Raw genomic sequence first — 83,620 nt, 5'->3', positions numbered from 1 at the left:
GGTCAGACTTCCGTCCATTGCCGAAGATTCCCTACTGCTGCCTCCCGTAGGAGTCTGGGCCGTGTCTCAGTCCCAGTGTGGCCGATCACCCTCTCAGGTCGGCTATGTATCGTCGCCTTGGTGAGCCGTTACCCCACCAACTAGCTAATACAACGCAGGTCCATCTGGTAGTGATGCATTTGCACCTTTCAAGCAGATATCATGCAATATCTACTGTTATGCGGTATTAGCTATCGTTTCCAATAGTTATCCCCCGCTACCAGGCAGGTTACCTACGCGTTACTCACCCGTTCGCAACTCATCCGGAGAAGCAAGCTCCTCCTTCAGCGTTCTACTTGCATGTATTAGGCACGCCGCCAGCGTTCGTCCTGAGCCAGGATCAAACTCTCATTAAAAGTTTGAGTTCTCACTCATTTCTGTCACTGACAGATTTATTGTTTTTTCATTGTTCAGTACTACAACCTTAGTTGTAGTGCCCTGCACATTGGTTCGTCTTGTTCAGTTTTCAAAGGTCTTTGTCACTCGCTTCTCTCAAGTGACAACTATATTAGTATATCACAGCCGCCTTCGCTTGTCAACACTTTTTTGAAACTTTTTTTAATTTTTTTCATCTAGTGTTTCATCTGCTTCATACTATAGTCCGTACGGGATTCGAACCCGTGTTACCGCCGTGAAAAGGCGGTGTCTTAACCCCTTGACCAACGGACCGGAGTTGTTATTTTCAACTCTTACTATTATACCGACTTTTCTTACTTTGTCAACACCTTTTTTTAACTTTTTTTCATTTCTCCTGAATTACTTCCTTCAGTTCTCTTAGAAGGGCTTTGCGGCCTTTAAATCGTTCGTCTGCCCAGAGGCGTTCGTAGGTTTCTTGTTTATCTTGTTGTAATTTTCTTCTATATGTATCCAACAATTCGTGAAGGGCGTAGTAATCATCCAGCCACAATCCTCCTTCTGGTAGGCGATGGCTAATTTCCCCTACTTCTTCATAGGCCATTCGGTCTAGGCGACGTTTTTGACTCTCTTGTTTTCTGACGCTATCAAGGATTCGATTGCGAAATTTTGTTTTGAAGTAGACGTAGAGTTTCTTTTCTTCTTCCACTAGTTCTGGATGAGCCTCGAGGAGTTCATAGAGACAGATCAGTCCTTCTTGATCCCAATCCTCTTTTTCCCACAGGTGGAGATAATAATCTTTTCGGCATCTATGAACAATACCTTTTACTTTCTCATAATACTTTTCAAGCATTTGCTTTCCCCCTTTCTCTGCTTTTAGTTTAGCAGAGAAAGGGGGAAAGAGGGGCTTTGGTTTCTGTCTTGTGTTTTTTTGAGTCTGTAATGTTATGGAAGTTGTGAATGCTGACAAGTGAGAGTGAAAAAAGACAAAGATTTGAATCCTTGTCTTTTAGCTTATAAACGTATTAGTGAAACAGATCTACAATGGTATCCCAAACTGTCTGGGCTTTTTCTTTAATCTTAGCATCTGAAATAGCTTTGCCTGCTTCATCGACCAGATTTTGTGCTCGTCCACGAATATCTGCTAATATATCATCTGACTGCGTACTAGTATCACTTGTAGTTTGTTTCCGTGTGTTTTCTGGTTCAATACCATTCAACTTATAGGCGTTTTCAACTGTAAAGGTACTACCTGGTGTATAAGGAAGAATTGTTTCCGCCATACTTCTAAAAATGTGAGCAGCACCATTCGAAGTCGAACCTGCCAGATAATGATTTTCGTCCGTAGTCGGGAAACCAAGCCAATGACTTATCACCACATCAGGCGTATATCCGATAACCCACTGGTCACTTGTATATACTGGGTTAAAAGCTGCTTCAGTTGTACCAGTTTTCCCAGCCATAACATAGTCATCTGGTGAGGAGCTTATTCCTGTACCGTTTGTAAAAGTACCTAACATCATACTGGTCATTTTATCGGCTACTGACTTATCTATTATACGTTTTTGAGAATTTTTGTGGGTTGCAATGACTTGGCCACTCGCATTTTCAATACGAGTAATAAAATGCGCTTCAGGTATCAAACCTTCATTTGCAAACGCTGCATAAGCCTGCGCCATTTGTAGCGGACTTGTCTCCACCCCACCACCTAGAGCTACACCTAGCACACGATCAACATTCGTTAAATCAAGTCCGAATCTTTCACCTGATTCAAAAGCCTTATCGATACCAAGTTGCTTGACTGTCGCTACAGCAGGAAGATTTAGAGACTCGGCTAAGGCTTGATACATTGGAACTTCTGGTGATGTCTTGATTCCTGCGTAGTTGTCTACTTTATAATCACCATATTGCATGGTATGATTATCCAGCTCCTTATTAAGAGACCAACCCGCTTCGACTGCTGGTGTATAGACTACTAAAGGTTTAATCGTTGAACCTGGACTTCTTTTGGTCTGGGTTGCATAGTTAAAATTTCTGAAACCTGTCTTATCATCCCCTGCCACTCGACCAACAACTCCTCGAACTCCACCCGTTTTTGGCTCCAAAGCGACACTACCAGACTCTGCATGTGTCCCATCTTCAGCTGTCGGAAAGAGCGAAGTGTTTTGATAGATAACCTGCATATTTGCTTGGTAATTTTGATCTAGCTCCGTATAAATTCGATAACCGTTATTAACGATTTCTTCCTCTGTTAGATTATACTTTTCAATAGCTTCATTAACAACTGCATCAAAATAAGAAGGATAACGGTAGTCTGATATTTTCCCTTCATAACTGTCTTTCAATTGAGAAGCCATATCAACACTTGCTGCTTCTGCTTCCTTATTTTTATCAAGGTAACCTGCAGCCACCATATTTTGCAAGACAGTATCTCTTCGATTAGTTGAATGCTCAATAGAATTCAGAGGATTGTACAATTCTGGGCCTTTAAGCATACCTGCTAAAGTGGCGGCTTCATCAAGAGTTAATTCCGATGCCGAAACTCCAAAGTACTTTTTACTAGCATCCTCAACACCCCAAACTCCATTACCAAAGTAGGCATTGTTCAAATACATGGTTAGAATTTCTTTTTTACTGTATTTTTTGGTTAATTCTAAAGCAAGAAAGAATTCTTTGGCCTTTCTTTGCACAGTTTGGTCTTGTGAAAGATAAGCATTTTTCGCCAACTGTTGAGTAATTGTAGAACCACCACCCGAGCGACCAGCTGTTAGGATAGCTAGGAAAAAGCGACTATAGTTAATTCCGCTATTTTTATAGAAGCTTCTATCTTCTGTCGCAATAACAGCATTCTGCAACTCTTCACTAATTTCCGAAAGTTCAACATAGGTCCCTTTTTGGCCTGACAAGGCACCAGCCTCATTCTCTTCTCTGTCAAAAATCACCGTTCGTGTTTTCAAAGCATTCTGCAAGTCTGTAACATTTGTCGATTTAGCCAAGGCAAATAGATAGACCCCAACAAACAAGCTTGCACTTAGTCCGAGAATTAGAAAGATTTTGGTCAGATGATAGCGACGCCAAAATTTTCGAATAGGTCCGACTTGCCCAACTTTCTTTCGCCCACCTCTTGACCGTCTTAAATTAGTCGAAGTATTTTCTTCATTATTAGCTTCGTCGATTTCTATTTCTTCCATTTCAGCTTCATCTTTCTTAAATAAAGAAAGAAATTTTTCAAATAATGTATCTAATTTCATGCGTTTATTTTATCATCTTCCCCATAGGAAGACAAGAATTTAGCTAGTTTCTCTATCCAAATAATCTATTTTTTGTTACAATATCTGTATGAAATTTACCTTTGTTATCCCTGACTCTCTTCCTGAAATGACTGTCAAAGTCTTCTTGGAAGATCAACTACTCATTCCAAGAAAAATACGGCATTTCTTGAGAATTAAAAAGCACATTCTCATCAATCAAGAAGAAGTCCATTGGCATCAAACTGTCAAAGCCGGAGATGAATGTCAACTGATTTTCGATGAGGAGGATTATCCTAAAAAAGAAATTGTTTGGGGGAATCCTAATCTTGTCCAAGAAGTTTATCAGGACCAACATTTAATCATCGTCAACAAACCTGAAGGAATGAAAACTCACGGCAATCAACCAGATGAGATTGCTCTTCTCAATCATGTCAGCGCTTATGTAGGTCAAACTTGCTATGTCGTTCATAGACTAGACAAAGAAACAAGTGGACTCGTACTATTTGCTAAAAATCCATTTATACTGCCCATCCTCAATCGATTATTGGAAAAAAAAGAGATTTCGCGAGAATACTGGGCTCTGGTTGAGGGAAAAATAGGAACTAAAGAGCTTGTCTTTCGAGACAAAATCGGTCGCAATCGTCACGATCGTAGAAAACGGGTGGTGGATTTCAAAAATGGTCAATATGCTGAAACTAATGTAACTCGATTGAAACAATTTCAAAACAAAACTAGTCTCGTTCGTTGTAGATTAAAAACAGGGCGAACTCATCAGATTCGAGTTCATCTATCTCACCACGGACATCCAATCCTTGGAGACCCGCTCTACAATCCACATTCAAAAACTAAAAGACTAATGCTTCATGCATTTAAACTTTCCTTTGTCCATCCTCTGACCTTAAACAAATTAAGCTTTACTGCGCTATCAGATACATTTGAAAGAGAATTAAACCAAAATGGATGACTCTATCATCCATTTTTTCTTATGGATACAATAAAAGCAAGACCAGTTGGTCTTGCTTTTATCAACTCAAGAATTATTTAGCGATTTTTGCGAAGTATTCAAGAGTACGAACAAGTTGTGCAGTGTATGACATTTCGTTGTCGTACCATGATACAACTTTAACCAATTGTTTACCGTCAACGTCAAGAACTTTAGTTTGAGTTGCGTCAAACAATGAACCGTAAGACATACCTACGATATCTGAAGATACGATTGGATCTTCTGTGTAACCGTATGATTCGTTTGAAGCTGCTTTCATAGCTGCGTTCACTTCATCAACAGTAACGTTCTTTTCAAGAACTGCTACCAATTCAGTAACTGATCCAGTTGGAGTTGGAACGCGTTGTGCAGATCCGTCAAGTTTACCGTTCAATTCCGGGATTACAAGACCGATAGCTTTTGCAGCACCAGTTGAGTTAGGAACGATGTTTGCAGCACCAGCGCGAGCACGGCGAAGGTCACCACCACGGTGTGGTCCGTCAAGGATCATTTGGTCACCAGTGTAAGCGTGGATAGTAGTCATCAATCCTTCTACAACACCAAAGTTGTCTTGAAGAGCTTTAGCCATTGGAGCCAAACAGTTTGTAGTACATGAAGCACCTGAGATAACTGTTTCAGTACCATCAAGAACGTCATGGTTAGTGTTGAATACAACTGTTTTAACGTCGTTTCCACCAGGAGCAGTGATAACAACTTTCTTAGCACCACCAGCGTGCAAGTGTTTTTCAGCAGCTGCTTTCTTAGCAAAGAAACCAGTAGCTTCAAGAACGATTTCTACACCGTCGTTAGCCCAGTCGATTTGTTCTGGATCACGTTCAGCAGAAACTTTGATGAATTTACCGTTAACTTCAAATCCACCTTCTTTAACTTCAACAGTACCGTCGAAACGACCTTGAGTTGTGTCGTATTTCAACAAGTGTGCAAGCATAACTGGATCTGTAAGGTCGTTGATACGAGTAACTTCAACACCTTCTACGTTTTGGATACGACGGAAAGCAAGACGACCGATACGTCCGAAACCGTTAATACCAACTTTAACTACCATTAGTGATTTCCTCCTTATGAAAATCATGAAATTTTTATTGTGAAAAGAGTAACTTGAATCACTACAAATCACCTTTCAACAAACCTATTATATAACTATTTAAGTTTAATTGCAAGTACGGGCGTTGTTTTTTGTCTCCACCTTACTTATTTTTCTTTCTTCTTTCAAAGCCCATACTGCTGTTTTTCCTTGTCTAAATAGTCATTTCCTACTTTTATTTTCAGATAAAAATCTAATATAGAAAGCTAAAATTTATTTTCGATACTCCAATTTCACAAAAAAGAGACAGGAAATTCCTGCCTCTAGGCTGATAACAATTATTTACGGCGTCCTGGTCTTTCTTTGTAACCATAGTAAGAATCTTCGATGATTTCTTGCATGTGGTCAACCATTGGAAGACGTGGGTTAGCTGGTGAACATTGGTCTTCATAAGCAAGGAAGGCCAATTCACGAGAATGTTCTTTCCATTCTTTTTCATCGATTCCTTGCGCTTTGAAGTTCATTTGGATACCTACGCGCTCACCAAGTTCGTAGACAGCTTTTGCGTAAGATTCCACACCTTCTTCTGGAGTAGAAGCTGGAAGTCCAAGCATGCGTGCGATATCTTGGTATTTTTCATCTGCACGGTAGTAGTTGTACTTAGGCCATGTTGCTGTCTTAGCTGGACGTGTACCATTGTAGCGGATAACGTATGGAAGCAAGATTGCATTTGTACGACCGTGGATTGTGTGGAATTGCGCACCGATCTTATGGGCCATTGAGTGAGAAATACCCAGGAAGGCATTGGCAAAGGCCATACCAGCGATTGTTGAAGCGTTGTGCATTTTCTCACGTGAGTGGAAGTCTGCATTCTTAACTGAGCTTTCAAGGTTTTCGAATACAAGTTTGATAGCTTGAAGTGCCAAACCGTCAGTGTAGTCGCTAGCCATTTGTGATACGTAAGCTTCAGTCGCGTGGGTCAATACGTCCATACCAGTATCAGCAGCTACAAATCCAGGAACTGTCAATACCAAAGCAGGGTCTACGATTGCCACAGTTGGTGTCAATGAGTAGTCAGCAATTGGGTATTTACGGTTGTTTGCTTTATCAGAGATAACGGCAAATGGAGTTACTTCAGATCCTGTACCAGATGTAGTTGGGATAGCGATGAATTTAGTCTTCTTACCAAGCAATGGGAATTTGAAGGCACGTTTACGGATATCCATGAATTTTTGAACAAGGTCACGGAAGTCCACTTCTGGTTGTTCGTAGAAGAGCCACATTACTTTAGCAGCATCCATTGGCGATCCACCACCAAGAGCGATGATTGTATCTGGTTTGAAGGCACGCATGATCTCAGTACCACGTTCAACTGTAGTAATATCTGGATCTGGTTCTACATCTGCAAAGATTTGGTAAACAACCTTATTGCGACGAAGGTCAAGTTGTTCGATGATACGATCAAGGAAACCAAGCTCTACCATGGCATGGTCAGTAACGATCATGACACGTTCAACGTCACGACATTTTTGAAGGTATTGAATTGAATCACGTTCAAAGTATGTTTTTGAAGGAAGTTTCATCCATTGCATGTTATTTCTCCGTCTTCCGACTTTTTTGATGTTCAAGAGGTTGATGGCGCTAACGTTATCCCCAACTGAGTTACGTCCGTAAGAACCACATCCGAGTGTCAATGATGGCAAGAAGGCATTATAAACGTCCCCGATACCACCGAAAGTAGAAGGTGAGTTACAGATAACACGAATAGCTTTAACAGCTTTACCAAATTCTTTAGTCAATTCTTCATCAGCTGTATGGATGGCTGCTGAGTGCCCAAGACCGTTAAATTCAACCATTTGACGAGCTTTAGCAATACCATCTTCACGGCTTTCAGATTTCAAAACTGCGATAACTGGTGACAATTTTTCACGAGTCAATGGCTCGTTTTCACCAACTTCTTTACATTCTGCAGCAAGAATGTTTGTTCCTTCTGGAACCGTAAATCCTGCTTGTTCTGCAATCCAAGTTGCTGGTTTACCAACGATGTCAGCGTTCAATTTTGCACCAGCACAGTTTTTGCTGTTTGCTTTCACGCCGAAGCAGAACTCTTCAAGAAGTGCTTTTTCTTTTTTGTTTACAAAGTAAGTGTGGTAAGATTTGAACTCTGCTACAAATTCATCGTAAATTTCTTTATCAATGATAACCGCTTGTTCAGATGCACAGACCATACCATTGTCAAATGATTTAGACATTACGATATCGTGAGCAGCTTGGCGGATGTTAGCTGATTTTTCAACATAAGCTGGAACGTTTCCGGCACCTACCCCAAGAGCTGGTTTACCACATGAGTATGCCGCTTTAACCATGGCATTACCACCTGTTGCAAGGATTGTTGCAATACCTTCGTGGTTCATCAATGCACTAGTTGCTTCCATAGATGGTTCAGTAATCCACTGTACACAGTTTTCAGGAGCACCTGCTTTAATCGCTGCATCACGAACGATTTGAGCTGCGTGAGCTGATGATTTTTGAGCTGATGGGTGGAATGCAAAGACAATAGGATTACGAGTCTTCAATGAAATCAACGCTTTAAAGATTGCTGTTGAAGTCGGGTTAGTTGTTGGAGTGATACCACAAACAACACCAACTGGTTCAGCGATAAGAGTCAATCCTGTTACATCATCTTCTTCGATAACACCAACTGTTTTAGTGTGGCGCATGTTGTTTACTACGTGCTCACAAGCAAATAAGTTTTTAGTTGCTTTATCTTCAAATACTCCACGTCCTGTTTCTTCAAAGGCATGTAAAGCCAATTCTCCGTGAGCATCAAGTGCTGCAACTGAAGCTTTTGCTACGATATAATCGACTTGATCTTGGTCAAGTTTACGCATTTCTTCAAGGGCAACTAAAGCTTTTTGCACCAAACCATCGACATGCTTTTCAGCAGCGAGTTTCTTTTCTTCTGGTGTTACAGTTTTTTTATCAGCCATATTTTCCTCCATAGCTTTCAAGGATTGTAAGTCCTTTGTTAATTTTTTCACAAGTTTATTATAACTCTTTTTCAAACGTTTGTAAACAGTTTCATAGACATTTCACAAACTTTTTTTATTTGTTTGTGAAAACAATTTCAAATATACCCGTACATGCGCTTTTTCACTTAAAGTTTGTGAATTATTCCATAAAAGTTTTATTTTTCACAAACTTAATTGTAAAACAGTCTTGTAAGCCGTTTTTATTTCCATGTAAGCGTTTTCTCGTATCCTGGAAGAATACCTCCTTCTAGGAGGAGGTTATTGTGCTTGTTGAAATAAACCTTGTTTGAAGTCCCCTTCATAGACTACTTCTTGTTCGGTAGTCAGTTTTCCTTTTCCTTCAGCTTGGCCATTTATAAAGTCTCCCTCATATACCCAACCTGCTTTAGCTTGGTAGGTACCTTTACCATTGAAGGCGCCATTGCTAAATTCTCCAGTATAGGTATCACCGTTTGAGAAGGTAACAGTGCCCTGACCATTCATCTTACCACGAACTAGGCTCCCGTCATAAATAATAGCATCGTTATCAAGCTTGAGAACGCCCTGTTTTGGAAGATTGGTTAGAAATACGAGACCTGCACAGACAACAATGACGATCACTGTCGCAATTTCTAAACGGGGACGTGTTAAATAGACACTATATTTTTCATAGAGTTTTTTTAAATTTTCCATGTTCACTCTCATTTTCTAAGCGACTTAACCAAGCCTGACAACCTGTTAAAACTCGGTCATAAGTTTCTTCAAAATCACCTGTATACCAGGGATCTGGAACGCTTTCAGATGCAAAAGTCTGTATCTTGTATTGTTGATCCTGTGGACACATCTGACGCAAATCAGCGAGATTAGACTCATCCATCCCAATGATATAGTCAAAATACTCAAAATCTTTTTTAGAAATTTGTTGGGAAGTTTTTGAAGTATCATAAGGAACGCCATGACTTCGAAAGATGCCTTGCGTCCCTTTGTGGATTGGATTACCGTGTTCCCAGGAAGAAGTCGCACGACTTTGAATCTCATATTTATCGGTCAGGGATTTCATTACAAATTCCGCCATAGGACTGCGACAAATATTACCAAGACAGACAAAAGCAATTTTTTTCATTACTCTTCCTCTCACTTATAGAAAAACGGGAATGCATTCCACCCCGTTTTATTCTTCAATAGCACTGCCTTCTTCGATAACTGCACCTTCAGGTGTGACAGCTTCTTTGACTGGCAAAACAGTTCGAATTGCTGCGAGTTCGAAGGTTAGGTATACGCCATCAACATCAAGAACAATTGTTCTATTTTCTGTGTCTACTTCATCAACTGTACCGTAGAGACCACCAATAGTGATTACTTCGTAGCCTTTTTGAAGCTTATTGAGGCTTTCCATACGTTTTTCTGCTTGTTTCTTTTGAGAACGTTGCATGAAGAACATCAAGCCCAACATCAAGACAAGCATAATCAAAAATGTTAAATTCCCACCCATTATTTTTACTCCTTTGTAATTCAGATAAAACTACTATATCAAATTTCACTTGTTTTTACAAGATTGCACCTTGATTTTAGGTCAATAAAAAACCAGAGCAAATGCCCTGATTTTTCTTATTTCAAGTTGTTTACAATTTCAACTAAGTTTTCAACTGTAAATCCATACTCTGCTAAAACTTTTGGTGCTGGTGCAGATGCTCCAAAGGTATCAATACCAAGAACTTCTCCATCAAGACCAACGTATTTGTACCAGTTTTGAGTTGCTCCCATTTCGACTGCTACACGGCGACGAACTGCATTTGGTAAGATTTCTTCTTTGTAGGCTGCATCTTGTGCATCAAATACATCTGTAGATGGCATGCTGACTACGCGAACTTTTCCACCTTGGCTTGCCAATTCTTTAGCGGCTGCTACTGCTAAGTTCACTTCTGAACCTGTTGCAATCAAGATAGTGTCAAAGTCTGCTGCATTTTCATATACAACATAAGCTCCTTTTGCAACCTTGTCAAAGTCTGTTCCTTCTTCAACAGTCAAGTTTTGACGAGTCAAGACAAGAACAGTCGGAGTTTTCTCGCTTTTGACAGCTTGGTACCAAGCTGCTTGAGTTTCACGCGCATCTGCTGGACGGAAAACATTGAGGTTTGGAATCGCACGAAGACCTGCCAAGTGCTCAATTGGTTCATGAGTTGGGCCATCTTCTCCGACTGCGATTGAATCGTGGGTGAAGACATAAGTTACAGGAAGACCTTGTAGAGCTGACAATCGAACCGCTGCCTTAAGATAGTCTGAGAATACGAAGAATGTTCCACCATAAACACGAAGTCCACCGTGAAGAGCCATTCCGTTCAAGACAGTACCCATTGCAAATTCACGAACACCAAATTGGATGTTACGATTTAAGCGATTTGCATCATCTTGAAGTCCATCAGTTTTGATGTAAGTCATATTTGAATGAGCAAGGTCAGCTGATCCACCGAGGAAGGTTGGCAATTTAGCAGCTACAACATTCAAAGCATCCTGGCTTGAGTTACGAGTTGCTTGAGAGAAGCCATTTTCTAAAGCTGGGAAGTCTTCTGGAGTCAATTCAACTGGATCGCGCCCTTCGATGATTGCTTCCACTTCTGTAGCAAGTTCTGGGTGAGCTTCTTTGTAATCTGCGACTAGTTTTGTCCATGCTTCGTATGCTGATGCACCACGGTCTGCAACATTTTCTTTGAAATCAGCATAAACTTCTGCCGGGATTTCAAATGGTTCGTAATCCCAACCAAGGGCTTGGCGAGTTGCTGCAGTTTCGTCTGCACCAAGAGGAGCACCGTGTACGGCATTAGTCCCTTGTTTGTTTGGAGAACCATATCCAATAACAGTTTTCACTTCGATCAAAGATGGTTTGCCTGAAGCCTTAGCTTCTTCAATAGCAGCATGAATAGCTTCTAAGTCTGTTCCATCTTCTACCAAGGCTGTATGCCAACCGTAGGCATTGTAACGATCGCGAACACTTTCTGTGAATGAATCTTTTGTCTCACCATCCAAGTTGATATCATTTGAATCATAAAGAACAACCAACTTGTCTAGTTTTTGCAAGCCTGCATAAGAAGCAGCTTCGCTTGAGACACCTTCCATCAAGTCACCATCTCCACAGATAACGTAAGTGTAGTGGTCAAAGATGTTATAACCTTCACGGTTGTACTTAGCTGCAAGGAAACGTTCTGCTTGTGCAAAACCTGTCGCAGTCGCAATCCCTTGTCCTAGAGGACCTGTTGTTGCATCAACCCCTGCTGTATGACCAAATTCTGGGTGACCTGGAGTTTTAGAGCCCCATTGACGGAAGTTCTTCACTTCATCCATGCTCACATCTTCAAATCCAGAGAGGTGGAGAAGGGCATAAAGAAGCATTGAACCATGACCAGCTGAAAGAATAAAACGGTCGCGGTTAATCCAGTTTGGTTGAGCTGGATTGATACGAAGTTCTTTAGTGAATAGGCTGTAGGCCATCGGTGCAGCTCCCATAACCACCCCTGGGTGACCTGAGTTCGCTTTATTGATAGCGTCAATACCTAGAAAACGAATCGCATTAACAGATAGATTTGACATAGAATTTCCTTTCTCTTTGAGGTGATAGGTCTATCACATATTCTATTTGTACTATTATATGAAAATTATCCGTATCGTGCAACATACGGATAACCTCCAGAAAAAATTTTTATATTAAAGCAAGGCTTTGAATTGGATATTTGAGTCTTGTTCGAAGCAGTCATCAAAACCACGTGGGTGATGGTATTCTATTAAGTGTTGGTCTTGAGGATAAGTGTATTTACCACCAACTTCCCAGATAAATGGATGGAAATCGTATTGCAAGCGATCTTTTCTCATTTTCCAAAGTTCTAGGATTTCATTGGTAGAAGCCATGAAGTTAGACCAGATATCATAGTGAACTGGGATAATGACTTTTGCACGAAGATTTTCTGCCATGCGAAGAAGGTCGATAGAAGTCATTTTATCTTGGATACCTACTGGGTTTTCACCATAGTTATTCAAAGCAACATCAATTTTGAAGTCTTTACCATGTTTTGCAAAGTAGTTAGAGAAGTGAGAATCAGCGCCATGATAGATGGTTCCACCTGGTGTTTCAAAGACATAGTTAACCGCTTTTTGAGCCATTTCTTCATCTGTAACAGCTAAGCCAGCAAGTTCACCGCCTGTCTCATCAGCACCGTTCACTGGTAGCGTTACCAAGCAAGTACGGTCAAATGATTCTACTGCATGAATCTTCATGTCTTTTAGTTCAATAGTATCACCTGGTTTGACAACGATGATGCGTTCTTTTGGAACACCCCATCCTTCCCAGATTCGTCCACAATGGTAAGGACCGATAAACTTAACATGTTCTAACTTAGGATTGTTGAGAATTGCTGCAGCTGTGTATGGGTCGATATGGTCACTATGGAAGTGTGAAACCAAGTAGTAGTCGAGTTCATTGATAGCAAATGGATCGATAACCATTGGCTGAACACGTAAGTTTGGTTGCAATTTACGAACACCTGCCATATTTGCCATTTGGTGTCCACGAACCATATCTTTCACTTTTTTAGTTGATTTTCCACGGTTTGACCAAAGGTCCATGACAACGTTAGCACCACCTGGTGTTTTAATCCAAGTACCACAGTTGCCTAGCCACCACATGGCAAAGTTGCCTTCAGGAACGACTTCTTCTTCGATTTCTTCGTTCAACCAGGTTCCCCACTCTGGGAAAGTAGCTAAAATCCATGATTCTCTTGTAATTTCTTTTACGTTTGGCATTTGAAATCCTCCATATTTTGTTCAAGTATTCATTTCATACTTAGTATAACACCGACCGAAATATTAAAAAAGACCAAGAAAAACACAGGTTTGTGTTCATCATTGGACTGTGATATTTATGATTCATCTAAAAAAGCTTGGATGACTAATTCTTGGTTGATTAAGAGTTGAATTTCTTCCTTTAATTTTGCTGCAACGTGTTTATCAGATATATAGGTAGTAATAATAGTTGAGAGATTATCCTTAAAAGTGCGACCATCTTTTCGAAGAACCTTATTTTTCATAAAGTCTGTTATGCGTAAAATATCTTCTGCCTCAAGTATAGGGTTTACCTTTAGCACTGGGAAGCGACTCTCAAGCTCATCGTTTGTTGTAATAAGTAAATCAACCTGAGTAATATCCTCCACGCTTTTGAACTGCTCAGTGGTAAAGACTGCCCCAATCTGTTCGTTTGGAAGATAGAAGCGACATTGTTTGAGTAAGAGTTTAGAAACGCCCACTCCTTCATCACACACAATATAAATTTTCTTGGTATTGTTTTGAATCGATGGAGTATACTTTAAAAATCCTCCAACATGAATGGTCAGATAGGCAATCTCATCATCTGTCAATCGAATCTGCCAGGCTTCTTCTAGCACTTCTGCACATTTTTTTGTAATTACGAAAAGCTCACTATACTTGGAACGAATCTGCCGAGTTAAAGGATTTTTTGAGAAAATACCATAGTTCTTTCTGAATAATAGCGCCTTACAATGAATCACAAGATTCCTCAATAAGTCTTCTTTCTGTTCAATCTCCATTCTGGTTTGGGATTCAAAATACCAAATAAACTCTTCTAAAGCCATTCTCAAATGCTGAAAATCTTTACTTTCTGCATGGATGTCTCGATCTTTTCGATAGGATAACAAAAGAATGGCTAACAGAGATCTATCTAATTCTGAAAATGAGATTCCAAATGTTTCAAACAAGCGCTCTCCTAGTTTTTGGGATACCTGATATTCAATTCTCTTTCGAATCAATGAAAACTCTTGCTCAATTTCTTGGTGTTTGTCCTGATTACGAGTAACGGTATCACATCCAAGTAGAAGATAGGGGAGGACCTGTAACATAAAAGTGACTTCGTGATGGTTTATTTTTTTCCCCAAATTCTGCTCAACCAACGGAACCTGTTTTTTGAGAAATTGATTGACCTCATCGGAAAGAAGCATCTCACCGTCTAATCGTTCCTTGATTTTTTCCTCTAAAATAGCAACAAAGGCTGGATTTTCCTCCATAAAGATATGATAGAGAAGGGATTGAAGATACTGGATTTTATTAAGAGGATGTGCATTTAGATAGTAACCGCGAGATTTACTAACTTGAAGCGTTACTTGATACTGCTCTAGTGTCAGCTGGTAACGAATGGTATTTAAATCATTTAGGACCGTATTTCGAGAGACTTCTGTTAATTCCATGAGTTTTTCAAGAGTGATTCTCTCTTTGGAAATACCAATCAGAAGGAGCATCAGCTGCATCCGCTCGTTGGCACTCATGATATAATCATAAGAATCAACTTCGTCTAATAATTGACGACAAGCTTCTCTTTGTTCATCGGTCAAGTAAATACCAATCCGAGGCAGACTGATGATATGCAAATTCTCATCATCCAAAGCATCATTGATTTTATCAATGTGATAGTAGATTTTTCTTCGAGATTGAGCTAAATCTTTCGAAATCGTCATAATCGTTTTGGACGTTTCTTGATCCATCAAATATTGAAGCAAGTCACAGCTCGCCTTATCTAAAACCATAATTCATACTCCTCTATTTGTCAATCGCTTCCAAAACAACTTTATAATGGTATCACATTCGTACAGACTTTGCAATTATATGCTGTAAACTCCTAACAGTGGATACTGACAACTACAAAAGCGAGGCTTGGATCGAAAGGTCCTAGCCTCTTTTCAATTCAATTTCTTATTTCTTTTGACCGTAATAAGCATTTAGACCATGTTTACGTTGGTAGTGTTTTTCTAGGATGTACTGAGGAGCAGGTTCAACTCTTGGATTGATTTGCTCTGTAAAGCGATTCATCTTAGATACTTCCTCTAATACAACAGAGTGATAGACAGCATTCTCTGGGTTTTTGCCCCAGGTGAATGGACCGTGATTACGTACGACAATCCCTGGTACTTCAACAGGGTTGAGACCACGACGTTCAAACTCTTCTACGATAACTAGGCCAGTGTCTTTTTCATAGGCTACTTCTACTTCATCCTTGGTCAAACTACGAGCGCAAGGGATTGAACCGTAGAAATAATCCGCATGGGTTGTTCCATAGAAAGGAATATCACGACCTGCCTGAGCCCAACCAACAGCTTCTGTCGAATGGGTATGGACCACACTAGCAATCTCTGGCCAAGCCTTATATAACTGCACATGAGTTGGGAGGTCCGAAGATGGTCTTAGATCTCCTTCTAGAACCTTGCCATCCAGGTCAGTTACCACCATGTTTTCAGGTGTCAATTCGTCATAATCTACACCTGATGGTTTGATAACAATGACACCGAGTTCGCGATTGACTTCCGATACATTGCCCCAGGTAAATTTAACAAGTCCATGTTTTGGCAATGATTGATTGGCATCACAGACTCGTTTACGCATATCATTGATTACTTGATTCATCTTACATCAAACCTGCTTTCTTAATTAGTGGGTAGAGAAAAGCTTGGGCCTCTTGAATGGCTGCGCGTGTTTCTGCTACAGTTTCACAATTTTCAGACCACATTTCGATTAGGAAAGGACCATTATAATTGGTTTGCTTTAAAATATCGAAAGCTTCTTCCCATTTGACACAACCTTGCCCAAAAGGTACATCTCGGAACTGGCCCTTTGAACTTTCTGTCACTGCATAAGTATCCTTGAGATGGAGAGCTGCGATGGCATGATGGCCAAGATAAAATTCACTGTAGACATCATTATGCCATGCAGACACATTCCCAATATCTGGATAGACAAAGAGGTAGGGAGAGTCAATTTCTTTCTCTATAGCCAAGTATTTTTCGATGCTATTGACGAAAGGATCATCCATAATTTCGATGGCAAGTACCACCTGAGCTTCTTCTGCCCAGTCACAAGCTTTTCTCAAATTTTTAATAAAACGTTGGCGTGTCTGGGGTGACTTTTCCTCATAGTAAACGTCGTAACCAGCTAATTGAATCGTACGAACTCCCAAATCTTGAGCTAATTCGATACATTTTTTCATGAGTTCCAGAGATTTTTCCTCTAGAACTGGATCATTCGATCCCAATGGGTAACGACGATGGCCTGAAAAACAGATAGAGGGAATACGAACACCAGTTTCATAGATCGCTTTGACAACTTCCAAGCGCTCTTCCTTGCTCCAGTCAAGTCTTGCTAAACGCTCGTCTCGTTCGTCAATAGACATCTCGACAAAATCAAAACCTAACTCCTTGGCGAAATTCAAACGTTCCAGCCAAGTAAATTGTGTCGGGGTTGCCTTTTCATAAATTCCAATTGGACGTGCCATGGTTTACCCCCAAATTCGTTTGATTTCATCCTTGAAGGCACGCGCTGCTCCTGCTGGATCGGCAGCCTCTGTAATTCCACGACCTGCGATAAAGGTAAAGACATCAACGCCTTCAAAGAGTTTGAGAGTATCTACATCTAGACCACCTGTTACAGAAACACGGAAGCCCATGTCAATGAGTTTTTTAACCTTATTAAGGTCTTTTTCACCCCAAGTTTCACCAGCAAGAAGGGCATCACGAGATTGGTGATAGATAGCTTGTGAGATACCTGCATCTAGCCAAAGCTGAGCTTGTTCAAAAGTCCAATCACCATAAAGCTCGATTTGGATTTCTCCTCGGTCTCCACGTTCAGCCTTGATAGCCTTTAGAGCTGCTTCCATAGTAGGGATGGTTGCACAACAGATGCAAGTCATCCAATCTGCTCCACGAACGGCATTATTTTTGGCAACTGTTCCACCAGCATCGGCACATTTTGTGTCTGCCACAATAATCTTATCTGGGAAAAGGCTACGTAAAACTTCAACCAATTCACTTCCAACTTGAAGCAAGCAAACAGTTCCAGCTTCGATAATATCTACTTCGTGACCAACAGAAACAGCTGCTTTAATCGCTCCTTGCAAGTCTGAATGGTCTAATGCAACTTGTAAATTAGGTATTCTTTTTGTCATCTCTTTGTTCCTCTTTCTAACTTTCCAAATCCAATCCTTCAAGATAAGGGCTATCCTTAGATTCTTCGATCATCGCCAAGACATCTTCTTTAGTCTGACAAGCCTGTAAACGTGCGATAGAATCTTCTAATTCAAATAAGGCAATGATTTGTGGAATAGCTACACTTGTGTGAATTTTTGAGCTTGTTGCTGCTAATGCAAGCAAAACAGAGACCTCTTTCCCATCTGAAAATACAACAGGATTTTGTAAGGTGATCAATGAAAAGGCATCTCTTTGCACCCCAGCTTCTGGTCTAGCATGGGGCATAGCCATACCTGGCATTAAAATATAATAAGGCCCATACTCTTCAGTTGATTCGATAATAGCATCGTAATACTCTGGCAAAATTGCCCCACTTTCAATCAAGGGATCTACTGCTACTTTGACTGCTTCTTTCCAATCGTTAGCTTCTAAACCTAGTCGGATCGAGTCATTGTCAATTAAAGCTTGTTTTAAATTCATATCTGCCTCCTTTATTTAAAGAGGGAGAAGGACAGAAACGATAACTCTCAGTTTCTGTCCAGCCCCCTCCAACCTTTTACTGTAGTGCTTGACTGAGTTTTTCAGTGATTTCTTTATCATCCATCAAGTTGTCAAGCCCAATTAACTTCCCATTAGTCCGACCTTCCAATTCTTGGATTAAATGAAGAGAAGCGATTACGATGTCATAGCCTGCTGCTAAACCTTTTGCTTCACCGACACTGCATGAATTGACTGTAAAGTCTGTTTGATTAAGCTTACGGAGGGCATTTTCAACCTTCATCTTGATAACCATAGATGAACCCATTCCATTTCCGCACGCTGCTAATACTTTAACCATTTTATTTCTCCTTTTCTAGACACTAAGCTTCTTCTTGAACTTCACCCTTGTAATATTTCTCTTTATCTTTTGCTTTTGCAAATTGAAGTTGAGGAATAACGAGCAAGAAGAGACATACAAGTACATAACCAACAATACCGAGATATTTGAAGATATAACCAAATCCAAGCCATGGGAATTCAAAGTCGATATTTCCATGGTAACCACCGTAAGATGCTAAGTCGAGAAGGGCTACACAGAGAGCTCCTAGAGCAACTTGGAGGACACCTGAAATGAAGGATAGGATAACGGCTGCTTTCCATCCGCCACGCTTATCAGCATAGACCGCGATGGCTGCATTATCAAAGAACACTGGTACAAATCCTGTAATAATAAGGATAGGGTTTTTAAAGACGATAAGCAAGACAATTGTGATCAATTGACCAATCAAACCAAAGGCAAATCCTGACAAGACCGCGTTTGGAGAACCAAATCCATAAGAAGCTGCAACGTCGACCGCTGGGAATGAACCTGGCAACAATTTGTTTGAAATACCTTGGAAGGCATTTGTCAACTCAGATACGAACATGCGGACACCTTGCATCAAAACGAACAAGTAAACAGAGAAGGTGAAGGCTGTTTGGATAATGTACATAAAGAAATCTTGTTTAGCAGGATTGAATAGAGTTCCTGAAGTGATGACTTCTTTATTAGACATAATTTCTGGACCCAAGATTAAAAGAATAGCTCCGAAAAATACGAGCATCAAGGTAGCAGAGGCAACAACTGTATCGTGGAAGATAGAGAGGAATTTAGGCAATTTAAGATTGTCTAGACTTTCTTCTTTCTTACCAAAGCGTCCTGCAACTTTATCTACAAACCAGATTGCAAATTGTTGTTGGTGACCAATCGCAAATCCGCCACCACCAGTCAAGCGTTGAGTTGCCTCAACAGTCATATTTGAACTAACTGCCCAGTAAAGGCCACAGATGATACCGATAGCTGCTGTACCGTAAGCATTGCGCAATTGTGGAACTAAGAATAGAACCATAAGAGATACAGTCGCAGCTTGTTGTACCATGATGTGACCAGTAATAAAGAGGGTTCTTACTTTCGTAATCTTGCGTAGAGCTACAAGCAAGATATTTACTCCAAAACCGATCAATAGAGCTGTAGTTGCAGTTCCGACAAAATCTGGAAATTCAGCTGCAATTTTGTTGTTTGCTGCAGCAAGTCCAAAGTAAGGGTCAATAACCGCTGCACCGATTTGGAATTTGTAGTTAAGGGCTGCCAAGATTGGACGGAAGGTTGTAACCAAACCACCAGCACCCACGTTGAGCAACATATAGCCTACTGTTGCTTTAACGAAACCTGAGAAAACGTCATGAGCAGGTTTTTTCAAAAGTGCATATCCTATTAGCACCAATAAACCTACGAAAAATGCGGGATTCTGCAAAATATTGCTAGAAAACCAATTTAGAACACTTGAAATGACTTCCATAATTGTTCTCCTTTTGAATTGTTTTTGTAAGTTTATTATATAATGTGAAAGCGGAAACAAAAAGACCAAGAATTACACAGCGGACTGTTCACTCTTGGACTGTATAATTTATGATATTTTACGGATTATCTTATTTCCTTGTAGCTAGATAATAGGGAAGAATTTTATCATAAGACTTCAATAGGCCTTCTACGATTTCTTCTTCCGATGAATTTGCAGTTACTGGAATATCTGCCTTTACTAAAACTTTGCGGACTTCCTGATGGAATCGTTTTTCTCTTAAAATTTGGCGATTTTCCTCAGTAGCCTCCATCTTTTGACTTTCTCCATCTGAGTAGACTAGATAGTAAATTCCTTCTACCACTGGAACTTCTAAGACCTTGGTTTGTTTGTCTAATGTTCGCTCATCCTTCTTACGTTCAATAAAACTCACTTCTAGTGAAACTCCAAAATCAGAAGGGCTTCCATACAAACGAAGGGCCAACATAGGTTCTGACACTTCCCCCTCACGCTGTAGATAGGCCCAGAAATGCGGTCGCAAACGTTGGGCTTGATTCATCCACTGACTCGTCCCTTGAAGGTTCCATTCTGGATGTCCTTCTTGAAAAGCCTTGGCTAAGTGTGTAAAGACCTTTCTAGCCTCCTGCCCCTTACTCCTCAAATAAAGCATTTTTTCAACTTCTTGACCTGCCTTCTCTGGTTTTTGATACTGTAAGCCAGAGAAAGCTAGATATTCTCTCATTGTATTCAACATAAGATCAACCTCCCTTAGATAGCAAAAAATCAGGGTGCCCCTGATTTTGCTTTGATTATTCTGTATCAACCACAACGTAACGATTTGGCTCATCACCTTCTGAATAACTAGTGATACCCTCCATACGTGAAATAATACGATGGATGATTTTACGTTCGCTGCTAGACATTGGATCAGTCACCTGACTACGCCCCTCTTCTAGGACACGTGTAGCTAACTTCTGTGCATAGCTCTGCAAGACTTCTGCACGGTGCTCTACATAATCATTAACATTGATGGTAATATAGAAGGTTCTTGAATAGCGGTTATAAAGATAATTTTGTGCTAAGAGCTGAAGAGATTTCAAAACCTTACCATGGTAACCGATAATACGGCCCGGTTCATTGGTATCAATTTGCATATTGATAGAACGGCGATTTGAGGTACTTGAAATTGCTCCCTCAACATCCATATCATCAATAATACCTTGAACATAGCTGGTCACTTCTTCAACCACCTGGTCAATATCATAGGTCGGTTCAATCTTCAAACCTAGATTTTCTAAATCATCATTCTGCTCGACTTCTTCCTGCTCTTTAGATTCTTCTGGCAGTAAATCTTTTAGAATGGCAATATGACCAGTCTCCTCTAAAATTGTACTAGCCTCTTTCTCATTTTTTAGAATTTCGGCCTTAACCTCTTCAGAGATTCCTTGTCCTTCTTCCTCGATTTTCTTGATTGCTTCAACAACATGACCTAAGTCTACTGTTGCCTCACTAACAGTCTTAACGGGTTCGTTCTTAGCATTAACTTCCTTTGGAACTCCTTTGACTGCTTGCTGATTTGCCTTCACAACAGTTGTCTCACTAATTGCTTCGATATCAACTTGCGCTGGTTTCTTCCCAAAAAGGCCAAAGAAACCTTTTTTCTCCCTTGAGACAACCTTGATATGCGCCTTCATTCTAGGAATCCCCAATTCCTTCAATCCCGTTTGGATCGCTTCCTCAACAGTTGAACCTGTAAATAATACCATTACAAGATTCCTCCTTACTTTTTCTTTTTCTGTGCTTTCTTGAGAGCTTTTCTCTTCTTGATTTCTAAATCCTTCTTAGCCTGTACTCCCGCCTCACGCTCTGCAATAATCTTAAATGGATTGTTAAGCAGATAGGTTTGGAGCACCTGATAAGCATTGGATACTGCCCAGTATAAGGCAACCCCACTTGGTGAATACATGGCAAAGAAGAAAATCATGACTGGCATTGCATACATCATTCCTGTCATGGCACCATTTTTCTCAACCATGGCCTTATTGGATAACCAAGTGCTAAGGAAAGTAAAGATAGCTGCCAAAATTGGCAAAACAAAAGTCGTATCTACACCACCAAGGTTAATCCATAAGAAATGACCCGTTTTTAGAAATTCTACCCTACTCAAAGCTTGGAACAAGGCCAACAAGACTGGCATTTGGATTAAGATTGGCCAAAGAGAAGCTGACTGCTTCACACCATGTTGCTTGAACAACTGACGCATTTCTTGATCCAGCTTGGTACGGCTCTCCATATCCCGTCCCGGATAACGTTCTCGCAACTCCTTAACAAGTGGTTGTACTTCTTGCATCTTTCTAGATGCCACCATTTGTATTTGAAAAACTGGTAGAAGAATCGTTCTAATCAGAAGGGTAAATAATATAATCCCCAGACCAATACTTGTATCAAATGATAAAAAGCGAATGGTTTCAGCAAAAAAATAAACAAATTTACTCCAAAAATCTGTTGATTCCGCTGTAATCTCACTCGGCGTACCACTAGCTGTGCAGGCGCTCATCACAAACAAAGCAAGCACCATTAAGCTAGTCAACTGTAATTTCTTTTTCACTCCCAATTCCTTCCTGGTAAATCTTTGATAACTTTAATACGTGAAGCAGATTTTTTTCCATTTCCGCGTAGTCCAAGATTTCAACACCTTTTCGAGCAATCACAACAAAATCTACATTTTCAACCAGCTGATTTTTATGTTCAATCAGAATATGTCGAATTCTTCTTTTGATCTGATTTCTCATGACAGCGTTTCCCAATTTTTTGCTGACAGACAGACCAACTCGAAAATGCTGTTCATTATTTTCTAATCGATAAATAACAAATTTACGATTAGCAAAACTCTCCCCTTTTTTAAATATTGCACTAAAATCTTTCTCTTTTTTTACACGAAAGCGTTTTTTCAAAATTCAACTCCATCTATTAAAACTACTACTATTATACCATAATTTTTCAAAAAGCCAATCATAGCAAGGTTTTAGCCCATTTTTACCTAATAAAAAGACATATTTTCACTCTGAAATCATCATCTTTTTTCAAAAATTTCTCAAATTTGGGCATACAAGTCTGCTCATTTCTGATCAGAAAAAACAAAAGTCACCCTTTGGAGTGACTTTTGTAGGAGATTATTATGAAAAAGTTAGGATTTCTATTAAATAAAGTTAGGAGGTCTTTATTTAATGATTATAGTATACCTGTCTATCCTTAAACCCAACTTAAACAGATTCCATTTCTTTTTAATTTTTAAAACTATGGATTGGAGCTGGAATTTGCCCTCCACGAGCAATGAAGTCAACAGACGAGGCACCGTTAACTTTCATGACTGGAGCCGTTCCTAGAAGGCCACCAAATTCAATCATATCGCCTTCTTTTCCTTTTGGAATAATACGTACAGCAGTTGTTTTCATATTGATGACCCCGATAGCAGCTTCATCCGCAATCATTGCCGCAATCGTTTCCGCAGGTGTATCCTCAGGAATGGCAATCATATCCAAACCAACTGAACAGATAGCTGTCATAGCTTCTAATTTTTCCAAATTAAGGGAGCCGTTTTGCACTGCAGCAATCATCCCCTCGTCCTCAGAAACTGGGATAAAAGCACCTGACAAACCACCAACTTGGTTGCAAGCCATAACTCCACCTTTTTTAACTTGGTCGTTCAAGAGAGCCAAAGCAGCAGTCGTTCCATGAGTCCCAACTGTCTCTAACCCCATTTCTTCAAGAACACGAGCTACAGAATCACCCACTGCTGGAGTTGGAGCTAAACTCAAATCGACAATCCCAAAATCAACTCCGAGGCGCTCACTAGCCATTTGACCAACCAATTGACCAATGCGGGTAATCTTGAAGGCTGTCTTTTTAACAGTTTCAGCAACAACATCAAAGCTCTGACCTCGAACCTTTTCCAAGGCACGTTTGACAACACCCGGTCCTGAAACACCTACATTGATGATGACATCTGCTTCACCAACTCCATGGAAGGCACCTGCCATAAAAGGATTGTCCTCTACCGCGTTGGCAAATACAACTAATTTAGCAGCACCCATATCAGACAGAGAAGCTGTCTCCTTGATAATACGCCCCATATCTGCTACTGCAGTCATATTGATACCCGATTTGGTAGAACCGATATTTACCGATGAACAAACCTTATCTGTTTCTGCCAAAGCACGAGGAATCGAATTGATGAGAATCTCATCACCTTTTTGGTAACCCTTTTGTACCAAGGCAGAAAAACCACCAATAAAATCAACACCAATTTCCTTAGCAGCTCTGTCCAAAGCCTTGGCTAATGGAACATAGTCCCTTGCATCTGTAGCAGCACCGATCAAGGAAATTGGAGTTACGGACACACGTTTATTTACAATGGGAATTCCTAACTCAGCCGCAATTTCATCTCCAACAGCCACTAAATTAGCCGCCTTGGTTGTAATCTTTTGATAAATTTTCTCCGCAGCACGATTGATATCTGGATCGATACAGTCCAAAAGGGAAATCCCCATGGTAATGGTTCTAATGTCAAAGTTTTGCTCCTCAATCATAGCGATTGTTTCGGTAACTTGTCTAATATCCATAAATACCTCCTAGATATTGTACATAGCATCAAAAATAGCCGCACTTTGAATATTGATTTTGACATTCAAAGTCTGACCAAAAACCTCAAATTCGTTTCTAAGATGAGTAAAATCTTGTTTTTCATCACTAGATACCACAGCCATCATTGTAAAGAATTCGTCCAAGACTGTTTGTGAGATATCATCAATATTTAAGCCTAATTCAGCAATTTTTGTCGCAACACCTGCAACAATTCCAGATTTATCTTTACCAACAACAGTAATAATAGCTTTCATGATTAAACTCCGTTTCTAACACAGAACAATATCCATTTCGGCCAAAAACAAAATAAAAAAGGGGGGATAGAGTAACTAAATCACTTAATAGTGAACAATTATCCAAGTTGAAACCCTAAAAAATCTCTTAGTTGATCTTGTACCAGACTAGTATTTTTTTACTAGGTCGCTAGTTTAGAAATTGAAAGTGATAGTATATTGGCTCATAACCTCTTTATAGAATATTTTTGAAAAAATGAACATTGTTGATTTTCGTTTTCAATAGTATAGCATATTTCTTAATAAAATACTCAAAAACGCCTGCTTACGAAATTGTTCTTTAGTAAAAAACAATTTCGTAAACAAGCGTCTACCTTATCATCTTATGATGAGTGTTCCCGCTAGGACATAAGTCCTAGCGGTAGACCAGAGCTAGACTAAGAGCACAAGACCCCATCATCATAACACTCAACAAAATTGATGATTTTATACTAATTCGATGATCGCCATTGGCGCTGCATCACCACGACGTGGTTCAGTTTTAAGGATACGAGTGTATCCACCGTTACGCTCAGCATAACGAGGTGCGATTTCTGAGAACAATTTTTGAAGTGCTGTAGTAGAAGTGTACTTATCAGTTGCTTCATCATAGTTTTCAGATGCGATTTCATTACGTACGAAAGCAGCTGCTTGACGACGTGCATGCAAATCACCACGTTTACCTAGAGTAATCATTTTTTCAACAGTTTTACGGATTTCTTTAGCACGAGCTTCAGTTGTCACGATTGATTCGTTGATCAAAAGGTCAGTTGTCAAATCGCGAAGCATTGCTTTACGTTGTGAGCTAGTGCGTCCTAGTTTACGGTAAGCCATTTATTCCTCCTTTATTTATCTTTTAATCCAAGACCCAAATCAATGAGTTTGACTTTCACTTCTTCCAAACTCTTGCGTCCAAGATTTCTTACTTTCATCATCTCTGCTTCAGATTTTTCTGTCAAATCATGCACAGTGTTGATACCGGCACGTTTCAAACAGTTGTATGAACGCACAGACAAGTCAAGTTCCTCAATCGTACGTTCCAAGATACGGTCGTCCGATTCAGTATCAGCTTCTTTCATCACTTCTGCTGACTTAGCAATCTCTGTAAGATTTGTAAACAAATCAAGGTGCTCAGTCAAGATACGCGCTGAAAGCCCTAAAGCATCTTCTGGAATAATTGTTCCATTAGTCAAGATTTCAAGGGTTAATTTGTCGAAACCATCATTGCTACCTACACGAGCAGGTTCAACTTGATAGTTGACTTTTGTAACTGGTGTATAAATAGAATCTACAGCAAGTGTTCCAACTGGTGCATTATCTTTTTTATTTTCATCAGCAGGTACATATCCACGACCACTGTTAACAGTCATTGTCGCTTTTAGAGAAGAACCTTCACCGATTGTAAAGAGATAATGATCTGGATTTACAATTTCAATGTCGCTATCTGTCAAGATATCTCCAGCTGTAATTTCAGCAGGACCTTGCACATCTAGTTCAATGATCTTTTCGTCTTTAACGTAAGATTTTACTGCAATACCTTTGATGTTCAGAATGATTTGCATCACGTCTTCGCGAACACCCGGAACTGTATCAAATTCATGCAATACACCTTCGATATTGATAGATGTTACAGCAGCCCCTGGAAGAGAAGCTAGAAGTACACGACGAAGAGAGTTACCAAGTGTTGTACCGTAACCACGTTCAAGCGGTTCGATTACAAACTTGCCATAATCTTTATTTTCATCAATTTTTGTTATATTTGGTTTTTCAAACTCGATCATTTAGTTACTCCCTCTTAAACGAAAAGCAGTGTAAGGTTATGATTATACACGGCGACGTTTTGGAGGACGAGCACCATTGTGTGGCACTGGAGTCACATCACGAATTGCTGTTACTTCAAGACCAGCGGCAGCAAGAGCACGAATAGCTGACTCACGACCAGAACCTGGACCTTTAACAGTAACTTCAACTGACTTAAGACCGTGTTCTTGTGCAGATTTAGCAGCAGCTTCTGAAGCCATTTGAGCAGCAAATGGTGTAGATTTACGAGAACCTTTAAAACCAAGAGCACCAGCTGATGACCAAGCAATTGCATTACCATGCACATCAGTAATCATAACAATAGTGTTATTAAATGTAGCGTGAATATGAGCAATACCAGATTCGATATTCTTTTTCACACGACGTTTACGTGTTGGTTTAGCCAAGACTTTTACCTCCTATATTATTTTTTCTTACCAGCAATCGCAACAGCTTTACCTTTACGAGTGCGAGCGTTGTTTTTAGTGTTTTGTCCACGGACAGGAAGTCCACGACGGTGACGGATACCACGGTATGAACCGATTTCCATCAAACGTTTGATGTTCAAGTTTACTTCACGACGAAGGTCACCTTCAACTTTGATTGCATCCACTTCACGACGGATAGCATCTTCTTGATCTGGTGTAAGATCGCGAACACGTACATCTTCTGAAATTCCAGCAGCTGCCAAGATTTTCTTAGATGTTGGAAGTCCGATACCGTACACATAAGTCAATGAAATTACTACGCGTTTGTCATTTGGAATGTCAACTCCAGCAATACGAGCCATATTTTCTCCTTTCTATCTTATCCTTGACGTTGTTTGTGTTTTGGATTTGCTGGGCAAATTACCATAACACGACCATTACGACGAATAACTTTACAGTATTCGCAAATTGGTTTGACCGATGGTCTTACTTTCATTTCTTATCCCTCCAAGTTTTTCGATTATTTAAAGCGGTAAGTGATACGTCCACGTGTCAAGTCATATGGACTCATTTCGACAGTAACACGATCTCCCGCTAAAATACGAATATAGTTTTTACGAATTTTACCAGAAACTGTTGCTAAAATCTGATGTCCATTTTCAAGTTCAACCGTAAACATTGCATTCGGCATAGTATCAACTACTTTACCTTCAACTTCAATCACATCGTCTTTTGCCACGCAAAAGTACCTCCATAAATTTCGATTTGATGCCTCTAGACACAGAGACAACAATTATAAGTCAGACTAACTCAGTATAACATTTGTAGAGACATTTTGCAAGCATGAAAAACGCTTTTATTTCAATTTTGTCAATACTTTTTCGATATCTGCAAAGACATCATTGATATCTTGGTTACCTTCGATATCATGTACCAAACCTTTTACACGATAGTGGGCAATAATTGGTTCACCTTGGGCAATATTAACATCCAAACGACGTTTTACTGTTTCAGGTTTGTCATCTTCACGTTGGTAATAGTCTTCTTCTTTGTAGTCAACTGGTGGGTTGAAAACTTTATGGAAAGTTTCACCAGTTTCACGGTGAATGATACGACCACTCAAACGCTCCAAAAGGCAATCTGGATTTACTTCGATGTTAATAACACCTTCAAGTTCAATCCCTAATTCAGCTAAAGTTTTATCCAAGGCATGAGCTTGCTCAATTGTACGTGGGTATCCGTCCAACAAGAAACCAGTTTCTTTAATGTCATCTTGTGAAAGACGCTCTTTCACAATACCATTTGTAACTTCATCTGGAACCAACTCGCCTTTGTCGATATAAGACTTAGCTAAGACACCCATTTCAGTTTGGTTAGCCATTGCCGCACGGAACATATCACCTGTTGAGATATGAGCAACATGGAATTGTTCAACAATTTTTGCTGCTTGTGTACCCTTACCTGCACCAGGTAAGCCCATAATCAAAAGATTCATGATTCAAACTCCTTTTTTGTTTTTAAATAGAAGCAAAAATTCATTTCAACTCCTATTTAAAAACAAAATAGAAGAGAGGAGATAAAAATCTGACAAGGTCTTTGATTTTTAAACTCCACTCTCTGAGCAATAGTGAATTTTCTTTTCTATTACAATTATTCTGTTGTATTCATGAAACCAACATACTTACGTTTCAATAAATAACCTTCCAATTGTTTAATTCCTTCAATACCTGTTGAGATAATGATCAAAAGACTCGTTCCCCCAAAAGCAACGACTTCTGAAAGACCGAATAAATCCTTAGCTACAATAGGTAAAATAGAAATGACACCTAGGAAGAGGGAACCGACTGTTGCGAGACGACGAAGAAGTTTTGACATATACTCTTCTGTCCCTTTACCAGGACGGACACCGTGGATATAAGCACCGCTCTTTTGTAAATTTTCTGCTGCCTTCTCTGGATTAATCTGTACAAATGTATAGAAGAATGTAAAGAGGATAATCAACAGAGCGTACAAAGCGATACCTGTAGGGGCTGTTGTAGATAGTAACTCCTGAGCACTACGTACCCAGGCCCAATCAAGACCAGATGCACTTACAAATTGTAAAATTGCCGCTGGTGCTGCTGTAATTGAGCTAGCAAAGATAACTGGAATAACTCCTGCAGGGTTAATCTTCAATGGAAGATAGGAACTTGATGGTGCTCCTTGTGCTACCTTAGTATACTGAATTGGAATCTTATATTCTGCTTGTTGCACATAAGTTGTAAAGTAAACAATCAATAAGACTGCTACAATTAAGATAGCAACAAAAATGAGGGATGAAGTCAAGCGACTGCTTGGTACATTGACAAAGTAGTCAACATAAATCCCCTTGATCATATCAGGAATTGAAGCAACAATCCCCGCAAAGATAATCATGGAAACACCATTTCCATAACCCTTATCAGTAATTTGCTCTCCCAACCAAGTTACAATCATACTACCCGCTGTTAGGATTGCTCCAATCACAAGGAAAACTTGTGGTGTTAAAGGAACAGTCAAAAGTTTGGCTCCAGATAAAGCATTAAAACCAGCAGTAATTCCGATAGATTGCACGAATGCAAGAACAAGGGCAATATATCGAGTTGCCTGGTTCAATTTTCTACGACCAACTTCCCCTTGTTTGCCCCACTCTACAAACTTTGGTAATAAATCCATTTGTAAGAGTTGGACAACGATAGAAGCAGTAATGTATGGACTAACACCAAGTGCAAAAACTGAAAAGTTTTTCATGGCATTACCAGACACCAAACTTAACATATTTAGAAAAGATAGACCACTCAAAGCATTCAAGCTATTGGCATTCACCCATGGAACCGTAATGCTAGTCCCGATACGGAAGACAAAGACGATAAAAATTGTAAAAAGAATTTTTGATCGAACTTGCTTGACTTTGAAGGCTTCTCTCAATAATTTAAAAAACATAGGTCACCTCTCTTAGATGACTTCTACTGAACCACCTTTAGCAGTGATAGCTTCTTCAGCTGATTTAGAGAATTTAGCTGCTTTTACAGACAATTTCTTAGTCAACTCACCGTTACCAAGAATTTTGATACCTGATTTTTCAGCTTTAACAATTCCTGATTCGATAAGAACAACTGGAGTTACTTCTGCACCATCTTCAAAGACGTTCAATTGGTCAAGGTTAACAATTGCGTATTCTTTAGCGTTGATGTTAGTGAATCCACGTTTTGGAAGACGACGGAACAATGGAGTTTGTCCACCTTCAAAACCAAGACGTACTCCGCCACCGCTACGAGCTTTTTGACCTTTTTGACCACGACCAGATGTTTTACCGTTACCTGATGAAGTACCACGACCAACACGGTTACGAGTTTTACGAGAACCTTCTGCAGGTTTCAATTCATGAAGTTTCATTATATATTTTCTCCTCTTTTGTAAAATGCTAGCGCCGATAAGAGAGAAAAGGTTGTCTCTCCTATCAACTCGCCTATACGTTTGTCATCAAAGATGACTATATCTAGTTTTAGGGGATGGTATACTGCACATCCCCTAACATTTAATTAGTTTACTTCTTCAACTGTTACCAAGTGAGATACTGCAGTAATCATACCACGTACTGCTGGGTTATCTTCTTTAATAACAGAGCTGTTCAATTTGCCAAGTCCAAGTGCTACAACAGTTTTACGTTGTGATGGAATGCGTCCGATTGGAGACTTAGTCAAAGTAATTTTAATTTGAGCCATTTTATCCCCTTTCTTATGCCAAATCAGAAACTGAAATACCACGAAGGGCAGCAACTTCTTCAGCGCGTTTCAATTGTTTCAAACCTTCAACAGTTGCACGAACAATGTTGATTGGAGTATTTGAGCCAAGAGATTTAGATGTAACATCAGCTACACCTGCCAACTCGATAACGGCACGAACAGCACCACCAGCGGCAACCCCAGAACCTTCTACAGCAGGTTTCAACAATACTTTAGCTCCACCGAATTCTGAAATAACTTCGTGTGGGATTGTTGTTCCAACCATAGGAACTTCGATCAAGTTTTTCTTAGCATCTTCTACTGCTTTGCGGATTGCTTCTGGAACTTCTTGAGCTTTACCAGTACCAAATCCTACGCGACCGTTGTGGTCACCAACGACTACAAGAGCTGCAAAACGAAGACGACGTCCACCTTTAACAACTTTAGTAACACGGTTAACAGCAACTACGCGTTCTTCTAATTCAACTGCATTGTCTTTAAATGCCATTTTCTAGTGTCCTCCTATTAGAATTTCAATCCGTTTTCACGAGCTGCATCAGCCAAAGCTTTCACACGTCCGTGATATAGATATCCACCGCGGTCGAACACCACTTCTGAAATACCTTTAGCGTTTGCACGTTCTGCAACGAGTTTACCGACAGCAACGGCTTGTTCAGTTTTTGTTCCTTTTGAAACTTCTTTGTCAAGAGTTGAAGCACTTGCGAGCGTTACACCCGCTACGTCATCAATAACTTGAGCGTAGATGCCTGTATTAGAACGGAATACGTTCAAACGTGGGCGATCAGCAGTTCCAGAGAGTTTTCCGCGAACGCGACGGTGGCGTTTTTGGCGGAGTTTGTTTTTATCTGGTTTAGAAATCACAGTTTTCACCTCTTTAGTTTTAAATCGTGTGCTATGCACAAAGTTGGAAACGATATTGATGGCTGAAAATCAACCACTCAATATTATTTACCTGTTTTACCTTCTTTAAGACGAACATATTCGCCAACGTAACGGATACCTTTACCTTTGTATGGTTCTGGTGAACGAAGGCTACGTACGTAAGCAGCTGTTTGACCAACTACTTCTTTTGAAATTCCGCTAACAACGATTGTTGTTGGGTTTGGAAGTTCAAAAGTAATTCCTTCTGGAGCCTCAACTTCGTCTGGATGTGATTTACCAACAGCCAAAACAAGTTTTGATCCTTGAAGTTGTGCACGGTAACCAACCCCACGCATTTCAAGTTGTTTCTTGAATCCTTCTGATACACCAATAACCATGTTGTTCAAAAGAGCACGAGTAGTTCCGTGGATAGTTTTCATTTCTTTTGAATCGTTTGGACGGTGAAGAGTTACTTCAGTACCTTCCACACGAATTTCAATATCTTTTGAGAACTCACGAGTAAGTTCTCCTTTAGGTCCTTTTACAGTTACAACGTTGTCATTGTTAGTGATTTCAACACCAGCAGGCAACACGATAACTTTATTACCAATACGTGACATGTTTTTATTCTCCTGTTAAATTGTCAGGCCAGAACGGCCAGTTTTCACGGGGTTAAATCGATTTCTCGATTTGAAGGAACATTTAGGTTTCAATTCAAAGTGAATCTAGGCATCGTCTCGCAGACATAACTTTGGGTTAGGCAAGAGACGATAACGACGAGTCACAAAGAAATTGGGAGCTAAATATTACCAAACGTAAGCGATAACCTCACCACCAACGTTCTTTTGGCGTGCTTCTTTATCAGTAAGCAAACCTTCAGAAGTTGAAAGGATAGCAATTCCAAGACCGTTAAGTACTTTTGGAAGGTCTTCACGTTTTTTGTAGACACGAAGTCCTGGTTTAGAAACACGTTTCAAGTTTGTGATAACTTTTTCACCGTTTGGTCCGTATTTAAGGAATACACGGATGATGCCTTGTTTGTCATCTTCGATGATTTCTACGTTCTTAACAAAACCTTCGCGTTTAAGGATTTCTGCAATCCCTTTTTTGATGTTTGATGCAGGTACTTCAAGTACTTCGTGTTTTGCTTGGTTAGCGTTACGAATACGAGTTAGGAAGTCTGCGATTGGGTCAGTCATAACCATTTTATTTTTCTCCTCTTACTAGTAGTTTGCAAGTTGCACTTGCTAGTTAATGATTGAGCTGGGCTCAGATAGTATTGACACATTCAAACAAGATAATCTCATTTGAACACGAGCTACAACCTGGGCAAAAAAGATAGATTTGTCTTGGAGCATCGCTCCTGCACCAAATCTCCTATTTTTGCTGGGGTTGTTACGCTCTTTGTATCATGATATTACCAAGATGCTTTTGTTACACCAGGGATTTGACCTTTATATGCCAATTCACGGAAGCAAACACGGCAAAGTTTAAACTTGCGGTAAACTGAGTGTGGACGTCCACAACGTTCACAGCGAGTGTATGCTTGAGTAGAGAACTTCGCTGGGCGTTTGTTCTTAGCAATCATAGATTTTTTAGCCATTAGTTATACCTCCTATATTATTTTGCAAAAGGCATTCCAAGGCCTGTAAGCAATGCACGTGACTCTTCGTCAGTGTTAGCAGTAGTTACGATAACGATGTCAAGACCACGAGTTTTGTCAACGTCATCAAAGTTGATTTCTGGGAAGATCAATTGTTCTTTCACACCAAGTGTGTAGTTTCCGCGTCCATCAAATGATTTTGTTGGAACACCATGGAAGTCACGCACACGTGGAAGTGAAACTGAAACCAATTTATCCAAGAATTCGTACATACGTTCACCACGAAGGGTAACTTTTGCACCGATCGCAACACCTTCACGAAGACGGAAGCCGGCGATTGATTTTTTAGCTTTAGTGATAAGTGGTTTTTGACCTGAGATAAGCGCCAATTCTTCAGCAGCTTTTTCAAGGCTTTTAGCGTTTGATACAGCTTCACCAACACCCATGTTCAAAACGATCTTATCTACTTTAGGCACAGCCATCACTGATGAGTAGTTGAATTGTTCTGTCAAAGCAGGAACTACTTCATTAAGATATTTTTCTTTTAAACGATTTGCCATTATACTTCTCCTTTCCTTCGTGATTAATCAAGCACTTCGCCTGATTTTTTGTTGTAGCGAACTTTTTTACCGTCTACAAATTTGTAACCAACACGACCAGCTACACCGTTTTTGTCCAAAACTTGAACGTTTGATACGTGGATAGCCGCTTCCTTCTCGATGATACCACCTTGAGGAAGTTCGTTAGTTGGACGTTGGTGTTTCTTAACGATATTAACACCTTCAACGATAACTTTGTTTACTTTTGGAAGGGCAGTAAGGACAACAGCTTCTGTTCCCTTATCTTTACCAGCGATTACGCGAACTTTGTCGCCTTTTTTTACAAACATTTTTTTCTCCTTTTATTCTTACGCCCAATGGGCACCCTGGCTAAGCCAGGGGACTGTGTTTGTTTGTTTTTGCTCTGTGAAAATTAAAGTACTTCTGGAGCAAGTGACACGATCTTCATGAAGCCACCTTCACGCAATTCACGTGCAACTGGGCCAAAGATACGTGTTCCGCGAGGAGTTTTGTCTTCACGGATGATAACTGCTGCGTTTTCGTCAAATTTGATGTATGAACCATCAGCACGACGAGCACCTGATTTAGTACGAACGATAACTGCTTTAACAACGTCACCTTTTTTAACCGCACCACCAGGAGTAGCTTGTTTTACAGATGCCACAATAACATCACCGATGTTCGCAAATTTACGTTTAGAACCACCAAGAACTTTGATAGTCAAGATTTCGCGTGCACCGCTGTTGTCTGCGACTTTCAAACGAGTTTCTGTTTGAATCATTTCAGTTTTCTCCTTTCAGGTTTGATTAAATGATAACCGCTTCTTCAACGACTTCTACAAGACGGAAACGTTTTGTAGCTGAAAGCGGACGAGTTTCCATGATACGTACGATATCGCCTTCTTTGGCAACATTGTTTTCATCATGTGCTTTGTATTTTTTAGAGTAGTTAATACGTTTACCATAGACTGGGTGGTTACGTTTTGTTTCAACTACAACTGTGATTGTCTTGTCCATTTTGTCAGATACAACACGTCCAACAAGAACTTTACGATTATTGCGTTCCATTGAAATTTCTCCTTCCCTAGTCTATTATTTCGCTTCAGATTGAACTGTTTTGATACGAGCGATTTGTTTTTTAACTTCTTTCAAGCGAGCTGTTTGTTCTAATTGACCAGTAGCAGCTTGGAAACGAAGTTCAAACAATTCTTTTTTCAATTCGTTTTCGCGCTTCGCGAGTTCTTCTTGAGAAAGACCACGAAGTTCTTTAACAAATTCTTTTACTTCATTAAGTTTCATGCCTTCTCCTTATTCTGCTTCACGTTTTACGAATTTACATTTAACTGGCAATTTGTGGCTTGCAAGACGAAGCGCTTCGCGAGCGATCTCTTCAGAAACACCAGCAACTTCAAACATTACTTTACCACGTTTAACTGGTGCTACCCAACCTTCAGGTGCCCCTTTACCAGATCCCATACGAACCCCGATAGCTTTAGCTGTGTATGATTTGTGTGGGAAGATTTTAATCCAAACTTTACCACCACGTTTCATGTAACGAGTCATGGCGATACGAGCAGCTTCGATTTGGCGGTTAGTGATCCAGTGGCTAGTTGTAGCTTGAAGACCGTATTCACCGAATGCTACTTCTTTTCCACCTTTAGCTTCACCACGCATTTTACCACGGAATTCACGACGGTGTTTAACACGTTTAGGTACTAACATTGGTTATTTACCTCCTTTAGTGTTTTTACGAGCTGGAAGAACTTCACCACGGTAGATCCATACTTTAACACCAAGTTTACCGTATGTAGTGTCTGCTTCTTCCCAAGCGTAATCGATATCTGCACGAAGTGTGTGAAGTGGAACAGTTCCTTCAGAGTATCCTTCAGCACGGGCGATATCTGCACCGTTCAAACGACCTGATACTTGAGTTTTGATTCCTTTAGCTCCAGCACGCATAGCACGTTGGATTGCTTGTTTTTGTGCACGACGGAAAGCAACACGTTGCTCCAATTGACGAGCAATTCCTTCACCAACAAGGTGAGCATCCAAATCAGGTTGTTTGATTTCGATGATGTTGATGTGTACTTGTTTTCCAGTCAATTTGTTAAGTTTAGCACGGAGTGCATCAACGTTAGCACCACCTTTACCGATAACCATACCTGGTTTAGCAGTGTGAAGTGAAACGTTAACTTTGTTTACTGCGCGTTCGATTTCGATAGTTGAAACTGCTGCGTCAGCAAGTTCTTTTTGAACGAATTTACGGATTGCAAGATCTTCATGAAGGTAATCCGCGTATTCTTTTTCAGCATACCATTTGGCATCCCAATCACGGATGATGCCGACACGCATACCAATTGGATGTACTTTTTGACCCACGATTTTACCTCCTTATTTTTCTGCAACAGCTACAGTGATGTGAGCTGTACGTTTGTTGATTGGTGAAGCTGAACCTTTCGCACGTGGACGGAAACGTTTCATAGTTGGTCCTTCGTTTGCGAATGCTTCAGATACTACCAAGTTAGCTTTATCCAAACCAAAGTTGTTTTCAGCGTTAGCTACAGCTGAGTTCAAAACTTTCAAGATGATTTCAGCAGCTTTGTTTGGAGTGAATGTCAAGATTGCGATTGCATCGGCTACGCTTTTACCACGGATGTTATCAAGAACAAGACGTGATTTACGAGGTGAAACACGTACTGTACGAGCCATTGCTTTAGCTGAAGTAATTTCTGCCATTTATGTTCTCCTTATTTTCTACGTGTTTTCTTGTCGTCTGCAGCGTGACCTTTGTAAGTACGAGTTGGTGCAAATTCACCAAGTTTGTGACCTACCATGTCTTCTTGGATGTAAACAGGTACGTGTTTACGTCCGTCATAAACTGCGATAGTGTAACCAATGAAACTTGGGAAGATCGTTGAACGACGTGACCAAGTTTTAATAACTTTTTTCTTTTCGTCGTTAGCTTGAGCTTCAACTTTTTTCATCAAATGCTCATCGACGAAAGGTCCTTTTTTAAGACTGCGTCCCATTTTTATATTTTCTCCTTTAAATGTTGTACCACAGCGGCTTGCGCTCACATGGAGCGCTACCGAGCTGGCGGATTTACTAGTTACTTAAGCGACTAGTTTAATATTATTTCTCGTTGCGACGACGAACGATAAGTTTGTCAGATTTCGCTTTCTTGTTACGAGTTTTAAGACCAAGAGCAGGTTTGCCCCATGGAGTAGATGGTGCTTTACGACCAACTGGTGCTTTACCTTCACCACCACCGTGTGGGTGATCGTTAGGGTTCATTACAGAACCACGAACTGTTGGGCGGATACCTTTCCAACGGCTACGTCCTGCTTTACCAAGGTTTACAAGTCCATGTTGTTCGTTTCCGACAACACCAACTGTAGCACGGCAAGTTCCAAGAATCATACGAACTTCACCTGATTGAAGACGAACAAGAACGTATTTACCTTCAGAACCCAATACTTGAGCAGATGCACCAGCAGCACGTACCAATTCACCACCACGACCTGGTTTCAACTCGATGTTGTGGATCAAAGTACCAACTGGGATGTTAGCAAGTGGAAGAGCGTTTCCGACTTTGATATCTGCTTCTGGACCTGAAACGATACGTTGACCAACTTCAAGACCTTTTGGAGCGATGATGTATGCTTTCACACCGTCAGTGTAGTGTACAAGAGCGATGTTTGCAGAACGGTTTGGATCGTACTCGATTGTTTTAACAACTGCTTCAACGTTGTCTTTGTTACGTTTGAAGTCAACCAAACGGTAGAAACGTTTGTGTCCACCACCTTGGTGACGAACTGTGATACGACCGTTGTTGTTACGACCAGCCTTGCTCTTCAATGCAACAAGCAATGATTTTTCAGGAGTGCTTGTTGTGATTTCAGCGAAATCCAAAGAAGTCATATTACGGCGACCGTTTGTTGTTGGTTTATAAACACGAATTCCCACGATATTTCCTCCTTAGATTATTCAGCTTCAGCAGCAAACAACTCGATTGCTTTAGAATCAGCTGTAAGTGTGATGATAGCTTTTTTAGTTTTGTTAGTAAAACCAGTGTAACGTCCAACACGTTTAGCTTTTGGTTTTACGTTGATTGTGTTAACATTAGCAACTTTAACACCTTCGAAAGCAGCTTCAACAGCTTGCTTGATCAAAAGTTTGTGTGCACGAGTGTCAACTTCAAATACATATTTTCCTGCTTCAAGTTGAGCCATTGAGCTTTCAGTGATGACAGGTTTTTTGATAACATCATACAAATTCATTATGCAAGAACCTCCTCGATTTTAGAGATAGCTGCTTGAGTAACAAGAAGTTTGTCACTATTTGCGATGTCAAGAACACTTGCAGTTGTAGCAGTCGCAACTTTCACGTTTGGAAGGTTACGAGCTGAAAGAGCTGCGAATTCGTTTCCTTCTTCAAGAATAACAAGGACTTTAGAATCGATGCTCAAAGCTGCAAGAACTTTTGCAAATTCAGCAGTTTTTGGAGCTGTAAATTCAAGAGAATCAACGGCTACAAATTTATTTTCAGCAACTTTTTCTGAGTAAACAGATTTAAGCGCAAGGCGACGAACTTTTTGAGGAAGTTTGTACGCATAGCTACGTGGAGTTGGTCCGAAGACGATTCCACCACCACGCCATTGTGGTGAGCGGATAGAACCTTGACGAGCACGTCCAGTTCCTTTTTGACGCCATGGTTTGCGTCCGCCACCTGAAACAGCTGAGCGGTTTTTAACTGCGTGAGTTCCTTGGCGAAGGCTAGCACGTTGGCTGATGATCACATCAAACACAACAGATTGGTTTGGTTCGATACCAAAGATTGCATCGTTAAGAACAACTTCGCCAGCTTGTTTACCAGTTTGGTCGAATAATGTTACATTTGCCATTTTGACTGTATTCCCCTTTCCTTATTATTTACCAGCTTTAACTGCTGACTTGATAGTGATAAGAGATTTCTTAGCACCTGGTACGTTACCTTTGATAAGGATAACGTTCTTTTCTGGAACAACTTGTACAACTTCAAGGTTTTGAATTGTTACGCGGTCACCACCCATACGTCCTGCAAGGTTTTTACCTTTGAATACGCGGTTAGGTGCAACAGGTCCCATAGAACCTGGACGACGGTGGTAACGAGAACCGTGAGCCATTGGTCCACGTGATTGTCCGTGGCGTTTGATAACACCTTGGAAACCTTTACCTTTAGAAGTACCAGTTACGTCAACAACATCTCCAGCTGCGAAAGTTTCAACTGTGATTTCAGCACCAACTTCCAAGCCTTCAACGTTTTTGAATTCACGAATGAAGCGCTTAGGAGCCGTGTTAGCTTTTGCTACATGTCCTTTAGCAGGTTTGTTGCTCAATACTTCGCGTTTGTCATCGAAACCAACTTGGATAGCGTTGTATCCGTCTGTTTCAACAGTTTTAACTTGAAGAACAACGTTTGGAGTTGCTTCAATAACTGTTACAGGGATCAATTCGCCAGCTTCAGTGAAGATTTGAGTCATTCCCACTTTTTTCCCTAAGATTCCTTTTGTCATGAGAAAATAGTTCCTTTTCTATATTTTTTATTCAAAAAGTTTTTAACGAGCGTTTTTTATGCTCAAGTTATCAAGCTTTAAATTAAAGTTTGATTTCTACGTTTACACCACTTGGAAGATCCAATTTCATCAAAGCGTCAACTGTTTTTTGAGTTGGGTTAACGATATCGATCAAACGTTTGTGTGTACGCATTTCAAATTGTTCGCGAGAGTCTTTATATTTGTGAGTCGCACGAATAATTGTGTAGAGGCTACGTTCAGTTGGAAGTGGGATTGGACCCGCAACTTGTGCACCTGTACGAGTAGCTGATTCTACGATTTTAGCAGCCGCTGTGTCAAGCGTACGGTGTTCGTAAGCTTTCAAACGGATACGGATTTTTTTGTTTGCCATCTTTTTCTCCTTTTCGTCTATTTAAGATAATAGGCTAGCTCCACAAGAAAACCGACGCGCGTTGCGTGGCAATGCAACCGAGCGTGTCGCAACCTCTTGCATCAAAGCTAAAGCTGTAATTTACAGCACCATCATAGAATAACACAAATCCCCTGCGATTGCAAGGGATTTGACAGGATTTTTTTAATTTTTTGAATGAAACTGTTTTCTTATTTTTTCTTTCTAAAATGAGGGATTTTCTTCTATATAAGTTAAGTCCTCTTGACCTCAAATTTATCTTCTGATTGGTCCACTAAAATATCCGCCTTTGACTCGGTTTCTTTATAATATTGTAGATACTGCATCCGTCTCATCTGCTGACTAGCCAATATAAATTTTGTATCACGATTTCTCACAGTCGTATCTCGAGCTAGTCGCCTCTTTAATTCGGTCTCCTCATCCGTGTAGAAACAAATGGTTTTGTCAAAGAGTTCCTTGGGCAGAAAACCCACAGACATCCCTTCGACTATCAGAATTGGTTTTGCTCCCGATAAGACCTCACTAGCCTTCCAAGGTTCTTCTATTGTCAAGTCATCCATACCCGCCTGCAGGGCGAGAATATCTCTCTGCAAACTTGCCAGTTCATGCGCCACTGGCAGACAAGCTGTCACCTTTTGATCAGGTGCTTGCTTTGGTACTACCAGGTGACGTTCTGAGGTGATATAGGGATCTGTTTCTAGTAAATTTACCTTTTCAGAATCTAAAACTTGGAACAATTCCTGAGCGAAGGTTGATTTCCCTGAAGCTCCATGACCGTAAATACCAAGTGCCTTGATTTTCCCTAACTCTATCTCTGAAACCAGACTGTTTATAAGCTCTCTTTTATTCATTCTCTTTTCACCTGCTCGTAACTTTCTTTTCCATCATTAAGTTTATCCCAAATGATCACTTGACCACTTTGGAGAGATTTTTGCACATCGATAATTCTTTGGTTTGAAGATCCGCGAAACTGGAGCATGAGATTGCGCTTGCTTTTATCATAGCGTCCATCGACCAGGATATCAATCAGCGACAAGAGCTCCAGTTTATCAGGAGTTTCTAACATCATTTCTTCCCAAGTGTAGCCCGTCCAAGACCAGATGTCTTTTTCTGGTAATTCCTTACGAATGCGTTTTACGAGAGGTAGGAGAATACCTGTATTGAGAAAAGGCTCTCCTCCTAATAAAGTCAATCCTTGAACATAGGGGTGGGCCAGATCTGCCATGATTTGTTCTTCTAACTCTGGCATATATGGGATACCAGCATTGAAAGACCAGGTCGCAACATTATAACAGCCCTCGCAGTGAAACATACAACCTGCTACATAGAGAGAATTGCGCACTCCCTCTCCATCGACAAAGTTAAAAGCCTTATAGTCAATGATGCGCCCTTGACTGAGTTCTTCACTCTTCCACTCGCCAGGCTTTGGTGTATTCCATGTCATCCTTCTACTCCAAGTCTATCCAATAGCGCTCCGTTCCGTTTCGAACATCCTCCAACTCCCCACCATTAGCTAAGATAACAACTCGGCTTGCTGGATTTTCTGTGCTACAAGTCACAAGCGCTCGTTTGATATTCTTTTCCTTGGCAATTTGTAGACCTTGTCGGAGGGACTCTTTGGCGTAGCCCTTGCCTCTTTCAGACGGACGGATGGAATAGCCAATGTGGCCTGCATGATTCAGCAAGCCCTTATTTAGTCTCAGCCGTAGATTCAAAAAACCTAAAGCATGGCCTGATTCATCAAACAAAACGAACTGAATTGATGGAACGCGATTTTCCAGCAACCCTATTCCCATTTCTTTATTATGGCTAGTTTCTAGCCACTCCTCATAGTCAAAGTTCTCAGCATCCCAAAAGCCACCGTTATGGGCTGATTGGCTCTTTTCAAACTCTGCCATCATGTTTAATACAGCTTCTTTATCTGCCAATGTCGGTCTGCGTAGTATCATCTTTACCTCCAACTAAGAGAAAAGCGAGAGCGGACTCTCACTTTTTCTTATTCTTATTTAAAAATTGCTCTCTTAGGCTAGCCACTCGGTCTTTTTTATTGACTCCACCTTTTGAATGTTTCTCGTGGAACCGTTGAACCAAGGCCTTCCCCTTATCGTCTAATTGATATTTTCCCATTCTATTTCTTTCTAATTTGTTACTTCATGTCCTGCTGTTTTAATAGTAGAACCGTTCATGTGTTTCACACGCGCAGCAATTTCCTTGTGGCGTCCATTCACCATCGGACGCGCTTGTGGGTTCCCAAGATAGCCACAGGTTCGTTTAACCACGTCTACTGTTTTAGGATCACTATTGCCACAGTTAGGACACGCAAATCCTCTCTCAGTTGGATCAAAGTCTCCTTCGAAATCACACTTGTAGCAACGATCAATCGGAGTATTTGTTCCTAGATAACCTACACGGTCATAAGCATAATCCCAAACAGCTTCCAAGGCCTTTGGATTTTGTTGAAGAACAGGATACTCACAGTAGTGGATAAATCCACCTGATGCTCCCGCTTCTGGATAAACCTTCTCGAAATCCAATTTTTCAAAAGGAGTTGGATTTTTACGGACATCATAATGGAAGGAATTTGTGTAGTACTCTTTATCCGTTATATCTGGAATAGAACCGAATTTCTCTGTATCCAGGCGACAGAAGCGGTCTGTTAAACTTTCAGATGGTGTCGAATAAATAGAGAAGTGATAGCCATATTGGTCTGACCACTCTTCTACTCGATGTTTCATGTCTCGAATGATATCAAGAGTGAATTCTTTAGCTTCTGGATTGTTTTCCCAATTGTTGCCAAAGAATACTGTCGCTACTTCATAAAGTCCAATGTAGCCAAGCGAAACAGTAGCACGTCGGTTCTTAAAGAACTCGTCAACACTTTCTTCTTTACCAAGACGACGTCCGAAGGCACCATATTGATAAAGAATTGGTGCATTAGCTGGAGTGGCTTCCTTGGTTCTTTCCACACGATAAACTAGAGCATCCTCAGCAATATTCATGCGCTCATTGAAAATTTCCCAGAACTTATTCATGTCGCCTTCTGATTCGAGGGCAATACGAGGAAGATTGACCGTCACGACACCTAGATTCATACGGCCAGAGTTAACTTCAACTCCATTTTCATCCTTCCATCCTTGAAGGAATGAACGACATCCCATCGGAACCTTGAAAGAACCTGTCAACTCAATAATCTTATCATAAGATAAAACATCTGGATACATCCGCTTAGTTGCACACTCAAGGGCCAACTGCTTGATATCGTAGTTAGGCGAACCTTCCTCTAAGTTAAGACCTCTTTTAAGAGTAAAGATGAGTTTAGGGAAGATGGCTGTACGGTGTTCTGAACCAAGCCCCTTGATACGAATGTTCAGGATTGCCTTTTGAATTTCTCGTTCAAAACGACTGGTTCCTAGACCGAAACCAAGTGAAGTAAAAGGTGTTTGTCCATTTGATGTAAAGAGGGTATTAATCTCGTACTCTAGAGATTGCATGGCATCATAGATGTCTTTTTGGGTTTTCTTCCATGCGTACTCCTCACGCTTATCAGGTAGCACCCATTCCTCTGCATCTTTAAGGTGTTTTTGGTAATTTTTCTCTGCATAAGGAGCCAAAACTTCATCAATACGGTCTGCTGAACATCCTCCATACTGACTAGATGCAACGTTGGCGATGATTTGCGATATCTGAGCAGTCGCAGTCTGAATAGACTTAGGACTCTCTACCTCAGCATTCCCAATCTTAAAACCATTTTCCAACATGCCCTTGAAATCAATCAGACAGCAGTTGGTCATCGGAGTGTAAGGGCTATAGTCCAAATCGTGATAGTGGATATCCCCTTTTTGGTGGGCATTAGCCACATGCTTAGGAAGCATTTGAAGACCGATTGATTTCCCAACAATCCCTGCCGTCAAATCACGCTGGGTGTTAAAAACATCACTATCTTTATTAGCATTCTCATTGACAACTGCCTGGTCTTTGTTGAGAAGTTTATGGATACTGAAGTTGATATCTGTTGCTTTTGAGCGCTCAAAATCCCTTTGAGTTCGGTAAGTGATATATTCCTCTGCCAAGGCATATTCTTTAGCTTCCAATAACTCATGTTCTACGATATTTTGGATTTCATAGATTTTTACACCTTGAGGAAAACGACTATGAATCTCTTCTACAATACGTTCAACTAGAGTATTAAGACGCTTTTCGACCAAAGGGGTTACATCCATGACTTTTTCCGCAGCCTTGTGCAAGGCTTTGTCAATCTTATCTACATCAAAAATGACGCGTCTACCGTCACGCTTTTCGACGAATAAGGTTGGATCAGGGTTTGTTTTCTCTTCTAATACAATCATATCCAGGCTCTTTTCTTAAATTTTCTTTCTTAAAGTATTATATCACTATAAAAATAAAAATCAATATCTAGTGTCAAAATTCATATTTTCATAAAATTTACACTAGATATTGATTGTTTTATTTTAATTTGTACAGTTTAAAGTCTTTGAATTCACTTTGAACTGGTTGATAACTTTCTGCCAGAAGCTGTTCTACTTCCGTCCAGAGAGCTGTTTTGGTATTGACCACAATCACTTTAGGCTGATTATCACGTAAATCATTGACAAGTTTGCTACGATTTGCATCAAGGCCAGTATATAATTTTGGTGATAGCAACTGACTAGCTGCTAGACGTTCACTAGTCTTATAACCATTAGTAAGATCATCCCATATATAAATACGATCTGTTGCCTGTGTTTGTCCTTTAACCGTAGTTTCTATACGAGTTCGTTCTTGATATTGTTCTGAGTGAAGAACATAACGGGCTACCAGAGGAGCCAAAAATAGGTAGGCCAAAGCTAACACTGGCAAATAGACATTACCCTGAAGAAATATTGCCCATATTGAGGGTACTTCTCGATGTCTTCTACGGCGATTGGCTCCTTCTAATTCCCCAGTTCGAATGTGAGTCAATAGAAGAATGGACAAGAAAGGAAGAAAAGTAGCTAGACGACTACCGTGAATCGGTTCTGTAGAGAAAATTTCCAATCCTAGTAACGATAAGATAGCTACTGAAGCAAAAATAGATAAGACGTATTGCTTGCTTGGTTTAGACTGGAAAAGCCCTGTAAATACGAATCTTAATCCTCCAAGACCAATTGTTAACAATCCATAAAAAAGGAGGTTGTCTAGCAAGAACGGATTGGACATAAACTTCAAACTATCTACTGGATAGAGAATTTGACTAATAGCATTCCCGAAACTCCCATTATAAGCCGTATAGTAACCAATTGGATAAAAGAAAAGTGAGAACCCAAGACCAGCTGCAAAGAATTGATAGAGTCCATGAATCAAGCGACCACGCCCAATATTGAAGGCTAACAAAGCAAAGAACAAGACCAGAGCATATAGAGCTGTGACTAGAGGGGCAAAGAAAAATGCTAGAGCCAGGTTAATCCCAATACGCACGAAACCTTTGTCATGATTATACTCTACCAAATACCTTGTTACTAAACTAAGAGCGTAAAACAGGAATGGAAGGGCCAAAATGGTGGCATAACCACCGCCAAAGCTAAGTCCTCCAGCAAGAAGATAAAAGATGGTCAACACTTGTTGCGACTGCTTGTTCTCCTCCGTCAAGGTATAAGTTGAACGGAAAAGAAAAATCCCAGCACTCACTAGAGCAAGCCAAGTAAAGGCTGCAAACAAAATACTACCCTTGCTTAGATACTGTAAAAAGTAATAGAGAAGACCACTCGTTCCAAAATAGTCTGTGTAGATATCTCCACCCTGGTGCATCGCCCATCCCATATAAAAATCTTGTGCCTGCTCTGGGCTAGTTAGTCCTAGCAAAAAAGGAAGAACTACAGATACAAGTACAACTAGAGTGCTCCAGATTAGGATCTTAAATAATGGTAAGGGAGCAAATGAACTTGGTTCATCCTCGAAGCGCTCCTCTCTCCCAACTAAATCATCCTGAATTCCCGTCCAAGATGGAGTTGGTTCCTCTTCTAATCTGCCATATACGTTCATTCATTCTCTCCTATGTTTTAATTTGTTCTAGTATATCAAAAAGTCTAAAGCTTGTCAGCCTGTGGTGGCCATTTGTCTAACTTTTGACAGAGACTAGTGAAGCGCTCAATCTCATAAAAACGATGATAGGAAGCATTTTTATAGTGGTCTAAAAAATTTTTTTCTTCTACCGTCAGCATAATCATTCCTCCTTTTCTCTTTATTCGAAAATAGAGGACGATTCTATCAAAAAAGCTGAATTCCCTAAAAGAGAATTCAGCACTTTGTCTTTATACTCTTCGAAAATCAAATTCAAACCACGTCAGCGTCGCCTTACCGTACTCAAGTACAGCTTGCGGCTAGCTTCCTAGTTTGCTCTTTGATTTTCATTGAGTATTAGTCAGCTTTTTTTCTAAATTTTTTGAAATGCTTCGATTTTTACCTTCGAGATACACCATGAGAATGGAGATATCTGCTGGGTTAACCCCAGAAATACGGCTGGCTTGACCGATGGTTTCTGGATTAATGAGCTTGAACTTCTGACGTGCTTCTGTCGCAATGGAATCAATGTCATCCCAGTTAATATTCGCCGGAATTCGTTTTTCTTCCATGCGTTTCATCTTGGCAACCTGATCCATGGCTTTTGAGATATAGCCTTCGTACTTGATTTCGGTTTCAATCAATTCGATAATCTTGTCATCTAACTCTTCAGCAGCAGGTCCGATGAAGGCAACCACATCTTGGTAAGAGACTTCTGGACGACGGAGGAACTCCTTGGCAGTGACTGCATCAGTCAATGGTTTGAATCCCATCGCTTCGACCTTGGCGTTAGTTTCCTTGACCGGCTTGAGTTTGATGCTGTCTAGGCGCTTCATCTCATTGTCAAATTGATTTTTCTTGATCTCAAAGCGTGCCCAACGTTCATCATCCACAAGACCAATCTCGCGTCCCATCTCAGTCAAGCGCATATCGGCATTATCATGACGGAGAATGAGGCGGTATTCCGCACGACTGGTCAAGAGACGGTAAGGTTCAATGGTTCCCTTGGTTACCAAGTCGTCAATCATCACCCCGATATAACCATCGCTTCGTTTCAAAATCAATTCAGGCTTGCCTTGGATTTTCAGAGCCGCATTGATACCAGCGATAATCCCTTGGCCAGCTGCTTCTTCGTAACCTGACGTTCCATTTGTCTGACCAGCTGTGAAGAGGCCTGAGATTTTTTTGGTTTCAAGCGTTGCACGCAATTGATGAGGCAAGACCATGTCATACTCAATGGCATAACCAGTTCGCATCATCTCAGCATTTTCCAAACCTTTGATAGAATGAACCAAGTCACGTTGGACATCCTCAGGCAGACTGGTTGAAAGACCTTGGACATAGACTTCCTCTGTATTGCGCCCTTCTGGCTCTAGGAAGAGTTGGTGGCGTTCCTTGTCCGCAAAGCGAACAATCTTGTCCTCAATTGACGGACAGTAACGAGGACCCACTCCCTTGACCACACCTGTAAACATAGGCGCACGGTGGAGGTTGTTTTGGATAATTTCATGACTGGTACCATTGGTATAGGTCAACCAGCATGGCACTTGGTCCTTGACATAGTCCTCATCTCGTGAAGTGTAGGAGAAGTGATTAGGCGCCTCGTCTCCTGGCTGAATCTCTGTTACATCGTAGTTGATAGAGGAAGCCTTGACACGTGGAGGCGTCCCCGTCTTGAAACGACCGATTTCAAGACCAAGTTCCTTAAGATTGTCAGCAAGGTTAATCGAAGCTAGGCTGTGGTTTGGCCCTGATGAGTACTTGAGGTCTCCGATGATGATTTCCCCACGTAGTGCAGTCCCTGTAGTCACAATAACAGCCTTGGCAGCATACTCTTGATGGGTAGCTGTACGCACACCGACAACTTTGCCATCTTCCACCAAAATCTCATCAATCATGGTTTGACGAAGGGTCAAATTTTCTTGATTTTCAACTGTCTTGCGCATTTCCTTAGAGTAAAGCTCCTTGTCAGCCTGCGCACGAAGGGCACGAACGGCTGGACCCTTCCCCGTGTTGAGCATCTTCATCTGGATGTAAGTCTTGTCAATGGTTTTGGCCATTTCACCACCGAGGGCATCAACTTCACGCACAACGATCCCCTTGGCAGAACCACCGATAGAAGGGTTACAAGGCATGAAAGCCAGCATTTCAATGTTGATAGTCGCAAGCAAGACCTTACAGCCCATACGGCTAGCAGCCAAGGAAGCCTCAACCCCAGCGTGTCCCGCACCGATTACAATAATATCGTATTCTTCAGTAAAATTATATGTCATTTCTTAACCTTTCAAAAATTTCTCGTAAATAAGGAACTAACTTCTCCTCCTCTAGAGCTTGAGCCATAGTAACCCATTTAAAGCGCGTATGCTCTTCAGGATCTAATCTGATAATTGGCTTCTCCCCAACCCACTCTGCTTTATAAACTAAGCGAGTAAAGACCGTATCCTTAGAGGTATCCAGTTGACTATCTTCGTGAAGAAGTTTGAGCGAACTGCTATCTAGCCTAACTCCCGCTTCTTCAATACATTCTCTAAGAGCTCCATCTCGCGGAAGTTCACCCTTTTCAACCCCGCCACCAGGAATATCCCAATAAGTTGGATAAACATTGGGTTGTCCTCTTTTAATTTCCGAACGCTGAATGAGCAAATAATCATCACCACTATGAACAAGTACATGGGCAATAAGCTTAACCATCCTTTTCTCTCCTATTCCTCAAGATGAATGTGTCTTAGTTGGCCGTCCCAATCTGGTAGGGCTGTTTTTAAAAAGGCTGGAACTAGTTGGAAATCCTGGAGCTGATCCAAGTCAATCCACTCACAGGGCTGCGTTTTCTCATCTTCCTGCATGGTCAATGGGGTATCTTCAAGCAAATTCACTAGATAATGAAACTCGATGTTGTGATAGGAAACACCGTCCTGTTCAAAACGATTTTCAACTACAAAAGCTAGTTGCAAAGCCTCAGCTTTGACACCCAGTTCTTCCCTCACTTCACGGACTACCGCGTCTTCCGTGCTTTCATTAACTTGAATCGCACCACCAATTGTGTAATATTTGCCCTTGTCTTTGGTGACTAGAAGCTTGCGGTTTTGAAGAATCAAGGCTGTCGCCCGAACACCAAAAACCGTATTTCCTATTTTCGTCCGAAAGTCTTGTTGAGTCATTTTTGTCCTTTCCTCTAAACGACACAAAAACAGTCAAAACTCCAAAGAAGTGCAGGACAAAAAGCCTGCAACATCCATGAGCTTTGACCATCATTTCTATTGCTGTTATTATTGTAGCAGATTGAGAAAATTTGTCAATCTATATGTACTATGATTGGCGAATTACTTCAAAAGCTCCTTTGTCAATCTCAACTGGGTCAGAGAAGGCATCTAGAACAATCCCTCTCACAGGAAAACTCCCCATCCCTTCCGCAGCAAACAAACAGTCCACAAGAGGTAACTGCAACCAAGAAAATCGGTCATAATAGTCCTTGGGGATGTCCTGAATTTCTAAGAAGCAAGGATAAAAGTAGTCATCTCCCTTTTGCAGAATATCCGGCTTTAGACGAGCACCTTCTTGTCCGTCACTCCCATCCATCAGAGAAGGATTGAAGGGAACCCAGACTTTAGCTTGCTTCAATTCCTTAAACAAGGCCTCTATCGATTCTGTCGTTTTCTCCCTCAAATACGCTTTCTTATAGTCTGAGAGAGTCATTGACTTTTTTTTTAGCCGTTTTTTTCTTAAAAAACTGAAACATTCTCATTCCTCTTAGAAGCTCTTAAATGTACTGACAAACCTTGCCATCACGGTAGGCATTGTCAATCAAACCGCCACCGAGACATTCTTCACCGTCGTAGAAGACAACTGCCTGTCCTGGTGTAATGGCGCGTTGCGGTTCCGCGAAAATGACCTCTGCCTTGTCTCCTTTGACATGAACAGTCACTTTAGAGTCAGGCTGACGGTAGCGGAATTTAGCCGTACATTCTAATGTAAATTCCTCTGGCATATCACGAGTAAAGTGGACCTGACTAGCTTCTAAGCTAGTCGACATGAGCGAATCATGGTAGAAGCCTTGGCCTACATAGAGAATGTTCTGGCTCAAATCTTTGCCGACAACAAACCAAGGAGCATTATCACCGCCGTGTTGTCCACCGATCCCGAGTCCGCCACGCTGACCGATCGTATAGTACATCAGACCAGCATGCTCACCCATATCGCGACCATCCACAGTCATCATTCGACCAGGCTGGGCTGGTAGGTAGTTGCTGAGAAATTCTTTAAAGTTCTTTTCTCCGATAAAGCAAATTCCTGTTGAATCTTTCTTCTTAGCAGTCGCAAGGCCTGCTTCTTCTGCTAGTCTGCGAACTTCAGGTTTTTCCAAATGTCCCAAAGGGAACATAGTCTTTTGGAGTTGTTCTTGTGAAAGTTGGCTGAGGAAATAGGTCTGATCCTTGCCATTGTCCACGCCACGAAGCATGTGAACGATGCCATCCTCATCACGCGCCACACGGGCATAGTGCCCAGTCGCTACATAATCGGCTCCCAAGGTCATGGCATAGTCCAAAAAGGCCTTGAACTTGATCTCCTTGTTACACATAACATCTGGATTTGGCGTGCGCCCTGCACGGTATTCCGCTAGAAAATACTCAAAAACGCGGTCCCAGTACTCTTTTTCAAAATTGACAGAGTAGTAAGGAATGCCAAGTTGGTCTGCTACCGCAGCCACATCCTTGTAATCTTCGGTCGCCGTACAGACGCCGTTTTCATCTGTGTCGTCCCAGTTCTTCATGAAGATACCGATCACGTCGTAGCCCTGCTCCTTGAGCAAGAGAGCCGTCACCGACGAATCAACACCACCACTCATCCCCACGACAACACGTGTTTTAGAGTTATCACTCATGGTAGTTCTCCCATCTATTCGTTTATTCACGATTGAAGGTCGTGTTTGCTATCACGATTGAAGGTCGTTTGAGCAGTTTTCATTATAACATGCTTAGATAGAGAAGACAAGGAAGAGGCTGATAATCTATCAACCTCTTCTGTCAATACATGAAAATCAGGATACAAAAGAAATCAATTCATTCCTAAATCTCTATTCTCTTTAAAAACTTATTTTTAAAATCAACTAAAAATGATATACTTTAATAAGGAGGAATGCGCACATGATTCCATATATACACCATCATCCCATGTGCGTAGGACTAATGTGAACAACTACAAAGATATTCTAAAATCAAAAAATACTATTTTTATTATTACACTTATTGCAGGTATTGGACTTTTGACAGGCTTAGTCCTCCATCAAGAAAAAAGCCAAGCAGAGAGAGGGAACGTTGCTCTCATCAAACAACAAAAAAATCAACAAGATGTCGAACAAGTAAAAAACGCCATTAAAGACTTCAATATTGATTCTGAAACCATTATAGAAGATTGGAAAAAAATTCAAGAATTAAAACCAACTACTGATGAAGGCAAAAAGACATTAGCAGACTTTCTCGCTTCTACTACCGATAAAGTCACAAATCATTATAGTGAAAAAGCTTTGAAATTAGATATAAAGGATTCTGATAGCCAGTTTCAAGATAAACAAACACTTGAGACAGCCATCACTTCCTTGCAAAAAATAATAGACATCATTAAAAACATTAATTCTGCCAGCGACCAAGCTGCTCTTGAAGAAAAGATAAAACCAATTCAAGAACTAATCTCTAAATTCCAAAAACAAGTTGAAGTCTTGACCAAAAAAGAAGAAGAAAAAACTACCCAAACAGAAACGACTACTAGAGATGCCGGACTAGAAGCCAGCCGTTCAGAAGATAGTAGCTATATTCAAAGCTATCCAGAAATAAATGGAAGAATATCTAATTCCCAGACACCTGCAACGGACCAATACTCCACTGATAGTGCTAGCAGTGGAGGAGATAATGGCGCTAATACAGGAGGTCAAACTGCTGATTCTTCAGGTTCTCAATCAGAGTCTAATAGCGATACAACCAATTCGTCTAACTAATAATCTAGATGGCGAAATCCCATAAACTTGTAAGCCCTCAACACCAATGTTTATAATGATCTCTCATCAAATGTAAACACACAAAAAGAGCCTTAAACTGCTCTTTTTTAGGGCTCTATAATATTTGTAGTGGATAAATTACCTATAGATATTATGGAACCAATTATTGATAAAAACTTTAGTCATCATCGTCTCTATAAAAATATTTTCTGTACACTCTTGATAATACCAAAATTAATGCCAATATCATACCAAGAGCTATAATAATAGAATTTATTAGATTTATTTTAGTATATCCAATCACTAGTCCAATAATTGGACTAGTAGACATGCTTAGATATAATAAAAATGACAAAAAATGAATTTCACCAATTCCTGCAAAAAAATGTTTCATTTTAAATATTCCAATTTTACCTTTCATCTTTATAATCCACAAGCAAATCTATTGACTTCTCTTTTTTTGAAAAATCTTAACAATAAATTTACTCCACTTAATGCCACTAAGATTTCAAGCGTCAGAATTTCTCCAAGAAAAAATGCAAACTGACAAAATTCCTGCTAAAACACTATACTCCCAGCAAATAGAGAGTCAGCAAAAATAAAACAACCGAAATTGGCAGGAAAGCAGCTCGATTTGTTTTACAAAAAATGGAATAACAAAGACTACCTATAGAAAATGACAGAATAACTTCAATAGTTATCCTTAGAGCAGGGTAATATATATTTTTAATAAAAAGAATTAAAAGGATAAACAATACCAATGAACAAAGAACGGATTTGATATAAAATTTTAAATGAGTCATAATTTATTTTTTAGATTCTACCTACTATAGATAAAATCACCTTTCTTATTTTCTTCTCATGATATCCACTTTACTTTCTTGACTAGAATTTCTATGAATATAAATATGGTAAATGAAAAATCGGACTTCTAACTAAAAGAAATTGATGAAACATGTAAAGATTTGAGATCCTAATGAATCTACTCAATGCAGATTTTATTTTGACAGTAGTTCTATAACAACTCTAAATAACACTGGGGTTGCTAGAATCAACATAACCCCTACCACAAAGACAATGATTACCCGAAATATATCTCTATTTTTACGCATTGAAACAACCTCCAATCTTTATTTTCTAGCTACATGATACCCCATATTTACTTTCTATATTCTTATGATACAATATGTTTAATAGAATTCAATTTATTGTTAACTTTTTTCACGAAGAGGAGAACATCATGCGCTATGATTTCGGGAAAGTATATAAAGACATACGCGAGTCAAAAGGATTGACCCAAGAAGAGGTCTGTGGAAATGTCCTTTCAAGAACCAGTCTTTCCAAGTTTGAAAGTGGCAAGGCAACTCCAAAATATGAAAACATGGAGTTTCTTCTCCGTCAAATCAATATGAGTTTTGAAGAGTTTGAATACATCTGCCATCTCTATCAGCCGAGTCAACGGACAGAAATCATGCAAACCTATCTCAATACAAGTTCCATCTTTGGTACCAGTAGTCTAGTCAATTTATTTGAAACATGCCAAGACTATCTCAAGATCCATCACGATCTCCCTATAGAGGAAATCAGAGATATGCTGGAAGTTGTCATTTATATCCGTCAACATGGAACAGGACAACTTTCAATCCAAGTGGAACAAACGGTCAAAAAGCTTTGGGAAAAAATTGAAAAACAAGATACATGGTATGAAAGCGACCTAAAAATCCTCAACACCATACTTTTTAGCTTTCCCATCGAACACCTCCACCTCATCACTGAAAAGATCTTGCAGCGCTTGGAAGAATATAAAAACTATCGACATTTATATGAATTACGAATGACAATCCTACTCAATCTGTCCACCATTTACTTGTACAATCAAGATAAAAATACCTGTCAACAAATCTGCTACACCTTACTAGAGGATGCCAAGAAAAAGAAAAGATACGATATTTTGGCAATCACTTATGTTCGAATAGGTATTTGCACTAGTAATAATCATCTTATTCAAAAGGGCTTCTCCCTTCTGGAGTTATCTGATGAAACCTCAATGCTATCTCACCTCAAAAAGGAAGTAGAGACCTGTTATCAAGCAAAGGAAATATAAAAAAGTCGAGGAAATCCCTCGACTTTTGCATCTTATTCTGCTAGTTAGTTCTTAGTACCAACCGTTGTTAAGCCAGAAGTTCTTAGCTGCAGTCCATGAACCGTAACGTCCTGCAACGTAAGCGTCTGCTACACGTTCTTGGTTTTCTGCTGAATAGTCACCGTTCAAGTATGAATCTGTCAATTGGTAACGTCCGATGTAACGTCCGTTTGTAGCTGTGTAGCTACCGCCTGATTCTTTTTGAGCGATCCATTCTTTAGCTTCTGCTTCTGATCCACTTACAGTTGAAGTTGATGCTGAAGTTTCTGTTGTAGCAACAGTTTCTTCTGCTACAGTTACACTTGCTGCTGGCGCTTCATAAGTTGTTGTTTCAGTAGCTGCAGATGCTGCTACTGGAGCTTCTGCTGTCGCAGCTGAAGTAGTTGAAGTTGCTGGTGCTTCACCATCAATCACCAATACTTGGTCTACATAGATCAAATGAATATCTTTAATCTTATTTTTTTCTGCCAATTTTTCAACAGTTGTATTGTATTTTTCAGCGATTCCTGATAGAGTGTCACCTGATTTTACTGTATAAGTTGTTGTTTCTTGTGCAAAAGTAAGTGATGGTGCAAGGAAAGCAAGCGCTGCTGCTACTCCTACAAGTCCTGTTTTAATTTTGTTAGTTGTTGATTTCATATTAAAAGATTCTCCTTCTTTCTTATATTTCCATCATACCCTACTATTATTACTGTTTCTTGACGATTTTATGTAGAAATGTTACAAGACTATGTTTTATTTCACTTAAATAGCCTCTTTTTGTTACAAAAGGCTTGATTTTATAGGCTTTATGGGGATTTTAGATATTTTATCATGGAATTGAGCGCTTGCATCTAATCTTTGATATAATAGAGTTAAGAATCTTTTTAAGGGGAAACAGATGCAATCACTTCGTTTTCAATCTGTCTTTGATATCATTGGACCAGTCATGATTGGTCCATCTAGTAGTCACACGGCAGGAGCTGTTCGTATCGGTAAAATCGTCTCTTCTATCTTTGACGATACTCCAACCGAGGTCGAGTTCCAGCTTTTTAATTCTTTTGCAAAAACCTATCGAGGGCACGGAACTGATCTCGCCCTAGTCGCTGGAATCTTAGGAATGGACACAGATGATCCAGAAATTCCAAATAGTTTAGAAATTGCCCACAAGCGTGGCATCAAAATTGTCTGGACTATCCAGAAAGACAGTAACGCCCCTCACCCAAATACTACGAAAATCACTGTTAAGAATGAGCACAAGACCATCAGTGTGACGGGAATTTCAATCGGCGGTGGTAACATCCAGGTGACAGAGCTCAATGGCTTTGCCGTATCCCTCAACATGAACACTCCTACCATCATCATCGTTCATCAGGATGTTCCTGGTATGATTGCTCACGTAACAGAGGCCCTCTCTCGCTTTGACATTAACATCGCCCAGATGAATGTAACTCGCGAAAAAGCTGGTGAGAAAGCCATTATGATTATCGAAGTTGATAGTCGCAACTGTGATGAATCTATCGAAGAGATTCGTAAAATTCCTCATTTGCATAATGTCAATTTCTTTCAATAGGAGAAAATATGTTTTATTCTATCAAAGAATTAGTCGAACAAGCCGAACTTGATTTTCAAGGAAATGTTGCTGAACTCATGATTACGACCGAGTTTGAGCTAACAGGTCGTGAACGAGAAGAAGTTCTCCTTCTCATGGAGCGCAACCTTGAAGTCATGAAAGCTTCAGTTGAGCTTGGTCTTAGTGAAAAAAAATCTCGTAGTGGTTTGACAGGTGGTGACGCTGCCAAGCTTGACCACTACATCAAAAAAGGAAAGACCCTATCAGACTTCACTGTCTTGTCTGCAGCCCGTAATGCTATCGCCGTTAATGAACACAATGCCAAGATGGGACTGGTCTGTGCAACACCTACTGCTGGTAGTGCAGGCTGCCTTCCAGCCGTTCTCACTGCTGCTATTCAAAAGTTGGATTTAACTCATGAACAACAACTAGACTTCTTATTCGCTGCAGGTGCTTTTGGACTCGTGATTGCTAACAACGCTTCTATCTCGGGAGCCGAAGGTGGCTGCCAGGCCGAAGTCGGTTCAGCTTCAGCCATGAGTGCCGCTGCCCTAACTCTAGCTGCAGGCGGAACACCTTATCAAGCGAGCCAGGCTATCGCCTTCGTTATCAAAAACATGCTCGGCCTAATCTGTGACCCCGTTGCAGGTTTGGTTGAAGTTCCTTGTGTCAAGCGGAATGCCATGGGAGCAAGTTTTGCCTTCATCGCAGCCGATATGGCTCTGGCTGGTATCGAATCAAAAATTCCAGTTGATGAGGTCATTGACGCCATGTATCAAGTAGGATCTAGCTTACCAACTGCCTTTCGTGAAACTGCTGAAGGGGGGCTCGCTGCCACACCTACAGGTCGTCGCCTTCAAAAAGAAATCTTCGGCGAATAATTTCATCATTATGAGGAGAATCAATGTCATCTATATCTGCTATCTTTTTTGACTTAGATGGAACGCTAGTTGATAGTTCTATCGGTATCCATAATGGTTTCACCTATACCTTTGACCAACTTGGAGTTTCTAGTCCTGGTGCCAAAACCATTCGAGGTTTTATGGGTCCCCCACTAGAAACCAGCTTTGCTAGTTGTTTACCAGCTGAGCAAATAGAGGAAGCCATCCAGCTCTATCGTTCTTATTATAAGGAAAAGGGTGTGTACGAAGCCCAACTCTTTCCACATATCAAAGATTTACTCGTAGAACTAGCTGAGCATTATCCTCTTTATATCACTACTACGAAGAATACACCAACCGCAGTTGACATGACTAACAATTTTGGGATTGACCACTTCTTTGATGGCATTTATGGTTCAAGCCCTCAAGCCCTACACAAGGCAGATGTCATCCGTCAAGCTTTGACAACTCATAACTTGGAGCCAGAAAAAGTGGTTATTATCGGAGATACCAAGTTTGATATGATTGGTGCCCAAGAAACTGGCATTAAGAAATTAGCGGTAACCTGGGGATTCGGTGATGAGAAAGACCTCATGGGCTATAATCCTGACTGGATCGCTCACCAAACAGAGGATATTTTAAATCATTTACAAAAGAAAGATTAAGCAAAAGACCCCCAAATCTAGCATCTCCTAGACTTGGGAGTCTTTTTGTTTGTACTTGACTAGGAAAAATGCCTTTCACCACACTGGTTACATTACTCAAAGGGGGAAACTTCTTCGGTTTCAACTTCTTTAGATCTGTCGATAGTGACTATTTCTACTTCCTTAGTGGGCATAGCTAACAAGACTAGTAAAGCAATTCCTCCAACCACGGGAATAAAATGTACAAAAATCAGAGCCCAGTGAAAACCAGCGTCACGGAGACGACGAACTGTCAACGCAAGCCAAGGCAAGAAAAGTGCCAGACCAAAAATCATGTAAATAATAGCAAGGCCACCCAAGGCAAGAAAAGCACCCTCGCTTCCTTCGCTAAATATAACATTAAAGTATGCTGAGTAGAGAGGGATAAGAAGTAGTATGTTTGTTAACCAAACCCACCAAAACTCTGAACGTGTTGAACGGCCTGTAAAATCTACATAACCTTTAAAGAAATTCTTATAAGCGTTAATCATAAGTTACTCCCTAATTTTTTTATTTACTATAGTTTATCATATCTGTTCACTAATAACAAGTTTGTTCAAAAAACTCTGAAAGTCTCTCCAAATCTAGAAAAAAGATACTATCCCTTCCCTCCTGTCAAAAAGAATTCTAGGGATAATACCTTACTTTTATTATGAATCAGCGTGAGTTGTTTCATTGGCAAAACCGATAATGGCTTGCTTCAACTCTGAACCTTGCAAGGCACGGAATTCTTCAATCTTTTGATTGATGACTTCAAGTGGCATGACATTAACCTTACCAACAAAAATCTTATCCATGACTTGATTATCAACTAATTCAGTAGATACCAACAACTCCTCATAGAGTTTCTCACCTGGACGAATCCCCACTTCTACAATCGGAATTTCATTTTCAGTACGTCCGCTGAGAAGAACCATTTTCTTGGCCAGATCATAAATCTTAACTGGTTTGCCCATATCAAGGATAAAGACTTCTCCATCTTTGGCATAAGCTCCTGCATGGATCACCAAACGGCTAGCTTCTGGAATGGTCATAAAGTAACGAGTCATACGGAAGTCCGTCACAGTCACTGGACCACCCTCTGCAATCTGACGCTCAAAGACTGGAATCACACTACCACGGCTACCAAGAACATTCCCAAAACGAACCGCACAATAGGTAGATTGACTACGTTGGTTGAATCCTGTAACAATCAACTCTGCCACACGTTTGGTAGCTCCCATAACGTTTGGTGGATTAACGGCCTTATCGGTCGAAATCATAACCATTTTTGGAACCTTAGCAGCATCAACTGCCTTGGCAACATTGTAAGTTCCGAGGATATTATTTTTAAAGGCTTCTTTTGGATTACGTTCCATCATTGGCACGTGCTTATGGGCAGCAGCGTGATAAACAATGGCTGGTTGGTACTGCTCAAATACTTGAAGCAAGCGATCGTAGTCTTGGATGTCTGCAATCACAGGAACATAGTCAATTCCTTGGAAGCTACGAATCAATTCATGATAGATCAGATAAATGGAATTTTCCCCATGACCCAAGAGAACCACGCGTTCTGGATTAAAGCGACTAACCTGACGGCAAATCTCAGACCCGATAGAACCTCCTGCACCTGTCACTAAGATGGTTTTTCCAGTAATTTCTGAGCCTAGGCGTGACTCATCTAGTTGAATTTCTTTACGTCCCAAAAGGTCAGTAATATCGATTTTTTGGAAACCACCTACCTGAGGATGCAATCCTTGTACAACCGACTCAATCTTGGGCATCTTATAACACTTCAAGCCAAGTTGGTTACACATTTTTAGGATACGTTCATATTCTGATGGATCGAGAGAAGGAATCGCAACGATAACTTTTTCAATCTGATGACGTTTTGAGAGTTCTGGTAACTGTTCATAAGATCCTAAGACTGGGATTCCACCTAGTTTTTGACCTTTTTTCTTTTCATCATTGTCCAAAATACCCACTAACTCAAGATCACTCGTAGGATGTTGGTAGCTGTTCATAAAGAGAGCTCCACCGTCTCCCGCACCAATCAAGAAGGTACGACGATGTTCCCCTTCTCCATCACTCTTTTTGCGTCTTGAATAGATCAACTGCCAAGTAATACGTGGGAGCAAGATCAAGAAGGTGCTGAGCAAGATAAAGAGAACGATGAAACGCACTGAGAAAAGTGGCAAGAAGGCATAGCAAAGGAGATAGGACAAGACACTGCTGATACTTACTCCGATGAATATCTTCATAAAGTCTGTGATTTTGCTATAGCGACTAATACTAGCATTGAGCCCCCAGAAGCCAATCATGATTTGATAGAAAAGGAAGGTCAAGCTAGTATAGATGACATAGTCCACAGGTGCTGGATTGATCAATCCATAAAATAAAATATAAGAAACAATGATAGAGGAAATCATGCTGGTAGCATCAAAAATACCCCAAAAGACTTGTTTTTGTTGTTTATTTAGTACTTCAACCAGATCAATTACATAATCTGTCATTTTTTTATTCATGTGAATGGTATCCTCCTACACAAAATCACATTTTCTAGTAATTACTAGAGGTTTTTTTAACTGATTAGCTATTTACTTTTTCTCAATAGTTTTAAAAATATAAACTGTCGGACAAATCCTGGACATAGGGCAACGACAACTTGGATTAACACACTTTTCAGATATTCGACATAAGAAATCTGTCCACGCGCGTGCATTCTTTGACGTGCTTGGCGATAGAGTTTGAGATAGCGAAGGCCACCACGACGTTCAAACATCCCCGCTCCCACGCGCACCTTACAAAGAATCTGATCCACATTCCCAGTTCGAGCTCCAGCGCTAATCATATTAAGCCAGAGAAGATCATCTTCCATATAAAGCCCATCTTCGTAGTTACCCGCCTTGAGAACCATCTCTTTTTTGAACATAACAGTCATGTGATTAAAGGCACTTCTCATACGTTGGTAGGCGATAATCTCTTCGTGCTTAGTCGGCACACGACGGTAAGAAACAATTTCATCAGGTTGATCGATGAATTCTGCGATATGGCCGCCTAGTAGAGCCAAGTTTTCCTTTTCCATCAAGTCAAACTGCTGTTCAAAACGATCTTCAACAGCAATATCATCCGTATCCATACGGGCAATGATGTCATACTGGCACTGCAAAACACCATACTGTAGTGCCAGGCCTAGGCCACGGTTTTGCTCCAGTGGACAACGTTTGATTGGAATACTTGACTGTGCTGCCAATTTTTCCAACACTTGATATAGTTCAGGTGTCAGTGGACCGTCTTCAACGATAACCACTTCACTAGGTTTGAGCGTTTGATGTAAGATACTTTTTACAGCCTCTTCTAAAAAGACAGGATTTTCTTTGATGTAGACTGACATCAAGACGCTAAATTTCCTATTTTCAGACACAGTTTTTCTCCAATGTATATATTTTCTTTCACTATTTTATCACAATTTTTCAGACTTTCCTATTTTTATTTGAATCCCAGAAAAAAACTAGTAAATCTCTCCTTCTTTTTACCCATGATTTCACTGAGCTAAATAGCCGATTCCCTCACACCATCTTGACATCTATAGGAAAAAGCCTTAAAATAAGCTGTTATCAAAATCAGCTTATTGAGGTGCACATGAACAAACGATCACTCTTTTTTATTCTAGGAATTATCTTAATCGGAGCGGTCTTAAGAGCTCCTTTTACGGCCTTACCGACTATTTTAGGAGATATTGCTCAAGGTTTAGGAGTTGAGGTCAGCTCGCTTGGGGTTTTGACCAGCCTTCCTCTCTTGATGTTTGCTCCTTTCTCCTCTTTTGCGACGCGTTTGGCTCAAAAGATTGGACTCGAGCACCTTTTTACATACAGCCTCCTCGTCTTAACCATCGGTTCAGTGATTCGTATCTTCAATCTTCCTCTTCTCTATCTGGGAACCTTACTCATCGGAGCAAGTGTCGCTATTTTTAACGTACTTCTTCCTAGTATGATTCAGGCAAACTACCCACAAAAGATTAGCTTCCTGACAACGGTTTATGTGACGACTATGGGAATCGCGACAGCACTAGCTTCCTACCTCTCTGTACCCATTACTCAGGCAACATCTTGGAAGGGGCTGATTCTCTGCCTGTCCATGGTCTGCCTGCTAACCTTATTGGTCTGGTTTCCTAACCATGGCCACAATCATTTCCTAGAAGGGCATGAAGATAAAAAAGAAAAAGAGAATATCCTAAAAAGCAAGCAAGTTTGGGCTATTATTGTCTTCGGTGGGTTGCAGTCCCTGCTCTTCTATACCAGCATGACCTGGTTGCCAACCATGGCCATCAGTGCAGGGCTAGCTCATACGGATGCCGGACTTCTGGCTTCTATCTTTTCACTAATTAGCATTCCCTTCTCCATGACCATTCCAAGTTTAACGACGCGTTTGTCAAATCGTCACCGTCAAATCATGTTAGCAGTCATCTCTCTGGCTGGTATGTTAGGAATTGCTATGCTTTTATACCCAAGTAGTAATTTCTTTTATTGGCTGATGGCTCATCTCTTGATTGGCACGGCCTGTAGCGCACTTTTCCCCTATCTCATGGTTTGCTTTTCTATTAAAACAAGCTCGCCTGAAAAAACGGCTCAATTATCTGGACTTGCCCAGACCGGTGGTTACATTCTAGCTGCCTTTGGACCAACTCTCTTTGGTTACAGTTTTAACATGTTCCAGTCTTGGGTTCCAGCGGTACTGATTCTTCTAATAATTGATATTATCATGACAATCGCCCTCTTTATGGTGGATCGAGCGGATAAAATCCTCTAATCTTCTAGTTTTTACTAGGAGATTTTTTATATATAAAAATTTTACACATATTGCTTGACAGGGCTTACATTTAGATGTATGATGTATGTGTAGAATAATTATATATAAAATTTTTACATACTAAAAAAGGAGGTGCCCCATGTATTTTCCAACATCAGCGGCTTTGATTGAATTTCTCATCTTGGCCATCCTAGAACAAGGGGATTCCTATGGTTATGAGATTAGCCAAACCATTAAACTCATTGCCAAAATCAAGGAATCTACCCTCTACCCCATCTTGAAAAAACTGGATACCAACCGCTATCTGACTACATACTCTCGCGAATACCAAGGTCGGATGCGGAAGTACTACTCCTTGACAGAGATTGGGGAGGAGCAACTATTTGTACTCAGAGAAGAATGGACACTCTACACTGACACGATCAATGGCATCATAGAAGGGAGCATTCGCCATGACAAGAACTGAATATTTGAATCAGCTTGAAGCCTATCTGATGAAGCTTCCTCAATCTGATCGCATTGAAGCCATGGATTACTTCAAAGAACTCTTTGATGATGCGGGTCCAGAAGGTGAGGAGGAGCTTATCGCTAGCCTGGGAAGTCCAAAAGAAGCTGCCCATGATGTCCTGACTACACTTCTTGATAAGAAAATCAACGAAGAAAATTCCAGTAAGAACGACCGCCATATTTTACGCATCGCTCTACTAGCCCTTCTTGCAGCTCCTATCGGAATTCCAGTCGGAATTGCTCTTCTCATGGCTATCATCGGGATTTTTATCGCTGCTGTCAGCGTACTTATAGCCTTCTTTGCTGTATCAGTAGCTGGACTAATCCTAGGAGGCGTTCTCCTATTTGAAAGCTTCTACGTTCTGGCTGAATCGACATCTGCTTTTATACTGATTTTTGGTGGAGGTTTACTAGCGATCGGAGCTTCGTCTCTAGTCTTACTAGCGACTTCCTATGTAGCACGTTTCTTTGGATTACTAGTCCTTCGACTCATCCAATGGATTCTTAATAGAGGAAAGAGAGGTGAAAGACATGCGTAAATGGACAAAAGGATTTCTTATCTTTGGTGTTGTTACCAGTATCATCGGTTTTTCCATGATGATCATCGGCATCCAAACAGATGGTGTCAGAAGCCTCCTTGCAATGTCTCAAAATCCAGTATTTGAAAGTCGAATGGAAGAACTCGTTTTTGATCAAGATATCGAAAACCTTAACATCTCACTGAAAGAACATTCGCTCGTCATTACGGAGTCAAACGATGATAAGATTCACCTTCAGTATCACCCGACCATCTCTGAAAAAGAAAATCTTCAACACTCTATCAAAGAGAAAAGTCTTGAAATAACTGATACCAAATCAACTACACGTCGCTCTATAGGTTCTAGTATCGAAGGTATCCTCTTTATCGCAAGCGGAATTTCTAGCCGCAATGATGAAGTTGTTCTCTCATTACCAAGAGGAAAAGAATTAAAAAATCTAACTGCCCAGGTAAACCATCGTATCCTTTCAATTGCTAATGCAAAACTCAGCAATGCCAAGATTCTGTCAAATGGCTATCTTCTTCGTATCACTGATAGCGAGATTAAAAATAGCCAACTGATCACAACTGGAATTGTCAATGTATTTGAAACCAGTCTAACAGATAGCCGCATCCAAGCAGACCATGAACATATCTCTGCTGAGGATATTCAAGTACATGGTAAGGTAGAGCTAGAGTCAAAAAAAGATATGGTCATCAAACTAGCTAAAAAAGAACTTGAGAGAATTAATGTAGAACTTTCTTCTGACCATGGTTCCATCTATCATCGTAGTCGGGAAGGATATAATCCAAACGAGGAAAACATGGAAGATGAAGAGTTCTCTAATCCTTACAAATCAGAGAAAAAAGATACACAAGATTTACTTGTCGCAAAAGCTGGTCAAGACATCAATCTACCAAAAGAGGATGTTCGCTCGCCTTCTTATAGACATCATGAATAAAAAGTTACTAATCAAAAAGGAGGTCCCATCATGACTCAAGAATGGTTCGAAAGTGCTGATTTCGAGAAAACAGCCAACAATGAGAAAAAAGAAAGTCCATCTGATCCAGTCATTCCCGAGGAAGAACTAAAAGAGAAAGAAGAGTTGCCAGTAGTTGAGGAAAATTCCCAAGCTATTCCAAAAGATAAGGAAACTAGTGAGGAAACTGTAGAGACTGAAGAGCTCGCTGAAAAATCAGAAAAGATAGATAAGTCAGAAGAACCTGTAGAGACTGAAGAACAAGAAGAACTGGCAACAAAGACAGATCAAGCAGAAAAATCAGTTAAGGAAGCACCTCAGCCTAGCAAATCTTTGGAAAGTCCATTTATCCCAGATCCTGTCCCTACAAAAACTGCAATCTTCAAAGAAGAATTGGCTGATTTTTGGGTATGGTTACAAGGTGCTCTTAAAGAGCCGACAGCTCGTTTTGATACAGATAAAAAAAATAGTTACACCGCCTTTGCCCTCCTAACTATCTTTTCTGCTACGAGTTTCCTCTTTACTGTTTACCACGCCAAGCATAGCTACTATGGTCGCATGGCAAGCATCGATGCCAACTTCGTAGAACAATTCCCATCTCTCAATCTCTTTTCTGTCTTCTCTATTTTAGTAGCGACAAGTCTCTTCTTCTTTTCAATCCTCATGGGTGGATTCGTAGTCAAACGCTTTGTCGATCAGGACAGTGATTGGACATTGGAAAGAGCCTTTCAAGAGTACAGTAGGCTCTTCGCCCTTCCTATCCTACTGACAGGAGTCGCTAGCTTCTTTGCCTTCTTTAACGGCCTACGCTTTGCAGCTCTTCTCTGCCTCATTAGTCTGGGTATGGTGCTACTCGGTAACCTCTACATCATCTCAAAACCGAGTAAGGATAGTAAAACTGATCCTTTCTACCGTCTTCTCTTCGCAGTCCTCGTCAACGGAAGCGTCCTATTTCTCTTTTTCCTAGCAGAAATGGCACTGATTTCTGACTATCTCCGAATCCTAGCTTTTATGTAAGATAAAATCCTGTCAGAACTTGACAGGATTTTTTGTGTACACAAAAAGCAGACCAAACGATCTGCCTTATCACATTATTTAAAACTGGTATCCTTCATATATGCCTCTAGTTACCTTTTACTAAGTTCTCAAAATCTTCCCCCAAAACTGGTCCTACCACTATTTGGTTGGCATCCAAATCCTGACAAAGTTCCTTTGGAAGAGCTTCTAAAAAGACTTGGTAATCCAGTCTAGCTACTGCTTCATAGTCTTCAGGCTTAGAACCATCTCCAGAGATTTTCACCAGGTCAATCTCCCAGACAAGATCCTTACCAGCCAACTGCTCAACATAAGGCACAGGAACAACAGGACCTTTGGGCAAAATAGTCTTTACTCCTTGAGCCAGGTGGTAGATACCATGAACCTTACCCTCACCATCTGGATAGAATTTAGCACTTGCAGGATAAGCATCTGACTCTTGAACCCTCTTAACTAATTCTTCAAAACGTGCCAGTCCATCTTCTTCTAGGAAACTTTCTAAATCCTTCTTATCAAAGTAAATAGTTGATAGAATTCCTTGGCAAAAATATAGGCTAGCAGCCTTATCAGCTAGATAGTTCTTAACCGTTTCTTGGAAATAGTTTTCCAAATCAAAGTCTGCCAAGCCTTCAACTACTTCACCAACCTTGCTAGACAAAGCCTGCAAGAGTCCTTCTACAATCTCCCAGTCATCTCTTGTAATTAAGTCAGGAATGATCACTTGATAGCCGTTTTGAGAGTCAAGGTAGCGAACTTTAAAGAGAAACTGAGATTTTCCCACAACAGCACACTCGATATACTCGAGGCGATTAAGAGGTTGACGGAGGTAGACTGCATCATAACTATGTGACTCTAAGCCATCTACCAAGGCCAAGACTGACTTAGCTGTTAAAATCTCCTGTTGTCCTAAAATACTTTGTTTATTTGGAATAAAAAATGTTTTCACCATAAATGGTCTCCTTTGAAATCGTTTACATATAGTATACACCATTTTCCTGAAAGATGCAGAAACAAATTTAAGATTTTTTGGTCAAAAGCATAGAAAAACAGCCCGTCAGGACTGTCCTACTTTTATACAACTTCAGAATGATCTAAGTTCTCGCCAATCGCTGCTAAACGTTCGATGACTTGTTCTTGTGTCAATTCATGCTCTAAAACATAGCGATTGCGTGGGTGGACACGACACTCATGTGAGCAACCACGGAGATATTTGTCTTCGTTGTCTTCTGATGTCAAGATACGACGGTTACAGAATGGATTTCCACAGTTGACATAGCGTTCACATGGTGTTCCATCAAACCAATCTTTTCCGACGATAGTTGGATTGACATGGTTGACATCGACTGCAATACGCTCGTCAAAGACATACATTTTCCCATCCCAAAGTTCTCCTTGAATCTCTAGATCTTTACCATAAGTGGCAATTCCGCCGTGTAATTGACCGACATCTTTGTAGCCTTCACGGACCATCCAACCTGAGAATTTCTCACAACGGACTCCACCAGTACAGTAAACTACGACACGTTTGTCCATGAATTTTTCCTTGTTATCACGGACCCATTGTGGCAACTCACGGAAGTTGCGGATGTCTGGACGAATAGCACCACGGAAGTGTCCAAGGTCGTACTCATAGTCATTACGAGTATCAAGGACAACTGTATCTTCGTCAAGAAGGGCTTCTTTAAATTCTTTTGGAGACAAGTACGCACCTGTTGTTTCAAGAGGATTGATGTCGTTATCAAAGTTATCATCCTCTAAACCAAGGTGGACGATTTCCTTTTTGTAGCGAACAAACATCTTCTTGAAGGCTTGCTCACTTTCTTCGTCAATCTTGAACCAGAGGTCTTCCATACCTGGAAGGCTGTGAACGTAGTCCATATATTTTTGGGTTGTTTCGTAGTCACCAGAAACGGTTCCGTTGATCCCTTCGTCAGCCACTAGGATACGACCTTTGAGGCCGATTGATTTACAGAAAGCCAAGTGGTCAGCCGCAAATTGTTCTGCGTTCTCTATTGGGACATATTTATAGTAAAGTAAAACTCGAATATCTTTTGACATAAGATTGATTCTCTTTTCTAAGATTAAATTATCAGAATTTTTCATTCAACTATACCAGTATACTCCCTCAAGAAAGCGAATGCAATTTATTTGACTGAAAATTGAAAACAAGACCCAGTTTCAGATCTTGTTTCAGCTAAATATTCGATGAAGAAAGGTTACCAAAAACGGCAATGTAGCTACGATATTATTAATAATATGAACGATATAACCGGGATAGATACTCTTGGTATAGCGAGTTAGACCCGCATAAAAGATTCCAAATGTCGCAAAAACAAGAATATCTAGTACACTGGGAAAACTTGTAAAGTGAGGAAGAGCAAATAAAACCGAAGGAAGAATCAGGTCAAGCCCAAATTTCGAATCTTTAAAGAAGGCATGTTGGAACAAGCCCCTATATATCAACTCTTCCATCAGAGGCCCTAGAAAAAATAAGGTCAAGTAGAGACCCAACTCAGCAAAATTTGTCTCACTATAGCCGATTAGTACAGCCCAGCCCTCAGAGGTTGACTGTACATGTCTTGCCGTTTGAAAATTAAAAGATATGCAAAGTACGGTTACGAAAACCGTCAAAACTGTATACCATAGCCATTTTTTCTTTTGAATAACAAAAAGGTAGCCATGTCCTGCCTTGGCTAAAATCCAAATCATGAGGCCAATAAAGACAAGACTGATAAGATTTTTAATCCAGAAAAAATTGCCAATCTGAGAAGAATATTGCCAGTAATTTTGAACCACCAGTGTTAGCTGAGAGAGTCCATATACGAAAAATAAGTAAGATAAGATTGCACTGATTTTAAAGAGTAGATGGTATTTTTTCATATGTCTGTGTCCAATGTTATATGTAAGAGCAAATATCTAGATAGAAATACAGATAATTATATGCACTTACCCTAAAAAGAATCACCACCCCGTCTGGAAATATCCAGACAAGGCAGTGATCGCTCTTTTTAGGAATGAATACACGAAATCAATTGTTCTTGCGATTATTTGCTTTTCAAGAATTCGTCGTATTGTTTTTGCATTTCATCCAATACTTTTTGGTAAGCACCTTCAGATTTAAGTTTTTCCATCAATTCTGGAATAGCTTTTTCTGGGTCTACAGTACCAGTGTTGATAGCTGTATCGAATTGTTGCATAGTGTTAGTGATAGCTGAGATTTCAGATTTCACGTTGTCAGTGTTGAAGATGAATCCAAGCGCTGGAGATTCTTTTGCAGTTTCCAAATCTTTCTTAGATTGTGCAATTTGTTCATCTGTAACGTTTTCGTTGATGTAAAGGATCCAGTTGTTACCAGTGTTCCATCCTGACATGTGAGTGTTTCCTTTGTATCCGTCAAGGACTTTAACACGGTTTTCTTTACCTGCAACTTTTTCCCAGTTCTTGCCTTCAGGTCCATAAACAAGTCCGTTCAAGAGTTCTGGGTTAGTGTTCAAGAGGTTCAATACTTCCATTGCTTTTTCTTTGTTCTTAGAGTTGTTTGAGATTACAAAGTTAGCAACTTGAGTTGTTTGGTTTTTCTTGATGAAGTTAGTAAATGGTTTGATTTGGATGTCTCTGTTAGCAACACGAGAAAGCAAGCTGCTACCGTAGTCAGCTGGTCCTACTGTTTCTTCGCGAGCAAACCAAGTATCTTGAGTAAGGTCATATGAAGTTTCGCTTGTTGCTACGTCTTTTGGAATGTATCCTGCTTCATAGTATTTGTGAAGAGTCTTCAAGTGTTCTACGAAACGAGGAACTTCGTAACGGTTTACGATCTTAGTAGTGTCGCCTTCAAGGTCGATGACAAATGGAAGTCCGTTTGCAACTGGGTAGTCAAAGTTTTCTGATGGGATAAAGTTTTTACCAACAGCAAATGGCATTACATCTGGAGCTTTTTCTTTGATTTGTTTCAATACTGGTTCAAGTGTTTCGTATGAAGTTACACCTGAGATATCGATTCCATATTTTTCAAGAAGTGGGCCGTTGAAGGCAAAGTTTTGTGAAGATGCAACGTTGGCTGCAACTGGAACAGAATAGATCTTACCGTTTACAGTGTTACCTTTGATATAAGCTGGGTCAAGTGCTTTGTAAAGGTCAGCTCCTTCTTTCTTGTACAATTCTGTCAAGTCAGCATAAGCACCTTTTTGAGCGTTTACAACATAGTTATCTGCAAAGGCGATATCATAGTTTTCACCTGATGAAGTGATAACTGACATTTTCTTGCTGTAGTCACCCCAACCAAGGTATTGGATATCCAACTTAGCGCCAACTTTTTCTCCGATGATTTTGTTTGCATTTTCTAGCAATTCATCCAAGTTATCTGGTTTGTCACCGATTTGGTACATTTTGATAACAGTTGTATCACCTGATGAAGATGAATCAGCAGCTTTTTGGTTATTTCCTTTAAGGTTTCCACAAGCAGCAAGGCTAGCAGCTAAAGCGACAAGGCTAGCAGATGCAAAAGCATATTTTTTCCAGTTTTTCATTATAAAAACTCCTTTTTTTATTTTTAAAGTTATTAACAAAATTAGATTCTTGATTTTCCTTTGCCAGAAAAATCAGATTTAGAAAAGAAACATTGTTTCTTAAATATCCTTACTCTTTAACACCACCGATAGTCAAACCTTTTACAAAGTAGCGTTGGAAGAATGGGTAGAGGATCGCAATCGGAACAGTCGCAACAACGACCATGGCCATACGACCTGTTTCTTTTGGTAGGGCAACCGCAAGTTGTCCTGACATACCAACTGACTTAGCTATGTAATCCATGTTGTTTTGAATTTGCATAAGCAAATATTGCAATGGATACAAGTTATCACTCTTGATGTAAAGAAGGGCGTTAAACCAGTCATTCCAGAAGCCAAGCGCTGTCAATAGTGTGATCGTTGCGATACCTGGTAATGACAGTGGCAAACAGATTTGGAAGAAGATACGAGCTTCACTAGCTCCATCGATACGAGCTGATTCGAGGATTGCTTCTGGGATGGTTTTCTTGAAGAAAGAACGCATCAACATGATGTTGAATGGTGATAGAAGCATTGGAACAATCAAGGCCCAAACTGTATCACCAAGGTGAAGCAATTGAGTCACTACGATATAGCCGGGTACCAAACCAGCGTTGAACAACATACTAAGAAGAGCGAAGATTGTAAAGAATTTACGATACTTAAATGTTGAACGTGAGATGGCATAGGCATAAGTTGTCGTGATAAAGACGTTTGTCAATGTACCGACAACTGTCACAAACACTGAGATAAAGAGTGCTTGTAAAATCTTATCTTTGAACTGAGCCAAAAACTCAAAACCATCTAATCCAAACTGTGATGGGAAGAAGCTATATCCATATTGAACGATACTCTTCTCATCTGTAACTGAGATAATGATGACAAAGATGAAAGGCAAGATACAAGAGAAGGCCAGCAAACCAGAAATGATACTAAAGAAGATATCTGCTTTCTTGCTGAAGGAGTGTATGCCAACATTATCAATTTTTTCTTTTTGAATTTTTTTTGCCATATGCTCCTCCTTTCTAGAATAGTGCTGAGTTAGGATCAACACGTCTTGCAAGTAAGTTTGATAGAATAACCAGAATCAAACCGACGACTGACTGATAGAGACCGGCTGCTGATGCCATACCGATATCTGCTGTCTGAGTCAAACCGTTAAAGACGTAGACGTCCAATACGTTTGTTACGCTATAGAGCTGACCAGCATTGTGAGGGATTTGGTAGAAGAGACCGAAGTCTGCACGGAAGATGTTTCCGACTGCAAGGATGGTCAATACTGTCACAAGTGGTGTTAACTGAGGGATGGTTACGTTGCGGATACGTTGCCATTTGCTAGCACCGTCCACTGTTGCTGCTTCGTAGTAGGTTGGATCAATACCCATGATTGTTGCATAGTACATAACACTACTGTATCCAAAGCCTTTCCAAATTCCTAGGAAGAGGAGAAGATAAGGCCAGATACTGATGTCAGCGTAGAAGTTAATCCCCTTCATGCCAAGAGCTTCTAAGGTGTGGTTAATAAGCCCTTTATCGATATTTAGGAAAGCATCTGTAAAGAAACTGATGATAACCCAAGATAGGAAGTAAGGGAATAACATAGATGTTTGGTAGATTTTAACCATTTTCTTAGAGCGAAGTTCACTAAGGATAATAGCGATACCAACTGACACGATCAAACCGATAAAGATAAATCCAAGGTTGTAAAGGACAGTGTTTCGAGTGATGACAAAGGCATCTTTGGAACTAAACAAGAATTTAAAGTTATCTAGTCCGACCCATTTACTATTTATAATACTGTGGACGAATCCTTCACCAGTCATATGGTAGTCTTTGAAGGCAACCACATTTCCAAATACTGGGATGTAGAAGAATAAGATCAACCAAAGTGTCCCTGGTAGAACCATTAAGAGAAAAATCCAGTTATCTCTCAAGGTTTTTGAAAACTTGTTCATAATTTCCTCCCTTTTTATTTTTCTAAAACTTGATAATCTCACAATTTTTAGATTTGATAACGTTTACAATAAGAGTATACTCTTATTTTAAGGATAGTTTAAACTACTAATTATAGAAAAAACTCCACAAATTATTTTATGTGGAGAACTTTTTTATATAAGAAGGATGTTTCACGAGAAACGTCTTGCTTGCAAGAGGTGTTGCCCATATTTGTTACTTGAAAACTTGTTCTAATATCGGTTGGTGAAAATCAACAAAATGAACCTGGGCATCTATAATAGCACCTGCTTCGTTTTTATAAATCTCTGGTTCCCCCTCAGTATGTAAAATAGTTGGGTGACCATCCTTGTAGCCAAAGAGAATCACTTCTGTCCCTGCTTCATTTACATAACAGGCCAAGATTTCAAATCGTTTTTCTCCAAGACCAGCAGTATAGCCATGCCATTTAAAAGTATATTTGACTCCATCGACTTGCCCAAATTGCATCATCTGATCCGGAACTGCAAGCCCATAATAGCGACCATATGTTGCTAGGCTAGTTGACTTAAATCTTTCACCCTTACTATCTGAGTAGGATTCCATGGCTATTTTTATCTTGTCTGTTAGAGCACTATAGTCTGTATCTGGCTCATCATCTGTAGATACGCCCGTTTTTAAGAGAAATTCCTTAAAACCTTGCGCTAAATCTGTGTTTTCAGTCTCTTCAAAATTCGCAGCACTGATAGTTTCTAGTGTCTTATCAGCATACAAAACCTGCGCTTGCCCATCCTTGAGTGTAAATAGGTAGAAATGTCTGGCTTGATCGTCATAGTAGGCATCCAAAACCAAGTAATCATAGGCGTTGTCACTGGATACCCCGAAAATATTCCATCTGACTTTTTTCTGAGAAACAGTTGTTATTTTTAATTTTTCAATGAGTTCATTTTTTTCATCAAAGTTTCTATGATCTAGTCTATGATAGGACTGCCCCATAGAAGAAGCCCAGCTTACAAACTCTTCCTGCCACTTTTCGGTATTGTACTGGACCAGCTTCTGAAAATCTGAGTAATTCTTCATAATCAAGGCTTGGTCAGTAGGATTAGATTGCTGGAGCTCTTCCATGGCTACAACCGTAGCAGCCATGGGTGATTGAACACTTGTATCCTTGTCTTCTTTTTCGTGGAAAAGAGCCTTTTGATAGGAATCCGCTAGGTAGTGAAAATAGTTTGTTACTTCCTTGGTTTGTTGGTTTTTTGGTGTTAACGAACTAGTTGCGCTATCTTCTGTCGTCTTTTGACAAGCAGATAAAACTAGCATACTTGCACCTAGGACTAGTAGTAGCTTTTTCATGGTCAGACCTCCAAACTATCCTTATACTTTCATTATACTCCTTCCCTAGCTCCAAATCAAAGAACATCTCCATTTATTTAAAAGGAGATGTTTGGCTATCTGTGATAAATTTCTAGGTTGTATAAATAGTCGAAGCTGTCGCGATGGTATGCCACTGGTTGGCTGTCGTTGCTGCGAAGTCCTTGTCTGCGTGGAAGTCAGTAAATGGAAGAATCTCTACTTCTAGTTCGTCAATACGAGAGATTTCGCCTGCCAGGTAGTTTTCAATGCGACTTTCTGCTCGCTTGATGCGTTGCAAGAGCCCACCCATACGGATATCTACTGTATCCAAACCAAAGACCTTGTTTTCCTTCAACCATTGTTGGCTAAAGAGCTTGTGGAAGGTTTCAATCTGGCTTCTTAATTTTGGTAATTCTTCCCTAGCGATTTGTTGCAAGCTGTCTTTATCATCCTCTTGATAAGCCTCACGAATGCGTCGTCCCACATCAACCTTGCCACTTAAAATAGCATTCAACTGAGCCTGAGTTTCAAAAAGATAGGCGTAAACTCCAGCTTTTTCTTTAATGTCAGAAAGAGTCTCAGCTGCCTGGGCAAAGTGAGGCTTGTCCTGTTCAGGTGTCATGTGCTTATCAAGGATTGGACAGAGAACATCCTGATAAAAGACATAGCGGTTGGGATTGATACCACTGAGATTATCTGGTAGATCTGGTAAGAGGTTGGCAAGGTCAAGCTGCATAAAGTCCTCAACAGATAGACCTGTATTGGTCTTGAAGTGAGCAGATAAACGCTCTAAATCATTTCGATAGCTGAGTTCTGCCCAGATTTGTAGACTTGGCAGAATAGAGAACTGAGCTGTTTCACCACCATTATCTCCCCAACCAGTCACAATGACTTCTTTGATCTGATTGGCACGGCAGGCTTTGTTTGCTTCGATAGCGATGAGACGACTGAAATGGTTGTGTGGTGTGAAACCAATCCACTTCCAAGCACCTCCTGCAAAGGCAATATCCTGGCTAATCTTGTGGTGGTTACCGAAGTTACGATTGTATTTTTCTTCGCTATCCTGATAATAATCCCAGTAAACCAAGGTCACACGGTCTTTAAGGCGGTCAAGAAAAACTCGTGTTTCCTCTGGAATTTCCACATCACGGTCGTACTGGCCATCTGCTGACATGAGTTTGAAGAACATATCGCTCCACATCTGGCAGTGGAAACCATACTTGTCTGCAATATCCAGCACGCGCTCCAAATGTTGGCACATGAGAAGGCTGCGATCCACAACACCGTTTAAGATGAGATAGCGTCCCAAACCAACCAAGTGGGCTTCGTCCATGCCGATATTGACCTTGCGTGTCTGCAGTTTAGACAAAGTCGCAAACATGCCGTCAATTAGGTCGTAAACTTTTTCTTCGCCGATGAGGAGAATGTCCTCTACATCACGAAGTTGCTGGACTTCTTTGACACCCCATTTAACAAAAGCTGACAAGTGGGCCAAGGTCTGAATACAAGGTACAAAAGTCATGTCAAACTGCTGGGCATAAGCTTCGATTTCCTGTAATTCTTCAGCTGAATAAGCCCCGCGGAAATAGCCAAAATAAGGTTGCCCTTCAATCTGATAGGTGTCTTCCATGTAGAGCTCAAAGGTTGAATAACCCATCAGAGCCAAGACTTCAATCATCTGCTTGGCAGATGCAACATTTAGAACCGCATTTCGCGAACAGTCAGCCATGTAGGCTAAATCTTCATAAGCCGCTTGCTCCTCAATCTCCACCTTATCACCTTCTTCTAAAGCTGTTGCTAACACAGACAAGGCGCGATAGAGTTGATGAGGTTTGTCATAAGTCAATTGATATTCTCCGCCCTCACCCTTGATAGAGAGAGAAGCTTGATCAGACTGGGTGACTGCCACTTCTACATCTGGTAGAGAAATGTGATTGTTTAAGACTTCGATAGCTTGGGCTTGTTTGGGACTAAGTCCTGTAAAACTTACCATTGGTTTTCCTCCTGTAACCAGTTGACAAGGGCACCGTAGAGATTGGCATCTGCGTGATAGGTGCAAGCTTGAATGACTGGAGCGATAGTATATTCTTCATATCTTTCCACAAAAGCATCTACTGCTTTTTGAACCCCTTTGATAAAATCTGGGTTCTGGCTGATAGAGCCTCCCAGACTAATGACATCTGGATCGATGAGATACTGGATATTGAGTAGCCCTTGAGCTAGGTTACGATTCATGCGTTCAATGGCTTCTTGGCAAAGAGTATTGCCTGCTGCCGCCTCTTGATAAATCTTGCGTCCATCCCAGTCAGACTGACCTGATTTTTCAATGACGTAGCGAACCATGTTTCCTGTAGAAGCTAGTAGTGACCAGTTGTTGAGCTTTTCTGCAGGCTCGATAGTTGTCATATAGCCAAACTCACCACCCAAACCATGACGTCCTCGGTGAAGCTTACCATTGATAATCATGGCCCCGCCAATCCCTGTGCCAATGACAACACAGGCTGCATTTTCAATCTCAGGATGAGCTAGCAGTTCACTAAGTCCAACACAGTTGGCATCATTTTCTAGATGGACAGGTAGCTGGTGATGAGCAAGGGCCTGGTACCATGAAAAACCATGGATATAAGGAATGGCACTAATCCCCTCGATCACTCCTGTTTCTTGATTGACCGCTCCTGGAACACTCATAGCAATCCCACGATAGTCCTGTTCTGACAAGCGTTGGTCCAACCAAGCCAATAAATCTTCTAGAGTTTCTGGAGTTGGGGTGCTGGTCTTATCTAAAATCTTTCCATCAGGAGTTAGACTAGCAAACTTAATGCCAGTCCCTCCGATATCAATCGTTGCAATGGTCATTGCTTTCACCTGCAAAAGGAGCGAATCAGCAGTTAATCCTTACTTTTTCGCTCCTCCTTTCTGTTTATGTTTACTTTTTGAAATTAAATTTCTTCTTTTTTGATCAATTCTGTACGAATTTCTTGTGGTGCCAATAGTCCTGAATGGACTGGGTATGGGCGTTCCAACAAGTCAAGAATAGTTTGTTGTTTTTCAGACACACGGATATTTTCTTGACTCATGTTGTAGTAACGAAGGACATAACCTTCTTCATTCTCAGCCACCTTAAAGGCTGTTGGGCAGACTTGTGGCAAACTGAGTGCCGGATGGTTAAAGAGGCTACCCGTTGCCGCAACGCTACCCTCTTGTTTTGCAACTTGAAGAGCTGTAAATGGCACCTGGAAGGCTTTGGCACGACGGAAAGCTGAGAAGCGTTCGCCTGCTTGGTGGCATTCTACTGCAAACTCAACTTCGATAGCTCGCAAGCACTGAGCTTCCGGCGTTGGGAAATAGCCCCAGTCACCGAGTTCGCCTGAAGCACGAAGAAGGGTTACAGCCATGGTGTCATCTCCAAGAATTTCATACTCGTGCAATCCTTTGTTAGCTACTGTCACTCCTTTTACATCATCATACAAGCTGACAAAAGCTTGTTGGTGTTGTGGATTTTCAGGATTTTCCCAAGAAGCTGCTGGTTTATTTGGTCTTGTCACAACTTCATAGATGCTTTCAGAATCATTGCTTGGACGAGTGTTATGAGTTTTCACCAAGAGACGGATGCGGTGATCCTTGGCTGTATTAGTAAAGCGAGTCTTGAAGCGAATCTGTGGATTGTCCACAAAGACGGTCATCTCAGTTTCAAGAGGAATAGTTGTCAACTCTTCTGAACGACCTGCGTCTCGTTTCATAAACTCAATAATGCCTCTTTGCTCCGCATCCAATTTTTCATCTGCGCTAACTGGAATAGTCAAGTCATGTTTGAGCAATACCTTAGCATAGCGAGCATTGTTTTCTAGGACATCGTATCCCTTCAATTGAGCATAGATTGGATCAGTTCCTTTTGGTTGGAAGTAAATGTACTCGTTACCAATATCTCCACGGTCCTCAAATTGGATGAAATCTTCGTAGGCTTCGTTTGTAGTCTTGTCATAGACTGTGATTCCTTCATCTACACTCACTGTTACGAATGGGGTATCAATGACTCCGTTTTGGTAAATACCATCACGGTAATCTACTTGACCCTCGACCAATTGGAAGCTTGCCCAAGAAAGCGGTGCAAGGTGGACTGGGATTGTCACGCGCACTTGGCGTGCAATATATGGTTGGCGGAATTTATCCTTAGGCAAAGTATAGCCAAAACTTGCTCCCAAGTCTTCAATCTTAGCTTCAATGACATGACCATCCAAATCTTCAACATGGTAGGTTGGTAAGGTCACGGCTGCCATCTTCTTGTAACCTTCAGTCGGATGCAATTCTTTGAAATCACAAGTAGCCACATCCACTACAACACTAACTGTATCAACCTTGTCATGTAAAGCTGTGTTGACAACGGTAAAGAGGTAGTCGCTTTGCGCATTTTGAGTAGCTAATTTACCCTTCCATTCGTTAAGAAGATTGGTCTTAACAAAATTCCCGACTTGATTAACCTTGGCAAAACGAACTTCCATTTCACGGTGAACTTCGTCAATACTACATCCACAGATGCTATCGTGTGGCGCATTTTGCAAGAGCACTTTCCATGCATAGGTCAATTGATCCTTATGGTTATGACCGCCAGTGATGATGGTCAACGGTTCCACAACCTGCTCTAACAAGTTGCTATTTTCTTGAAAGGCTTGTTTGAGGTAAATACGGGATGAAGAGGTGTTAGCAAGAGTATACCAACCATCCGTTTCCTGACTAGTCAACTCACCTGTAACCGTTGATAGGTGTTCAGGAAGTGCACTTTCCACTGCTTGCACATATTCGTCAAAAGAACTGTGAATAAAGGTCACGTCAGGGAAGAGTTCGTTTGCCACACGAATCGCTTCGCTAATATTTCTCTGTACAGGCTGGTGGTCACAGCCGTTCATCATCAACCATTGGTTGGTCGATGCATAGTCACGGACATCTGCTAATTTTTGCTTCCAGAAAGTCAAAGCCTCGTCTTTATCCACTGGAATTTCATTCCCGTTACTGTACCAGTTAGCAAAAAGAATGCCGAGTACACGGCTACCATCAGCTCCCTGCCAGTACATCTCAGAAAATTGAGAGGTAAACTGTTCATCTTCAAGGACTTGATTGTCAAATCCGATTGGCTTCACACCACGTCCAAAGGCTGCGACGTGAATACCTGATTTTTGAAGGATTTGAGGAGCCTGCCCCATATTTCCAAAGGTGTCTGGGAAGTAACCAATTTGAGTAGATTTGCCCCATTTAGCACATTCCGCTTGTCCAATCAAGGTATTGCGGACGTTAGCTTCACTGGAAATCAAGTAATCATCCTGCAAGATATAAAAAGGACCAATCTTGAGCTTGCCTTCGTCGATATAACGCTGCACCTTGTCGCGGTTTTCAGGGCGAATTTCTAAATAGTCATCAAGGACAATGGTTTGTCCATCCAAGTGGAAACTCTTGAATTCAGGGTCATTTTCAAAAAGATCAAACAGATTGTCAAAGAGTTCCACCAATTGCATACGGTGACTTTCAAACGGTAAATACCACTCACGATCCCAGTGGCTGTGAGAGATAATATGTACAACAACATTTTCCATGAGTAAAACCTCATTCTAACTTAAATTTAAAAATATATTTGTGATTCTAACAAGAATCAGTCGAGCAAAAGCTCATTAGCGGATATCCAAGTAATCCAAGACTAATTCGCAGAACATCATGTTGGCCCACGAGAACCACTCACGAGAGTAGAGAGTCGGATCATCTACGTGGAAGCTTTCGTGCATAACGCCTGTACCTCCATCGCAGACAACTAACTGATCTAGCAAGAATTTCTTCTCTGCCTTATCCGTCGTTGTCAATCCTTGGATAGATAGAGCAATCGGCCAGATATAGCGGTAGAAGGTATGAGAACTTCCTAGTCCACTAGCGTATTCTCCTTGGTAGAAGTATGGATTTTCAGGACTGAGAATAGTGCGACGAGTGGCTTGATACACTTCGTCATTGACATCACAGTAACCAAGATATGGAGCAGCTAACAAACTTGGTACGTTAGGGTCGTCCATGATGCTAGCATTTCCCAAACCATCTACCTCAAAGGCATAAATCTTTTCACCCTTACTATTTGTAGTGTAGGCGTAATTTTCGATTCCTTCTTGAATCTCAGTTTGGAGGCGTTTTGCATCTGCAATGATTCTCTCACTATCGGCTAGATTCAATTCTGCAAAGATTTCTTGAACATAACCCAAAACAACCACTGCAAACATATTGGATGGAATCAAGTAGCTATACTGACAGCAGTCATCGCTTGGACGGAAGGCTGACCAGGTCATCCCTGTCACAGCAAAGTCTGGCCCAAAGCCGTCATTTACCAAGGTATCTTCCTTACGATCAGTATCACGGACGAAGCGATAAGGCGAGTTCTTATGATCTTGTTCCACCGTCCAGAGATGAAGGATTTCCTTAGTCGCTGTAACAAAGGTTTCATCAAATTGGCTAGTCTCACCAGTTTCTTTCCAAAGGAGATAAGCCAATTGCAATGGATAACAAAGCGAATCTACTTCATACTTACGTTCCCAAATCCAGCCATTGAGGTCTGTATGGTCTGTCTCATGATGACCCTTCCAGTTCTCCTCAATATTAAAAGAGTTGGCATAGGGATCCTTGAGAATCAAAGTCATCTGGCGTTTAACCAAGCCAGCAATGGTCTGGCGCAAACGAGGGTCTCTTTTTGCCACATGAAGGTATGGTCTAAGCTGGGCAGTCGAGTCACGAAGCCACATAGCTGGAATATCTCCCGTCAATACAAAGGTCGAGCCATCTTCTAAAATCTCAACTGTATTGTCCAAGGTGTCTGTATAGCAACGTTCAAAGACATCAACCCACTCAGGATGCTCCTTGGCACGCTCTGCTACCTCATCTAGCCACTCTCTGACAATTTCTTTTGAATAAACCATAAACTATTTTGCCTCTTTCAAACAAATTTTCATTTTCAGTATATAGCTTTTAGTCCAGAAAATATATACACAAATGTTAGTCATTATTCTACAAAATTGTTATATTTTGAAGTCATTTTCTAAAAGTATCCTTTTTCTGATATAATGTAGAAAACTACTGAAGGAAACCACTATGAAACCGATACTTGAAACCATTGATATGCGCTTTGGCACCGCGAGCAAGCATGCCTTTTCTCGGGGAAATACTCTACCATACGCTGGAGTGCCTTTTGGGATGAATTACTTTGTTCCACAAACTAGTGACCATGACGGGTCTTGGTTTTTTGATCCCCATCTTCCTATCTTTCAGGGTATTCGACTAACCCATCAGCCTAGCCCTTGGATTGGTGATTATTCTTGGTTACTACTGACTCCTGTTACAGGAGAAATCAGTGGCGGCACCCTCTTCCATCGGCAGTCTTCTTATAACCTTGATCGTGCTATTTTCAATCCCCATTTTCTAAAGATTTTTTCTGAACGTTATCAGATTGAAACCCAACTCACACCTACTTGCTATGGGGCTTCTATTCAACTAAGACAGATACAAGGCAAGAAGCTCTCACTCTATCTGCATGCAGCTGATGATTTATCATTAGAGCAAGTAGATGAGCGTACTGTCATCCTTGGTCAAAGCGGATTAACCGAAACCAACAAAAGTCCTCTCGTCATGTATACTTCCCTCACATTCTCTACGGATATTCTATCTGTCAAGCAAGTTGGGCAAGACTGGCGTATTGACTTGGCTGAATCGGAAACTCAGATTCAATTGGCCACTTCATTTATTTCCAAAGAACAAGCTTTCTTTAATCTTCCTAAACAGGATTTTACAGAAACAAAAGCAGACGCCAAAAAAAGTTGGGAAGATTTTCTAGGCCGTTTTGATGTCGTGGAAACCGGCTCTGTAGACCGAACATTTTTTGATCATTGTCTATACAGACTCTTTCTCTTCCCGCAAACCTTCTATGAGGTGAGTGAACAGGGAGAAGAGATTCATATAGACCTCGCTTCAGGAACAATTAAACCAGGTCTTCTCTTTACCAATAATGGTTTCTGGGATACCTTCCGCACTTCATTCCCACTCTTTGCCTTGATTATTCCAGAATACTATCGTCAGTTTCTTGAAGGCTTCCTCAATAGCTACCGCGACACTGGATATCTTCCTAAGTGGCTTGCCCCTGATGAAAGAGGAATGATGCCTGGCACTTTGATTGATGGTCTTATTGCAGATAGCGCCTGCAAAAACATGGCACCTGAGTTTGAAGAAGAATTTCTCAAAGCCATGATTGAAACTGCTACTAAGGCAGATCCAAAAGCTATCAACGGGCGACACGGCCTAAGCCAATACCAAGAGCTAGGCTACCTATCCACAGACTTCCATGAAAGTGTCAGTCATACACTGGACTATGCTTACAGTGATTTTTGCATCTCTACCTGCGCAACAAAATTAGGTCAAAAAGAGCTGGCACAAACCTATGCCCACTATTCTAAAAACTATCAGAATCTATTTGATCCTGAGACAGGATATATGAGGGCGCATGATATAGATGGCAACTTCCGTCCTGACTTTTCTCCTTATAGTTGGGGCCGTGATTATGCTGAGTGTTCAGCCATCCAAGCCAGTCTCGGTGTCTTACACGATATTTCTGGACTTGGTCAACTAATGGGTGGAAAAGAAGCCTTTAGCAACTATCTCTTAAAAGTTTGTCAAAGTTTACCGCTCTTTGAAACGACGGGTTATGGATATGAAATTCATGAGATGAGCGAGATGGCAACAGCGCCATTTGGTCAACTAGCCATTTCCAACCAACCAAGTTTCCACATCCCTTATCTCTTCCGCTATAGCAATTATCCTCAATACACCAGTCTCTTAATCAAGACTCTCCGTCAAAAAGCCTTTCGAGCTGGCTGGGATGCTTATCCAGGCGATGAGGATAACGGTAGTCTATCTGCCTGGTATGTCTGGTCTGCTCTTGGGCTTTACCCAACTTGCCCAGGAAAAGCAAGCTATGATCTTGGAATTCCACTCTTTGACCACCTTCGTGTCTATCTGGCAGATAAAAATCAGTGGCTTGATATTCGTACACAACAAAATCATGAATACTTCCACTTTGTAAAAAACTGTCAACTGGATGAGAAAGAAGTTCAGAGTGTCCGTCACCAGGATTTGCTAGATGCTCAAACTCTCAACTTTACCCTCAGCTGGTTACCAAATCACTAATCGATCAAATCCCTTTGCCATGTACAAGGGGATTTTCTGATTTATAGTAAATCTTCCACAAAGTTATCCACAGATTGTGCATAACTTTCAAATCAATTTCATGTACTTACAAACGATTTCTCTCAACCATTTTTTTGACATTCTAAAGTAAAATACCCTCAATAGACTGTTCTATCAGTCTTTATAACCGACTAGCTTAGTACCCAACTCACACATTCTATCTCTTTTTTCTAAACTAACATTTGGAAAACAATTTTTTATTTCACAAAGTTATCCACAGATTGTGTATAACTTTTACTCAAGTACAAACTCCATCTGATAAATTCCCCCCTACATTTTTTATAGTAAATTTCAAATTTTGTTAGGCGCTTTCAAAAAATCATGATATACTGAAATTATAAGAAAAGGAGACATTATGAAAAAAGATCAACACCAACTTAATTGGCTGATGGTTTCTCTTATTGCTTTCAACATGGTTTGGGGGCTAGGAAACATCGTCAACAACTATTCTCAACAGGGGATTTCAGTAGTCGTATCTTGGGTTTTAATCCTCGCACTCTACTTTATCCCATATTCACTCATCGTCGGACAACTAGGTTCTACCTTCAAGGAAAGCGGAAGCGGTGTTAGTGACTGGGTTGAAAAAACATCAACCAAACGTCTCGCCTACTTTGCCGCTTGGACCTACTGGGTTGTGCATATCCCTTATCTCGCACAAAAACCTCAAGGGATCCTTATTCCACTCGGATGGGCCTTGCAGGGTAACGGACAATTTCTAAAACAAATCGACATCCACTGGATTGTTATTCTCTGCTTGCTAATCTTTGGACTTTTCCTCTACCTTTCTACAAAAGGATTGACAACACTGAAAGTCATCGGTAGCTTGGCAGGAAGTGCTATGTTGATTATGTCTTTACTCTTTGTGCTTTTGGCTGTCGGTCTGCCTTTCATTAAACCAGACATCCAATTTGCGACACCGCACATGGATCAACTGAGCACCTACATTCCAAACTTTGATTTTTCTTATTTTACAACCATCTCACTATTGGTCTTTGCAGTTGGTGGTTGTGAAAAAATTTCCCCTTATGTGAATCAAACTCGCAATCCTGCAAAAGAATTTCCAAAAGGTATGATTGTCATGGCAATCATGGTGGGGCTCTCTGCTATCCTCGGGTCAGTTGCCATGGGAATGCTATTTGATGGCAATAACATCCCTGAAGACCTCATGCGTAATGGTGCTTATCAAGCCTTCCAAATGTTAGGAAATTCTTGGGGAGTTGGAAACCTCTTTGTCGTGATCTACGCTCTTACAAACATGGTCGGACAAATCGCTGCGCTTGCCTTCTCTATTGACGCACCATTGCAAATCCTTCTCAATAACGCTGACGAAAACTTTATCCCGAGCTGGCTTCGAAAACGTACTGAAAAAGGTGTCCTCATTAACGGCTACCTCCTTACAGGCGTCCTCGTTAGTCTCATCATCATCCTTCCAATTTTTGGTATTCAAGAAATTGATGGACTTGTAAAATGGATGACCAACCTCAATTCTATCGTGATGCCGATGCGTTACCTCTGGG

92 protein-coding genes, 1 tRNA gene and 1 rRNA gene (1 of these 94 running past the window's edge) are annotated in these 83,620 nt (G+C 40.6%); 13 read left to right on the top strand and 81 right to left on the bottom strand.

The window, feature by feature from the left end; translation table 11 throughout:
* From QM917_RS03055 to pbp2a, 4 genes are all read right to left on the bottom strand, one after another.
* Positions 1-395 (bottom strand): 16S ribosomal RNA (locus tag QM917_RS03055); the annotation flags it as partial.
* A gap of 241 nt (positions 396-636) precedes the next feature.
* Positions 637-708: transfer RNA gene (locus QM917_RS03050), tRNA-Glu, on the bottom strand.
* 73 nt (positions 709-781) lie between these two features.
* A complete protein-coding gene (locus tag QM917_RS03045; RefSeq protein ID WP_414284774.1) occupies positions 782-1,246 on the bottom strand; it encodes a sigma-70 family RNA polymerase sigma factor in 465 nt (154 codons plus the stop codon).
* A 172-nt stretch (positions 1,247-1,418) separates the two neighbouring features.
* The gene (gene pbp2a, locus QM917_RS03040) at positions 1,419-3,644 is read right to left on the bottom strand and encodes a penicillin-binding protein PBP2A (protein ID WP_414284773.1); all 2,226 of its coding nucleotides are present in this window, start codon (positions 3,642-3,644) and stop codon (positions 1,419-1,421) included.
* An 88-nt stretch (positions 3,645-3,732) separates the two neighbouring features.
* On the opposite strand from pbp2a, the gene QM917_RS03035 reads away from it, so the two are divergent.
* Entirely contained in the window at positions 3,733-4,608 is an 876-nt protein-coding gene (locus QM917_RS03035; RefSeq protein WP_414284772.1) for an RluA family pseudouridine synthase, read from the top strand.
* Positions 4,609-4,681: 73 nt separating this feature from the next.
* On the opposite strand, the gene gap is transcribed toward QM917_RS03035, so the two are convergent.
* The 61 genes from gap to mnmA all read right to left on the bottom strand — a co-directional run bounded on the left by gap (position 4,682) and on the right by mnmA (position 50,820).
* On the bottom strand, positions 4,682-5,692 hold the full coding sequence (gap, locus tag QM917_RS03030) for a type I glyceraldehyde-3-phosphate dehydrogenase (protein WP_033687386.1): 1,011 nt from the start codon (positions 5,690-5,692) through the stop codon (positions 4,682-4,684).
* Positions 5,693-6,009: 317 nt separating this feature from the next.
* Entirely contained in the window at positions 6,010-8,661 is a 2,652-nt protein-coding gene (gene adhE, locus QM917_RS03025; protein ID WP_414284771.1) for a bifunctional acetaldehyde-CoA/alcohol dehydrogenase, read from the bottom strand.
* Positions 8,662-8,961: 300 nt separating this feature from the next.
* Positions 8,962-9,375, bottom strand: a complete 414-nt coding sequence (locus QM917_RS03020; RefSeq protein WP_414284770.1) for a hypothetical protein — start codon at positions 9,373-9,375, stop codon at positions 8,962-8,964.
* Positions 9,350-9,805, bottom strand: coding sequence for a low molecular weight protein-tyrosine-phosphatase (locus tag QM917_RS03015; RefSeq protein WP_414284768.1), 456 nt, complete (start codon positions 9,803-9,805; stop codon positions 9,350-9,352). Before QM917_RS03015 ends, QM917_RS03020 begins: the two co-directional genes overlap by 26 nt.
* 48 nt (positions 9,806-9,853) lie before the next feature.
* The gene (yajC, locus tag QM917_RS03010) at positions 9,854-10,174 is read right to left on the bottom strand and encodes a preprotein translocase subunit YajC (RefSeq protein WP_075230983.1); all 321 of its coding nucleotides are present in this window, start codon (positions 10,172-10,174) and stop codon (positions 9,854-9,856) included.
* A gap of 116 nt (positions 10,175-10,290) precedes the next feature.
* Positions 10,291-12,267, bottom strand: coding sequence for a transketolase (gene tkt, locus QM917_RS03005; RefSeq protein WP_414284767.1), 1,977 nt, complete (start codon positions 12,265-12,267; stop codon positions 10,291-10,293).
* Positions 12,268-12,381: 114 nt separating this feature from the next.
* Positions 12,382-13,473: an L-ascorbate 6-phosphate lactonase gene (gene ulaG / locus QM917_RS03000; protein WP_006153413.1), complete on the bottom strand. Its 1,092-nt coding sequence runs from the start codon at positions 13,471-13,473 to the stop codon at positions 12,382-12,384.
* Positions 13,474-13,589: 116 nt separating this feature from the next.
* Positions 13,590-15,263: a BglG family transcription antiterminator gene (locus tag QM917_RS02995; protein WP_414284766.1), complete on the bottom strand. Its 1,674-nt coding sequence runs from the start codon at positions 15,261-15,263 to the stop codon at positions 13,590-13,592.
* A gap of 166 nt (positions 15,264-15,429) precedes the next feature.
* Entirely contained in the window at positions 15,430-16,137 is a 708-nt protein-coding gene (locus QM917_RS02990; protein ID WP_414284764.1) for an L-ribulose-5-phosphate 4-epimerase, read from the bottom strand.
* Between the two features lies 1 nt (position 16,138).
* Complete coding sequence (locus tag QM917_RS02985; RefSeq protein WP_414284763.1) at positions 16,139-17,002, bottom strand: L-ribulose-5-phosphate 3-epimerase; 864 nt, start codon at positions 17,000-17,002, stop codon at positions 16,139-16,141.
* Positions 17,003-17,005: 3 nt separating this feature from the next.
* Positions 17,006-17,671 carry a 3-keto-L-gulonate-6-phosphate decarboxylase UlaD gene (locus tag QM917_RS02980; RefSeq protein WP_061863926.1) on the bottom strand — a complete coding sequence of 222 codons (666 nt, stop codon included), beginning with the start codon at positions 17,669-17,671 and terminating at the stop codon, positions 17,006-17,008.
* Positions 17,672-17,687: 16 nt separating this feature from the next.
* Positions 17,688-18,173 carry a PTS sugar transporter subunit IIA gene (locus QM917_RS02975; RefSeq protein ID WP_061863925.1) on the bottom strand — a complete coding sequence of 162 codons (486 nt, stop codon included), beginning with the start codon at positions 18,171-18,173 and terminating at the stop codon, positions 17,688-17,690.
* A 76-nt stretch (positions 18,174-18,249) separates the two neighbouring features.
* Positions 18,250-18,531 (bottom strand): PTS sugar transporter subunit IIB, encoded by a 282-nt coding sequence (locus QM917_RS02970; protein WP_000241466.1) that lies wholly within the window; start codon positions 18,529-18,531, stop codon positions 18,250-18,252.
* Between the two features lie 22 nt (positions 18,532-18,553).
* Positions 18,554-20,011: a PTS ascorbate transporter subunit IIC gene (locus QM917_RS02965; protein ID WP_075230989.1), complete on the bottom strand. Its 1,458-nt coding sequence runs from the start codon at positions 20,009-20,011 to the stop codon at positions 18,554-18,556.
* 130 nt (positions 20,012-20,141) lie between these two features.
* Entirely contained in the window at positions 20,142-20,765 is a 624-nt protein-coding gene (locus QM917_RS02960) for an HI_0552 family protein (RefSeq protein WP_414284761.1), read from the bottom strand.
* A 55-nt stretch (positions 20,766-20,820) separates the two neighbouring features.
* Entirely contained in the window at positions 20,821-21,777 is a 957-nt protein-coding gene (jag, locus tag QM917_RS02955) for an RNA-binding cell elongation regulator Jag/EloR (protein ID WP_315640103.1), read from the bottom strand.
* A gap of 14 nt (positions 21,778-21,791) precedes the next feature.
* Positions 21,792-22,619 carry a YidC/Oxa1 family membrane protein insertase gene (locus QM917_RS02950; protein ID WP_414284759.1) on the bottom strand — a complete coding sequence of 276 codons (828 nt, stop codon included), beginning with the start codon at positions 22,617-22,619 and terminating at the stop codon, positions 21,792-21,794.
* Entirely contained in the window at positions 22,594-22,965 is a 372-nt protein-coding gene (gene rnpA / locus QM917_RS02945; RefSeq protein WP_414284758.1) for a ribonuclease P protein component, read from the bottom strand. The genes QM917_RS02950 and rnpA overlap by 26 nt, the downstream gene beginning before the upstream one ends.
* A gap of 330 nt (positions 22,966-23,295) precedes the next feature.
* Positions 23,296-24,633: a PFL family protein gene (locus QM917_RS02940; protein ID WP_075230992.1), complete on the bottom strand. Its 1,338-nt coding sequence runs from the start codon at positions 24,631-24,633 to the stop codon at positions 23,296-23,298.
* Positions 24,634-24,642: 9 nt separating this feature from the next.
* Positions 24,643-24,909: an ACT domain-containing protein gene (locus QM917_RS02935; RefSeq protein ID WP_000644115.1), complete on the bottom strand. Its 267-nt coding sequence runs from the start codon at positions 24,907-24,909 to the stop codon at positions 24,643-24,645.
* Positions 24,910-25,374: 465 nt separating this feature from the next.
* Positions 25,375-25,761, bottom strand: coding sequence for a 50S ribosomal protein L17 (gene rplQ / locus QM917_RS02930; protein ID WP_000331493.1), 387 nt, complete (start codon positions 25,759-25,761; stop codon positions 25,375-25,377).
* Between the two features lie 11 nt (positions 25,762-25,772).
* Positions 25,773-26,708, bottom strand: a complete 936-nt coding sequence (locus tag QM917_RS02925) for a DNA-directed RNA polymerase subunit alpha (protein WP_000568996.1) — start codon at positions 26,706-26,708, stop codon at positions 25,773-25,775.
* A 42-nt stretch (positions 26,709-26,750) separates the two neighbouring features.
* Positions 26,751-27,134 (bottom strand): 30S ribosomal protein S11, encoded by a 384-nt coding sequence (gene rpsK, locus QM917_RS02920; protein ID WP_001118385.1) that lies wholly within the window; start codon positions 27,132-27,134, stop codon positions 26,751-26,753.
* A gap of 17 nt (positions 27,135-27,151) precedes the next feature.
* Positions 27,152-27,517 carry a 30S ribosomal protein S13 gene (rpsM, locus tag QM917_RS02915; RefSeq protein WP_000090783.1) on the bottom strand — a complete coding sequence of 122 codons (366 nt, stop codon included), beginning with the start codon at positions 27,515-27,517 and terminating at the stop codon, positions 27,152-27,154.
* 17 nt (positions 27,518-27,534) lie between these two features.
* The gene (rpmJ, locus tag QM917_RS02910; protein ID WP_001808836.1) at positions 27,535-27,651 is read right to left on the bottom strand and encodes a 50S ribosomal protein L36; all 117 of its coding nucleotides are present in this window, start codon (positions 27,649-27,651) and stop codon (positions 27,535-27,537) included.
* A 24-nt stretch (positions 27,652-27,675) separates the two neighbouring features.
* Positions 27,676-27,894 (bottom strand): translation initiation factor IF-1, encoded by a 219-nt coding sequence (gene infA, locus QM917_RS02905; protein ID WP_001029883.1) that lies wholly within the window; start codon positions 27,892-27,894, stop codon positions 27,676-27,678.
* Positions 27,895-28,011: 117 nt separating this feature from the next.
* Positions 28,012-28,650: an adenylate kinase gene (locus QM917_RS02900; protein ID WP_414284756.1), complete on the bottom strand. Its 639-nt coding sequence runs from the start codon at positions 28,648-28,650 to the stop codon at positions 28,012-28,014.
* Positions 28,651-28,805: 155 nt separating this feature from the next.
* Positions 28,806-30,116: a preprotein translocase subunit SecY gene (gene secY, locus QM917_RS02895; protein ID WP_000465391.1), complete on the bottom strand. Its 1,311-nt coding sequence runs from the start codon at positions 30,114-30,116 to the stop codon at positions 28,806-28,808.
* A 12-nt stretch (positions 30,117-30,128) separates the two neighbouring features.
* Positions 30,129-30,569, bottom strand: a complete 441-nt coding sequence (gene rplO / locus QM917_RS02890; RefSeq protein WP_000766079.1) for a 50S ribosomal protein L15 — start codon at positions 30,567-30,569, stop codon at positions 30,129-30,131.
* A gap of 146 nt (positions 30,570-30,715) precedes the next feature.
* Positions 30,716-30,898: a 50S ribosomal protein L30 gene (rpmD, locus tag QM917_RS02885; protein ID WP_000057243.1), complete on the bottom strand. Its 183-nt coding sequence runs from the start codon at positions 30,896-30,898 to the stop codon at positions 30,716-30,718.
* A gap of 13 nt (positions 30,899-30,911) precedes the next feature.
* Entirely contained in the window at positions 30,912-31,406 is a 495-nt protein-coding gene (gene rpsE, locus QM917_RS02880; protein WP_000874203.1) for a 30S ribosomal protein S5, read from the bottom strand.
* 17 nt (positions 31,407-31,423) lie between these two features.
* The gene (gene rplR / locus QM917_RS02875) at positions 31,424-31,780 is read right to left on the bottom strand and encodes a 50S ribosomal protein L18 (protein ID WP_000624044.1); all 357 of its coding nucleotides are present in this window, start codon (positions 31,778-31,780) and stop codon (positions 31,424-31,426) included.
* Positions 31,781-31,863: 83 nt separating this feature from the next.
* On the bottom strand, positions 31,864-32,400 hold the full coding sequence (gene rplF / locus QM917_RS02870; RefSeq protein WP_000086625.1) for a 50S ribosomal protein L6: 537 nt from the start codon (positions 32,398-32,400) through the stop codon (positions 31,864-31,866).
* Positions 32,401-32,586: 186 nt separating this feature from the next.
* Positions 32,587-32,985, bottom strand: coding sequence for a 30S ribosomal protein S8 (rpsH, locus tag QM917_RS02865; protein WP_000245504.1), 399 nt, complete (start codon positions 32,983-32,985; stop codon positions 32,587-32,589).
* 212 nt (positions 32,986-33,197) lie between these two features.
* Positions 33,198-33,383 carry a type Z 30S ribosomal protein S14 gene (locus QM917_RS02860; protein ID WP_001085699.1) on the bottom strand — a complete coding sequence of 62 codons (186 nt, stop codon included), beginning with the start codon at positions 33,381-33,383 and terminating at the stop codon, positions 33,198-33,200.
* Between the two features lie 17 nt (positions 33,384-33,400).
* Complete coding sequence (gene rplE, locus QM917_RS02855) at positions 33,401-33,943, bottom strand: 50S ribosomal protein L5 (RefSeq protein WP_000013542.1); 543 nt, start codon at positions 33,941-33,943, stop codon at positions 33,401-33,403.
* Between the two features lie 23 nt (positions 33,944-33,966).
* Complete coding sequence (gene rplX / locus QM917_RS02850) at positions 33,967-34,272, bottom strand: 50S ribosomal protein L24 (RefSeq protein WP_000497691.1); 306 nt, start codon at positions 34,270-34,272, stop codon at positions 33,967-33,969.
* Positions 34,273-34,355: 83 nt separating this feature from the next.
* Positions 34,356-34,724, bottom strand: a complete 369-nt coding sequence (gene rplN, locus QM917_RS02845) for a 50S ribosomal protein L14 (RefSeq protein WP_000616548.1) — start codon at positions 34,722-34,724, stop codon at positions 34,356-34,358.
* A gap of 25 nt (positions 34,725-34,749) precedes the next feature.
* On the bottom strand, positions 34,750-35,010 hold the full coding sequence (gene rpsQ, locus QM917_RS02840; RefSeq protein ID WP_000440801.1) for a 30S ribosomal protein S17: 261 nt from the start codon (positions 35,008-35,010) through the stop codon (positions 34,750-34,752).
* Positions 35,011-35,034: 24 nt separating this feature from the next.
* Positions 35,035-35,241: a 50S ribosomal protein L29 gene (rpmC, locus tag QM917_RS02835; protein WP_000772918.1), complete on the bottom strand. Its 207-nt coding sequence runs from the start codon at positions 35,239-35,241 to the stop codon at positions 35,035-35,037.
* A 9-nt stretch (positions 35,242-35,250) separates the two neighbouring features.
* Positions 35,251-35,664, bottom strand: coding sequence for a 50S ribosomal protein L16 (rplP, locus tag QM917_RS02830; protein ID WP_000960948.1), 414 nt, complete (start codon positions 35,662-35,664; stop codon positions 35,251-35,253).
* Positions 35,665-35,667: 3 nt separating this feature from the next.
* Positions 35,668-36,321 (bottom strand): 30S ribosomal protein S3, encoded by a 654-nt coding sequence (rpsC, locus tag QM917_RS02825; protein WP_000529936.1) that lies wholly within the window; start codon positions 36,319-36,321, stop codon positions 35,668-35,670.
* A gap of 12 nt (positions 36,322-36,333) precedes the next feature.
* A complete protein-coding gene (rplV, locus tag QM917_RS02820) occupies positions 36,334-36,678 on the bottom strand; it encodes a 50S ribosomal protein L22 (protein WP_000818137.1) in 345 nt (114 codons plus the stop codon).
* Between the two features lie 11 nt (positions 36,679-36,689).
* Entirely contained in the window at positions 36,690-36,971 is a 282-nt protein-coding gene (gene rpsS, locus QM917_RS02815; RefSeq protein WP_000533766.1) for a 30S ribosomal protein S19, read from the bottom strand.
* A gap of 103 nt (positions 36,972-37,074) precedes the next feature.
* Complete coding sequence (gene rplB, locus QM917_RS02810) at positions 37,075-37,908, bottom strand: 50S ribosomal protein L2 (protein WP_000512911.1); 834 nt, start codon at positions 37,906-37,908, stop codon at positions 37,075-37,077.
* Between the two features lie 17 nt (positions 37,909-37,925).
* Positions 37,926-38,222, bottom strand: coding sequence for a 50S ribosomal protein L23 (locus QM917_RS02805; RefSeq protein WP_001055347.1), 297 nt, complete (start codon positions 38,220-38,222; stop codon positions 37,926-37,928).
* Positions 38,222-38,845: a 50S ribosomal protein L4 gene (gene rplD, locus QM917_RS02800; protein WP_000024549.1), complete on the bottom strand. Its 624-nt coding sequence runs from the start codon at positions 38,843-38,845 to the stop codon at positions 38,222-38,224. The genes QM917_RS02805 and rplD overlap by 1 nt, the downstream gene beginning before the upstream one ends.
* A gap of 24 nt (positions 38,846-38,869) precedes the next feature.
* Positions 38,870-39,496: a 50S ribosomal protein L3 gene (rplC, locus tag QM917_RS02795; RefSeq protein ID WP_000160197.1), complete on the bottom strand. Its 627-nt coding sequence runs from the start codon at positions 39,494-39,496 to the stop codon at positions 38,870-38,872.
* 82 nt (positions 39,497-39,578) lie between these two features.
* Complete coding sequence (rpsJ, locus tag QM917_RS02790) at positions 39,579-39,887, bottom strand: 30S ribosomal protein S10 (protein WP_001284513.1); 309 nt, start codon at positions 39,885-39,887, stop codon at positions 39,579-39,581.
* Between the two features lie 251 nt (positions 39,888-40,138).
* Entirely contained in the window at positions 40,139-40,756 is a 618-nt protein-coding gene (locus QM917_RS02785) for a uridine kinase family protein (RefSeq protein ID WP_414284746.1), read from the bottom strand.
* Positions 40,753-41,349: an anaerobic ribonucleoside-triphosphate reductase activating protein gene (nrdG, locus tag QM917_RS02780; RefSeq protein WP_414284745.1), complete on the bottom strand. Its 597-nt coding sequence runs from the start codon at positions 41,347-41,349 to the stop codon at positions 40,753-40,755. Before nrdG ends, QM917_RS02785 begins: the two co-directional genes overlap by 4 nt.
* 4 nt (positions 41,350-41,353) lie before the next feature.
* Positions 41,354-41,854, bottom strand: coding sequence for a GNAT family N-acetyltransferase (locus tag QM917_RS02775; protein ID WP_414284744.1), 501 nt, complete (start codon positions 41,852-41,854; stop codon positions 41,354-41,356).
* A 37-nt stretch (positions 41,855-41,891) separates the two neighbouring features.
* Positions 41,892-42,032, bottom strand: a complete 141-nt coding sequence (locus QM917_RS02770; protein WP_000521611.1) for a hypothetical protein — start codon at positions 42,030-42,032, stop codon at positions 41,892-41,894.
* A gap of 11 nt (positions 42,033-42,043) precedes the next feature.
* Positions 42,044-44,251 carry an anaerobic ribonucleoside-triphosphate reductase gene (gene nrdD, locus QM917_RS02765; protein ID WP_414284742.1) on the bottom strand — a complete coding sequence of 736 codons (2,208 nt, stop codon included), beginning with the start codon at positions 44,249-44,251 and terminating at the stop codon, positions 42,044-42,046.
* Positions 44,252-44,369: 118 nt separating this feature from the next.
* Complete coding sequence (locus QM917_RS02760) at positions 44,370-45,923, bottom strand: damage-inducible protein CinA (protein ID WP_414284740.1); 1,554 nt, start codon at positions 45,921-45,923, stop codon at positions 44,370-44,372.
* 44 nt (positions 45,924-45,967) lie between these two features.
* Positions 45,968-46,102, bottom strand: a complete 135-nt coding sequence (locus tag QM917_RS02755; protein ID WP_265586415.1) for a hypothetical protein — start codon at positions 46,100-46,102, stop codon at positions 45,968-45,970.
* A gap of 186 nt (positions 46,103-46,288) precedes the next feature.
* The gene (gene mnmG / locus QM917_RS02750; RefSeq protein WP_414284738.1) at positions 46,289-48,214 is read right to left on the bottom strand and encodes a tRNA uridine-5-carboxymethylaminomethyl(34) synthesis enzyme MnmG; all 1,926 of its coding nucleotides are present in this window, start codon (positions 48,212-48,214) and stop codon (positions 46,289-46,291) included.
* Positions 48,204-48,632 (bottom strand): NUDIX hydrolase, encoded by a 429-nt coding sequence (locus tag QM917_RS02745; protein WP_414284736.1) that lies wholly within the window; start codon positions 48,630-48,632, stop codon positions 48,204-48,206. Before QM917_RS02745 ends, mnmG begins: the two co-directional genes overlap by 11 nt.
* Positions 48,633-48,643: 11 nt before the next feature.
* Entirely contained in the window at positions 48,644-49,099 is a 456-nt protein-coding gene (locus tag QM917_RS02740) for an NUDIX hydrolase (RefSeq protein ID WP_414284734.1), read from the bottom strand.
* Positions 49,100-49,247: 148 nt separating this feature from the next.
* Positions 49,248-49,634, bottom strand: coding sequence for an SseB family protein (locus QM917_RS02735; protein WP_414284732.1), 387 nt, complete (start codon positions 49,632-49,634; stop codon positions 49,248-49,250).
* A 64-nt stretch (positions 49,635-49,698) separates the two neighbouring features.
* On the bottom strand, positions 49,699-50,820 hold the full coding sequence (gene mnmA, locus QM917_RS02730) for a tRNA 2-thiouridine(34) synthase MnmA (RefSeq protein WP_049504854.1): 1,122 nt from the start codon (positions 50,818-50,820) through the stop codon (positions 49,699-49,701).
* Positions 50,821-51,126: 306 nt separating this feature from the next.
* On the opposite strand from mnmA, the gene QM917_RS02725 reads away from it, so the two are divergent.
* Positions 51,127-51,930: a hypothetical protein gene (locus QM917_RS02725; RefSeq protein ID WP_414284730.1), complete on the top strand. Its 804-nt coding sequence runs from the start codon at positions 51,127-51,129 to the stop codon at positions 51,928-51,930.
* Positions 51,931-52,108: 178 nt separating this feature from the next.
* Here the strand turns inward: QM917_RS02725 and QM917_RS02720 are convergent, their stop codons facing one another.
* Positions 52,109-52,324, bottom strand: a complete 216-nt coding sequence (locus QM917_RS02720) for a hypothetical protein (RefSeq protein WP_084954284.1) — start codon at positions 52,322-52,324, stop codon at positions 52,109-52,111.
* Between the two features lie 846 nt (positions 52,325-53,170).
* Between QM917_RS02720 and QM917_RS02715 the strand changes: the two genes are divergently transcribed.
* Positions 53,171-54,034, top strand: coding sequence for a helix-turn-helix domain-containing protein (locus QM917_RS02715; RefSeq protein ID WP_414284728.1), 864 nt, complete (start codon positions 53,171-53,173; stop codon positions 54,032-54,034).
* Between the two features lie 51 nt (positions 54,035-54,085).
* Here QM917_RS02715 and QM917_RS02710 read toward each other — a convergent pair whose 3' ends face one another.
* Entirely contained in the window at positions 54,086-54,712 is a 627-nt protein-coding gene (locus QM917_RS02710) for a LysM peptidoglycan-binding domain-containing protein (protein ID WP_414284726.1), read from the bottom strand.
* Positions 54,713-54,953: 241 nt separating this feature from the next.
* Here QM917_RS02710 and sdaAB point away from each other — a divergent pair, with 241 nt between their 5' ends.
* From sdaAB to QM917_RS02695, 3 genes are read left to right on the top strand one after another with little or no spacing between them, the layout of a single operon-like run.
* Positions 54,954-55,625, top strand: coding sequence for an L-serine ammonia-lyase, iron-sulfur-dependent subunit beta (sdaAB, locus tag QM917_RS02705; protein WP_001191178.1), 672 nt, complete (start codon positions 54,954-54,956; stop codon positions 55,623-55,625).
* Between the two features lie 8 nt (positions 55,626-55,633).
* Positions 55,634-56,506: an L-serine ammonia-lyase, iron-sulfur-dependent, subunit alpha gene (gene sdaAA, locus QM917_RS02700; protein ID WP_045762454.1), complete on the top strand. Its 873-nt coding sequence runs from the start codon at positions 55,634-55,636 to the stop codon at positions 56,504-56,506.
* Positions 56,507-56,529: 23 nt separating this feature from the next.
* Entirely contained in the window at positions 56,530-57,171 is a 642-nt protein-coding gene (locus QM917_RS02695; RefSeq protein ID WP_153224677.1) for an HAD hydrolase-like protein, read from the top strand.
* 92 nt (positions 57,172-57,263) lie between these two features.
* Here the strand turns inward: QM917_RS02695 and QM917_RS02690 are convergent, their stop codons facing one another.
* The 3 genes from QM917_RS02690 to QM917_RS02680 all read right to left on the bottom strand — a co-directional run bounded on the left by QM917_RS02690 (position 57,264) and on the right by QM917_RS02680 (position 60,562).
* Positions 57,264-57,680, bottom strand: a complete 417-nt coding sequence (locus tag QM917_RS02690) for a DUF805 domain-containing protein (RefSeq protein WP_414284723.1) — start codon at positions 57,678-57,680, stop codon at positions 57,264-57,266.
* 159 nt (positions 57,681-57,839) lie between these two features.
* Positions 57,840-59,693, bottom strand: a complete 1,854-nt coding sequence (locus QM917_RS02685) for a polysaccharide biosynthesis protein (protein ID WP_414284721.1) — start codon at positions 59,691-59,693, stop codon at positions 57,840-57,842.
* Between the two features lie 68 nt (positions 59,694-59,761).
* Complete coding sequence (locus tag QM917_RS02680; protein ID WP_414284719.1) at positions 59,762-60,562, bottom strand: glycosyltransferase; 801 nt, start codon at positions 60,560-60,562, stop codon at positions 59,762-59,764.
* Between the two features lie 248 nt (positions 60,563-60,810).
* On the opposite strand from QM917_RS02680, the gene QM917_RS02675 reads away from it, so the two are divergent.
* The 5 genes from QM917_RS02675 to QM917_RS02655 all read left to right on the top strand — a co-directional run bounded on the left by QM917_RS02675 (position 60,811) and on the right by QM917_RS02655 (position 64,998).
* The gene (locus QM917_RS02675; RefSeq protein WP_414284717.1) at positions 60,811-61,977 is read left to right on the top strand and encodes a CynX/NimT family MFS transporter; all 1,167 of its coding nucleotides are present in this window, start codon (positions 60,811-60,813) and stop codon (positions 61,975-61,977) included.
* Positions 61,978-62,116: 139 nt separating this feature from the next.
* Positions 62,117-62,443 carry a PadR family transcriptional regulator gene (locus QM917_RS02670; protein ID WP_006149048.1) on the top strand — a complete coding sequence of 109 codons (327 nt, stop codon included), beginning with the start codon at positions 62,117-62,119 and terminating at the stop codon, positions 62,441-62,443.
* Positions 62,430-63,023 carry a DUF1700 domain-containing protein gene (locus QM917_RS02665; protein ID WP_269797844.1) on the top strand — a complete coding sequence of 198 codons (594 nt, stop codon included), beginning with the start codon at positions 62,430-62,432 and terminating at the stop codon, positions 63,021-63,023. The genes QM917_RS02670 and QM917_RS02665 overlap by 14 nt, the downstream gene beginning before the upstream one ends.
* A complete protein-coding gene (locus tag QM917_RS02660) occupies positions 63,016-63,963 on the top strand; it encodes a DUF4097 family beta strand repeat-containing protein (protein WP_414284715.1) in 948 nt (315 codons plus the stop codon). Before QM917_RS02665 ends, QM917_RS02660 begins: the two co-directional genes overlap by 8 nt.
* Before the next feature lie 30 nt (positions 63,964-63,993).
* Positions 63,994-64,998 carry a DUF6574 domain-containing protein gene (locus tag QM917_RS02655; RefSeq protein WP_414284713.1) on the top strand — a complete coding sequence of 335 codons (1,005 nt, stop codon included), beginning with the start codon at positions 63,994-63,996 and terminating at the stop codon, positions 64,996-64,998.
* A 106-nt stretch (positions 64,999-65,104) separates the two neighbouring features.
* On the opposite strand, the gene QM917_RS02650 is transcribed toward QM917_RS02655, so the two are convergent.
* The 11 genes from QM917_RS02650 to QM917_RS02600 form a co-directional block, all read right to left on the bottom strand.
* Positions 65,105-65,965 carry a DUF4299 family protein gene (locus QM917_RS02650; protein ID WP_414284711.1) on the bottom strand — a complete coding sequence of 287 codons (861 nt, stop codon included), beginning with the start codon at positions 65,963-65,965 and terminating at the stop codon, positions 65,105-65,107.
* Between the two features lie 122 nt (positions 65,966-66,087).
* Entirely contained in the window at positions 66,088-67,074 is a 987-nt protein-coding gene (locus QM917_RS02645) for a rhodanese-related sulfurtransferase (protein ID WP_414284709.1), read from the bottom strand.
* A 132-nt stretch (positions 67,075-67,206) separates the two neighbouring features.
* The gene (locus QM917_RS02640) at positions 67,207-67,896 is read right to left on the bottom strand and encodes a lysostaphin resistance A-like protein (protein ID WP_414284707.1); all 690 of its coding nucleotides are present in this window, start codon (positions 67,894-67,896) and stop codon (positions 67,207-67,209) included.
* Positions 67,897-68,060: 164 nt separating this feature from the next.
* On the bottom strand, positions 68,061-69,542 hold the full coding sequence (locus QM917_RS02635; RefSeq protein ID WP_414284706.1) for an ABC transporter substrate-binding protein: 1,482 nt from the start codon (positions 69,540-69,542) through the stop codon (positions 68,061-68,063).
* A gap of 109 nt (positions 69,543-69,651) precedes the next feature.
* On the bottom strand, positions 69,652-70,572 hold the full coding sequence (locus QM917_RS02630) for a carbohydrate ABC transporter permease (RefSeq protein ID WP_414284704.1): 921 nt from the start codon (positions 70,570-70,572) through the stop codon (positions 69,652-69,654).
* A gap of 13 nt (positions 70,573-70,585) precedes the next feature.
* Positions 70,586-71,515 carry an ABC transporter permease gene (locus QM917_RS02625; protein ID WP_375555481.1) on the bottom strand — a complete coding sequence of 310 codons (930 nt, stop codon included), beginning with the start codon at positions 71,513-71,515 and terminating at the stop codon, positions 70,586-70,588.
* 214 nt (positions 71,516-71,729) lie between these two features.
* Positions 71,730-72,845: a DUF4767 domain-containing protein gene (locus QM917_RS02620; RefSeq protein WP_414284702.1), complete on the bottom strand. Its 1,116-nt coding sequence runs from the start codon at positions 72,843-72,845 to the stop codon at positions 71,730-71,732.
* 112 nt (positions 72,846-72,957) lie between these two features.
* Positions 72,958-74,838 (bottom strand): beta-N-acetylhexosaminidase, encoded by a 1,881-nt coding sequence (locus QM917_RS02615; RefSeq protein WP_414284700.1) that lies wholly within the window; start codon positions 74,836-74,838, stop codon positions 72,958-72,960.
* Positions 74,832-75,701 (bottom strand): ROK family protein, encoded by an 870-nt coding sequence (locus QM917_RS02610; RefSeq protein ID WP_414284698.1) that lies wholly within the window; start codon positions 75,699-75,701, stop codon positions 74,832-74,834. Before QM917_RS02610 ends, QM917_RS02615 begins: the two co-directional genes overlap by 7 nt.
* 83 nt (positions 75,702-75,784) lie before the next feature.
* Positions 75,785-78,430, bottom strand: coding sequence for an alpha-mannosidase (locus QM917_RS02605; RefSeq protein WP_414284696.1), 2,646 nt, complete (start codon positions 78,428-78,430; stop codon positions 75,785-75,787).
* Between the two features lie 75 nt (positions 78,431-78,505).
* Entirely contained in the window at positions 78,506-79,786 is a 1,281-nt protein-coding gene (locus QM917_RS02600) for a glycoside hydrolase family 125 protein (protein ID WP_414284694.1), read from the bottom strand.
* Positions 79,787-79,958: 172 nt separating this feature from the next.
* Here QM917_RS02600 and QM917_RS02595 point away from each other — a divergent pair, with 172 nt between their 5' ends.
* Both QM917_RS02595 and QM917_RS02590 read left to right on the top strand, forming a co-directional pair.
* Positions 79,959-82,043 (top strand): GH92 family glycosyl hydrolase, encoded by a 2,085-nt coding sequence (locus QM917_RS02595; RefSeq protein ID WP_414284693.1) that lies wholly within the window; start codon positions 79,959-79,961, stop codon positions 82,041-82,043.
* Between the two features lie 415 nt (positions 82,044-82,458).
* Positions 82,459-83,620: the 5' portion of an APC family permease gene (locus QM917_RS02590; protein ID WP_414284692.1), read on the top strand. The gene runs 287 nt beyond the window's last position; the window shows 1,162 of its 1,449 coding nt (coding positions 1-1,162); it begins with the start codon at positions 82,459-82,461; its stop codon lies beyond the right edge, outside the window.

The organism is Streptococcus infantis (assembly GCF_047460685.1).
GTDB classification, from domain to species: domain Bacteria; phylum Bacillota; class Bacilli; order Lactobacillales; family Streptococcaceae; genus Streptococcus; species Streptococcus infantis_AD.
This window is presented reverse-complemented; position numbering and strand designations above follow the sequence as displayed.

Bases quoted from the DNA above. Each gene is read 5' to 3' on its own strand.
- sdaAB (WP_001191178.1), top strand. From the start codon at position 54,954: ATGCAATCACTTCGTTTTCAATCTGTCTTTGATATCATTGGACCAGTC.
- QM917_RS02680 (WP_414284719.1), bottom strand. From the start codon at position 60,562: ATGTCAGTCTACATCAAAGAAAATCCTGTCTTTTTAGAAGAGGCTGTA.
- QM917_RS02975 (WP_061863925.1), bottom strand. From the start codon at position 18,173: ATGAATTTAAAACAAGCTTTAATTGACAATGACTCGATCCGACTAGGT.
- QM917_RS02665 (WP_269797844.1), top strand. From the start codon at position 62,430: ATGACAAGAACTGAATATTTGAATCAGCTTGAAGCCTATCTGATGAAG.
- QM917_RS02635 (WP_414284706.1), bottom strand. From the start codon at position 69,542: ATGAAAAACTGGAAAAAATATGCTTTTGCATCTGCTAGCCTTGTCGCT.
- QM917_RS02645 (WP_414284709.1), bottom strand. From the start codon at position 67,074: ATGTCAAAAGATATTCGAGTTTTACTTTACTATAAATATGTCCCAATA.
- QM917_RS02980 (WP_061863926.1), bottom strand. From the start codon at position 17,671: ATGACAAAAAGAATACCTAATTTACAAGTTGCATTAGACCATTCAGAC.
- rpmD (WP_000057243.1), bottom strand. From the start codon at position 30,898: ATGGCTCAAATTAAAATTACTTTGACTAAGTCTCCAATCGGACGCATT.
- rplV (WP_000818137.1), bottom strand. From the start codon at position 36,678: ATGGCAGAAATTACTTCAGCTAAAGCAATGGCTCGTACAGTACGTGTT.
- mnmG (WP_414284738.1), bottom strand. From the start codon at position 48,214: ATGACATATAATTTTACTGAAGAATACGATATTATTGTAATCGGTGCG.
- jag (WP_315640103.1), bottom strand. From the start codon at position 21,777: ATGGTATTATTTACAGGTTCAACTGTTGAGGAAGCGATCCAAACGGGA.
- QM917_RS02970 (WP_000241466.1), bottom strand. From the start codon at position 18,531: ATGGTTAAAGTATTAGCAGCGTGCGGAAATGGAATGGGTTCATCTATG.
- QM917_RS03045 (WP_414284774.1), bottom strand. From the start codon at position 1,246: ATGCTTGAAAAGTATTATGAGAAAGTAAAAGGTATTGTTCATAGATGC.
- QM917_RS02775 (WP_414284744.1), bottom strand. From the start codon at position 41,854: ATGATACTACGCAGACCGACATTGGCAGATAAAGAAGCTGTATTAAAC.
- QM917_RS02770 (WP_000521611.1), bottom strand. From the start codon at position 42,032: ATGGGAAAATATCAATTAGACGATAAGGGGAAGGCCTTGGTTCAACGG.
- rplN (WP_000616548.1), bottom strand. From the start codon at position 34,724: ATGATTCAAACAGAAACTCGTTTGAAAGTCGCAGACAACAGCGGTGCA.
- QM917_RS02640 (WP_414284707.1), bottom strand. From the start codon at position 67,896: ATGAAAAAATACCATCTACTCTTTAAAATCAGTGCAATCTTATCTTAC.
- QM917_RS02610 (WP_414284698.1), bottom strand. From the start codon at position 75,701: ATGACCATTGCAACGATTGATATCGGAGGGACTGGCATTAAGTTTGCT.
- yajC (WP_075230983.1), bottom strand. From the start codon at position 10,174: ATGGGTGGGAATTTAACATTTTTGATTATGCTTGTCTTGATGTTGGGC.
- QM917_RS02960 (WP_414284761.1), bottom strand. From the start codon at position 20,765: ATGTTGAATACAATGAGAGAATATCTAGCTTTCTCTGGCTTACAGTAT.
- QM917_RS02655 (WP_414284713.1), top strand. From the start codon at position 63,994: ATGACTCAAGAATGGTTCGAAAGTGCTGATTTCGAGAAAACAGCCAAC.
- QM917_RS03035 (WP_414284772.1), top strand. From the start codon at position 3,733: ATGAAATTTACCTTTGTTATCCCTGACTCTCTTCCTGAAATGACTGTC.
- rplD (WP_000024549.1), bottom strand. From the start codon at position 38,845: ATGGCAAATGTAACATTATTCGACCAAACTGGTAAACAAGCTGGCGAA.
- QM917_RS02625 (WP_375555481.1), bottom strand. From the start codon at position 71,515: ATGAACAAGTTTTCAAAAACCTTGAGAGATAACTGGATTTTTCTCTTA.
- QM917_RS02720 (WP_084954284.1), bottom strand. From the start codon at position 52,324: ATGAAACATTTTTTTGCAGGAATTGGTGAAATTCATTTTTTGTCATTT.
- rplP (WP_000960948.1), bottom strand. From the start codon at position 35,664: ATGTTAGTACCTAAACGTGTTAAACACCGTCGTGAATTCCGTGGTAAA.
- QM917_RS02900 (WP_414284756.1), bottom strand. From the start codon at position 28,650: ATGAATCTTTTGATTATGGGCTTACCTGGTGCAGGTAAGGGTACACAA.
- rpmC (WP_000772918.1), bottom strand. From the start codon at position 35,241: ATGAAACTTAATGAAGTAAAAGAATTTGTTAAAGAACTTCGTGGTCTT.
- rpsJ (WP_001284513.1), bottom strand. From the start codon at position 39,887: ATGGCAAACAAAAAAATCCGTATCCGTTTGAAAGCTTACGAACACCGT.
- QM917_RS02740 (WP_414284734.1), bottom strand. From the start codon at position 49,099: ATGACTCAACAAGACTTTCGGACGAAAATAGGAAATACGGTTTTTGGT.
- QM917_RS02990 (WP_414284764.1), bottom strand. From the start codon at position 16,137: ATGAATCAAGTAATCAATGATATGCGTAAACGAGTCTGTGATGCCAAT.
- QM917_RS02940 (WP_075230992.1), bottom strand. From the start codon at position 24,633: ATGGATATTAGACAAGTTACCGAAACAATCGCTATGATTGAGGAGCAA.
- rplF (WP_000086625.1), bottom strand. From the start codon at position 32,400: ATGTCACGTATTGGTAATAAAGTTATCGTGTTGCCTGCTGGTGTTGAA.
- QM917_RS02670 (WP_006149048.1), top strand. From the start codon at position 62,117: ATGTATTTTCCAACATCAGCGGCTTTGATTGAATTTCTCATCTTGGCC.
- QM917_RS02605 (WP_414284696.1), bottom strand. From the start codon at position 78,430: ATGGAAAATGTTGTTGTACATATTATCTCTCACAGCCACTGGGATCGT.
- rpsQ (WP_000440801.1), bottom strand. From the start codon at position 35,010: ATGGAACGCAATAATCGTAAAGTTCTTGTTGGACGTGTTGTATCTGAC.
- rplC (WP_000160197.1), bottom strand. From the start codon at position 39,496: ATGACAAAAGGAATCTTAGGGAAAAAAGTGGGAATGACTCAAATCTTC.
- QM917_RS02595 (WP_414284693.1), top strand. From the start codon at position 79,959: ATGAAACCGATACTTGAAACCATTGATATGCGCTTTGGCACCGCGAGC.
- rpsE (WP_000874203.1), bottom strand. From the start codon at position 31,406: ATGGCATTTAAAGACAATGCAGTTGAATTAGAAGAACGCGTAGTTGCT.
- nrdG (WP_414284745.1), bottom strand. From the start codon at position 41,349: ATGACATGGAATACACCAAAGCCTGGCGAGTGGAAGAGTGAAGAACTC.
- QM917_RS02760 (WP_414284740.1), bottom strand. From the start codon at position 45,923: ATGAACGTATATGGCAGATTAGAAGAGGAACCAACTCCATCTTGGACG.
- QM917_RS02785 (WP_414284746.1), bottom strand. From the start codon at position 40,756: ATGAATAAAAGAGAGCTTATAAACAGTCTGGTTTCAGAGATAGAGTTA.
- QM917_RS02690 (WP_414284723.1), bottom strand. From the start codon at position 57,680: ATGATTAACGCTTATAAGAATTTCTTTAAAGGTTATGTAGATTTTACA.
- rplE (WP_000013542.1), bottom strand. From the start codon at position 33,943: ATGGCAAATCGTTTAAAAGAAAAATATCTTAATGAAGTAGTTCCTGCT.
- rpmJ (WP_001808836.1), bottom strand. From the start codon at position 27,651: ATGAAAGTAAGACCATCGGTCAAACCAATTTGCGAATACTGTAAAGTT.
- QM917_RS02985 (WP_414284763.1), bottom strand. From the start codon at position 17,002: ATGGCACGTCCAATTGGAATTTATGAAAAGGCAACCCCGACACAATTT.
- QM917_RS02620 (WP_414284702.1), bottom strand. From the start codon at position 72,845: ATGAAAAAGCTACTACTAGTCCTAGGTGCAAGTATGCTAGTTTTATCT.
- gap (WP_033687386.1), bottom strand. From the start codon at position 5,692: ATGGTAGTTAAAGTTGGTATTAACGGTTTCGGACGTATCGGTCGTCTT.
- ulaG (WP_006153413.1), bottom strand. From the start codon at position 13,473: ATGCCAAACGTAAAAGAAATTACAAGAGAATCATGGATTTTAGCTACT.
- adhE (WP_414284771.1), bottom strand. From the start codon at position 8,661: ATGGCTGATAAAAAAACTGTAACACCAGAAGAAAAGAAACTCGCTGCT.
- QM917_RS03020 (WP_414284770.1), bottom strand. From the start codon at position 9,375: ATGGAAAATTTAAAAAAACTCTATGAAAAATATAGTGTCTATTTAACA.
- rplQ (WP_000331493.1), bottom strand. From the start codon at position 25,761: ATGGCTTACCGTAAACTAGGACGCACTAGCTCACAACGTAAAGCAATG.
- QM917_RS02685 (WP_414284721.1), bottom strand. From the start codon at position 59,693: ATGAATAAAAAAATGACAGATTATGTAATTGATCTGGTTGAAGTACTA.
- rplX (WP_000497691.1), bottom strand. From the start codon at position 34,272: ATGTTTGTAAAAAAAGGCGACAAAGTTCGCGTAATCGCTGGTAAAGAT.
- QM917_RS02675 (WP_414284717.1), top strand. From the start codon at position 60,811: ATGAACAAACGATCACTCTTTTTTATTCTAGGAATTATCTTAATCGGA.
- QM917_RS02805 (WP_001055347.1), bottom strand. From the start codon at position 38,222: ATGAATTTGTATGATGTTATCAAAAAACCTGTCATCACTGAAAGCTCA.
- QM917_RS02735 (WP_414284732.1), bottom strand. From the start codon at position 49,634: ATGACTCTCTCAGACTATAAGAAAGCGTATTTGAGGGAGAAAACGACA.
- nrdD (WP_414284742.1), bottom strand. From the start codon at position 44,251: ATGATTGTATTAGAAGAGAAAACAAACCCTGATCCAACCTTATTCGTC.
- secY (WP_000465391.1), bottom strand. From the start codon at position 30,116: ATGTTTTTTAAATTATTGAGAGAAGCCTTCAAAGTCAAGCAAGTTCGA.
- QM917_RS02695 (WP_153224677.1), top strand. From the start codon at position 56,530: ATGTCATCTATATCTGCTATCTTTTTTGACTTAGATGGAACGCTAGTT.
- QM917_RS02615 (WP_414284700.1), bottom strand. From the start codon at position 74,838: ATGGTAAGTTTTACAGGACTTAGTCCCAAACAAGCCCAAGCTATCGAA.
- QM917_RS02995 (WP_414284766.1), bottom strand. From the start codon at position 15,263: ATGGTTTTAGATAAGGCGAGCTGTGACTTGCTTCAATATTTGATGGAT.
- QM917_RS02935 (WP_000644115.1), bottom strand. From the start codon at position 24,909: ATGAAAGCTATTATTACTGTTGTTGGTAAAGATAAATCTGGAATTGTT.
- QM917_RS03015 (WP_414284768.1), bottom strand. From the start codon at position 9,805: ATGAAAAAAATTGCTTTTGTCTGTCTTGGTAATATTTGTCGCAGTCCT.
- sdaAA (WP_045762454.1), top strand. From the start codon at position 55,634: ATGTTTTATTCTATCAAAGAATTAGTCGAACAAGCCGAACTTGATTTT.
- QM917_RS02925 (WP_000568996.1), bottom strand. From the start codon at position 26,708: ATGATCGAGTTTGAAAAACCAAATATAACAAAAATTGATGAAAATAAA.
- QM917_RS02630 (WP_414284704.1), bottom strand. From the start codon at position 70,572: ATGGCAAAAAAAATTCAAAAAGAAAAAATTGATAATGTTGGCATACAC.
- QM917_RS02650 (WP_414284711.1), bottom strand. From the start codon at position 65,965: ATGGTGAAAACATTTTTTATTCCAAATAAACAAAGTATTTTAGGACAA.
- mnmA (WP_049504854.1), bottom strand. From the start codon at position 50,820: ATGAGTGATAACTCTAAAACACGTGTTGTCGTGGGGATGAGTGGTGGT.
- rpsM (WP_000090783.1), bottom strand. From the start codon at position 27,517: ATGGCTCGTATTGCTGGAGTTGACATTCCAAATGACAAACGCGTAGTA.
- QM917_RS02715 (WP_414284728.1), top strand. From the start codon at position 53,171: ATGCGCTATGATTTCGGGAAAGTATATAAAGACATACGCGAGTCAAAA.
- QM917_RS02755 (WP_265586415.1), bottom strand. From the start codon at position 46,102: ATGCTGACGGTAGAAGAAAAAAATTTTTTAGACCACTATAAAAATGCT.
- QM917_RS02745 (WP_414284736.1), bottom strand. From the start codon at position 48,632: ATGGTTAAGCTTATTGCCCATGTACTTGTTCATAGTGGTGATGATTAT.
- QM917_RS02660 (WP_414284715.1), top strand. From the start codon at position 63,016: ATGCGTAAATGGACAAAAGGATTTCTTATCTTTGGTGTTGTTACCAGT.
- rpsS (WP_000533766.1), bottom strand. From the start codon at position 36,971: ATGGGACGCAGTCTTAAAAAAGGACCTTTCGTCGATGAGCATTTGATG.
- QM917_RS02860 (WP_001085699.1), bottom strand. From the start codon at position 33,383: ATGGCTAAAAAATCTATGATTGCTAAGAACAAACGCCCAGCGAAGTTC.
- QM917_RS02965 (WP_075230989.1), bottom strand. From the start codon at position 20,011: ATGGAAGTCATTTCAAGTGTTCTAAATTGGTTTTCTAGCAATATTTTG.
- QM917_RS02600 (WP_414284694.1), bottom strand. From the start codon at position 79,786: ATGGTTTATTCAAAAGAAATTGTCAGAGAGTGGCTAGATGAGGTAGCA.
- QM917_RS02710 (WP_414284726.1), bottom strand. From the start codon at position 54,712: ATGAAATCAACAACTAACAAAATTAAAACAGGACTTGTAGGAGTAGCA.
- rpsH (WP_000245504.1), bottom strand. From the start codon at position 32,985: ATGGTTATGACTGACCCAATCGCAGACTTCCTAACTCGTATTCGTAAC.
- pbp2a (WP_414284773.1), bottom strand. From the start codon at position 3,644: ATGAAATTAGATACATTATTTGAAAAATTTCTTTCTTTATTTAAGAAA.
- rplO (WP_000766079.1), bottom strand. From the start codon at position 30,569: ATGAAACTTCATGAATTGAAACCTGCAGAAGGTTCTCGTAAAACTCGT.
- tkt (WP_414284767.1), bottom strand. From the start codon at position 12,267: ATGTCAAATCTATCTGTTAATGCGATTCGTTTTCTAGGTATTGACGCT.